This window comes from Desulfosporosinus lacus DSM 15449, assembly GCF_900129935.1.
Taxonomy (GTDB): domain Bacteria; phylum Bacillota; class Desulfitobacteriia; order Desulfitobacteriales; family Desulfitobacteriaceae; genus Desulfosporosinus; species Desulfosporosinus lacus.
In genome coordinates, this window is record NZ_FQXJ01000005.1 from 115,344 (window position 1) to 230,686 (window position 115,343).

At 41.2% G+C, this 115,343-nt stretch carries 117 protein-coding genes, 1 tRNA gene, 1 pseudogene and 1 riboswitch (2 of these 120 cut by a window edge); of the genes and pseudogenes, 24 read left to right on the forward strand and 95 right to left on the reverse strand.

Features of this window, described 5'->3' with window-relative positions:
• Nucleotides 1-2: riboswitch (FMN riboswitch) on the forward strand (it extends 114 nt beyond the left edge of the window).
• Nucleotides 3-145: 143 nt separating this feature from the next.
• The 5 genes from ribD (at nucleotide 146) to BUB11_RS07515 (ending at nucleotide 4,517) form a co-directional block, all read left to right on the forward strand.
• Nucleotides 146-1,270 (forward strand): bifunctional diaminohydroxyphosphoribosylaminopyrimidine deaminase/5-amino-6-(5-phosphoribosylamino)uracil reductase RibD, encoded by a 1,125-nt coding sequence (gene ribD, locus BUB11_RS07495; RefSeq protein WP_073029063.1) that lies wholly within the window; start codon nucleotides 146-148, stop codon nucleotides 1,268-1,270.
• 53 nt (nucleotides 1,271-1,323) lie between these two features.
• Entirely contained in the window at nucleotides 1,324-1,977 is a 654-nt protein-coding gene (locus BUB11_RS07500; protein WP_073029065.1) for a riboflavin synthase, read from the forward strand.
• 43 nt (nucleotides 1,978-2,020) lie between these two features.
• Nucleotides 2,021-3,223, forward strand: a complete 1,203-nt coding sequence (locus BUB11_RS07505; RefSeq protein WP_143187575.1) for a bifunctional 3,4-dihydroxy-2-butanone-4-phosphate synthase/GTP cyclohydrolase II — start codon at nucleotides 2,021-2,023, stop codon at nucleotides 3,221-3,223.
• 71 nt (nucleotides 3,224-3,294) lie between these two features.
• Nucleotides 3,295-3,756, forward strand: coding sequence for a 6,7-dimethyl-8-ribityllumazine synthase (gene ribH, locus BUB11_RS07510; protein WP_073029067.1), 462 nt, complete (start codon nucleotides 3,295-3,297; stop codon nucleotides 3,754-3,756).
• Nucleotides 3,757-3,896: 140 nt separating this feature from the next.
• Nucleotides 3,897-4,517: a sigma-70 family RNA polymerase sigma factor gene (locus BUB11_RS07515; protein ID WP_073029069.1), complete on the forward strand. Its 621-nt coding sequence runs from the start codon at nucleotides 3,897-3,899 to the stop codon at nucleotides 4,515-4,517.
• 72 nt (nucleotides 4,518-4,589) lie between these two features.
• Here BUB11_RS07515 and BUB11_RS07520 read toward each other — a convergent pair whose 3' ends face one another.
• Together BUB11_RS07520 and BUB11_RS07525 are read right to left on the reverse strand one after the other, a co-directional pair.
• Nucleotides 4,590-4,787, reverse strand: a complete 198-nt coding sequence (locus BUB11_RS07520) for a spore coat protein (RefSeq protein ID WP_073029071.1) — start codon at nucleotides 4,785-4,787, stop codon at nucleotides 4,590-4,592.
• 15 nt (nucleotides 4,788-4,802) lie between these two features.
• Nucleotides 4,803-5,012, reverse strand: a complete 210-nt coding sequence (locus BUB11_RS07525; RefSeq protein WP_073029072.1) for a hypothetical protein — start codon at nucleotides 5,010-5,012, stop codon at nucleotides 4,803-4,805.
• A gap of 222 nt (nucleotides 5,013-5,234) precedes the next feature.
• Between BUB11_RS07525 and BUB11_RS07530 the strand changes: the two genes are divergently transcribed.
• Nucleotides 5,235-5,732 carry a DivIVA domain-containing protein gene (locus BUB11_RS07530; protein ID WP_073029074.1) on the forward strand — a complete coding sequence of 166 codons (498 nt, stop codon included), beginning with the start codon at nucleotides 5,235-5,237 and terminating at the stop codon, nucleotides 5,730-5,732.
• An 86-nt stretch (nucleotides 5,733-5,818) separates the two neighbouring features.
• On the opposite strand, the gene clpB is transcribed toward BUB11_RS07530, so the two are convergent.
• The 7 genes from clpB to BUB11_RS07565 all read right to left on the reverse strand — a co-directional run bounded on the left by clpB (nucleotide 5,819) and on the right by BUB11_RS07565 (nucleotide 15,781).
• Nucleotides 5,819-8,416 (reverse strand): ATP-dependent chaperone ClpB, encoded by a 2,598-nt coding sequence (gene clpB, locus BUB11_RS07535; RefSeq protein ID WP_073029075.1) that lies wholly within the window; start codon nucleotides 8,414-8,416, stop codon nucleotides 5,819-5,821.
• A 54-nt stretch (nucleotides 8,417-8,470) separates the two neighbouring features.
• Nucleotides 8,471-9,463: a DnaJ C-terminal domain-containing protein gene (locus BUB11_RS07540; protein ID WP_073029077.1), complete on the reverse strand. Its 993-nt coding sequence runs from the start codon at nucleotides 9,461-9,463 to the stop codon at nucleotides 8,471-8,473.
• Between the two features lie 344 nt (nucleotides 9,464-9,807).
• Nucleotides 9,808-10,737: a diacylglycerol/lipid kinase family protein gene (locus BUB11_RS07545; protein ID WP_073029079.1), complete on the reverse strand. Its 930-nt coding sequence runs from the start codon at nucleotides 10,735-10,737 to the stop codon at nucleotides 9,808-9,810.
• Nucleotides 10,738-10,964: 227 nt separating this feature from the next.
• Entirely contained in the window at nucleotides 10,965-12,707 is a 1,743-nt protein-coding gene (locus BUB11_RS07550; protein WP_073029081.1) for a phospho-sugar mutase, read from the reverse strand.
• A 207-nt stretch (nucleotides 12,708-12,914) separates the two neighbouring features.
• On the reverse strand, nucleotides 12,915-13,799 hold the full coding sequence (locus tag BUB11_RS07555; protein ID WP_073029083.1) for a DegV family protein: 885 nt from the start codon (nucleotides 13,797-13,799) through the stop codon (nucleotides 12,915-12,917).
• Between the two features lie 90 nt (nucleotides 13,800-13,889).
• The gene (locus BUB11_RS07560; protein WP_073029085.1) at nucleotides 13,890-14,471 is read right to left on the reverse strand and encodes a flavodoxin family protein; all 582 of its coding nucleotides are present in this window, start codon (nucleotides 14,469-14,471) and stop codon (nucleotides 13,890-13,892) included.
• 479 nt (nucleotides 14,472-14,950) lie between these two features.
• Entirely contained in the window at nucleotides 14,951-15,781 is an 831-nt protein-coding gene (locus BUB11_RS07565; RefSeq protein ID WP_345788574.1) for a GNAT family N-acetyltransferase, read from the reverse strand.
• A 184-nt stretch (nucleotides 15,782-15,965) separates the two neighbouring features.
• On the opposite strand from BUB11_RS07565, the gene BUB11_RS07570 reads away from it, so the two are divergent.
• Nucleotides 15,966-17,288, forward strand: a complete 1,323-nt coding sequence (locus tag BUB11_RS07570; RefSeq protein ID WP_073029087.1) for a M18 family aminopeptidase — start codon at nucleotides 15,966-15,968, stop codon at nucleotides 17,286-17,288.
• Between the two features lie 2 nt (nucleotides 17,289-17,290).
• Here BUB11_RS07570 and BUB11_RS07575 read toward each other — a convergent pair whose 3' ends face one another.
• From BUB11_RS07575 to BUB11_RS07625, 11 genes are all read right to left on the reverse strand, one after another.
• Complete coding sequence (locus BUB11_RS07575; protein ID WP_073029089.1) at nucleotides 17,291-17,662, reverse strand: DUF192 domain-containing protein; 372 nt, start codon at nucleotides 17,660-17,662, stop codon at nucleotides 17,291-17,293.
• 103 nt (nucleotides 17,663-17,765) lie between these two features.
• Nucleotides 17,766-18,677: a type II secretion system F family protein gene (locus tag BUB11_RS07580; RefSeq protein WP_073029090.1), complete on the reverse strand. Its 912-nt coding sequence runs from the start codon at nucleotides 18,675-18,677 to the stop codon at nucleotides 17,766-17,768.
• A 63-nt stretch (nucleotides 18,678-18,740) separates the two neighbouring features.
• On the reverse strand, nucleotides 18,741-19,700 hold the full coding sequence (locus BUB11_RS07585) for a type II secretion system F family protein (RefSeq protein WP_084110205.1): 960 nt from the start codon (nucleotides 19,698-19,700) through the stop codon (nucleotides 18,741-18,743).
• Between the two features lie 36 nt (nucleotides 19,701-19,736).
• Nucleotides 19,737-21,086: a TadA family conjugal transfer-associated ATPase gene (locus BUB11_RS07590; RefSeq protein ID WP_073029092.1), complete on the reverse strand. Its 1,350-nt coding sequence runs from the start codon at nucleotides 21,084-21,086 to the stop codon at nucleotides 19,737-19,739.
• Nucleotides 21,087-21,099: 13 nt separating this feature from the next.
• Complete coding sequence (locus BUB11_RS07595) at nucleotides 21,100-22,341, reverse strand: CpaE/TadZ family protein (RefSeq protein WP_073029094.1); 1,242 nt, start codon at nucleotides 22,339-22,341, stop codon at nucleotides 21,100-21,102.
• Between the two features lie 12 nt (nucleotides 22,342-22,353).
• Entirely contained in the window at nucleotides 22,354-23,142 is a 789-nt protein-coding gene (gene cpaB / locus BUB11_RS07600) for a Flp pilus assembly protein CpaB (protein WP_084110206.1), read from the reverse strand.
• Between the two features lie 41 nt (nucleotides 23,143-23,183).
• The gene (locus tag BUB11_RS07605) at nucleotides 23,184-24,299 is read right to left on the reverse strand and encodes a TadE/TadG family type IV pilus assembly protein (RefSeq protein WP_073029097.1); all 1,116 of its coding nucleotides are present in this window, start codon (nucleotides 24,297-24,299) and stop codon (nucleotides 23,184-23,186) included.
• Between the two features lie 41 nt (nucleotides 24,300-24,340).
• The gene (locus BUB11_RS07610) at nucleotides 24,341-24,736 is read right to left on the reverse strand and encodes a TadE/TadG family type IV pilus assembly protein (protein ID WP_073029099.1); all 396 of its coding nucleotides are present in this window, start codon (nucleotides 24,734-24,736) and stop codon (nucleotides 24,341-24,343) included.
• Nucleotides 24,733-25,254 carry an A24 family peptidase gene (locus BUB11_RS07615; protein ID WP_073029101.1) on the reverse strand — a complete coding sequence of 174 codons (522 nt, stop codon included), beginning with the start codon at nucleotides 25,252-25,254 and terminating at the stop codon, nucleotides 24,733-24,735. Before BUB11_RS07615 ends, BUB11_RS07610 begins: the two co-directional genes overlap by 4 nt.
• Before the next feature lie 90 nt (nucleotides 25,255-25,344).
• Complete coding sequence (locus BUB11_RS07620) at nucleotides 25,345-25,518, reverse strand: Flp family type IVb pilin (protein ID WP_073029103.1); 174 nt, start codon at nucleotides 25,516-25,518, stop codon at nucleotides 25,345-25,347.
• 362 nt (nucleotides 25,519-25,880) lie between these two features.
• Entirely contained in the window at nucleotides 25,881-26,117 is a 237-nt protein-coding gene (locus tag BUB11_RS07625; RefSeq protein ID WP_073029105.1) for a hypothetical protein, read from the reverse strand.
• Between the two features lie 325 nt (nucleotides 26,118-26,442).
• On the opposite strand from BUB11_RS07625, the gene BUB11_RS07630 reads away from it, so the two are divergent.
• A complete protein-coding gene (locus BUB11_RS07630) occupies nucleotides 26,443-26,751 on the forward strand; it encodes a zinc-ribbon domain containing protein (protein WP_073029107.1) in 309 nt (102 codons plus the stop codon).
• A 108-nt stretch (nucleotides 26,752-26,859) separates the two neighbouring features.
• Here BUB11_RS07630 and BUB11_RS07635 read toward each other — a convergent pair whose 3' ends face one another.
• The 10 genes from BUB11_RS07635 to BUB11_RS07680 form a co-directional block, all read right to left on the reverse strand.
• Complete coding sequence (locus tag BUB11_RS07635) at nucleotides 26,860-27,711, reverse strand: nitrilase-related carbon-nitrogen hydrolase (RefSeq protein WP_073029110.1); 852 nt, start codon at nucleotides 27,709-27,711, stop codon at nucleotides 26,860-26,862.
• A gap of 48 nt (nucleotides 27,712-27,759) precedes the next feature.
• The gene (locus tag BUB11_RS07640; protein WP_200797885.1) at nucleotides 27,760-28,701 is read right to left on the reverse strand and encodes a LysR family transcriptional regulator; all 942 of its coding nucleotides are present in this window, start codon (nucleotides 28,699-28,701) and stop codon (nucleotides 27,760-27,762) included.
• Nucleotides 28,702-29,115: 414 nt separating this feature from the next.
• Nucleotides 29,116-30,579: a cobyrinic acid a,c-diamide synthase CobB gene (locus BUB11_RS07645; RefSeq protein ID WP_073029408.1), complete on the reverse strand. Its 1,464-nt coding sequence runs from the start codon at nucleotides 30,577-30,579 to the stop codon at nucleotides 29,116-29,118.
• A gap of 215 nt (nucleotides 30,580-30,794) precedes the next feature.
• Nucleotides 30,795-31,016: a hypothetical protein gene (locus tag BUB11_RS07650; RefSeq protein ID WP_073029409.1), complete on the reverse strand. Its 222-nt coding sequence runs from the start codon at nucleotides 31,014-31,016 to the stop codon at nucleotides 30,795-30,797.
• A 33-nt stretch (nucleotides 31,017-31,049) separates the two neighbouring features.
• Nucleotides 31,050-32,108, reverse strand: a complete 1,059-nt coding sequence (gene dsrB, locus BUB11_RS07655) for a dissimilatory-type sulfite reductase subunit beta (RefSeq protein WP_073029113.1) — start codon at nucleotides 32,106-32,108, stop codon at nucleotides 31,050-31,052.
• 39 nt (nucleotides 32,109-32,147) lie between these two features.
• Nucleotides 32,148-33,371, reverse strand: a complete 1,224-nt coding sequence (gene dsrA / locus BUB11_RS07660; protein WP_073029115.1) for a dissimilatory-type sulfite reductase subunit alpha — start codon at nucleotides 33,369-33,371, stop codon at nucleotides 32,148-32,150.
• Between the two features lie 34 nt (nucleotides 33,372-33,405).
• Nucleotides 33,406-33,594, reverse strand: a complete 189-nt coding sequence (locus tag BUB11_RS07665; RefSeq protein ID WP_007784269.1) for an ATP-binding protein — start codon at nucleotides 33,592-33,594, stop codon at nucleotides 33,406-33,408.
• A gap of 189 nt (nucleotides 33,595-33,783) precedes the next feature.
• Nucleotides 33,784-35,319, reverse strand: coding sequence for an FAD-dependent oxidoreductase (locus BUB11_RS07670; protein WP_242947488.1), 1,536 nt, complete (start codon nucleotides 35,317-35,319; stop codon nucleotides 33,784-33,786).
• A 374-nt stretch (nucleotides 35,320-35,693) separates the two neighbouring features.
• Complete coding sequence (locus BUB11_RS07675; RefSeq protein ID WP_073029116.1) at nucleotides 35,694-37,295, reverse strand: (Fe-S)-binding protein; 1,602 nt, start codon at nucleotides 37,293-37,295, stop codon at nucleotides 35,694-35,696.
• A gap of 44 nt (nucleotides 37,296-37,339) precedes the next feature.
• Nucleotides 37,340-38,230 (reverse strand): respiratory nitrate reductase subunit gamma, encoded by an 891-nt coding sequence (locus tag BUB11_RS07680; RefSeq protein ID WP_073029118.1) that lies wholly within the window; start codon nucleotides 38,228-38,230, stop codon nucleotides 37,340-37,342.
• A 688-nt stretch (nucleotides 38,231-38,918) separates the two neighbouring features.
• Here BUB11_RS07680 and BUB11_RS07685 point away from each other — a divergent pair.
• The gene (locus BUB11_RS07685) at nucleotides 38,919-39,671 is read left to right on the forward strand and encodes a hypothetical protein (protein WP_073029120.1); all 753 of its coding nucleotides are present in this window, start codon (nucleotides 38,919-38,921) and stop codon (nucleotides 39,669-39,671) included.
• 160 nt (nucleotides 39,672-39,831) lie between these two features.
• Here the strand turns inward: BUB11_RS07685 and BUB11_RS07690 are convergent, their stop codons facing one another.
• The 4 genes and pseudogenes from BUB11_RS07690 to BUB11_RS07705 all read right to left on the reverse strand — a co-directional run bounded on the left by BUB11_RS07690 (nucleotide 39,832) and on the right by BUB11_RS07705 (nucleotide 42,944).
• Nucleotides 39,832-40,980, reverse strand: coding sequence for a THUMP domain-containing class I SAM-dependent RNA methyltransferase (locus BUB11_RS07690; RefSeq protein ID WP_073029121.1), 1,149 nt, complete (start codon nucleotides 40,978-40,980; stop codon nucleotides 39,832-39,834).
• Between the two features lie 111 nt (nucleotides 40,981-41,091).
• Nucleotides 41,092-41,437 (reverse strand): annotated as a pseudogene (locus BUB11_RS29055) (YlbF family regulator).
• Nucleotides 41,438-41,496: 59 nt separating this feature from the next.
• Nucleotides 41,497-41,790: a hypothetical protein gene (locus tag BUB11_RS07700; RefSeq protein WP_073029123.1), complete on the reverse strand. Its 294-nt coding sequence runs from the start codon at nucleotides 41,788-41,790 to the stop codon at nucleotides 41,497-41,499.
• Between the two features lie 395 nt (nucleotides 41,791-42,185).
• Nucleotides 42,186-42,944, reverse strand: a complete 759-nt coding sequence (locus BUB11_RS07705) for an alpha/beta fold hydrolase (RefSeq protein ID WP_073029125.1) — start codon at nucleotides 42,942-42,944, stop codon at nucleotides 42,186-42,188.
• A gap of 293 nt (nucleotides 42,945-43,237) precedes the next feature.
• Here BUB11_RS07705 and BUB11_RS28715 point away from each other — a divergent pair, with 293 nt between their 5' ends.
• The gene (locus BUB11_RS28715) at nucleotides 43,238-43,366 is read left to right on the forward strand and encodes a hypothetical protein (RefSeq protein ID WP_282433986.1); all 129 of its coding nucleotides are present in this window, start codon (nucleotides 43,238-43,240) and stop codon (nucleotides 43,364-43,366) included.
• 90 nt (nucleotides 43,367-43,456) lie between these two features.
• Here the strand turns inward: BUB11_RS28715 and BUB11_RS28720 are convergent, their stop codons facing one another.
• Nucleotides 43,457-43,582 carry a hypothetical protein gene (locus tag BUB11_RS28720; RefSeq protein WP_282433987.1) on the reverse strand — a complete coding sequence of 42 codons (126 nt, stop codon included), beginning with the start codon at nucleotides 43,580-43,582 and terminating at the stop codon, nucleotides 43,457-43,459.
• Between the two features lie 163 nt (nucleotides 43,583-43,745).
• On the opposite strand from BUB11_RS28720, the gene BUB11_RS07710 reads away from it, so the two are divergent.
• A complete protein-coding gene (locus tag BUB11_RS07710; protein ID WP_073029127.1) occupies nucleotides 43,746-45,065 on the forward strand; it encodes an aminotransferase class V-fold PLP-dependent enzyme in 1,320 nt (439 codons plus the stop codon).
• Nucleotides 45,066-45,134: 69 nt separating this feature from the next.
• Nucleotides 45,135-45,611: a DsrE/DsrF/DrsH-like family protein gene (locus BUB11_RS07715; protein WP_073029129.1), complete on the forward strand. Its 477-nt coding sequence runs from the start codon at nucleotides 45,135-45,137 to the stop codon at nucleotides 45,609-45,611.
• Here the strand turns inward: BUB11_RS07715 and BUB11_RS07720 are convergent, their stop codons facing one another.
• The gene (locus BUB11_RS07720) at nucleotides 45,612-46,241 is read right to left on the reverse strand and encodes a ribonuclease H1 domain-containing protein (protein WP_073029130.1); all 630 of its coding nucleotides are present in this window, start codon (nucleotides 46,239-46,241) and stop codon (nucleotides 45,612-45,614) included.
• Nucleotides 46,242-46,643: 402 nt separating this feature from the next.
• On the opposite strand from BUB11_RS07720, the gene BUB11_RS07725 reads away from it, so the two are divergent.
• Nucleotides 46,644-47,306: an AbrB family transcriptional regulator gene (locus BUB11_RS07725; RefSeq protein WP_073029135.1), complete on the forward strand. Its 663-nt coding sequence runs from the start codon at nucleotides 46,644-46,646 to the stop codon at nucleotides 47,304-47,306.
• Between the two features lie 166 nt (nucleotides 47,307-47,472).
• Here the strand turns inward: BUB11_RS07725 and BUB11_RS07730 are convergent, their stop codons facing one another.
• From BUB11_RS07730 to BUB11_RS07765, 8 genes are all read right to left on the reverse strand, one after another.
• Nucleotides 47,473-49,011 (reverse strand): methyl-accepting chemotaxis protein, encoded by a 1,539-nt coding sequence (locus BUB11_RS07730; RefSeq protein ID WP_073029137.1) that lies wholly within the window; start codon nucleotides 49,009-49,011, stop codon nucleotides 47,473-47,475.
• Nucleotides 49,012-49,357: 346 nt separating this feature from the next.
• Complete coding sequence (locus BUB11_RS07735) at nucleotides 49,358-50,080, reverse strand: class I SAM-dependent methyltransferase (RefSeq protein WP_073029139.1); 723 nt, start codon at nucleotides 50,078-50,080, stop codon at nucleotides 49,358-49,360.
• A gap of 69 nt (nucleotides 50,081-50,149) precedes the next feature.
• Nucleotides 50,150-58,699, reverse strand: a complete 8,550-nt coding sequence (locus BUB11_RS07740) for a glycoside hydrolase family 94 protein (protein WP_073029141.1) — start codon at nucleotides 58,697-58,699, stop codon at nucleotides 50,150-50,152.
• A gap of 118 nt (nucleotides 58,700-58,817) precedes the next feature.
• On the reverse strand, nucleotides 58,818-61,388 hold the full coding sequence (locus tag BUB11_RS07745) for a DNA translocase FtsK (protein ID WP_073029143.1): 2,571 nt from the start codon (nucleotides 61,386-61,388) through the stop codon (nucleotides 58,818-58,820).
• A gap of 76 nt (nucleotides 61,389-61,464) precedes the next feature.
• Nucleotides 61,465-62,484 carry a metal-dependent hydrolase gene (locus BUB11_RS07750; RefSeq protein WP_073029145.1) on the reverse strand — a complete coding sequence of 340 codons (1,020 nt, stop codon included), beginning with the start codon at nucleotides 62,482-62,484 and terminating at the stop codon, nucleotides 61,465-61,467.
• Nucleotides 62,485-62,738: 254 nt separating this feature from the next.
• Nucleotides 62,739-63,626 (reverse strand): BON domain-containing protein, encoded by an 888-nt coding sequence (locus tag BUB11_RS07755; RefSeq protein WP_073029146.1) that lies wholly within the window; start codon nucleotides 63,624-63,626, stop codon nucleotides 62,739-62,741.
• 94 nt (nucleotides 63,627-63,720) lie between these two features.
• A complete protein-coding gene (locus BUB11_RS07760) occupies nucleotides 63,721-64,728 on the reverse strand; it encodes a potassium channel family protein (RefSeq protein WP_242947491.1) in 1,008 nt (335 codons plus the stop codon).
• 44 nt (nucleotides 64,729-64,772) lie between these two features.
• Nucleotides 64,773-65,600 (reverse strand): PHP domain-containing protein, encoded by an 828-nt coding sequence (locus tag BUB11_RS07765; RefSeq protein ID WP_073029150.1) that lies wholly within the window; start codon nucleotides 65,598-65,600, stop codon nucleotides 64,773-64,775.
• Between the two features lie 227 nt (nucleotides 65,601-65,827).
• Here BUB11_RS07765 and BUB11_RS07770 point away from each other — a divergent pair.
• Nucleotides 65,828-65,901: transfer RNA gene (locus tag BUB11_RS07770), tRNA-Trp, on the forward strand.
• Nucleotides 65,902-66,096: 195 nt separating this feature from the next.
• On the opposite strand, the gene BUB11_RS07775 is transcribed toward BUB11_RS07770, so the two are convergent.
• From BUB11_RS07775 to BUB11_RS07830, 12 genes are all read right to left on the reverse strand, one after another.
• Nucleotides 66,097-66,837, reverse strand: a complete 741-nt coding sequence (locus BUB11_RS07775; protein WP_073029152.1) for a hypothetical protein — start codon at nucleotides 66,835-66,837, stop codon at nucleotides 66,097-66,099.
• Nucleotides 66,838-66,855: 18 nt separating this feature from the next.
• On the reverse strand, nucleotides 66,856-67,668 hold the full coding sequence (locus BUB11_RS07780; RefSeq protein WP_073029154.1) for a hypothetical protein: 813 nt from the start codon (nucleotides 67,666-67,668) through the stop codon (nucleotides 66,856-66,858).
• A gap of 204 nt (nucleotides 67,669-67,872) precedes the next feature.
• Complete coding sequence (locus BUB11_RS27755) at nucleotides 67,873-68,412, reverse strand: helix-turn-helix domain-containing protein (protein ID WP_200797886.1); 540 nt, start codon at nucleotides 68,410-68,412, stop codon at nucleotides 67,873-67,875.
• Between the two features lie 196 nt (nucleotides 68,413-68,608).
• A complete protein-coding gene (locus BUB11_RS07790) occupies nucleotides 68,609-68,923 on the reverse strand; it encodes a hypothetical protein (protein ID WP_073029156.1) in 315 nt (104 codons plus the stop codon).
• 12 nt (nucleotides 68,924-68,935) lie between these two features.
• Nucleotides 68,936-69,190, reverse strand: a complete 255-nt coding sequence (locus BUB11_RS07795) for a hypothetical protein (RefSeq protein ID WP_073029158.1) — start codon at nucleotides 69,188-69,190, stop codon at nucleotides 68,936-68,938.
• Between the two features lie 21 nt (nucleotides 69,191-69,211).
• Complete coding sequence (locus BUB11_RS07800; RefSeq protein ID WP_084110208.1) at nucleotides 69,212-69,832, reverse strand: hypothetical protein; 621 nt, start codon at nucleotides 69,830-69,832, stop codon at nucleotides 69,212-69,214.
• A gap of 124 nt (nucleotides 69,833-69,956) precedes the next feature.
• Nucleotides 69,957-70,265, reverse strand: coding sequence for a hypothetical protein (locus BUB11_RS07805; RefSeq protein WP_073029162.1), 309 nt, complete (start codon nucleotides 70,263-70,265; stop codon nucleotides 69,957-69,959).
• Nucleotides 70,266-70,267: 2 nt separating this feature from the next.
• Nucleotides 70,268-70,936 (reverse strand): replication-relaxation family protein, encoded by a 669-nt coding sequence (locus tag BUB11_RS07810; RefSeq protein ID WP_073029165.1) that lies wholly within the window; start codon nucleotides 70,934-70,936, stop codon nucleotides 70,268-70,270.
• Nucleotides 70,890-72,032, reverse strand: a complete 1,143-nt coding sequence (locus BUB11_RS07815; RefSeq protein WP_073029167.1) for an FtsK/SpoIIIE domain-containing protein — start codon at nucleotides 72,030-72,032, stop codon at nucleotides 70,890-70,892. The genes BUB11_RS07810 and BUB11_RS07815 overlap by 47 nt, the downstream gene beginning before the upstream one ends.
• An 89-nt stretch (nucleotides 72,033-72,121) precedes the next feature.
• Nucleotides 72,122-72,445: a hypothetical protein gene (locus tag BUB11_RS07820; RefSeq protein ID WP_073029169.1), complete on the reverse strand. Its 324-nt coding sequence runs from the start codon at nucleotides 72,443-72,445 to the stop codon at nucleotides 72,122-72,124.
• 25 nt (nucleotides 72,446-72,470) lie between these two features.
• A complete protein-coding gene (locus tag BUB11_RS07825; RefSeq protein WP_073029171.1) occupies nucleotides 72,471-72,656 on the reverse strand; it encodes a hypothetical protein in 186 nt (61 codons plus the stop codon).
• 57 nt (nucleotides 72,657-72,713) lie between these two features.
• On the reverse strand, nucleotides 72,714-73,055 hold the full coding sequence (locus BUB11_RS07830; RefSeq protein WP_073029173.1) for a hypothetical protein: 342 nt from the start codon (nucleotides 73,053-73,055) through the stop codon (nucleotides 72,714-72,716).
• Nucleotides 73,056-73,208: 153 nt separating this feature from the next.
• Between BUB11_RS07830 and BUB11_RS07835 the strand changes: the two genes are divergently transcribed.
• From BUB11_RS07835 to BUB11_RS07855, 5 genes are all read left to right on the forward strand, one after another.
• On the forward strand, nucleotides 73,209-73,463 hold the full coding sequence (locus BUB11_RS07835; RefSeq protein ID WP_073029176.1) for a helix-turn-helix domain-containing protein: 255 nt from the start codon (nucleotides 73,209-73,211) through the stop codon (nucleotides 73,461-73,463).
• A gap of 345 nt (nucleotides 73,464-73,808) precedes the next feature.
• Complete coding sequence (locus BUB11_RS07840; protein WP_073029178.1) at nucleotides 73,809-74,015, forward strand: helix-turn-helix domain-containing protein; 207 nt, start codon at nucleotides 73,809-73,811, stop codon at nucleotides 74,013-74,015.
• A 298-nt stretch (nucleotides 74,016-74,313) separates the two neighbouring features.
• Complete coding sequence (locus BUB11_RS07845) at nucleotides 74,314-74,529, forward strand: helix-turn-helix domain-containing protein (protein WP_073029180.1); 216 nt, start codon at nucleotides 74,314-74,316, stop codon at nucleotides 74,527-74,529.
• Nucleotides 74,530-74,546: 17 nt separating this feature from the next.
• Nucleotides 74,547-74,840 carry a hypothetical protein gene (locus BUB11_RS07850; RefSeq protein WP_143187576.1) on the forward strand — a complete coding sequence of 98 codons (294 nt, stop codon included), beginning with the start codon at nucleotides 74,547-74,549 and terminating at the stop codon, nucleotides 74,838-74,840.
• Nucleotides 74,837-75,136, forward strand: coding sequence for a hypothetical protein (locus tag BUB11_RS07855; RefSeq protein WP_084110209.1), 300 nt, complete (start codon nucleotides 74,837-74,839; stop codon nucleotides 75,134-75,136). Before BUB11_RS07850 ends, BUB11_RS07855 begins: the two co-directional genes overlap by 4 nt.
• Nucleotides 75,137-76,063: 927 nt before the next feature.
• On the opposite strand, the gene BUB11_RS07860 is transcribed toward BUB11_RS07855, so the two are convergent.
• Nucleotides 76,064-76,234, reverse strand: coding sequence for an aspartyl-phosphate phosphatase Spo0E family protein (locus BUB11_RS07860; protein ID WP_073029184.1), 171 nt, complete (start codon nucleotides 76,232-76,234; stop codon nucleotides 76,064-76,066).
• A 136-nt stretch (nucleotides 76,235-76,370) separates the two neighbouring features.
• On the reverse strand, nucleotides 76,371-76,502 hold the full coding sequence (locus BUB11_RS28725; protein ID WP_282433988.1) for a hypothetical protein: 132 nt from the start codon (nucleotides 76,500-76,502) through the stop codon (nucleotides 76,371-76,373).
• Nucleotides 76,503-76,696: 194 nt separating this feature from the next.
• On the opposite strand from BUB11_RS28725, the gene BUB11_RS07865 reads away from it, so the two are divergent.
• On the forward strand, nucleotides 76,697-77,743 hold the full coding sequence (locus BUB11_RS07865; protein ID WP_242947498.1) for a beta family protein: 1,047 nt from the start codon (nucleotides 76,697-76,699) through the stop codon (nucleotides 77,741-77,743).
• Here BUB11_RS07865 and BUB11_RS07870 read toward each other — a convergent pair.
• The 31 genes from BUB11_RS07870 to BUB11_RS08015 form a co-directional block, all read right to left on the reverse strand.
• The gene (locus BUB11_RS07870; RefSeq protein ID WP_073029189.1) at nucleotides 77,712-78,287 is read right to left on the reverse strand and encodes a sce7726 family protein; all 576 of its coding nucleotides are present in this window, start codon (nucleotides 78,285-78,287) and stop codon (nucleotides 77,712-77,714) included. The genes BUB11_RS07865 and BUB11_RS07870 overlap by 32 nt on opposite strands.
• Nucleotides 78,288-78,826: 539 nt before the next feature.
• Complete coding sequence (locus BUB11_RS26945) at nucleotides 78,827-79,036, reverse strand: TFIIB-type zinc ribbon-containing protein (protein WP_207650031.1); 210 nt, start codon at nucleotides 79,034-79,036, stop codon at nucleotides 78,827-78,829.
• A complete protein-coding gene (locus tag BUB11_RS07875; protein WP_073029191.1) occupies nucleotides 79,017-79,943 on the reverse strand; it encodes a recombinase family protein in 927 nt (308 codons plus the stop codon). Before BUB11_RS07875 ends, BUB11_RS26945 begins: the two co-directional genes overlap by 20 nt.
• A gap of 72 nt (nucleotides 79,944-80,015) precedes the next feature.
• Nucleotides 80,016-80,360 (reverse strand): DUF6711 family protein, encoded by a 345-nt coding sequence (locus tag BUB11_RS07880; protein ID WP_073029193.1) that lies wholly within the window; start codon nucleotides 80,358-80,360, stop codon nucleotides 80,016-80,018.
• A gap of 17 nt (nucleotides 80,361-80,377) precedes the next feature.
• Nucleotides 80,378-82,066, reverse strand: coding sequence for a tape measure protein (locus BUB11_RS07885; protein WP_073029195.1), 1,689 nt, complete (start codon nucleotides 82,064-82,066; stop codon nucleotides 80,378-80,380).
• A 4-nt stretch (nucleotides 82,067-82,070) separates the two neighbouring features.
• Nucleotides 82,071-82,358: a hypothetical protein gene (locus BUB11_RS07890; RefSeq protein WP_159436911.1), complete on the reverse strand. Its 288-nt coding sequence runs from the start codon at nucleotides 82,356-82,358 to the stop codon at nucleotides 82,071-82,073.
• 41 nt (nucleotides 82,359-82,399) lie between these two features.
• Nucleotides 82,400-82,726 (reverse strand): hypothetical protein, encoded by a 327-nt coding sequence (locus tag BUB11_RS07895; RefSeq protein ID WP_073029199.1) that lies wholly within the window; start codon nucleotides 82,724-82,726, stop codon nucleotides 82,400-82,402.
• An 11-nt stretch (nucleotides 82,727-82,737) separates the two neighbouring features.
• On the reverse strand, nucleotides 82,738-83,436 hold the full coding sequence (locus BUB11_RS07900) for a phage tail tube protein (RefSeq protein WP_073029201.1): 699 nt from the start codon (nucleotides 83,434-83,436) through the stop codon (nucleotides 82,738-82,740).
• Between the two features lie 15 nt (nucleotides 83,437-83,451).
• Nucleotides 83,452-83,835 carry a DUF3168 domain-containing protein gene (locus BUB11_RS07905; protein ID WP_073029204.1) on the reverse strand — a complete coding sequence of 128 codons (384 nt, stop codon included), beginning with the start codon at nucleotides 83,833-83,835 and terminating at the stop codon, nucleotides 83,452-83,454.
• The gene (locus BUB11_RS07910; RefSeq protein ID WP_073029206.1) at nucleotides 83,835-84,272 is read right to left on the reverse strand and encodes an HK97 gp10 family phage protein; all 438 of its coding nucleotides are present in this window, start codon (nucleotides 84,270-84,272) and stop codon (nucleotides 83,835-83,837) included. The genes BUB11_RS07905 and BUB11_RS07910 overlap by 1 nt, the downstream gene beginning before the upstream one ends.
• A 1-nt stretch (nucleotide 84,273) precedes the next feature.
• The gene (locus BUB11_RS07915; protein ID WP_073029208.1) at nucleotides 84,274-84,591 is read right to left on the reverse strand and encodes a phage head closure protein; all 318 of its coding nucleotides are present in this window, start codon (nucleotides 84,589-84,591) and stop codon (nucleotides 84,274-84,276) included.
• A complete protein-coding gene (locus BUB11_RS07920; protein WP_073029210.1) occupies nucleotides 84,588-85,154 on the reverse strand; it encodes a head-tail connector protein in 567 nt (188 codons plus the stop codon). Before BUB11_RS07920 ends, BUB11_RS07915 begins: the two co-directional genes overlap by 4 nt.
• 61 nt (nucleotides 85,155-85,215) lie before the next feature.
• On the reverse strand, nucleotides 85,216-85,764 hold the full coding sequence (locus BUB11_RS07925) for a hypothetical protein (protein WP_073029213.1): 549 nt from the start codon (nucleotides 85,762-85,764) through the stop codon (nucleotides 85,216-85,218).
• 56 nt (nucleotides 85,765-85,820) lie between these two features.
• The gene (locus BUB11_RS07930; RefSeq protein ID WP_073029215.1) at nucleotides 85,821-86,249 is read right to left on the reverse strand and encodes a hypothetical protein; all 429 of its coding nucleotides are present in this window, start codon (nucleotides 86,247-86,249) and stop codon (nucleotides 85,821-85,823) included.
• Between the two features lie 52 nt (nucleotides 86,250-86,301).
• Entirely contained in the window at nucleotides 86,302-87,582 is a 1,281-nt protein-coding gene (locus BUB11_RS07935; protein WP_073029217.1) for a phage major capsid protein, read from the reverse strand.
• 33 nt (nucleotides 87,583-87,615) lie between these two features.
• Nucleotides 87,616-88,305, reverse strand: coding sequence for a head maturation protease, ClpP-related (locus BUB11_RS07940; protein WP_200797887.1), 690 nt, complete (start codon nucleotides 88,303-88,305; stop codon nucleotides 87,616-87,618).
• A gap of 4 nt (nucleotides 88,306-88,309) precedes the next feature.
• Entirely contained in the window at nucleotides 88,310-89,590 is a 1,281-nt protein-coding gene (locus BUB11_RS07945; RefSeq protein ID WP_073029222.1) for a phage portal protein, read from the reverse strand.
• A 12-nt stretch (nucleotides 89,591-89,602) separates the two neighbouring features.
• A complete protein-coding gene (locus tag BUB11_RS07950; protein ID WP_073029224.1) occupies nucleotides 89,603-91,150 on the reverse strand; it encodes a terminase large subunit in 1,548 nt (515 codons plus the stop codon).
• A 126-nt stretch (nucleotides 91,151-91,276) separates the two neighbouring features.
• On the reverse strand, nucleotides 91,277-91,831 hold the full coding sequence (locus BUB11_RS07955) for a hypothetical protein (protein ID WP_073029226.1): 555 nt from the start codon (nucleotides 91,829-91,831) through the stop codon (nucleotides 91,277-91,279).
• Between the two features lie 98 nt (nucleotides 91,832-91,929).
• Nucleotides 91,930-92,382: a hypothetical protein gene (locus tag BUB11_RS07960; protein ID WP_207650032.1), complete on the reverse strand. Its 453-nt coding sequence runs from the start codon at nucleotides 92,380-92,382 to the stop codon at nucleotides 91,930-91,932.
• 38 nt (nucleotides 92,383-92,420) lie between these two features.
• A complete protein-coding gene (locus tag BUB11_RS07965) occupies nucleotides 92,421-92,648 on the reverse strand; it encodes a hypothetical protein (RefSeq protein ID WP_143187580.1) in 228 nt (75 codons plus the stop codon).
• Nucleotides 92,649-92,821: 173 nt separating this feature from the next.
• Nucleotides 92,822-93,187, reverse strand: a complete 366-nt coding sequence (locus BUB11_RS07970; RefSeq protein WP_143187581.1) for a hypothetical protein — start codon at nucleotides 93,185-93,187, stop codon at nucleotides 92,822-92,824.
• 97 nt (nucleotides 93,188-93,284) lie between these two features.
• Complete coding sequence (locus BUB11_RS27485) at nucleotides 93,285-93,428, reverse strand: hypothetical protein (protein WP_159436912.1); 144 nt, start codon at nucleotides 93,426-93,428, stop codon at nucleotides 93,285-93,287.
• 2 nt (nucleotides 93,429-93,430) lie between these two features.
• Nucleotides 93,431-93,781: a hypothetical protein gene (locus tag BUB11_RS07975; RefSeq protein WP_073029231.1), complete on the reverse strand. Its 351-nt coding sequence runs from the start codon at nucleotides 93,779-93,781 to the stop codon at nucleotides 93,431-93,433.
• Nucleotides 93,782-93,804: 23 nt separating this feature from the next.
• Nucleotides 93,805-94,269, reverse strand: a complete 465-nt coding sequence (locus BUB11_RS07980) for a hypothetical protein (protein WP_073029232.1) — start codon at nucleotides 94,267-94,269, stop codon at nucleotides 93,805-93,807.
• An 18-nt stretch (nucleotides 94,270-94,287) separates the two neighbouring features.
• Nucleotides 94,288-94,506, reverse strand: coding sequence for a hypothetical protein (locus BUB11_RS07985; protein WP_073029233.1), 219 nt, complete (start codon nucleotides 94,504-94,506; stop codon nucleotides 94,288-94,290).
• A gap of 433 nt (nucleotides 94,507-94,939) precedes the next feature.
• Nucleotides 94,940-95,629, reverse strand: a complete 690-nt coding sequence (locus BUB11_RS07990; RefSeq protein WP_073029234.1) for a hypothetical protein — start codon at nucleotides 95,627-95,629, stop codon at nucleotides 94,940-94,942.
• 406 nt (nucleotides 95,630-96,035) lie between these two features.
• Nucleotides 96,036-98,969, reverse strand: a complete 2,934-nt coding sequence (locus tag BUB11_RS08000; RefSeq protein WP_073029236.1) for a DUF927 domain-containing protein — start codon at nucleotides 98,967-98,969, stop codon at nucleotides 96,036-96,038.
• A 155-nt stretch (nucleotides 98,970-99,124) separates the two neighbouring features.
• Complete coding sequence (locus tag BUB11_RS08005; RefSeq protein ID WP_073029237.1) at nucleotides 99,125-99,382, reverse strand: hypothetical protein; 258 nt, start codon at nucleotides 99,380-99,382, stop codon at nucleotides 99,125-99,127.
• Between the two features lie 24 nt (nucleotides 99,383-99,406).
• Nucleotides 99,407-99,643 carry a MerR family transcriptional regulator gene (locus BUB11_RS08010; RefSeq protein ID WP_073029238.1) on the reverse strand — a complete coding sequence of 79 codons (237 nt, stop codon included), beginning with the start codon at nucleotides 99,641-99,643 and terminating at the stop codon, nucleotides 99,407-99,409.
• Complete coding sequence (locus BUB11_RS08015; protein WP_073029239.1) at nucleotides 99,636-99,854, reverse strand: helix-turn-helix transcriptional regulator; 219 nt, start codon at nucleotides 99,852-99,854, stop codon at nucleotides 99,636-99,638. Before BUB11_RS08015 ends, BUB11_RS08010 begins: the two co-directional genes overlap by 8 nt.
• A 108-nt stretch (nucleotides 99,855-99,962) precedes the next feature.
• On the opposite strand from BUB11_RS08015, the gene BUB11_RS08020 reads away from it, so the two are divergent.
• Both BUB11_RS08020 and BUB11_RS08025 read left to right on the forward strand, forming a co-directional pair.
• Nucleotides 99,963-100,844, forward strand: coding sequence for a hypothetical protein (locus BUB11_RS08020; protein ID WP_073029240.1), 882 nt, complete (start codon nucleotides 99,963-99,965; stop codon nucleotides 100,842-100,844).
• Between the two features lie 2 nt (nucleotides 100,845-100,846).
• A complete protein-coding gene (locus BUB11_RS08025) occupies nucleotides 100,847-102,244 on the forward strand; it encodes a site-specific integrase (protein ID WP_073029241.1) in 1,398 nt (465 codons plus the stop codon).
• 318 nt (nucleotides 102,245-102,562) lie between these two features.
• On the opposite strand, the gene BUB11_RS08030 is transcribed toward BUB11_RS08025, so the two are convergent.
• The 5 genes from BUB11_RS08030 to iadA all read right to left on the reverse strand — a co-directional run bounded on the left by BUB11_RS08030 (nucleotide 102,563) and on the right by iadA (nucleotide 112,195).
• Nucleotides 102,563-102,949 (reverse strand): class I adenylate-forming enzyme family protein, encoded by a 387-nt coding sequence (locus BUB11_RS08030; protein ID WP_084110219.1) that lies wholly within the window; start codon nucleotides 102,947-102,949, stop codon nucleotides 102,563-102,565.
• Between the two features lie 539 nt (nucleotides 102,950-103,488).
• Nucleotides 103,489-107,841 (reverse strand): 2-hydroxyacyl-CoA dehydratase, encoded by a 4,353-nt coding sequence (locus BUB11_RS08035; protein WP_073029242.1) that lies wholly within the window; start codon nucleotides 107,839-107,841, stop codon nucleotides 103,489-103,491.
• A 97-nt stretch (nucleotides 107,842-107,938) separates the two neighbouring features.
• Entirely contained in the window at nucleotides 107,939-108,511 is a 573-nt protein-coding gene (locus BUB11_RS08040; protein WP_073029243.1) for a TetR/AcrR family transcriptional regulator, read from the reverse strand.
• A gap of 352 nt (nucleotides 108,512-108,863) precedes the next feature.
• The gene (gene fusA, locus BUB11_RS08045; RefSeq protein ID WP_073029244.1) at nucleotides 108,864-110,885 is read right to left on the reverse strand and encodes an elongation factor G; all 2,022 of its coding nucleotides are present in this window, start codon (nucleotides 110,883-110,885) and stop codon (nucleotides 108,864-108,866) included.
• 143 nt (nucleotides 110,886-111,028) lie between these two features.
• Entirely contained in the window at nucleotides 111,029-112,195 is a 1,167-nt protein-coding gene (iadA, locus tag BUB11_RS08050) for a beta-aspartyl-peptidase (protein WP_073029245.1), read from the reverse strand.
• Nucleotides 112,196-112,375: 180 nt separating this feature from the next.
• Between iadA and BUB11_RS08055 the strand changes: the two genes are divergently transcribed.
• Together BUB11_RS08055 and BUB11_RS08065 are read left to right on the forward strand one after the other, a co-directional pair.
• A complete protein-coding gene (locus BUB11_RS08055; protein WP_073029246.1) occupies nucleotides 112,376-113,920 on the forward strand; it encodes a putative polysaccharide biosynthesis protein in 1,545 nt (514 codons plus the stop codon).
• A 379-nt stretch (nucleotides 113,921-114,299) separates the two neighbouring features.
• On the forward strand, nucleotides 114,300-114,524 hold the full coding sequence (locus BUB11_RS08065; RefSeq protein WP_073029248.1) for an alpha/beta-type small acid-soluble spore protein: 225 nt from the start codon (nucleotides 114,300-114,302) through the stop codon (nucleotides 114,522-114,524).
• A gap of 42 nt (nucleotides 114,525-114,566) precedes the next feature.
• Here the strand turns inward: BUB11_RS08065 and surE are convergent, their stop codons facing one another.
• A protein-coding gene (surE, locus tag BUB11_RS08070) for a 5'/3'-nucleotidase SurE (protein ID WP_073029249.1) crosses the window boundary here: on the reverse strand, nucleotides 114,567-115,343 show its 3' portion. 3 nt of this gene lie beyond the right edge of the window; the window shows 777 of its 780 coding nt (coding positions 4-780); its start codon lies beyond the right edge, outside the window; its stop codon occupies nucleotides 114,567-114,569.

Genomic DNA, 115,343 nt, shown 5'->3' on the forward strand with positions numbered 1-115,343 from the left:
AGTTACAAATTGCGTACTTACGCTTTTTTTGAGCTGCATCTTATTCAACACCTAGAGAAAAACGGGTGTTTTTTTTGTTTCATTTTTATCTAATTTATCGCTTTTTGGAGACACTAAATCCGAAATAATTAGAAAGGGAATTCTCATGCACAAATCAAGTCCCTCCGATCTTAACGATGAACAATTTATGAAAAGAGCTCTCGAGCTAGCGGCCATGGCATTGGGCAGAACCAGTCCTAATCCTTTAGTTGGGTGTGTCATCGTTAAGGATGATAAGATTTTAGGTGAGGGGTTTCATCATAAGGCAGGAACTCCTCATGCCGAAATTCACGCCCTGGCAGCTGCAGGTGATCAAGCACATGGAGCTACAGCGTATGTTACACTGGAACCCTGTTCCCATTTTGGCCGAACTCCTCCCTGTGCTGATGCATTAATCCGCGCTAAACTCAGACGGGTTGTCGTTGCCATGAAGGATCCTAATCCACTGGTCGCAGGTCGAGGTCTACAACGCTTACGTGAAGCTGGAATTCAAGTTGACGTAGGGTTATTGTTAAAAGAAGCCTTACTCTTAAATGAAACCTTCATTAAATCAATAACTGCTGGCCTACCATTTGTTGTTTACAAATCGGCAATGACCTTAGATGGAAAAATCGCCACAGAAACTGGGGATTCACAGTGGATAAGCAATGAAATCTCACGCCAATATGTTCATCAGCTTCGTGATCTTTATGATGTTATCCTAGTAGGCAGTCAAACTATTCTTCAGGATAACCCTGCCCTCACTTGCCGTCTTCCCAGTGGAAAAGACCCCATTCGACTTATTGTAGATGGAAAATTAGTCATTGATGAACATGCCCAAGTGCTTACCTCTTCAAAATCCAGTCCTTGTATAATAGCCACTTCGCTTTCAGCATCTAGAGAGAAGGTTGAACGTCTGCGAAACCTCCATCAAGTTGAAGTGTGGCAATACAATACAGAGAGACATGTCCCTCTGGAAAAGCTGATGCGTGATCTTGTCCAGCGCGGTTGGATAAGCGTCTTACTAGAAGGAGGAGGCGGACTGGCGGGAGCGCTTCTTCAAGAAAAGTTAGTCGACAAAGCAGAGTTTTTTATTGCACCTAAACTTGTTGGCGGAAATGGTCCTTCTCCCCTTTCAGGTTTACATATCGGACGCATGGCTGATGCTATAAGTCTAGACAATCTCTGCATTGGTATGGAGACTGGCGACCTGCACGTTACAGGGTATATACGCCCGAAAGGTTTAGATTAGACTATTATGCTATCAACGACTTAGACCGCAGATGCATTAGGGAGGAGAAAGATGTGTTTACCGGAATTGTAGAAGAACTAGGCATCGTCCGAGCCCTTCAACTCTTGCCAGAATCTGGTCAACTTACTCTTGAAGGAAAAAAGGTTCTTGATGGAACCCGAATTGGAGACAGCATTGCTGTCAATGGAGTTTGCTTAACTGTTATTCGCCTAGGTGATCGAGAATTCACAGTAGATGTAATGGCTGAAACATTAGCAAAAACGAATTTAGCTGAACTAAAGAGTGGCAGTCGTGTTAACCTGGAACGAGCTTTACAGCTTCAAACCCGTTTAGGCGGACATTTGGTTAGTGGGCATGTTGACGGGGTCGGCAACATTCGCCGAATTGTTCCATGGGGCATCGCTCAAGTCTATGAAGTCAATGCTCCCCCTGCTCTTCTTTCATATATGTTGCCGAAAGGTTCAATTGCTATTGATGGAATTTCTCTTACCCTGATCGACGTAGAAACCGATTATTTTACAGTCTCTCTGATACCCCACACTTCCAAGGAGACTACCCTGGGATTCAAGGGAATTGGAGCGAGCGTCAATCTTGAAACAGACCTCATTGGTAAATACGTTGCACGTTTTATGGGGCTTAATGCGACTTCAAGCGATAACAAAAAAGATTTGTCACTAGGTTTTCTAGCTGAAAATGGATTTATCTAATTCGGATCGTCCGATAGATGGAACAATGAGGAGAGTGCAAACAATGTCATTTAATACAATAGAAGAAGCTTTAGAAGATATACGACAAGGTAAAATGGTTGTAATGGTGGATGACGAGGACCGCGAGAACGAAGGTGACCTGGTTATGGCTGCCGAAATGGCAACTCCAGAAGCAATTAATTTTATGGCAACCTACGGACGAGGTTTAATTTGTGTTCCGATGACCAAGGATCGAATTCATGCTCTACAACTTGAGCAGATGGTAACTAATAATACCGATCCTCATGGTACGGCCTTCACTGTAAGCGTTGATTCCGTCACAAGTTCTACTGGAATTTCAGCTTTTGAACGAGCGGAAACTGTAAAGGTTCTTGTGAACCCTCAGAGCATACCGACCGATTTACAACGTCCCGGGCATATCTTCCCACTTCTGGCCCGAGAAGGTGGAGTTTTGGTTCGTGCAGGTCACACGGAAGGCTCTGTAGATTTAGCACGTCTTGCCGGACTGCAACCAGCGGGCCTGATTTGTGAGATTATGAATGAAGACGGAACGATGGCAAGAGTACCTGATCTGCAATTATTTGTAGAAAAGCACAATCTTAAATTGATTACCTTAAAAGATCTAATCAGTTATAGGCGCCAAGCGGAAAAACTGATAGAAAAGGTTGAAAGCATTCAGCTCCCTACTGGTTTTGGTGAATTTCGTGCTGTAGGTTATCTCAGTATTCTTGATAAAGAAGAACATGTTGCATTAGTTAAAGGTACAGTTGACGATGGTAAACCGGTACTAGTCAGGGTTCACTCAGAATGTTTAACCGGAGATGTTTTTCATTCCCGTCGCTGTGACTGCGGAGACCAACTTTCTGCCGCTATGCAAGAGATTGAGCGTGAAGGACGCGGAGTGTTGCTTTATATGCGTCAAGAAGGCCGCGGAATCGGTTTGTTAAACAAATTAAGAGCGTATAAACTTCAAGAAGAAGGTAAAGACACTGTGGAGGCAAATCTCGCCTTAGGATTTCCCGAGGATTTACGAGACTATGGCGTTGGTGCCCAAATTTTAGCCGACCTCGGAATTTCTCAAGTCCGTTTAATGACCAATAATCCACGCAAGATCGTCGGACTAGAAGGGTATGGCTTAAAAGTAGTTGAACGTGTCCCTTTAGAGATCTCGAGTAAACCAGAAAACACAAAATACCTTTGCACTAAGAAACAAAAGATGGGACATTTTTTAACAGAAGTACAGTAGTGAATCATTAGTATTACTAGATCATTTAAGGATAAGCTTTGTTCCAGATACAGAAAGGATGGTTATAAAAAATGAAAACTTATGAAGGAAATTTAATTGCTCAAGGGCTAAAGATTGGAATTATTGCTGCGCGTTTTAATGAGTTTATTACAAGTAAATTAGTAGGTGGTGCAATTGATGCACTGCAGCGACACGGTGTAACGGAAAACGATATTGAATTAGCCTGGGTCCCCGGAGCCTTTGAAATCCCCTTAGTTGCTCAAAGAATGGCCCTCTCTAAAAACTATGATGCAGTCATTTGTCTTGGTGCTGTTATTCGTGGGGCAACACCTCATTTTGACCTTGTCAGCAATGAAGTCAGTAAGGGAATTGCCCAGGTTGGCTTACAAACCGGGATCCCAGTAATTTTTGGTGTTATTGCAACTGACAGTATTGAACAGGCAATTGAACGAGCGGGAACTAAGGCAGGAAACAAAGGCTTTGACGCTGCTATGACCGCTATAGAAACTGCAAATTTACTCAAATCATTTTAACCATAAACCGTTTATCGCTTAAACAATTAAAATCAATTAGAATAATATGGAGGTTTGTCCACTAAAAACTCCTTGTCAAATGGGATAATTTTTATTAAACTCTTATAGGTGTCTATTTTTGACAAGGAGTTGAGAGTGCCATGACTTCGAACATTTGCAGCTTAGCCAAGGAAATAGCCATGCTTGAAGCAGCGCGCTCCGGCAATAAAGATGCTTTAAATGAGATTATCCAACATTATGAACCTGAAATCCGTATGATTGCCTCTAAGTATTTCTTACCTAGAGCAGACTATGAAGATTTGTTACAAGAAGGGCGAATCGCGATATATCGGGCGATCCTATCGTATGACGAAGAATCTGGTATTCCCTTTCTTCATTTTTTAAGGATGGTCGTTAAACGGAAACTCATCGATGGTCTGCGTAAATATACACGCCAAAAACACGCTAACCTTAATGAAGCCTATTCCCTCAATAACGTAGTTTCTGAGACAGAGGAAACAAGCTTTTTAGAATTATTACCAACCGCTGAGGACCCAGCATCAACAGTTATCGCCAACGATGAAGTCCATTCCATGATTCAAGATTTAAATAAGAATATGTCAAATCTTGAACGTTTGGTATTTGAACACTATTTCATCCAAGGATTTAAACAACGGGAAGTGTCCGAGCACTTAGGGCTTCATCCGAAATCCTTGGATAATGCAATCCAACGCATACGCCACAAAACTGCACTTTATCGTTCTAGGCAAGTTGCAGGTTAACTTTCCAAAGTATTATAAATTAAAATAAAGAACCGGGAATTTTTGATTCCCGGTTCTTTATTTACGCTTGAACTATGCTATTCCACCACTTTGAGAAATCAATTTACTCACTTTACTATGCGCATTAGTCGCTTCGTTGGCTAAGCGTAAGTATATATCTCTTAAATTAGCATGATGAGCACGCGTGGCTAAAGTCATGTACCCAGTAGCAGCAGCTGCAGCATCTTTTTCATAATCATAAAGCATATCCAAATCGCTAAATTGGCTCATTTTTCTACCCCCTTTCTATTGAAGTTCTACCATTCCTTTTTTAAAATAACCTACTACATCTTCTAAACCTTTGGCTTGTTCTTTAAAAAACCCCTTAACAGCGGCGTCTTTTGCCATTTCATTGTAAATTTGGCACTTTTTCATAGCGGTTTCAGTCTCAATTAAGCTTCGGGTTAACATGCCTTGGTCAAGGATTTTCTTCGTTTCCATATCATTTAGTTGCATCAAGATCCCTCCTTCTGAAAAACTAATTTACATAACATTCTCAGGATGTGTAAATTAACCTTAAATTATTCATAATAAATTAACACAAAGTATGTTCAAATAGATACTATGCTAGACAGGCAGGATGTTCATGAGTTAAACTGAAAAGGTGCAAGAATTATTATACATATTGGTATAGAAACATTACATAATCTTGGCTTTTGAGAATGGAGGTATAAACATTTGGAGACGCCAGAATTCAAGCGTGGTTTCCGTGGGTATGATTCCGATGCTGTTGACCAAGCGTGGGCAGAAAGCGAACGACAATTATCTGAAGCAAATGCAGCTAACAAGGAACTGCGCTTGCAGATTAACAGTTTAAGGGAACAAAATTCAGAATGGGGAAATCGCCTCAAGTATTATGAGCAGATTGAAAAAGATCTAAGAGATGCCCTTGTAAGCGCCCAAAGAATCGCTAATCAAGTAAAAGATGAAGCAACAATACAGGCAGAAGAGCTTCTTCAATCCGCACGCAGCGAGAGTGAAGTCATACTAAGTGAAGCAGCACGTCTTTCGGAGTCCAAGGAAATTGAAGCAGACAATATGCTCATTGAAAAGCGGATGGAAATTGTACAACTAGAGGAACAGATTCAAGGACTGATTGAGCAAAAAACGGAACTACAGACTCTCGTTGATCAAGTTAGGCAATATTTAGAAAAGATTAAGGATTTAATTATATAACAATAAACCCATAGACTGTAAAGGCAGACTTCCCTGACTTAATGTAAATTAGTCAAGGAGTTCTGCCTTTAATTATAATTTAATCACTAATCTTTAAGGGGAGAAAATGAATAATTCCCCAATTCGTCAACATCGACAAAAATTTCTTGCCCTTCCTTAAATTCTCCTTTCAGAAGTTTGAGAGCCAAAGAGTTCTGCAAACGTTGTTGAATCACTCGTTTAAGTGGCCTTGCTCCGTAAATTGGGTCATACCCTTCATTCGTAAGTTGTTCTTTTGCCTTTGACGATAGGGTCAGTGTCAGTTTGCTTTCACTTAAGCGTTTACGTAGCTGCCCAAGCTGAATATCGACAATCTGACCAATATGCTGACGTCCAAGTGGATGGAAGATAATAATTTCATCAAGACGATTGAGAAATTCCGGCCGGAAGTAGTGTCGAAGTTCTTCATTAATGCTGGACCGAACTTCTTCCTTGCCAGCGTTGCGTTGGGTTAATTCTTGAATAGTCGGACTGGCAATATTACTGGTTAAGATCACTACTGTGTTTTTAAAATTTACTATTCGGCCCTGTCCATCGGTTAACCTTCCATCATCTAGAAGCTGCAATAATATATTAGAAACATCGCTATGCGCTTTCTCTACTTCGTCAAAGAGAATAACACTGTAAGGTTTACGTCGGACGGCTTCTGTGAGTTGTCCACCCTCTTCATAACCGACATATCCGGGAGGAGCTCCGATCAGTCGTGACACAGAATGTTTTTCCATATACTCGGACATATCAATCCGAACCATTGCTTGTTCATCATCAAAGAGGAATTCTGCCAATGCCCTTGAAAGCTCTGTCTTCCCTACCCCCGTAGGGCCTAGGAAAAGGAATGAACCTAAGGGTCGATTCGGGTCTTGCAACCCTGCACGCGCTCGACGCACGGCATCGGCAACAGCACGAACAGCTTCTTCTTGACCAATAACTCGCTGATGAATTCGCTCTTCCATCTGAATGAGCTTTTGCATCTCACTTTCCATTAATTTGGAAACGGGAACATGGGTCCAGGTTGCCACGATTTCCGCAATGTCTTGTTCAATTACTTCTTGTTTCAGTAAAGTATTTTTCTTATCTTGCAGTTTTTCCTCCGTGCTTTTCAGTTCCTTTTCCAAATTAGGGATTATTCCGTATTGAAGCTCTGCGGCTTTATTATAGTCAAGTTGCTGTTGAGCTTGCTCCATTAAGATACGTGAACGATCTACTTCTTCTTTTAGTTGTTGAATCCTAACAAGAGTTTCACGTTCTCCCTGCAACTGAGCCTCCATGCCAAAACGTTCTTCCTTAAGATTACCTAATTCTTCCTCGATTTTCGCTAAGCGCTCTTTACTGGCCTCATCCTTTTCTTTCCTCAAGGCTTCCCGTTCTATTTCCAGTTGCATCATTCGACGTTTAATTTGATCTAAATCATGAGGGTCACTAGTAATTTCCATACGCATGCGTGCACCGGCTTCATCAATTAAATCAATTGCTTTATCAGGCAGGAAGCGGTCACTAATATAACGATCTGATAGAACAGCTGCCGCAATAATTGCCCCGTCAGTAATTCGTACACCGTGATGTGTTTCGTAGCGTTCTTTAAGACCGCGCAGAATTGAAATAGTATCTTCCACTGTGGGTGCTTCCACCATAATAGGTTGGAATCGCCGTTCGAGAGCGGCATCCTTCTCAATGTGTTTGCGATATTCTGCGAGTGTTGTAGCTCCCAGCATACTGAGTTCTCCTCGAGCAAGCATCGGCTTGAGCATATTACTGGCATCCATTGCTCCTTCAGCAGCTCCTGCCCCTACAACTGTATGCAGTTCATCGATAAATAAGATTACATCATCGCGGTCCTGGATTTCTTTAAGTACGGCTTTCAATCGTTCTTCGAACTCCCCACGATACTTAGCACCAGCAATTAAGGTTCCCATGTCAAGAGAAATCACCTGTTTATCTTTAATTGCCTCGGGGACATCTCCACGCACAATTCTTTGAGCTAAACCTTCTGCGATGGCAGTTTTACCAACCCCAGGCTCACCAATGAGGACAGGGTTATTTTTCGTGCGTCTGGATAGAGTTTGAATAACCCTGCGAATTTCTTCATCCCGGCCAATAACTGGATCTAGACGTCCACGCCTTGCCTGTTGCACTAAGTTAAGCCCATATTGTTCGAGAGCAGCGTAGGTCCCTTCTGGATTAGGACTCGTGACACGTTGGGTTCCCCTAACTTCACGCAATGCTTGAAGCAATTTTTCCCGAGTTAATCCGGCTTGCTTTAGAACTTGTTGGGCAGACCCTCCGGCCTTTTCCCAGATCCCAAGCAGTAAATGTTCTGTACTGACGTACTCATCGCCAAACGGTGCCATCTCATCATGAGCAGCTACCAAAACACTGCGCAAGCGGGGAGAAATGCTCATTTGCACATTGCCGCCGCTAATTCGGGGAAAGCGGTTGATCTCTTGACGCATAGTTTGGATGAGGGATCCAACTGCCATGCCTAGTTTAGTTAATACTTGAGGAACAACGCCATCACCTTGCTCTAAGAGGGTGAGTAATAGATGCTCCGGTTCAACTAGACTGTTCCCGTTGCGTTCCGCCATTGTTTGGGCACCTGTGATTGCTTCCTGTGATTTCTGGGTAAAACGGTTGGTATCAAATGACATAATTGCTCACTCCTTTTCAAGCTAGTTTCAATTTAATAGCGCCATGGTATGACACTACAGAACAACTCCTCGTTTATCTGCCAGGTCACGCAGAGCCGAAATTTCAGAATCACTCATATTTTCGGGTAACCTAATCGAAACTTCTACAAAAAGATCCCCCTGTTGAGCAGGCTTTTCTAAATTCGGCATACCTTTGCCCTTCAGGCGAAATTTCTTTCCGTTTTGGGAAAGAGGCGGAATTTTCAGCAAGACTTCACCGCTAAAAGTTTTGACACTGACTTCTCCGCCTAAAACCGCTCTATAAAAATCAACCGGGATCTCGGCCCTTAAGTCATCTCCATCGCGAAGGAAATAGGAATGCGGGTTAACCGTTATGATTAAATAGAGGTTCCCAGCTGGTCCGCCCGAAATTCCCGGACTGCCTTGACCTGAAAGCCGTACCTTAGAACCGGTCCGTACCCCTTTTGGGATCTTAGCCTCAATTTGCTTTTCACCTGTTCGAATGACTCTCGTTGTACCACTATAAGACTCCTCCAAAGTTACTTGAACTTCAACTTCAAGATCCTGGCCTTGACGGGGACGCCCAGCAGCGGGCCCTCCGCCAAATCCTCGACCTGGTCCTCCAACTCCTCCAAAGAGAGTTGAGAAGAAGTCAGAGTATCCTTCTCCTCCAAAATTAAATCCACCGGTTTTACCCGAGGCACCAAACATTTCCGCAAAATCTTCCGGGGACATGGTATAGGTATGCCCTCCGCTCCCTCCACTGGGATTCGATTGCCAACGATCCCAATTATAATCCCCGCGTCCTCCTCGGGCTTTCCATTGTTGATAGTCTTGACGCAACTCATCGTATTTACGTCGTTTTTCAGGATCACTAATTGCTTGATATGCCTCCGTAGCCTCTTTAAATTTCTCTTCAGCAACTTTATCTCCGGGATTAACATCCGGATGATACTTTTTAGCTAGTTTCTGATAAGTTTTCTTAATGGTTTTTTCATCGGCATCGGCTGAAACACCTAAGCTTTCATAATAGTCTTTAAAATCCATACTTTCACCTCATTACACTACCTTTAGTCAGCATTAGTTTATATAGAGTAACTATTCCCTGGATTTTTACATTCTAAAATAATCTTAATAATTTAGAGTATTTTTCCTTGTTATAAAAATTATAGTCTATTTTCATTTAAAGGTCAATATTGGTCAGACATTTATTTGACCAATATTGACCTTTAAACATTAACTGTTTTACTCATTAAAATACATTTTTTAACCCTATAGAGTTTGCAGTTGAAACAGAGATAGGCTTCATAGAATTTTTATGAAGCCTATCTCTGAAATAAGCGGATGCACTCAATGTAATTTTCAGGCAGGTTTTAGAGCCAGCAAATCATTTAACCCCATAAATGAAGAATACGAGGAATAACTTTAAGCTGGATAGGTCCTCGACCGGGTTGCTCCCCATCAATATCCAGCAGAATTCTTTCAGCAGAAGTGATGGCTACGGAGCGACCGCGCAGCACGCTAACCCCAGGGATCGAAAGATGAGTGCCCCTATAGATCTTTGGTATATGCCGTAAAATAGTCCAGGGTGAAAAGTCTCCTAAAAATACTATATCAAAAAGACCATCATCAAGCTCTGCATGCGGTGCGATCATCATTCCACCACCAATATAACGACCGTTTGTTACCATAATACTGTTGAGGCGACCATTACAGATTAATTTTCCATCGATTTCACAGCTCATAACTTTATTACTGTAACGAAGTATGCTTACTACTGATCCAATAAGAAAAGATAGTTTACCTCCAAGCAACTTACTTTGCTGATTGACGCGAGCAACTGTCTCCCCACCTAAACCAACGTCTGCAACGTTAAGGAAATAACGGTGGATCTGCTGTCCATAATTATCATGAAAGAGGACTTCCCCGACATCGATTTTTCGTTTTCGACCTTGTTTCAGAATACCGATAAAACCCTCAATTCCTTTAGGAATTTGTAAGGTGCGAATAAAGTCGCATCCAGTACCATGTGAAAAAACGGCTAGCTCTGCCTGCGGGTTAATCAGCTGATTATTTGAGAAGAATCCATTAACTACTTCATTCATAGTCCCGTCTCCCCCAACAGAAATGATACGAGCAAACCCTTCTTTCAAGGCTTTTTGGGTGATATGAATTGCATCTCCAGGTCCAGACGTATAAATGAAGTCGATAGTATATCCTTCTTCTCGCAGTCGTTTCAAATAATGAGGCCATCGTTTAAGAGTACTGCCATTGGATGAATGCGGATTTACAACAGCGAACCAGTAGTTACTTATTTGCATTAAGAAAACTCCCTTTTGGCAGACACATATATAATGTACAGTCAGATTATACTTTCTGACTAGTATTAGCGTTAAAAAAATGCTTATATATGCCTTATCTCGAGAGAATTCGACGTTTAGAACAAAAAATCCTCTTCGTTATTTTACCCTTCATCGCAATTCTCGCTAAGAGTGTTCTTTATATGTTATCGGAAGGGCCAATAAGACAGCTATTTAAATTTGTTTGTTTAGACAGCACGTATTTGATTGATACGTTGCATGACATCTTCTTTCACTTTGCGAAGAAAATCTTCTGCCCCAGCTAAGGTATCAGCTTTCACTGAGAAGTAAAATTTAATTTTGGGTTCCGTACCAGAGGGTCGCACCATCACAAATCCTCCACCCTCAAAAGAATACCTTAATACATTTGACCGAGGAAGTTTGAGAGGATATGTTTGTCCTGTTTCAAAGTTTTTGCCTATGCGCAGTTCGTAGTCGTCAAATCTTTCGATGGAAATCCCACACAATTCATGAATCTCTTCTTGACGGAGTGAATCCATAATTAAAGCCATCTCTTCTTTTCCAAGTTTCCCTTCTAGGGCAAGGGACTCTTGGTCATCAAGGTAATATCCAAATTGTTGATAGATGCGTTCGAGAACAGCAAAGAAATTGCGTCCTTCAATCTGCTGATAATAGAGGGCAGCTTCAGCTAAGATGACAGAAGCGATAATTCCATCTTTATCCCGGACAAAATCCCCCGCTAAATATCCGTAACTTTCTTCAAAGCCAAATTCGAAGGTTCCCCAACCGCCCTCCTCCATTTCCATTTCCTTTTCGGCAATGAATTTAAACCCTGTCAAAACATTTTCAACTTGAACATTAAAATATCTGGCAACTTCATCTGCCAAATCAGTTGAGGCAACAGTTTTAATAATCGTTGCATTATCAGGAAGGGTTCCTAAAGCCTTTTTCTGAGATAGGATATAGTATGTTAACAGTATTCCGATTTGATTCCCTGTAAGCTGTATATAGTCCCCTTGAGGAGTACGTAAGGCCACCCCCAACCGATCCGCATCAGGATCTGTAGCTAGAAGAAGATCTGCTTTCACAGCATTTCCATATTTTCGAGCAAGTTCAAACGTTGCCGGAATTTCCGGATTGGGATACGGGACGGTTGTGAATTCCGGATCAGGATGCTCTTGTTCGAGAACAACATTGACCGAACTGAAACCGAGTTCAGACAAAGCCCTTCGGACTAAGATATTTCCCGCTCCGTGCAGCGGCGTATAGACGATACTGAGTTCCTTCCCTTTTTGCTTATCGAGATCTGGGTACAGTGCCAATTTCCCGACACGAGCAAGATAGGGTTTATCAATTTCTTCTCCAATTATTTGAAGCAGTCCACATCGCTTAGCTTCTTCAAGGGATAGAGGTTCGATTCCCAACCAGCTCTCACGGGCTTCTATGCGGGCAAGAATTTGATCTGCTTTTACAGGAGGCACCTGTCCTCCATCATCCCAATATACTTTGTACCCATTGTAGATTTTAGGGTTGTGACTCGCTGTCACAACAATACCCGCCAAAGCACGCAAATGGCGGACCGTAAAGGAGAGTTCCGGCGTGGGACGAAGTGCATCAAAAAGATATACTTTGATTCCGTTCTTGGCAAGCACCAGGGCAGCCTCGAGAGCGAATTCAGGTGAATACCTGCGTGAGTCGTAAGCAATCACGACCCCTCGCCGCATTCCTTCTTGCCCATGATCACAAACACATTCAGCCAACCCCTGGGTTACTTTTCGAACAACATATTTGTTCATGCGATTTGTGCCCGCGCCAATTATACCTCTTAACCCACCTGTGCCGAATTCTAGATCCGTATAAAAACGGTCCTCAATTTCTTGTGGATCGGTGATTTCTCTTAGCTCTTGTCGTGTTTCTTCATCAAAATAGGGGTCTTCCGTCCATAAGCGATAGCGATCTTGAATACTCACCCTGACAAACCTCCCATATAGTTGTATTATCAATATAATTAGGCTTTTAAGACTTCGCAGGGGTTGCCTCATTGGATAATCTTCCCTTTTAAGTGAGTATAGCATACCCTTGTTAAATTTAACAAATTATTATAGCGGGTAAGGCACTTGTTGAAACGAGTGCCCTTTTCCTCTGCAAACGCTAAGTAAAAAAGAAATAAGCCCAGTCTAAGACTGAGCTGTAAGTACTGGAGAAATTATAACACCAACAAGTCCGGGTCCTGTATGGACCCCCATGACCGGACTGATCTGATTGAACAACAATTCTTTAATATTTGGAAGTTCTTTAGCATTTTGCCACAGCTTACGAGCTTCCTGCTCTGCTCCGCCATGTACAATAGCCACATTATATTGTCCATCCTGAGTACTTTCAATGAGTATATCGTATAATTTTTTGAGTGATTGGTCTCTGCCGCGGACTTTCGAATATGTAATATATTTTCCTTCTGAATTTATAGAGATTATTGGTTTTATGTTAAGAAGCTCTCCTATGGTACCTGAAACGTATCCGATACGGCCACCCCGTTTTAGATACTCCAATGTAGATAAGACAAAATATAGCTTAGTCTGCTCAGAAACTTTCTTAGCTACCTTGAGTACGGCCTGAAAATCAATAGATTTGCGAAGCTCGCGAGCCGCTTGGAGAACTGGAAAACCGAGGCCCATGGAAAGCGCTTTAGAATCCAAGACTTCAATTTCCATTTCCTTATAATCTTTGGCTACCTGACATACAGTTTCATAAGTACCGCTTAAACCACTTGATATGTGCATTGTGAGAACATGAGTAAACTTCTCCTCTCTTAGTCGGTCAAACAAATTAGAGATTTCTGCTGGAGAAGGTAATGATGTTGTGGGAACTTCAATATCCATATTGTCATATACCTCATTTGGACTGATACTGACCCCATCGAGATACTCTCGATCTTTATACACAACGTGCAAAGGAAGAATCTCAATCCCAAACTCCTTAGTCATATCTGAGCCTAGATCACTTGTACTGTCTGTAACAATTGCAATTTTTGGGACGCTTAAAGGTATTGAAGTTTCTCGCATGAGGCATAGTTCCTTTCCATCAAAACTATAATATTATAATAATTAGTATATCATAATAGTCAACAATTCGACTAGAAAGTTTTTGTAATATTAGGATATCAAAAGAGCTTGGGTAGCTTTACGCACTTCTTCCAATGAAGCCGGAGATGCTTCAATATCTCCGACTTTATCGACTCCACTATATAAGCAAGCTTGAGAATATTGAATATCTAACATATGAAAAAACGTTTTTATGGATCGCTCGGCACACTCAAATACATTTGGGAGACGTGTTCCCGCCGTAGAAATAAAAAGTCCGATTCGGTCAGGTCCAGCTGGATTTAGTAGCGTTTGATTAAGAAGGTATTTGCGCACCCAAAATGTTTGCATTCGATCAATCATTGTTTTAGTTTGAGCATTGACCCCCATAAAATAGATTGGTGCGGCTAGAATGAATCGGTCGGAGTGAATCAACCTCTCTTGAAGCTTTAGGATATCGTCATTTATTACACAAATTCCTTTGGCAGAGCAAGCACCACATCCTTGGCAAGGATTGATCTTTAGGTCAGAAAGATAAACCAACTCCGTGCTATGACCCTCGTCCTGGGCAGTTCTAATTGCCTCTAACAGCAATTTCGTCGTATTACCGTTGCGTCGTGGACTGCAGGCGATTCCAAGTACAGATAATGACATATATATTTTCTCTCCCATCAATTATGGTTTCTCGCGTATATACAAAATATAACTCATCCAAGTATAAAAGCGAGGTTCTTAATTATTTAAGAATCTCGCTTTTATATTTGGCTCTTTCCGAATGGGTTTAAGCTCATTAGGTTACACTTTAGGATTAGGATCTGGGTCAAAATACCGCTCCCTTTCTGTAACTACTTATCCTTCTTCATGAACTTGCCTTAGGGTCTGAGTAGACTTAATGGGTTCTAGTCCAACAGACTCCAAAATTGCATTAATCATTAACTGCTCTTTTTTCGTCATACGCATTCTTTCCTTTCATTTTCTGAGTAACTAGATAATTATATACCTTCTTCGATGCAATTACAAGTTTTTCGTAAAAATAATAATTGTTTACATCTGCCGTTTAAAATGAACCAAAATGACCCCGCTTTTGCGTCATTTCATCCGGACTATATTAGCCTATGTGCGGAGAATGCGGTTTATGACAGTTCAATACACATTTCTTGTTGTTTGGCACTAGGGTTAATTCCATGAGCCCGGAGAAAGGTGGAAATCCAATCATTTGGTTGATTAGTAAGTGAGAAAGATGCGCCTGACCATTGAAGTATAGTTGGAAGAACTTCTTCTGTTCCCGCTAAATTTGAACTCCAAACATCAAGCAAAAGACCCGATTTTTCCTCTGCAAACAAGGCACCCGCAGTTTTAGTTTGATTAATGTAAGCTAAAAGGTTACCATGTCGTCTGAGATACCCCTCTCTTCGTTGCCAAGCCGGATTAAAAAAAGCATGGTTGCGATTTCGAAAGTATTCGTCTACTGAAATAAGTGTAACCGGATGTATCTGAAGCATTTTATCGTTAAAATCAGCGATGCTTTGAGCACGATAAACATTAAGCTGACGCACATCGACAAAACCGACGGACTGATAGATTTTTCTCGCATAATTCTGTTCCAGTACTTCAAGGTAAATCCGTTTAAGAAAAATACTTTTTGCCATATTCAACTGAGAACGCAACAGGACTGTAAAAAGGCCATTTCGTCGGTAATCAGGATCTATACAGGTGCCAGCAATCCATCCATCTTTATTATCTATTGACAGCAAGGTAAACCCTACAACACGATTATCAACAAAAATGGCAACAGAACGCGACAAAGAAACTTGACTCAGAGCAAGCCAGGCTTTCATATGTTCTTGTTTATATGCCATATTATAATAATACCCGAGCCAACAGCGGTTCCACATCTCAGTAATTTCTTGCAAGTTAAAATCTTCAAGAGTTTTTACGTTGACATTTTTAATATTGATCTTCAATTTAATCCCACAATTCTTTTATAAATAGATGGTCATTTAACTTTCTATATGTTATGTCAAATATCCTTCAACCTTAAGGAATACCAGCTAATATATTTTAGAAGTGTGATTAATATTTGCTTATCTCTTGCTATTTACTTATAGTAAGAATCACCAACAGAAATTTGAAAGGTGGTCCGACGTAATGAAAACTTCATTTATTAATGACGCCGAGCTAACGTTCGCTCATGAACTCTTGGATTTTATTGAGGAAAGCCCATCTTCTTTTCACGCCGTGGAAAGTGTTAAGAAATTGCTCGCTCCTCAGGGATTTCAAGAGCTATCTCTTAACGGGAAATGGTCCTTGACTCCAGGTGGGAAATATTTCATAACTCGTAACAATTCAGCTCTAATTGCCTTTTCGCTTGGCCTGGGTGAGCCAGAAAAACACGGGTTTCGCCTGATTGCAGCGCATACAGACAGCCCTGCTTTCCGAATTAAAACCTTACCTGAAATATCAGTAGAAGGTCATTATCTCAAATTGAATATTGAAACCTACGGAGGTCCCATTCTTAATACCTGGCTAGACCGCCCTCTTTCTTTAGCTGGTCGAATTATCCAAAGAGGAGAATCTCCCTTTTCTCCACAAACCAAACTCTTTCATAGTGATCGATCCTTGCTTGTGATTCCTAATCTTGCAATTCATATGAACCGCAAAGTTAATGAAGGTTTAGAATTAAATAAACAGAAGGATATGCTGCCTTTATTAGCTCAAGTTACTAAAGACTTACATAAAGAAAATCTTTTAATTCATTACCTTGCTGAAAGCCTGCATTGTCTGCCTGAAGATATTATAGACTTTGACCTGTTCCTTTATGAAGCTGAAAAGGGTTGTCTTGTCGGGCTTCAACAAGAGTTTATATCAAGCGCGCGTTTGGATGATCTGGCCATGATTCATGCAGGAATATGGGCCATTGCCAAGGTAAAACAATCATTGTCCACTCAGGTCCTTGCCTGTTTTGATCATGAGGAATGTGGAAGCACTTCGAAGCAGGGGGCGGCTTCTCCTCTTCTGTCCCATGTGCTGGAACGAATCCTGCTTGCTCAAAAGAAAGACCGAGAAGCATATTTCCAAGCCTTAGAGCATTCATTTCTTATTTCCGCTGATATGGCCCATGCGCTTCACCCCAATGCCAGTGAGAAGCATGATCCTAGTAATCGTCCTATCTTGAATGGCGGCCCAGTGATTAAAACTAGTGCTAATCAGAGCTACACTACCGATGCAGAATCTGCCGCAATATTTTCTGCCCTCTGCCAATTAGCAGATGTACCTGTCCAGAAATTTGTCAATCGTTCTGATGAACGAGGGGGCTCTACCATTGGCCCGATATCCAGCACACACCTCGATATTCGTTCTGTAGATATTGGTAACCCTATCTTAGCAATGCATTCTGTACGCGAACTCGGGGGCGTGAAAGACCACTTAGCTGCTGCAAAAGTCTTTAGTGCGTTCTATGAATCAGTTTAAGCTTAAGTTTGTTCTATTGTGTTGTCTTTCCATATCAATTCATCTCCGAGCTGGGTATTTGTCTCTTTTCCCCAGCCGGCAGGGAATTCAATAATGCTTTCAGCATTACGCAGGCAAGGAGATATTCTCCACGGTCTAAGGTCATCAATAATTGCCACCACATGTCCTGTTTTATCCAAAAACCACACAGAAAGTGGGAACTTCATCCCCATCATATGAACTTGCTGACAGGGCTTAAGCCAAAGCCCTTCCCCCGGAAGCAAAGAAGTTCTGCCAAGAAGACCGCGAAAACGGTTCCAAAATGTATCGGCTATCAAAAGTTGTCTGGCAACTGTTTGTCCTGTCCTCAAGTTCTGCAATTTTCCAAGTTTCATCTCCGACTTTTCCTTTCCCCTTGTACTCACCAGAAATTTCAAAAAACTAAGAGTCTATATCGAGATTACTGCATGGCCCCAGTAAGCTATATCTGGGGTTATGTTATTTCAACATCTCAATAATTTGAATTGCTGCCGGTCCAATCACAATGATAAAAATAGTGGGAAAAACAAAAAACACTAGAGGGATCATCATTTTCACTGGAGCCTTTTGGGCTTTCTCTTCAACACGTTGACGCTGTTTTTGTCTGATTTGTATGGCTTGATTGCGCAGAACACCACCAATTGATATTCCTAGTTGATCTGCTTGAACCAAGGAAGCAATCAGATTGTTGAGATCTTCAGCTGGTTTATTACGCTTTACCAAGTCTCGTAAAGCCTCCCTGCGCGGTCGCCCCATTTTGATTTCCTGAAGTACTCCCAGGAATTCTTCCGCAAGGACTCCTTTTTGTTTCTCTGCAACTTTAAGTAAGGCAGCATCAAATCCGAGACCTGCTTCCACACTTACTGTGAGCAGATCCAGAATATCTGGCAACGTTTTTTCAATTTCATTTTGACGTTGTTTAGCTTTAGCCTTCAACCAATAAACAGGAAGCATATACCCAATTATAAATCCGATTAACCCCATTTCTATCCTAGTTAGAAATGGGGTGTTTATTAATGAAAATATCCCAAAAAATATTAGGCAGAGTAAAATGCTAATTGCGTATTGTAACCCTTTCCATTCAGCCTCTTCCCATTGACTAGATAAACCTGCTGCACTAAGCTTAGTTGTCATTTGCTCACGTTGTCGTTGAGGCGTCAAATCCGTCAAACGACGGGCAAATTTATGAAGCAGAGGACGCAGTACACGTTCACTTAACGATCGCCTGTCCTCTTCAACTGCAATCTCCTTCTGTCCCAGAGCCCGCGAAATTCGTTCTTGTGTCTCTTTTCCTTGGTTTCTTGAAAAAACCGCCATAATGGTAAAACAAACTGTGCCAAATACACTTAAAACTATAACAAGTAATGACATAAAGGCACTCCTTTTCTCGCCTGACCAAATATTTAACAAATACCCTTCAATGTGTCTCGTGTATCAGACCTCGATCGTAATAATTTTTCGGATAATTATGAAGCCAATAAATTGCGAGATAAGACCTCCGGCAAGCATGGCCCAGCCGATCCTATTGGTAAAAAGTATGGAGAGATAGCCTGGATTGAGCACACTCAGAACAGCTGCAATGCCAAACGGCAAGGCAGCGATAATATATCCAGACATTCGTCCTTGGGCAGTGAGCGTCTTTATTTCTTGTTTGATACGCAAGCGATTCTGAATTGTGGCATGAATATTTAGAAGCACCTCTGCCAAATTCCCCCCCGCTTGGCGTTGAATGAGCATGGCTGTAACAAGAAGATCTAAGACATCACTGCCGACCCGGTCAGATAAATGGATAAGTGCTGTTTCTGTTGCAGTACCATAGGTCATTTCTCTTAAAGTAAGTTGAAATTCTCCGGAAATAGGGTTTGGCATTTCTTGGCTGACCATCTCCATCGCTTGCAGGAGGCTAAAACCCGCCCGCAGGGAGTTAGCCAAAACCAGCAACGCATCTGCAAGTTGATTATTAAATTGCCGACGTTTCTTTTTCTGTGCTGATTTTAACCATAGTCGGGGAAGTAAGCAACCAAGGACAGAAAACAGAATTCCGCCGTATGCTTTTTGGGTCAGTGCAAGTCCAATAAGGAAAAACAGAATAATTAAAAACCCTTGGAGAACTAGGAATTCCCCGCCTTTAATCGGAATATTACCCCTAATAAGTTCAATGTCCAACCCTTCACTCCATCGACGTGGAGCTAGACGACCCAATCTGGCAAGCAAACGTTTTAAATCTCGTTTTTCGGTGTCTATAGTAACAGGCGCACGCAACGCAGTAAAACGTTGAAGCTTTACTTCAAGTGTTTCTTCGCGTCGTGCTAGGCCAAGAATTCCGAGGTAAACTGCAGAAAATGTAGCGACTACTGAAATGAACATTATAGTTTGGGACATTGCATTAACCATATAAACCCTCCTTTCTCGGAGACTTATGGATACGAATTAATTTGAAAAAATATCATCCGGAAGAATCTGTCCTGCAGCAATCAATTTCTCAATGAAATGGGGTCGTATCCCCGTTGCCCGGAAATGTCCTTGAACCTTTCCTTGCTTATCAATTCCTGTTTGCTCGAAACGAAATAAGTCCTGTAACACAATCACATCTCCCTCCATCCTCAGGACTTCGGTAATATGAGTTATTTTTCGACTGCCGTCCCGCAAGCGACTCTGCTGAACAATGACATCAATAGCACTGGAAATTTGTTCGCGAATCGCCCTGACAGGCAGATCCATACCCGCCATCAATACCATCGTTTCCAGACGGGAAAGCATATCACGCGGAGTATTGGCGTGTCCGGTAGTTAGTGAACCATCGTGTCCGGTATTCATAGCCTGCAGCATATCCAAGGCCTCCCCACTTCGCACTTCACCCACAATAATCCGTTCCGGTCTCATCCTCAAGGCGTTGCGAACAAGGTCTCTTATCATAACTGCTCCTTTACCTTCAATGTTCGCAGGACGAGTTTCCAGTGTGACCACATGTGTTTGGCGAAGCTGCAGTTCTGCTGCATCTTCAATCGTAATTATTCGTTCATCTTCAGGAATAAACGCTGAGATAACTCCCAGCGTCGTTGTTTTCCCCGAACCCGTCCCACCGGATACAATAACATTCAAACGCGCTTTAACACAGGCATCAATGAATTTGGCCATTTCCTCAGTCAAGGTCCCAAAGCCTATGAGATCTTCCATTCCAAAAGGAATTTTAGAGAACTTTCGAATGGTTAAAACCGGTCCATTCAAAGCTAACGGCGGAATAATCGCATTCACCCTGGAACCGTCCGGTAATCTTGCATCGACCATGGGTTGACTTTCATCTATACGGCGACCGAGTGGCGCTACGATCTTTTCAATAATATGCAAAACATGCGCATCATCGTAAAATGAGATTCTTGCCAACTCAAGTTTACCTTTCCGTTCAACGTATACTTGATGAGGCCCGTTAACCATAATCTCATTAATGGCAGGGTCTTGCAGTAATGGTTCAATTGGTCCGAAACCCAGAATTTCATCCATTACCTCTCGCACTAAACGCTGACGTTCTGCTCGAGGAGGGGTTAACCCCAAGGCATCTGATCTAATATCAAGCGTGTGTTCTACCATTGGTTGAAGCGTCTCTGAATTAAGGTCTTGAGAGTTATTCTTGTCCAGCGCTTGTATGACTTCATGATGAACAGCACTTTTAAACTCACGCCAAGGATCAATTTGCGCTACGGGACGAACCGTTCGGAGCTCTTTTCTAGGTTCTTCTTGAATATGTACTTTCTCTTTTTCTAAGCGTTTAAGCAAAGACATTTTTCATGCCTCCTTAAAATCCGAACACCCTTCGCAGTCCCTTTAAAGGATTTTTGTTCTTGCATTCTTGTTCTTTCACAGCATTTTTGGTTTCAACATCTTGCAATGCAATAAGTTTTCTTGCCATGTTTCGAATTCCTTCTGAAGCCTTGCTTTGTGGATGAGACGTCACGAAAGGAACCCCTTGATTTACTGCAGCAACCAGGGCTCTCCCATCACTCGGAATTTCATAGCTAATTTTAATATTTAGGCTTTTTTCAACATCTTGAGGATCCATTCCCATTTCTTTACTGGAACGATTAAGAACAACTTGTACTTTGGAGGTATGATGAAGCCCCTCAATAACTTCAAGGCTAAGTTTTGCATTCTTAAGTGTCGGCACATCCATTGCTAACACCAACCAAATCTGCGTTGAGGCATCGAAGCTTACTAGACTTACATCATCAAAGCGACTGATATTGTCACAGATAATAAAATCAAATTTTCCCTTCACCTCAGACAGAATCTGTTCAACATGCTCTGCAGTGACCAATTCTGCATACTCTGGCCGTGTCGGGGCAGCTAAGACTTGAAGCCCCGAAGAATGAGTCAAGAAATACGACTGAATCTCAGAATACTTGATAGTGCCTGATTGGGTTAAGTCCGCTATCGATCGTTTAGGAATTAAGTTTAAAAAGACCGCAACATCTCCAAACTGAAGGTTTAGATCGATTAGAAGAACTCGCCATTTGCCGGAACTCGCTAATTGTACTGCAAGATTGGTAGCCAAAGTCGTATTGCCTACTCCGCCCTTTGTACTAAAGAAAGAGATTATTTCACAGTTTCTAGTTTTAGGGCTGTTAGTCACCTTTATCTGTTCTCCCAAAACATCTCTTTTCCGTTGATCTAACTCATAGACCTTGGCAATAACACTGGAAAGCTCATCTCCAGTAAAGGGCTTGACAATATATTCTCGTGCTCCAGCCATCATGGCTCGACGTAAATATGCCTGTTCTCCTTGTACTGACATAATAATGACAGAGCATTCCGGAGCACGGTGGGCGAGTAACTCTGTAGTACGTATTCCGTCCATTTCCGGCATGTTAATATCCATCAAAATAATATCCGGCCTGTTTGCTTCGGCAAACAATATTGCTTCAGAGCCAGACCCTACATCACCCACGACCTCAATATCATCTTCAAACTGGAGAAGCCGCCGGATACTGTCCCGGGTATCACTGATATCGTCAACAATCAAGATACTGATGCGTCTCACAGTAACCCCTCCTTACTTATAGTTATTAATAAAATTGGGATCCATAAATATATTTTCCGTAAACGGGGTATCTTGGCGAATTTCTGTATTTACCGGGTTTCGCAATAACAAACGCAGACCGCCTTTTTCACTGCCGAGTGTGACAGCCATAGCTTGAGGAACGCTTAACGCTAGTGTGTACGATTTGGTCTCAACCTTATTTTTCTCTTCTCTAAGTGTTTCTCCAACGCTCAGCACTAAGACATCCTGAGCTGCTAGAGTGGTTACAGTCACTGCTTGTGTATTTGAATTGGAGTCATTAATATCTATTGTCACCAAGACATCAACGTGATCACCGGGTCTAATGGCATAACCCACTCCACTTACTAAACCGATCGGTATTGCTACAGCCCTTTTCCCATTCGGAACAGTCAGAGCTGCAGTACTTCCTGTCAAAAGCCCATCACCATTATTCTGAGGGGATGGACGTTCAACCATTGAACTAACAACTAAATCACCCGCTGATAGATTTAATAGAGCTACTGAACCCACAACATTTTGGATTGTTGAAAATCCACCTTGAGGATACCCTTGGATTGGAATATCCTTCACCTCTAACTGACTGGCCGCAATTACAGTCCGAGCTGGTATATCCATCTTAACGATTACCAAAGGTTTGAGTGTGGAAGTTGTATTAGTTGTCGCTTTGTTCAGATACATATACATTGATCCAGCAGCGATCAGACCGCAGATCAGTGCCAGAAGAAAAAAGCCTTTACGCTGCATTTTAATACCTCGCAATTCCAAATATGTGAATTCCATCTCTTTAACCCAATACGATTTTAGATTGTACTAAGAATTATTTAATTTGCGATGAGTTTAGGTGTGTATAAGCCGTAATCATTACTCGCTGCTCCATTTTCTATTTCCTCTTCAGTCTTTAGCGAGTCCGAAAGGTGGTCCTTATTATGAGCATTTGATGCCAGAGTTCGAATAAACCAACCAGTTACTATGGACTCGTTGCCGTTTCCAGCAACCCCTTCCAGAAAAAAAGCAGCGAATCCGACAATTTGCACTTCATGAATGGAATTACCACTTTCCGAAATTATCCTGACAATTGGAATATACACAATCTGTGGAGCATTCCTATCGTGGTTATCAATCGTATTCCTCGGAACTCGTGTATCTCGATTTATACGAGTGTTTATTCCATCTGCTGTAGGTCCACTCATGTTTCCATGTTTGACGTTTAGAATCTGTCCCACAAATAGAGAGCCCTGGTAACCGTTGGCTAAATCAGATTCATACGTATTTGCCCCAGTACCACTAAGTTCTAAAGCACCATACCATCCGGAAGTTCCATACTCTTCTCCATATCTTTTTACGCTGTTATTCTTGTCGTCATCAAGATACCATTCCGACGTTCCAGACCCTCCTCCGGACTTCAGGATATATTTTTGTCCAAAAACAAAGTCCTGTTCCTGGATGCTAAGAGGAACCGCTCCGTAAAGCCCCATGGGGGGAAGAAGCATAGCTCTGGCAGAAACTGAAATCTGTTCTTCGGTAATCCCCCAAATTCGTGCAAAGTATGTGGGAACTTGTTGCTTAGCTTGAACAACAATTATGGCATTATTAGCTTCAACTGATACATTAACGTCAGCTACCCCATTCTTGGTCGCATAATCAATGGCCATACTTGTTGCATCAGAGGGACCTTTTAGTAGCTCTTGTACACCAGCAAGTGCGGCCGCATCGACCGAATTTTGAAGATGGGCCTTTTGAGCGTACAATAGGCCCATATCCGCTACAACAGCACAGAAGCCAAGCAAGACAGTTAAAGACAGAGTAACAATCACCACAACGCTGCCGCGCTCTTGACACTGATTATCCGCAAGACTTAGCATATGTTGCAATGGCCGCTTAATCTGTTGTATCTTTGATCTCCAATGTTTGGAAAATGCAGACTTTATTTTAACCATGACCACTCCTCCGTCCCACAGAATGGACATATAAGGATTTTCTATTCTTGACGCATCACGATGCTGGAGCTGACAACAACAGGATTAGCTATGATATTATTTATAATTGGTATGAATAGCTGAACTGGATAAGTGACATTAACCTTTACCTCCTGACCTGATTGCCGATTGGATTCGCTCGGGAAGATTGTAATCGTTAAGCTCGCAGAATCTAGGGAAGGTGCTGCATTCTCTATGGAACTCTTAATTTCTAGGTCTGTTCCGCCAATTGTTGCAACTCGGCCACCCTCCCTGGCGGCATTACTTATTGAAATGTAGGCATAACCAACGCGGCCCATCTCAATCACGCCAAATAACAGCAGGAAAAAGAGCGGTAATACAAGGGCCATCTCAACTAACGCTTGGCCTTGCTCACTTTTACGGCGTTCTCGAATCATAACTCCCAACCTCCAATAGAGAAGGCCAAGGCGATCAGAGTTCCTAAAACTATTGCAATACCATAAGGAAATTTTTCGCGTCGAGCGTTATTCATAGACTCGCTAAAATGTTGAGGTCGCTTCAGAATAAGAGAAAATAACAGATAGTGCTTCAAGGTGTTGCTTAAAGCCTTACGTCGAGAAAGAGCTGCGCATGAGAGGAGACCGCCTATGACGGCCCCATAAAGAAAACTCGTAAAAACGAAAGGAGCACCACCGAAAGCCCCGATCACTATAAGTAACTTCACATCACCGGCACCCATCCCACCCATGAGGTACGGGAGAAGAAGTAAAGAAAAGCCAGTAACAGCTCCTAAGAGACTGCTCGACAATCCTGAGCTCCCTCCTTGAACTGTATTAAGCAACAGTGCAGTTAAAAAAGCAGGAAAAAGCAATTTATTATAGATTTTTTGTTCTCGCCAGTCGGTGAAGGCAGCGATACCTAATGTGAATCCTAAAGCAAGGTCATTAACTCCCATAGCGGCCCCCTTGTGTCAAGAACCCTACTGCGGGCAGTAGGGTTCTTTTTCTTTTATGTTAGTTAGGAAAGGGCTCTAGTGGCAAATATTTTAGGTAGCTGGTGTAAGCTTTGCTACTAAGGAATTAAATAATGTGCTGAGTTGACCGCCCATGGCCGTTAAAGCAATAATAACTCCAACCGCTACGAGAGCGATAATGAGCCCATACTCTGTCATCGCCTGTCCAGTTTCATCCTTCAGAAACCCTATTAATCTTGTCTTCATTTTAATACCCTCCCTTTTCTTAGTATTCCTATCTGCTTATTTTATTATAGTTACTAACCGTATAAAACGATATAAGGCAATAGTCGCAAAGTTAATATTAGTTAGTCCTAGTCTTTGGTCCTAGCTTAATTATTAAAATTCTATTGCTTTAAGCGCAGGTGATTTTGATTCGATATAAAAGGATATTATTATAAATTAACCTTTCGCTAAGCACTCCGTGTATAGGGAGAAATAGAAGTTATTTATACTAACATACAAAAAAAGATAGAGCTATTAGATAGCCCCATCTTCTTAACCATAATCTATTTGATTAAACTTAGGATTTATTTTCGTTTTTTGTCAGCTGTACTTATTCAAGTAACCTATTGAATGCTTGAGATACATTTCTGCACAAATTCCGGCGCGCAGATACTACTTACTGCTATGACATTATCAGTTGATGGGCTAAGCGGCAAAAAGATCGCTACGACTTCATTAAAGTCATAGATCCTTTCTCCACTAGACTGACATATCAAATAACCCTTCTGATTAAATAAGGTTTCAAGTCTCTGCATGCCAACGATCCGATTGGGAAGTGTCTCAATATCATTGTGCCTCAACGTGGCCACCCCTGTCTAACAGATTGTTGCCCATCATTTCTGACTGGTATCGGTCTCTATACTTTCCAACTTATTAAAATTAAAAGACTTTAGGCTTATTATTATGCAGGAAGGACATTATTTATTACAAATTACCTTACACTTGCTTAACAATGGTAAATTATAGGACAATTCCCAGGGGAGCATTGACTAATATTTGGTATTTAGTTTATAATTAAATTGCTCGAAGTACTTGAGGATTTAGACAAACTTCTCGATTGCCTAAGGCTGTGGGAAGATTCTGAACTTCCCATGTCGCGGGTAATAAAATTTCGGAGGTTTTTTAATGTTTAATGACAAAATTTTAGTTTGCAAAGATTGTGGTCGTGATTTTGAATTTACAGCTTCAGAACAAGAGTTCTATGCGGAAAAAGGGTTCACCAATGAGCCTGGGCGTTGCCCGGAATGTCGCGCTGCCAGAAAAGAACAGAATAGAAATAACAGTGGTGGCGGTTATTCTCGTCAACCTCGTGAAATGTTCCCAGCTATTTGTGCTACTTGTGGAAAAGAAACTACTGTACCTTTCCAGCCTTCCGGCGATAGGCCCGTATATTGCAGAGACTGCTACCAACCAAGATCACGAAACAATTGGTAAATATAGCACTTATCCTTTCATAAAAGTATAATGACAGATTATCATTTTTTATAACTAGTAAAAAATAGAATCCCTTCTCAGGCTCATGCCTAGGACGGGATTCTATTTTTATTTATCCAAAATGTCCAATTCTATAAGTTCATGATAAAGCTCTTTGCGTCGATCGGCCAAAAAGAAACTATCTCGCATAGAAGTACGCTCGGGGCGGCGAATATGGTTAATTCGCTCGGCCGAAAGGATGGCAGTATATATGCCTTCATTCCCAATTTGCGTCTGTTCAACTAGGTCCCCCTTTGGACCTATAACTAAAGTTCCGCCACTGAATTTCTTTGATTTCCCGTTACTTCCTACTAAATTACAGGCACCTATATAAACAGAATTATCATAAGCTCTTGCTCCAAGGTAACGTAACCAAAGCTCTTTTCGATCTCCAGCTACTAAAGGTGAAGCATGAGGCGCAAATAAGACCTCGGCTCCTTTGAGCGAATAAATTGCAGCCGTTTCGGGAAAGTGCCAATCCCAACAAATACCTACTGCGAATGAGGTACCGTGGGCTGAGAAAATCGGAAAATGATCTCCTGGAGAAAAGTACTCTAATTCACTCCGACCTAAATGTACTTTACGATAAACCTTAAGTTCCTCTCCAGGAGATAAGATAACCTGTGATATGTAAGGTCTATGTTCTCCTGATCTTTGCTCCACCATACCAACCAAGAGAGTTATACCTAAGTCCATTGAGCATTCTCTTAATTGCTTAACCCATTTACAATCCAAAGGGTTAGCAATTGCTGTTGCATCATGTGGCGAATACCCATCTAAAGCGCATTCCGGAAAACACAACAGCGAAATTTCCTGCTTTTGAGCAATTTCGGCTAAATGAGTTATGTTTTGTAAATTCCGTTCAGTCTCCCCTACCATAGACTCCATCTGAACGAGTCCAATCCGACAGTCCTGTTTCATATACTCTTGTACTCGCCCTTCCTTTTACTCACTCAATCAATCAAAATCTTATTCCAGATCCACTAATTCATTGTAATCCCTGCTTAGAACATCAGACAGCAACCTATGATCGTGAAGTAGGTTAATTAAGATACGTTCATCTTTAGTCTGTGTAGTTCGGGCATTAGTAAGGATACTAAGAGGGCGATAAATAGGTGCATCTTGAATTTTTAAAGTCTTAAATAACTTCTGGTCTCCTTCTCGACTTACAGTCAATGAAGAAATTATAGTTATCCCAAGCCCCGCAGAAACGAGCTGCTTAATCGCCTGAGTACTTCCGAGTTCCATTGCTACATTCAACTGCTCAGGATCGAGCCCTCTCTCTTGTAGAGCCATCTCCATTACCTTACGAGTTCCCGATCCATCCTCGCGTGTCACCAGGCGCTCATTTGGAAGTTCTGCAAGTGTAATGCTTTTCCTTGAGGCCCAAGGGTGAAAATTAGCAATTACGACTACCAACTCATCCTCCCAGAAATTCTCGACATTTAAATCTTTATGCTGAGGGACTGGTCCCTCAATTAATCCAATATGCAACTTCTTTTCAAGGACATCCTGGGAAATTGACTCTGTATTAGCAATCTTTACTTTAAAATCTACGTCAGGATGAGTTTTGAACAAAAATGCTAGAATATTGGGAAGTATATATTCTCCGATAGTTAAAGTGGCTCCGAGATATATCAACCCTCTCTGATCTTTTGCTAAAGCACTTATCTGTTCTTTTGCATTTGATAGAATGTCTAAAACACTGCGAACATGAGCATAGAAAATTTTTCCCTCTTTAGTTAAAGTTACACCTTTATTGGTTCGATCAAAAAAGCGGGCACCATATTGGTTTTCTAAATTTTGAATTTGCAAACTTATACTGGGTTGACTCATGTGCAACTTTTTAGCAGCTAACGTAATGTTTCTAGTTTCTGCAACCTCTTTGAAGACAAGAAGGTGTTGTTCCATGATTGTTGTATCCCCTTCCTAGATCTCTATATTAGCTCTCCATTTTAGTGCCTGTTATAAATATTTCCATTCCATAATATTCATAATCATAGTATATAAATAATCTATAATACCCAATACTGGTAAGTTTGGGTTTGTCTATTAATCATAAGGAAATATAATGATTAGACATTCTTACTCATCCAGAGACATGAATGATTCAATTTCAATTCTAAAATGAATGCTTATCTCTATTATAATATCATCCAAAGGACTTATTAGCCAGATATAGACTCATCTTTTCAAAAAAAAGGTTTAGAAATCTATTAATAATACTAAATTTATAATAAAAAAGCCTTCCATTTGGAAAGCTTATATATTGATTAGTATAGTCATTTTTAATACATAAAAACTAATGATTGTTTAAGGAGCGCATTAGCTTAATAACTTATCTGCCTGTGTCCACTTAGACATGTGATAATTTACAGCTATATTTATCATTCCTTCAGCCCATTCGGGACAGCCTAAAGCATGAATATGATTATATGCAGCAAATACATTTTTATAACAAATTCCATCATGCTGCCCATCAATTCCATGACCACGCTTAACAATTAACCCGAATTTTACATGAGGTGCTAAGTTAATCACTTTAGAGTTATGAAATTCATGCCCCTTAATTTCTGCCTTTTCCTCAAACCAGGACTGATCAGGATTGGTTTCCATAATCGTATAGCCATGCCCCTGCGGCTTACCTTCCATTTGTGTATCGAATGGCAGTAAACCAACCATCTCAAAGTTCTGAGAAGACGTCCGAATAGAGCGTCCAAGGTACATAAGACCACCACACTCTGCATAAATTGGCAGGCCATTTTCTCCTGCTATTCTAATGTCTCCACGCAAAGTTTCATTTTCCTCTAGTTTTGCTGCAAAAACCTCTGGAAAACCTCCGCCAATATAGAGCCCGTCAAGATCACCGGGAAGTTGATTATCTGAAAGAGCACTAATAGGAACCACTTCTGCTCCCAGTCCTTTTAATGCTTCAATATTTTCTGGATAATAAAAACTAAAGGCTGCATCCTGAATAATCCCGATTTTTGGTTTTAAACCTCTATTTTTTAAGGAGTATTCAACTGTTAAGTTAGGAACGATAGACTCCGAGCAACTCGGAAGTTCAGGTGCGCTTCGAGCTAATGTTAAAATTTTATCTAAATCGACATGTTCACTGATTACATCAGCAAAATAATCTAGCAATTTGTCTGTTTCATCAAACTCACCTTTCGTAACAAGTCCCAGGTGACGATCAGGGATACATAAGTTTACATCCTTCGGAATTGCACCTACTACAGGAATGTTGCAAAATTCTTCGATAGCTTCTCTAGCCATCTTCTCATGACGAACTCGGGCAACTTTGTTAAGAACAACCCCAACAATTTGAACGTCCGGATCAAAGTGCTGATATCCCATCACCATTGCAGCTATACTCCTAGTCATTCGAGTAGCGTCCACAACAAACAATACAGGTGTACGTGTTACCTTGGCTATTTCGGCAGTTGAGCTGCTTCCTTGTAAATCCAGTCCATCATAAAGTCCCATAGCGCCTTCTATAATAGTAATATTTTTTTCAACAGATTGATCAAATATGGATTTGCATATTTGATTTCTTTTCATGAAGAAAGAATCTAAGTTGCGGCAAGTATAACCGGCTGCCGCAGTATGCCAACTGGCATCAATATAGTCTGGGCCCTTTTTAAAGGGCTGTACTGCCATCCCTTGCCGTGCAAAAGCTCTGAGCAATCCCAAGGTGAACGTTGTTTTCCCACTTCGCCCCTGAGGTGCTCCAATTACTAAGCGAGGGACATTTTTGATATTCTGTTCATTTAGTGATAATGATAACATAATACCCACACCTTTCTTGGAGATTTTATTCAGGAGAGAATACGCAAGGCCTATCTCAGAATGGGGTTGGATAGAATAAAGATAAAATTGACCACCCTGAAACCCGTCCCCATAATGCAGATATGAATCAGCAGAAACAGGGACATCGGGCATTTAGGATGGTCTATAACGCATATGATAACAATCTTTATCTCTGGCCCATCAGAAGATTAGGTTTAATCTGGTGTTTGGACCTTTCCTTTTAGGCAAATAAAAGTTGTAGTAATATAGAGATATTCAACGAGGTCTTCAGCAGTAAGTTCCTTTACTGCGTTATCAACATCGCTTTTTGTCGCACCAATAGCTACTGCGACATCTCTACTCTTAGCTTTTTGGACTTTCGCAAGGTATTCTAGAACCTTTGCTTTGACTTCGGGATCTGCTGGTCCTCTTGCCATTTTAAATACCAACTTTCTAAATTTTTCCTCAGATTAGTACTTAAATGATGCTGAAGTACGGAATGTCTCTCTGGAGAAGATATAATCATCAATCAACATATCTGAGAACGGTAGCTCAGCCAAGCTGAAGAACTTCTCCCAACCAATCCGCTCAACCCACTCACCCACACGCTCACCTTTACGAGCGTTAGCAATCCAGAGTTCAATAATTTTACGAATTGCTTCAGTTGTCTCAGGCCAACGAGGAGCAGTGTTCGGCAGGAATGGAATGACCATACGTGAGAAACTCGGTGCTGAACGAGCATTGGAGGTTTTACCACCAATTAGAATCGCAATTCCATCGTTCTTAGGATCATATATTTCCATTCCTGGAGACATTGTATAGCAGTTACCGCAATACATGCATTTATCTTCATTGACAATAACGCTCTTGTTCTTAGGATCTGGACGAATAGCTCCTGTCGGACAGCTAGCTACGAGACTTGGAATCTCTGTGCCTTTGCGAATTACATCATGGTTGATACGAGGTGGAGTTCTATGAACACCAACGATCGCAATATCACTGCAGTGTGCAGCTCCACACATATTTAAGCAACAAGCTAAGCCCATTTTTAATTTAGCAGGGAGCTTCATGGTATTGAAATACTCATATAAATCATCCATAACGGCTTTAACAACACCTGAGGCATCTGTAGCCGGAGTATGACAGTGTACCCACCCTTGTGTGTGTACGATATTGCTTATGGAACGCCCAGTTCCACCAACACTTAGGCCTTCAGCTTCTAATTTCTCGAGCAATGGGTTAAGTTTAGCCTCGTCTGAAACTAAAAATTCAATGTTATTACGGGTTGTCCAGCGAAGGAATCCATCGCAATATTCATCAGCGATTACGCAAACGTCGCGGATAAAATCAATACTGACAAGACGAGGAGTACCCACACGTACACTGTATAGAGTTGCGCCACTTTCAGCAACATGCTTTAGTACACCTGGACTAGGAATCTCGTGATATTTCCACTGTCCATAGTTTTCTTGTACAATCGGAGGAAGCATTTTTTTATAATGCGGAGGTCCTTGATCTAAAACTGCCATTATTATCCACCTCTCGTTAGCTACTTATTTTTTTAATAATTAGAGTTTCGATCCATCGAGTGCCGTTCCACTTCTGTCAAGATCATCTTGATTCCAGAACACATATGGGTTTGCACGTGGGCGGAAGACCATTTGCGGTACAGGCTCGACTTCAATTCCCTGAAGGAATTTAGTCATTCCTAGACGATAAATAGTTTCACCGATCCGCTCGCGGGATTTACCGTGCTCATCCCACCACTCCCAAATACGACGCATGAGATCTTTAAATGGCTCGAAATCATCTTCTGTTTCCATCTTCATGAAAGGCACAATAACCCAAGACATGAAAGCAGACTGAACGATCGTCGATTTACCACCGATTAAAATGGTAGCACCCTTTTCTTTTCCTGCACGAATAGCTTTAGGCATCATATTAATGCAATGCATGCAACGTGTGCAATCTTCACCGACTACGCTGAGTTCTTGAGTCTCTGCATTGAACGAGAGACACTTGGTTGGACATTTGTCACAAACCATTTCTTGAATATCAAATTTATTAGCTACGTACTCTTTCACAGCGTCTTGGTCAATTCTTAAAGTATCGCGCCAAGTACCGATTACAGAGCAGTCAGAGCGAGCAATAGAAGAAGTACAGTCATTTGCACAACCGGAGAACTTAATCTTGCTCTTATATGGCCACATAGGACGATGAAGCTCATCCATGAATTCGTTCGTAACATTATAACATGCCTCTAAGGTATCATAGCAAGCATGTTCGCAACGGCCTGGTCCAACGCAACAGTTAGGAGTTCTTAGGCAAGATCCTGAACCACCAAGGTCAAATCCAGCTTCACTAAACTCGTCGAAAATTGGTTGAATTTGATCAGTTTTGCACCCTAAAAGAATTATATCTCCTGTAGAGCCATGCATATTGGTTAAACCGCTACCATGTTTCTCCCAAATATCACAAACTGTACGAAGTGTTTTCGTGTTATAGAACCATCCAGATGGTTGAAGTAAACGAATCGTATGGAACTCAGCAACATGTGGGTAAGTTTGAGGCTCATCGACATAACGGCCAATTACACCACCGCCGTAACCTCTAACTCCAACAATTCCACCATGTTTCCAGTGTCCTCTACGCTCTGCATAGGATCTTTCCAAGACTTGGAGCAACTCGCCTGCAGCTTCACTCTTCACCGCAGCGCGCTTAATTTCCGTCACAAAACTGGGCCATTTACCTGTTTCTAGCTCGTCCAGTAGTGGCGTTTTCTTTTCTGTCATGGCACACCCTCCGTCTTCTAGTTTATGGGATTACTTACATTTCAGTAATACTGATAGCACCAGTTGGACAAACTGATGTACAGCTTTCACAACCCATGCACTCTGATTCATCACCAGTTACATGAGCCTTGTCCTCACTAAAGCCAAGCAGGTGAGCTGGGCATCCTTCTGTACATGAGTCACATCCTGAGCACAGATCTTCATCGATTGATACAATAAACACAAATTACACCTCCTTAAACTATTAAAGAGAACAAACAAACATTGGACACTGGGAAACTTTTCACTTGTGTAAATTAACACTAGTCCATGTACTTAATTTAACACCTTGAGTTCCATTCGTACAATATATAATACAGATTGTACTATATCGAAAACTAATTATCAACAAGTTATAAAAAAGTAAGGATTTTTACTTAAAGTACGCTTTCGTGACCGAGATGCCTCCTTGGAGAAAAGCGACCTCTTTTAGTCCTTTTCCTTTGAGCATGCAGGCTGCTTCATACCCTCTAATCCCTAATCCACAAACTGTAACAATTAAGGAATCAGTTTGGATCTCTTCCCAACGATCCCGCAATTCACCTAGACTGATGACTACAGTCCCCTCGATTGGCAGAGGACTGGCTTCAACCTCTTCTAACTCACGGTCATCAAGAATATACAGTCTTTCGCCTGCTTGAAGGCGCTTTTGAACCGTTTCCGCAGTAATTCCTTTAGCTAACCCCAAACGCATATTTTCCTGGGTGGTAGCGGCATGAATCAGAACGTCAATAGCTGTGGCAAATGGCGGTGCATAGGCCAGATCCAGATCGATCAAATCTTCAACTTTGGCGCCAAACTTAAGGGCTGTTGCTAAAACATCAAGCCTCTTTACGCTCTCTCCCATGCCACAAACTTGGGCACCAAGCAAACGTCCACTCTCTTGCTCGGCAATTAATTTCGTCGTAATATTGGCGTGCATAGGGTAATAATGAGTAGAATCAAGCCCGCTGCTCACACTGGTTACAACATTGTATCCCTTTTCTTTGGCTTCTTTTTCTCCCAAACCAGTGCGCCCAATATTCAAGTCAAAGGCCTGAGGAACAGACGTTCCCTCGACTGGCGCAAAGCGTGTATCTATTCCCCCAATATGATCTGCTATAACCCGCCCTTGTTTGTTAGCTGTAGACGCCAAGGGAATATATACTGGTTCCCCAGTAATAAGATGGTGTTGTTCTGCACAATCTCCACCTGCATAAATAGCAGGATCACTTGTCATCATGTGCTCATCAACTTGAATTGCCCCAGTACTTCCAATCGTAATTCCCGCATTACTGGCTAAATCCACCACTGGACGCACTCCAGTTGCGATTACAACTGCTTCAGTATCAATGGTCCCTTGTTCTGTCACAACACGGCAAACATTGCCTTCCGCATCTCCTTCCAAAGCATTTACTCTGCAGGAAAGGCTAATATCAACCCCGCTCTCAATTATTTTGCTCTCAATAAGTTTAGCCATATCGACATCAAGCAGTTTCGGCAGAACTTGTGATTCGGCTTCGCATAACACAACCTTTAGTCGAGGGCTGGCTAAGGCATCCGCAGGCTCCATACCGATTAGGCCAGATCCCATAACTGTGACATGCTTAATTTTATTGGCTTTAATAAACTCCTTAAGTGTTTGGGCATCATGTGGATGATGAAGAGTAAAGACATGGTTTAAGTCTGCTCCTGAAATTGGCGGGATACTGGGTTTTGCACCTGTTGCGAGCACCAAATAATCGTAAGTGATCGAATCCTCCAGTCCTGATATCAGGTTTCGCGCTATAACCTTTTTCTCTTCTCGATTGATTTTTATTGCTTCAGTATGAGTAAGAACTGTGACATTTTTCTGTTTGCGGAAAAATTCTGTATCCCTCATCACACCATATGAAGTCATCATTAAATCATCTAATTTAGGTACCAACATACAGAGGTAAGCCACACCCTCAATAAGAGATAAGTCCACCTTTTTCCAGAATTGTAATCTCTGCTTCTTGGTTATTACGCCTTAATCGTGCAGCGACTTTAGGACCAATTGCCACTCCTCCAACTATGACTACTTTCAACTTTAAACTTTAAACTCTCCCTCCAATACTCGAGGTTCGAGGCTCGATGCACGAGGGTCGACCTCGAATTATTTTCTTTAAAAATATTCATATTAGAGTTCCTAATAATCTGAGCTTAGGAACTCTAATATGAATATAAATAAACCAAATTTCGAATCAATTCTAGAAGAATGGACCATTTCAGAAATTCTGAAATGGTCCATTCTAAAAACATCGATTACTATCGACAGATTGCCTATTCTAGAAACTCAAGGAAAGGTTTTTTCAAGCTCACAAGAGCATTTACCATAAGTTCAACTAAACCGCCATACTGAAGGTTGTACTTCTCGGTTGCATCGTAATGTTCAAGAAGACCTCTCATAGCCCCTTTGCAGTTAGAACAAGGAGCACAGATGTATTTAGGGGTTGAGGTATCCTCCATAGTTCCTTTAAATGCTCCAAGAATCTGGTTGAATTTCACCCGTGAAGCAACTTGCGTTCTAAACTCAGGGAAGTTAGCAGAATTCATGATAGCGAATCCGCTTCCTCCGCCACAACAATAGTTGTCTACACCATGGGGAGTCATTTCTCTAAACTGAGGACAAATAGCTTTAAGGACATTGCGTTGTGGTTCCACAATTCCCATTTGTCGCACGACATTACATGGATCGTGAAGAGTCACTGGAAAGTTATTCTTACTGGGATCAAGGATTAGACGTTTACTCTTAACCATATCCCAAAGAAGAGGTAAACAGCTTTCCACAGGAAGTCTATCAGTACCCATACGATCAGCTGTAATCATTGAAGCCTTATGGGCGTGACCGCACTCTGCCACTACTAGTCTCTTAACGCCAAAATCTTTGGCAACTTTCATCTGCATCGTAGCAATTTTCTTAGCCTGAACATCATCATACCAAAGACCGTAGTTTACGCTGTCATACCCCATGATTTCACTGCTAAGGGTCCAATTTAAGCCAGCTGCATCAAAGAGAATGGCGAAAGCAACGGGGTTTTCCGGCCAGGCCATAAACTCTCCGGCATTATGCAGCACTAAGATATCGGCACCTTTTTTGTCTACCGGGAATTTAAGTTTAATACCAAATTTTTCTTCAGTATCTTCCTCTAAAAACTCCAGAGTATCTAAAAAAGCTGGTTTACTTAACCCTGTTGATGAACCAGTTTTAATCTGCAACATCGTCCCTTTAGTATGAAGAGGAGTCGGGGCAATCCCCATTTCTTGGCTGAAAATCTTGCGAATTTCTTTCGTGAGGATGGCGTTATCCAATCCCAATGGACATGTTTGAGCACAACGACGGCAAAGATTACAGCGATAAGCTAATTCTCCCAGCCGAGCAATTGTTTCCCAATTCACATCGATATCTGCCCCTACAAAACCTCCAAGAAGCTTTCCGCTCGTCGTAAAATACTTCTTTACGATTTTTCGCAAAACCTCGGAGCGGTAGATCGGGCGATACAGTTCATTGTTTCCTGCTGCTGTATAGATATGACAGGCATCTGAACATGTATTGCATTTCGCACAGTATTCGAAGGACAATAACAACGGTTGCAGAACACCATTATTAGCATCGGAAAAGATTTTTTCTAAACCGCTGAGGAACTTTCGAACGAATTCGTCTTCTTCCTCTTTAGTTTTTGGGCGAGTCAGGGTATCAATTCCAATATAACCATCTAACGACGTACAATATTTCTCTTTCCAGGCAGGTTTAGGATCAGTCAAAGGGGACTCCATCCCTGGTTTATCATATGGCGCTAATAAAGGTATGAGATTGTCCAACTTGATTAGTTGCTCATCTGAACGCCCCATATCCTTTGGTCGTAAATCTTTTTGATCTAACATACTTTGATCCCTCTTTCCATAAAGTTAAGACACACGAATCAGAGTTATTTCTCGGGTGCGACGGGTGGCTTAATATGAGGAGCAGACCATGAGGTGGTCGGACGGAATGACGCTGCATTTTTCACTTGTTGCTCAACACCACTCCCTTTGAGATTCGGGTTATTATCCCATAGAACCTTATGGAACGTAAAATACTTGCCAACATAGTGGCTCATTTTGCTGATTGGAATATAAGTTAACATAATACCTACAAGGACAACATGTAAAGTGAGTAAGCCATCGGCAACAAAAGGCGTAAAAGTAACAAGGTTTCCAGTTACTTCCCTTGCATAGCCAAAGGATAAATCATTTCCCCATGTGAAAATTCCTGTAATGAGTGCAACAAAAATCAATAAAAGATTAAAATATTCTTGAGGAGTTGTGTATTTTTTCAACGTATTATCGAACGCTCTGCGAAGAAACAGCATCCCTGAACCCAAAGCACCCAAAGCAAGCCCGATATACCCAGTAACAATGGAAAGGTAGAAAACCAACAGCCCCAAAATACTTGAACTGTCAGCTGCGACAAGAATCCCATTGAGTTCAAACATCGCCCCTATGACCAATAAGATTGTCCAAGCCATTATCAAGTAAATTCCTAAATGCAACGCGTAAGAAATCCACCAGAAAGGACGCTGATTTTCAAATAATTTTTTAATAAAAATAATTTCTTTAAGCATTTCAATTATTTCTCTCATGTGAGAAACTTCATGTGGTTTACTCCACCAAGCCGTTTCCTCGTAGTAGGAGCCTCCGTGTTCATACCCCTTTTCTTTAGGGACAGGATAGAGATCCATTCTACCATGAAAGGGCATTCCTGCAAACTGATACGCTTTGTAAACAGATATTCCTAGGAAAAGAACAATGGATAGATACGCAATAATACTAAGAATCACAATCCCAACCTCCTTCTCTTGTTATCCATGCACACTTTATCTTAAGTGAGTTTGTATGGCTTGTAAAATTATCATTTCTCATTATACTATCGCAGAAATTGATGACTGTGTAAATTAGTACTTTCTAAGGAAAATAACAGTTTTATTACAATTTTCATTTAATTTTAAAATAATAAAGAGCATCTCCGAAGAAATACCTTGCAGAGATGCTCCTCATATTTTGATTAGTTTTTAAAAGATTACTCCTAGAGCGATGAGAATAAGGATAGCGATTGAGATTATGCCTACACCAATATAACTCCCTACACCACAGCCGACTCCGTATCCGTACATGAAAGCTCCTCCTTTCAAATCGACGAACAATTATGCTTGATTTTTACTAGAATACAATTCCCATTGCTATGAGCAGAAGGATAATAACCACTACAACAGCAATTCCGGATAACCAGTTAGGTCCATGTGCTCCTTCGACAACTCCACCAAATGCCATTTTATATTCCTCCACTTCCTGTAATTTATGGTTAATTTTCTTAATTTAATGTATGCATAGTGAGAAAAACTGTTACTAAATTATGGAAGTTTAAACTTGGCTTAAATCATAAATCTTTTGGAAACTTTATTATCCTATAGTTTTGGTATAACATATAATTGGTTTTTAAGTAAGCCGAAAAAAATTAGGAGGAAATCAATGAAAGCACTGATTACGTTAACTTCCAGTGAATCGAAACGACTAATCGCAAAAGGGATAAAAGGAATGTCCAGTATACAAAATGCAATGGAAAAGCATACTGTCATCGTGGCCGGCGGTACGACGAATGCTTTTGTAGCTGAAGAGTTACTTGGTATACAGCTTGAGGACAAAACCAGTTATACAATGGGTATCGTCACCGGAGGAGAGTTAGGAGTCAGTAAGTCTTCCAAAAAAATACCTCCCTATGTTATTGCTAACGGGCAGTCTCAAGAAATTTCTTGGAAAGATTGCTTACCTAAATTGCAAAGAGGAGACGTTTTTATCAAAGGTGGTAATGCCGTAGACCACACCGGCTTAGCAGCAGTAATGGTTTCGGATTCAATGGGAGGAACGATCGGAGCAGCTCAAGGGACCCTTTGTGCCCGAGGTATCGAATTGGTTGTACCTATTGGGCTAGAAAAAATGATTCCAGATGTGAGAGCAGCTGTTGAATTTATGACTAAATCTTCAGTCGACGAAGCGATTGGAAATAAGGTTGGCCTTATTCCAATGGTTGGAGCAACCGTTGTCACAGAATTGTCCGCTCTGGAAATTCTCTATGACCTTGAGGCACGATGTATTGCTTCGGGTGGAGTTGATGGTTCAGAAGGTTCTGTGACGATTGCTATTGAAGGGCTTGATGAAGAAGTTCAGCGGGCAATTCAGGACATAAAATCTTTAAAAGGTGAACCTCAAGTGAAAGTTCACTAGATTGATTAAACAAAAAGCTGTCTCAACAACTTCTTTTAGTTCTGAGATGGATAAGGATCAATAAATTAGTTTCCGACTAATACTATAGATGGTTGTTGTTTCATGAATGTTTTTACATCATAAACAACAACCATCTTTTTAACTTTTTTAATTATTTTAATTATTTCTCATATGGCTCTCTTGGCGGACGAGGACCAAAAAATTGAAAATAATGACATTCCAATCGGCCATTATAGAGCTTACGACTTTTATCCCAGCGTCGCCCAATTAACCTTTCCGGGAATTGGTAAGTAGTAAGCATATGAAGTGACCAGTCATATAATCGATTAAACGTTTCACCAAGTTCAAGATAAAGTCCTTCCACATCTTTGATATCCCCAAGCCGTTCACCATAAGGCGGATTAGCTATCATGTGTCCATATTTAAATCTGGACCTGACTTCTGCCACAGGTAATCGTTGAAAATGTATAACATCATCAACACCCGCCTCAACAGCATGTGTGCGAGCCAATGCCAGAGCATTAGGGTCAATATCAGAACCGTAGATATGTAATGGAGTATTGCGTTGCCAAAGATCTAAACCTTCCTGCCATGCCTCCTGCCAAAGCACTTTAGGAATACGCGGCCATTTCTCAGCTGCGAAGCTTCTTTTAAGGCCTGGCGCACGGTTTTGAGCTATAAAGGCTGCCTCAATGGGAATAGTTCCAGTTCCGCAAAAAGGGTCAATTAAGGTGCGATCCTTGTTCCAGAAGCTAAGCTGAATCATAGCCGCCGCTAAAGTTTCTTTAAGAGGTGCTTGACCGGCAAGTTCTCGATAACCGCGTTTATGAAGACCTGCACCTGAAGTGTCAATGGTTAATGTAACCTTATTGTTTAGCAAAGCAACTTCAATCTGATATTGAGGCCCAGTTTCTTCAAACCAACTTCGGCCGTACGTTTCTTTAAGGCGTTCAACAATCGCTTTTTTTACTATGGCTTGACAGTCTGATACACTAAACAGCTTCGATTTTATAGATTTTCCTTGGACAGGAAAATTTGCATCTTCTGGCAACCATTCTTCCCAAGCAAGAGCTTTTGTTTGTTGAAAAAGCTCTTCGAATGTCTGGGCTTCAAATGATCCCATTTTTAATAACACGCGATCAGAACTTCGCAACCAAAGGTTTGTTCTGCATATTCCCAACTCATCAGTTGTAAATGTGACTTTTCCATTTTCCACGACTAATTCTTCATACCCAATTTTTTTAAGTTCACGAGCAACAATGGATTCTAAACCAAATGCGGCTGTTGCAATCAGCTCAATTTTTGCCATCTGGATCAACCTCTCTCAATTCAAACGGTAAACCGCCATGTTTGACCGTAAAAATTCGCTTAAACTTTTCTTTTACTATCATAAGTTGTGTTTGTCCAAATGGCAAGTTAGTTAAGTGTCTATACTCTTAATTCTATTTTTAATGTTTGCCGTTATCTGCTCCATAAACTCTTGAAATTTTGAATTAGCTTCGTTTGATAGTAATACTTGACGGTTTCTTATACATGTAGTTTCCATTTCTTTAAGTTTTTCTTGTTTTTCTTTACTCAATTCCAATCCCGCCATTTGTTTCCCATGATATTCTTGTTTCACCTTTTGCAACAAACTTGCGAGCTTCCGTATTATGTAGGAGATCATGTTCTGCCTTTTTGAAATCTCGATACACAGTTGTTTGAGCAATAGCCTCTCCAAGTTCTGTACTCTTCTTTATAATCTCCTCAAGTTGATCCATATACATTATCCTTCTTAATGAGTTCGATAATCAGTTATGACTATTCTTAGCCAAGAGCATTACTTTTAACCATACTCACTAATTGCATCTACTTTTATCCCTACTGTCATAACTTCTAAGTTCTCATTTTCCTGAATATCTTCCGAAAATATGCCTGCCAAGGGCTGGGATACCCATACCCCTTCTTCATTTTTTAACAGTCTGCGTTTATTTTCTTCCACTTTCCACGTATCTTCAAGAATAGTTTCTGTAGATTGTTCTCTTAGCGACTCTTTCATAAGTTCTACAAGATGATTTAACATTGAATCATCATAATCTTCAAGGGCTACATTTACATATGCGCTCAGTGTTCTTATCATTAATAACCCTCTCTCTTTTAATCAATTCCGAGACACCCACTTCTTCAAGTGGGTGTTCCTTATTCTACTTCGGTGACGATAGTCTCCGGTGGAGAGTATCGCCGAAGCCGCCGTCCCAATAGGAATGCCTACCGGCGTAGGATAGAGTATCGCCAAGTGCCTTTCCCAATAGGAACACTTGGCGCGAAGGAGGTAGACTCCCCCACCGAAGTCTCGATGTTCAGCTTTAGCTGAACGAGTTCACTTGCCTGCCCGCAAATCGATTACTTCTATTACATATACACGTATTGTGAGAATCATCTATATCACTATAAATTCAATTCCCAATACATAAGAGACATGTTAGAGCATTTCAAGTAACATGTCTCTTTGTGTTTTCATTTTAGGTAACTAAATCAATTCAAGTCCAAAAAGTTAATAATAGCTTTATTAACCTGATCCGGCTGCTCTAGCATAGCCATATGTCCAGCCTCAGTTATAAGAGTTATGTTTGAATGTGGTAGTTCTTTGCAAAGGTATTTAGAGTATTTAGGGGGAGTCATTTGATCATCTTGCCCACAAATGACTAAAGTTGGGTTGTTGATATCCTGGACACGATCCATGATATTAAATTCATTACAAGCTTGTAAATCAGCCTGATAAACTTCGATTGGAACACTTTTCATTTCTTGAGTTGCTTTTTCTAGAATATCAGGGGAAATATTGCTTGAATAGCTGTATTTAACAATTTGGAGAGGGTGTTTACCCATAGATAGTAAATCTAAAAACGAAGAGCTTACTGGCAGTCTTGCCCCACTGCCGATAATAATTAATCCTTTAAGCGCTTCTGAATGTTCTAAACCCAGATCTAAGGCTATTACCCCGCCCATAGAATGCCCAACAATATAAAACATTCTTAACTCTAACGCTTGCGCAAAACCCCAAACAAATTCCCGATACCCGGTAATACTTTCAATTGCCGAACCTTCTGAACGACCATGTCCCGGAAGATCTGGGGCAATCAAATTGTAGCCCTCGATTCCGGCTAACTGACAGACCCAATTTCCGCTGGTTCCTCCCGCACCGTGGACAAATACTACAGTAGGGAGACCTGCCTGAAATTCACAACTTTGTCGATAATATGTACTCTTTCCTAAAATATTTATATATGGCACTATTTAATCCCCCTTACGTTCCTATATAATTTATTTGAAATTCTCCCAATATTCTAATTACTATATTTAGTAAGCATTATAATAACAGTTTAGTCAATAGTTTTTTTTCTTAACAATTATTATAGCTCAAATTCTTAAGTGATGGGGAATTGGCATTAGATTACGAAATTCGGGAAACATAAGTTAGTTTAACTCGTTCAACGAGAGTTGAACATCTAGCTCCCACTTGAGGGAGAGTCTTATGCTTGGATAAATTCAAATACATTTTCTTTTAAGAAAGGAGACGAAAACAGGTGGGCAATAAGAAAACGGATAAATCGAGAACTCATGCCGCCAACCTCGATGACAAACGTCCAAACTCAGATAATGATAAGAAAAAGGTTCCAACCAATACAACAAATAATCCCAAGAACCCCTTATAAGACTTTATAGCATTAAAAAGTGGCTGTAACAAACTCTGTTACAGCCACTTTTTTAGTTATCACTATTTCAGAAACCTTGACGTTGCGTTTTCAAGACTGATTCTCTGCTGCCTCTTTGGCTTTTTTCTGTTCCTGCTTAAATTCCGCACTTCTAGAATCATACTTAGCACTGGTATACCCTTTAGTATGTTTTTGTATTTCACCTGACTTTTTCATACTTACCTCCTCGAATCTTTATTCACTTCAGTACCTATGTTTAGTATGTTTCAGTAGTGTGAATATCATGTGCGCTTCAAAACTTCTGTCACCTTTTTGTCAATCAAAAAATATCATGCTAGCAGAGTATAAAAACTGAATATTTCCAGATAGAGGTGATCATATGAATTTAAGCTTTAAATTATCCCGATCTAATTATAGAAATCTAGTTATAGGAACAGATACAAAAATCCTACTAAAAAATGGTCAATACACAACAGCCATCAATTTTGATAACGCCGCTTCTACCCCGCCTTTTGTTTCAGTTATGGAGGAAATAAATCACTTTGCTCCCATGTATTCATCCATTCATAGGGGCACAGGTTATAAATCACAGCTTTCTTCTAAAGTCTTTGAAGAAGCACGATCAATTGTTCTAAAGTTCGTTAATGCCGATCCCTCTCGAGATACTGTTATTTTTGTCAAAAATACCACTGAGGCAATTAATAAATTATCCTATCGTTTATGGGATGGAAACAAAAGAAGTGTTATCTTGTCAACCTGGATGGAACACCATTCTAACGATCTTCCGTGGAGAAACAAGTTTCAAGTTGACTATGTTCAGACAGATTCCTCTGGAAAATTGAGTCTCGATGATCTAGAGAGCAGATTAATCAAGCACAAAGGCAATGTTAAACTTGTAACAGTCACTGGAGCATCCAATGTCACAGGGTATGTAAATCCAATACATAAAATAGCTGAGTTAGCTCATCGCTACCAAGCAAAAATACATGTTGACGGAGCGCAATTGGTTCCTCATAACTCTGTCAACATGAACCCCAAAAATGCGCTTCAAAGCATTGACTATCTGACCTTTTCAGGGCATAAGATGTACGCACCTTTTGGAACCGGAGTACTTATCGGTCCACAAGAAACCTTCAAAAAAGGAATCTCTGAGTATGTAGGAGGAGGTACAGCCGAAACTGTCACTCACGATTGGGTAGTATGGGAACTTCCTCCGCATAATGAAGAAGCAGGCACCCCCAATCTAATGGGTGTGGTCGCTCTGGCAGCAGCGATTAAGACACTGACCACATTAGGTATGAAAAACATCGACCAATATGAAAACCAGCTTACAAACTATGCCAACTCAAAACTAAGATCCATTCCGGGTATAACAGTCTATTCCCATACGGACACAGGTGAACCTCGAATCGGCGTAATCCCTTTTAACGTTAACGGTATTGCCCATGAACAAGTAGCTACAATTTTATCCAATCAGGCAGGAATTGCGGTTAGAACCGGTTGTTTTTGCACCCAGCCCTATATTCAAAGACTGTTATCTATCTCCCCAAGGCAAATGGATTTATTCAGAAAACGCAGAGACATTCCCCGACCAGGCGTAGTTCGTCTAAGTTTTGGATTGTACAACGATTTCAGTGAAATAGATGTTCTGATGCAATTATTAGAAAGAATCAGCAAGCACCCAACATCTTACATTTAATCAACTAATATAAATACCTATTTCTACTAATAATAGGATTTATATGACGATCATAAAGGGGTGCACAAATTGAACAAGAGAATGAACCTATTAATGTTTAGCGGCGATTATGATAAGGCTCTAGCAGCACTTATACTAGCCAATTCCGCACGAGAGCTTGAGGTAGATGTGACTATGTTCTTCGCGTTTTGGGGGCTTTGTCTCGTTCGCGATCCGAAAAAGGGAAGCTCAGATGATAAAACTCTCTACGAAAAAATGTTTGGAATGGTCACTCCTAAAGGGCCTGAAGAGTTGCCCCTATCGCGCATGAACATGGCAGGTCTGGGAAAACAAATGCTTCTAGAAATGATGGAAGATGATAAAGCTCCTTCTCTGACAGACTTTCTCAACGGAGCTCGAAAAAAAGGAGTCAAATTTTACGGATGTAAGCTATCTGTTGATGTTATGGGCTTTAAAGAAGATGAATTACTTCCGGAAGTTGAAATCATTACAGCCAAAGAGTATTTGTGCGATGCTCTTGAATCAGACATGCAACTCTTTATTTAGTTATTTTGTTTTTATCCCCAAAGCTTTTTTGGCCAGCCGGTCTACGTAATCGTTAAACTGATCTCCGCTATGACCGGCAACCTTTTTAAACTCATACAATCCATGGTGCGTTCGCATAAATTCAACATAAGCTTGAGTAAACTTATTTTTTGCTTGCCAGTCTCCAGTCACCCAAAGAGAAATACCAGAATAGTCATGATAGATACGGATACGTGCGTTCAGCGACTTGGCTTTTTCGACAGCATGAAGTACTGCGGCAATTTCGCCCGCAACATTTCTCATACTAGCTGCTTCAAGGTCTTCCCCTATCCCGAAACTTTCGAGAACGACTTCACCATCCTTGACAAAGGCATAGCCATAAGAATACTTGCCATTTAAATAACTTCCATCGGTATATACTTCAAAGTCAACGTTACCAATAGATGATGTTAGCATGCCTGCATTGTTGCTGTCTCTAGGATCCTTAGAGACTCCTCCATCATTTTGCCACTCAAGTGCTTCTGCTTTCGTTTCAAAGCCTTTAAAAAGAGCTCCCTTATATCCCTTTACTGAGGCTTGACATTCGGGCCAGTTATTAAAAATCCCAAGTTTATGCCCGCTTTTAACAACGTAATAATTTTTTTTCGCCAAAGCTGTTCCCTCCAAAAGTGAATAAGTTCTCTTGTCTTTTACTCTCCAGCACTAAGCTGTAGGCGGTGGCCAGACCATGACTCGAACAGGATGTTCGAGGTTAGTAACACCGAGTCATGAATGACAAGGTGGCAATTGTTCTTTCTGACTGAAGCGTTATATAATCTTAAATAAGCTTAACCTATTAAGATACAATTATAATCGTTTTCTATCCAAATGTTAAATATGGTAAGCAAAAAATACAAAGCTATATTACTAAATCTTAGAACTCAAAATAATATCTTAAGCATATTGTGTAATTAGAAGGAATATTCGAATTATTGTTGAAATTATATCTAGGAGTCAATCACTTCCGGCCTTAACCCTTTATAAACAAAAAATAATCTAGAAGGAGGAGTATCTATGGAAACTTATCGGGTAAAGGTTGGCGCAAAAGGAGAAATCGTATTACCTGTAGAACTGCAAGAACTCTTTGGACTGGTAGCAGATGATACTTTAGATTTGTGTGTCGATTCAGAAGGTAAAGTTTTTGTCCGAACTGCCGAGCGCTCAGTCCGACCGCTTTCAGATTTCTTTGAAGACTTAATTGTAAGTGATTTGCTTGCAAAGGGATGCAGTGGAGACTGTCTTAAAAACAAACTCTTGGAACGCAAATTAAAACTAAGCACCGTACTCGACCGTTTATCAGAAGAAGCGCACAGGGCACATAAAAATGGTCAATCGATTAAGTGGTGGGAAGCTCAAGCTTTAACATCGCTGGGTATTCAAAAAGGCCACAAAGGACTGTATCACGTGATGATCACTACCCGCGGTGTCCATGACCTGGTTGTTCTCCGTAAAGAAGAGCTTAGAGAAATTCCAGCAGTGTTCGAAAGCTTAGAACAAGACCCGTTTGCTTTTAAGCGACTCAGAGGACCGTATTATGAGACTTATCGTGTCTCTTTCCGCAGTGGAGCAAAGGAACACAGAGTCATTTATACCGTCTTTGCTGAAGAAAATCTGATTGTAATCTTGACTGTCGGAGCTCGCGAGGTCATCTATGATCGGCTTAATGGTATAGCTTGATCGGTGCTCGATGTATTATATCGTGATTCAAACTTTAACTTCTTTTCCGAAAACAAATGACAATGAATTTTGGACATGAAAAGACAGCCCGAAGATGCCTTCGGGCTGTCTTTTCATATTGAAGTAACAACTGAGGAAAATCCCACAATCCTGAGAAGGTTAAACTCTAACAGCCTGCACATTCTTTGTCACAGGAATGATCACTCAGGTTACTTCCAAATAACCTAATGCCTTTAGTTGTCATATCTTCAACTAAAGCGGCCACCTTATCTAACTGTCCAAAAATACTTCTTGAAAGTACTTCTGCTCTACTGTAAGATTCCTGAGCTCTTACTTGTTGATTAGCTTTAACTGCTTCTATACCTATTTGCCCGATTCTATGAAACTCATTATGAAAAGCCTCGATTTTTTCCCAGTCTTCTGCAATTATGGAATTCGTTATTTGAACAGCATGATAAAAATGACCAAAAGCACATTTACTTCCATCCGTTTGTAGCGGATAAATCGCCATATCATCAACCATTCGTCTGAAATTATCTAACCAATTGGCATGGGCTTTTTTAGCATCTGAAATAGTATCTAAAAATTCTTGATTGTTTAAGGCATTACTGCTACCCTTCAGAGAATTCATTTGTTCTCTAACAATAGTAGAGATTTCATCATCGATCTTAGCAATTTCCTTTGCAGATTCTGCACTTGCTAAGGCATCTCTATGAATTATTTGAGTCATCATAGTTAACTCTTCAGCATCACGGCTAGAAACATCCATCGCTTGATTAATCTCGCTCGTGGCAGTTTTTATACCTTCCATTGATTGATTAATGAATTGTACATCGTTAATCGTCGTTTTTAGCATTTCTACATTTTTTCCCATAGTGTCTGTAATATTATCAATCTTAAGACTCATTTTTTTCGTTAATGCCATCGTATTATTCATACTTTGTTTGCCTTCTTTAGCAGCTGTTTGAATATTACCCACAAAAGACTTCATACCTTCCAGACTTCTTTTCGTATCGTCAGCCAATTTCCTAATTTCTTCAGCAACTACAGAAAAACCACGACCATTTTCGCCTGCCCGCGCTGCTTCGATAGAAGCATTGAGAGCAAGTAGATTGGTCTGCTCAGCTATATCTCCAACACCTTGAACTATCTCATTGACTCTATTCGCCATTTCTACCAATTGAGCAATTTTTTCGCTCATAATATTGGCATCAAGCATAACCTTATCTTTCAATTCATTTACTTCTGTGAGTTGATTAAGACTTAGATAGTTATTCTGAACAAGATCTTTAGAGGCGTCCGATAATTGAGATAGTGTAGTGGAAGTTCTCTCTACTGTTGAATTCACCTCGCTCATTCCTGCGTTAGTCTGCTCTACGACAGCAAGATTAGATTCGCTCAACAACGACATTTTTTTAGCAAAGTCAATCAACTGATGTGCTATATGTGACATGTTGACGTCAAAGTTACTTAAGGTTGCTGCAATAGTTAACAACTTTTTTGATGATAATGCCATTTGTCGTTCATTATCGAAAAGCTTAATAAAGTAACTAATCATCTTTCTATGGATCGGATATTCAACCTTTGGTTCAACCGCATTTATACCCTGTAACTTCTCCTCTACATAGTTAAATATAAAAGTAGATTCCTCACATGGTGGTTTCTTAGAAAATAAATTTAATACATTCCCTACCCTGCTTCTCATTTTACTTCCTATCTCCTTTTTTTAACCTCATTGTTCGTAATTGCGGTTTGAGTCCCTTCGAAACTTATGGGATAATCAACCACAATTATAATACTATCTATTAATTCTCCATCCTTCTTAAAACTCCTCCTTTATAGTAATAATTATTTCTTATAATTTATTTAAAAATCGGAAGTTCTTTTTTATATTTATTAATATTAAATGAAAACTGTGTTGAAAAAAGGTGGGCAATTTGCATTGAGAGATATTCTTTAAAATGATAACTAAAAAGCTAGTAACCTTTATCTACCAAGCAAAGGTTACTAGCTTTTATATTAAGTAAAAAAACCTAGGATGTGTCCACTTCTTACCTTAATATACGTTTCGCCGCTGCAATCGTAGCCGGAGACTCCTCCGTCCAAGGGGCTTTTTCATAGTTACCCCACAGCCCCGTTATTTCCCAACCGGTCTCCTTCAAGGCCTTTTTTAAAATAGAACTAGTTATGGGAAACAAAACGTTAACTCCAGATATAACTTGCTTCGTGTCCGGAAACTTGATCTTCATGGAAAAATCGAGTTTCCCATCCGGTCTATGGGTGTAGTAGCGATAAAAGGCAATCTGAGAGGTCTTAATAATTGGCAACTCTATGATTTGATTGGCCAAAATTCGGTCATAGTTAACTGTTTGCAATAAAAGGTGGGTTCCCTTTTCCCAGAACTGACCTAAAACTTGATTCAACTCAGTTTCCCCAGATACGTGTGCCAGTGTATTTCCTAAACATAAGATTCCCTCAAATTTTTCCTGAATTAACTGCAGGTCTCGCATATCTGCTATGGCGAATGAAGAGCTGCTTTTCCTCTCTTGGGCCTTCCTTTTAGCAATCTCAATCATCTCATCGCTTAAATCTACACCGAGCACTCGCACGCCGGTTTGACTTATTTCTAAGGCAGACGTCCCTGTACCGCATCCGATGTCCAATACCGAGCTTATATTATCTTGTTTCAAATAATCATGCAGGAACATTTTCTGCGGTTCCTTCAGCGGGAATATTTCATCATAGTGTTCGGATAAGGCACGGTAAAAATCCATCTCAGTTATCCTCCTCTCTATATTCGCCAAGGTGAATTTACACAGAATCCGAACCGCAGTCCTTTTTACTTAGATAATTAATCGAACTGTATGGGTTTGACCGTCATCTTTCAAGACAATGACAGGTTCGAGTAACTCCGCTTCATCTAAAATGATCTTCGTGTACCCAGACATCCTGGCGTTAGGATTCTCAACAAAAATCTCATATTTTGTTGTATGATACTGATAAGTTAAGCTAAAGCCCGACCAACGGCTGGGAATACAGGGCTTTAAGACTATTGTATCTCCTTGCCGTTTAAATCCTAAAATCCCCTCTAATCCTGCTTGATACATCCACCCCGCAGCGCCAGTATACCATGTCCAGCCACCGCGTCCTACATGTGAATGAGTGCCATAGACATCAGCCGCCATAACATAGGGTTCTACTTTATAGCGATTCACTTCATGTTCAGTACGAGCATGATGTATTGGACTTAGCATCTGAAAAAGCTCGGTCGCCTTGTCCCCTTCTCCTAAAGTCGTATAGGCTAAAATAGCCCAAGCCGCTCCGTGGGTATACTGTCCTCCGTTTTCTCGGACGCCAGGAACATATCCTTTAATATATCCGGGATCAGGCAGCAACTTGTCAAAGGGCGGGGTCAACAGGAGGAGAATTCCATCATCCTTGCGCCACAAATAGTGTTCTAAAGCCAACATAGCATCCTGAACTCGAGTTGGTCTGGCGGCCCCAGACAGAACTGACCAGGATTGGGCAAGTGCGTCAATTTGACATTCCTTATTTTGAGAAGATCCCAGCGGTGTTCCATCATCGAAATAAGCACGGCGGTACCAACCTCCATCCCAACCATGCAGTTCAATATTTTTCAGAAGTTCTTCTGCAATATCTCGATAATGGACTCCCCGTTCAGAATCTTCATGAGCATCACATAAGCCAGCAAAACGGACCAAGGTCATATATAAGAACCAGCCCAGCCATACACTTTCGCCTTTACCTTTATGTCCAATTCTGCTGAAGCCGTCATTCCAATCCCCAGAGCCGATAAGCGGCAAACCGTGTTCTCCAAAACTTAAGCCCCGTTCGATTGCGCGCAGACAATGCTCATAAACCGTTCCCTGTTGATCAGAAATTCTTGGAATTGAGTATCGTTCATCTTCACCCTCTCTTAGTGGTTCATCCTCCAAGTACTCAGCCATTTCATCCAAAACACCGATGTCCCCTGTGCGCTCAATATAATGGAAGGTAACGAAGGGCAACCATAATAAATCGTCTGAGAATTTGGTTCGAATCCCTTTTCCTTTTTCAGCGTGCCACCAATGCTGTACATCCCCTTCGATAAACTGATGCCTACAATGGATAAGGATTTGATTACGAGTGACTGTTGGCTCCGTATAAACAAGGGCCATTACATCCTGAAGTTGATCTCTAAAACCGTAAGCCCCTCCTGACTGATAAAACGCAGAACGCGCCCATAATCGGCACACTACTGTTTGATAAAGCAACCAACGGTTTAAAAGCAAATTCATGGACAAATCTGGGGTCTGGATCTGAATGTTCCCTAATAACTCATCCCAATGCTGCTTGACTTCTTCAAACGAATTCTCAATCTTTTTAGGTTGTTCATAATCAGAAATGATCTGTTCTGCCTCTTGGCGATTAGCTGTTTCTCCGAATAAAAAGGTAATCGTTTTGCTTTCACCTGGCATCATTGGAAATTCCAGTCGCATTGCAGAACATGGATCAAGTCCCGCTCCAATAGATTCCGAAAAGGAATCCAGCTGTAATCCGATAGGATCTTCCAAACTTCTGTTACGTCCAATGAATTCAGAACGATCTCCAGTGAAACTTGTAACGGTAGCTCCAAAGGAAGTTAAAAACCCAATCCTTCCCATATACTCTTCTTGATAGGTGTTTTGAACATAGAAAGTGTTGCTTTCTCTGTCATACTGAGTCACCAGAAAAGGCGCTGTATGCTCTCGTACAACCCCCATGACCCATTCAACATAATAAGTTGCACTTAAACTTAAAGCACGCTCTGTAAGGTTCAACAGCGTCAGTTCCACAATCTTAACAGGCTTATCAATGGGAACAAAAAGACGCAGAGTTTGCTTCAATCCTCGACTGTAATGCTCAAAAATTGAGTATCCTTGTCCATGCCGAATTTTATAGACACCATTTTCACGTCTTGGATTTGCAGTAACAGACCAAGACTCGCCCGTTTCTTCATCTCTCAAGAATAATGCTTCACCCACTGGATCAAGAATTGGATCATTGGACCAAGGAGTTAACTTATATTCCCTGCTGTTTTGAGACCATGTATAACCAGCGCCCACTTCAGATATTTGGAAACCGAATTTGGAATTAGCAATGACGTTGATCCATGGCAAGGGGGTATTCATACCTTCCTGTAATTCAATTATATACTCTTTTCCATCTTCGCTAAATCCGCCATATCCGTTAGCAAAATGCAACGGACCATCTGATCCTTCTGTTACATCCTGCAGCATGTTAATTATGTTTTGATCATTTTGAAGAGATTGTTCTTGAGACTTCTCCGCAAGAAGCTCAGATTCCCTCGTACTTAGCTTTGCCTTTTTGCGAACTTGAACAGAGCAAGATCCCCCCTCTCCAATAAAGGTAATACGGGCTACTGTGCAGAGAAGATTAAGTACATCTGGCTGAACAAGCCCTTTTTGGAGAAGAAAGACACCACTAGGTTGATTCAAAAGATCTCGGGCATGGCCCATTGAGATAAAATCACGCAGGCTATCCTGGAAAGCCTGTACATAACCGCTCTCATCTTCGTTGAGTATTACAAGGTCAGCAAGCAGTCCTTTGAGTCTCCAATATTCATGAATTGTCAATAGTCTGCGCACCAGATCTAAGTGCTCAGCATTAGCAACTCGAACAAGGACAATCGGAAGATCTCCCGAAATCGCATAAGGCCAAAGAGCAGACTGCCCTTTGCAATTCTGTTTAATGCATTCCTCCGCATCTCTGCGACAAGGACTGAGATAAAGTAAATGTCCGCCAAGACTTAAAGCCTCATTAGCCTGTGCTGATGTCAGGTTTAAATGACGAAGTTCCATTTTACTATGTGTCCATGCTAACTCAAACGCTCTATTAACTGAGAGAGGATCACGATATTTCTCTGCAATACGGACTGCATCCTCACGGCTCTCCGCGTATCCGACAGAAAATGAGACCCGCACAGTTTGCCCTGGAGTTATTCTAACCCGCTGGCGCAGGCTCATGATAGGATCTAGCACCGCACCAACTGTATTCGACAAAGGATGGTTAGCGTCTAAGGCTTGAGGCTTGGCAAGACTTCTGCCTCGGCCAATAAAACGCGCACGATCTGTTTCGTATTGAAGGGACCCAACTTTTTCCCCTTCAGTTGCAACTGTATGCATGAGCCATAGTCTGGCTTGATTCTCACTACGTGGTCTACGAGATGCTAAAAGTGCCTCATAATCAAATTCAGTTTGAATAAAGAGGTTACCAAACGCTGGATGCGCAAGATCCTCACTTTGCCTAGCCAAAACCACTTCAAAGTAGCTTGTGACTTCGACGATTCGATCATGCTTACTATGATTTGTCAAAGAAATGCGGCGCATCTCCGCTTGGTCCTCAGGGGATACAACAACTTCGGTATGGGTAGTTATATTGCCATCCTTCCGACAGTACTCAACTTGATCCGGTGCATAGGTCACCTTGTAATCCTCGCCAGAATTCTTACAGGGTTGGTAAGTAGCTGACCATACGTCACCAGAGTTCAGGTTTTGAATATAGAAATACATGCCCCACGCATCTTGCGTGACATCCTCTCTCCAGCGCGAGACGCAAATATTTTTATAACGACTAAAGCCTGAGCCCGAATTAGTCATCATGACAGAGTATTGTCCGTTGGAAATACAATGGGCAATTGGAATAGGGCTATTTACAGTGTTTAAAAGAATGAACTGGTTTTTCTCGAGATCAAGAGTTTTGGTTTTTTGCCTGATGACTTGATGTTCATCTTCGGGCTGAGGAATAATTGACGTTACATCCGGCAACCGCTCTTGAAGCAGAAGTTCAGCAGACTGAATCAATGCTTCATTGTGTAAACGCTGTTGCATGACGTTTTTAAATAAGACATTATCGATCGCTAATAAACTCATTCCTTGATGATGGGCCATAAAACTCTGGACAAGTTTATAGGAACGTCCTACCGGGACACGTTCACTAGTAAAGTCAACTGCTTCATATAACCCAAAACGACCTCCAAAACCCTTTTGTTCCATCGCGGAGATATTCAACAATGCTTCATGAGGAGAAACCATCAGCGCCAAAAAGCTTGCATACGGTGCGATCACAAGGTCTTGAATCAGCCCGCGCTTCAGACCCAATCCAGGTACACCGAACGCCTTATACTGGTAATTCAGTTGAGGATCAAAAGCATGGAATCCTGACTCTGAAATACCCCAAGGTGCATTGTGATCCAACCCGTATTTTCGTTGGACATCAACAACCGAGTGATAAGTTTCATTGAGAAGAGTTCCCTCATAATTCCTCATCACTAAGAGTGGCATCAGAAATTCAAACATTGTTCCACTCCAAGAGACTAAGCTCCGTTTGCCTTTCGTCATTGTTAGTGAACGTCCAAGTTTAAACCAATGGCTTGGAGGAACATCCCCTTTGGCAATTGCAAAAAAGCTTGCTTGACGGGCTTCAGAAGCTAACAAGTCATAATAAGAGTTATCGAGTTTGCTATCTGAAACACGATAACCGATCGAGAAGAGCTGACGTGATTCGTCAAACAAGGGATAAAAATCTGTGGCTAAAGCCATCCCCTCAAGGTGCTGCTGCAATTCCTCCGATTTATGAATATAACCTAGAATCTTCTTGTGTGCCCATTCGATGCTCTCATTAAGTTCCGGAGGAAAATTGCCATTTCCAAGTCCGTTCGCATAGTAATCAGCAAGTCCCTTCAGGCTGAGATTATTTATAACTTGCTCATTTCCAATCCAAGGACACAATTCGCCAAGTTCTAAACAAAATGATTGAATCATGGTATCTAAACGTTGTGCCCAGTATAATCCCTCTTTGCCTAATTCACGTTCTAAAATCTGTGCTGGCCATAGTGATAATAGATTCATCCAGTTCTTAAGATTCAAAGGCTCATCTGAACCAAGAAGTTGATCCAGTGTTACTTTAAAAGAATTCAATTCTTGACGGGTATCTTCGTCAACCTCTTCAAGCAAAAGGTTATAAGTATCCTTAAGACCTCTTACAAATTGCAAATCGAGCAAAGGTTTTTCTTCAATAATCTCGGCTAACCCTGATTTTAACGTCAAAAGATACATCACAAAGTTTCCACTGTCAACTGTCGAGATATAGCGAGGTTCTAAAGGCATAAGGGTCTGAGTATCGTACCAATTATAGAGATGCCCTCTCCAATGTTCCAGCTTTCCAATAGTATTAACCATATGCTGAATATTTTCCAATACCTTTGTTGAGGGTATATATCCGAAATCCCTTGCCACCAAATTTGTTAAAAGCGCTAACCCAATATTGGTGGGTGAAGTTCGATGTGCTACGCCATTTGGTGGATCAATTTGCACATTATCCGGAGGCAACCAATGATCCTCCTCGCCAAGATATTCTTCAAAAAAAGCCCATATCTTTCTGCTAAAGCGACGCAAAACGATCTCTTCTGAAGCTGAAAGTGAGATTTTTTTATGCTGAATAGGTTCACTTACATAATGCGCAACCCAAATTGAAATGACCCAGGCAATTGTCAACGGGACAAATCGTCCTAACTTTGTTGGGAAAGCGTAGGCAATGCCCAAAACTGCCAATAAAACAAAGAGAATTACTGGCCACATCGAGCGCGACATGGTTTGCAAGCTGGCACCTATGCGTTTCTCTGCATCTGAAGCAGCTTCCCATTCTAACAGAAGTCGATGAGAAACAAACTGGCGATACAGACTTCTGACGATTGCATCCAGCATAACTAAAGCTTGATAAGGAAGAAACACGAACTGAAGAACAAACTGCTTAGCTAAGGTCATTAAGTCATGGCTTAAGTTTCCCTTCTCAGCACGGTCATTGAAAAGTTGATTAAGCAGATATAATACAATGGGCGAGAATAAACTTAGAGAGACGATTCCAACCCAAACTATTGGATCTCCAGAAAGAACCATAAATCCAAGCATAAGAAGTAACAACAGGGCAGGTGCTTCTAAACTCCTTCTCAAGTTATCGAATATTTTCCAACGTGCTAAAAATGGGATGGGCGCAAACAACCAGGGTAAGAGTTGCCAATCCCCCCTGACCCAGCGGTGTTGCCGACAGGTATAAGCGAGGTAGTTAGCAGGATAACCATCAACAAGTTCCACATCAGAAACTAACCCAGCCCGTGCATACAATCCCTCAATCAAATCATGACTGAGGATCGTGTTTTCTGGAAATGATTGATCCGTTACTTTATGGAAAACATCTACATCATAAATTCCTTTTCCAGTAAAAATACCTTCGCCAAACAAGTCCTGATAAACATCCGATACTGCTGTAGTATAGGGATCAACTCCAACTCTTCCCGAGAAAATTCTTGCAAAATTAGAAGCGCCAGCTTTAAGAATTGATACGCCCACTCGCGGTTGAAGGATCCCGTAGCCTTGAACCACCCTTTTTCCATCTGAGCTAAGTTGAGGTGAATGCAAAGGATGAGCGATTGTTCCAATGAGTCTCTTAGCAATTCCCCGCGGCAGCTGGGTATCTGCATCAAGTGTGATTACATAACGAATGGTTGACAGTATGGAAAGTTCTCCAATTTGAATATCATAACTTGTCGTTCCTTCTTGACGCAGAAGTCGATTGAACTCGACTAGTTTCCCACGTTTGCGCTCCCACCCCATCCATACGCCTTCAGATTTATTGAAGAGTCTTCTTCTATGAAAGAAATAGAATCGATTGTCGCCATATTTGCTGTTTAATTTCTCGATGGAACTCACTGCCGCCGAAACAATTTCTTTATCCTCTGGAACACTTTCTGTCGCTGCGTCTGCAAAATCACCCAGAAGAGCGAAATATAAGTTCTCATCTCGATTGGCAAGATAATATACTTCAATTTCGCTGACAAGTTCAATAACCCTGTCAACATTTGTTAAAAGTGTAGGAATTGCAACCATAGTCCGTAATTTTTGAGGTATTCCTTCCCTTAATTCAAATTTTGGCAGGAATGATGGACGAAATAGTTCAGAAGCCATCCAGTTCACTAAGGGGATGACAATACTGCTCGCCCAAATAAACAACGCTATAACTAAGGGAATATAACCAAGGGAAATGGGTGTCTTTACGAGCGCGTATACTAAGGCCAAGGTGAATAGAGTGCCTGCTCCAATCAACAAACTTCCGAAATAATATAAGTTAGGTTGCTTGCGTATTTTGCGCCGGACCTTACTCCAGAAGTCCCTTGACTTTCCAAAATCTTTTTCTAATTCTTGTTCGAGTTCTTCTCGCCCTGCTCCAATCAGATAAAACCCGACATGCGACGAGACAGCATCCCCTTGTTCATATGCCCCTTCTGCCTTCACTAAAACTTTTCGAGCTACAACTAACTCAGACACTTTAAATTTTCTTGAAATCTTTTCTACACAATGGCGATAGAAATCACGCGACTGAAAGTCCATTTGGCCATAAACTCTACTTGGGTCCTTTCCAAATATACCTTCCACTAAACTGACTTCTTCAAAAAAATGGGGCCAGTCTTCAGCATTAACGAAATGAATGCTCAAAATTGCGTGACCCATTGACACTTGATACATGGTCTGACGTTGGCGTTCCAGTTTTGCCAGTTCTTCAATTGTGGTATCTTGTTTGGCTACAGCACGATCTACCCATTGTAACAGTGGGCCTACATCCGCACCAACCTCCCGAATTCGCTTTAGGATCTGTTCTGCATAAGAAGAGGAATATTCTTCTTGAGGACTTAACGTTTTTAATAGTTTTTCCCATTCTTCCGACCCGTGTTCTGATTCCAGTAGGGGCATAACCCAATGATCGGCTGTTTCTCTTTCTGCTTGAGTATAAAGTATTTGTTCCGTTAACCTGCGAATATTTTCCAAGAGGATAATACGCAACATAATGGGAATTGCCCATAGTTCTCCGCTAGATAAGGGCACTTGAACCTGATAAGCGTTAATAAAGGCTTTCAGCGTTTCACTTTGCAATTGACTGTCCGTGTGTTCAATAAGTTCAATCAACAGTCCATAAATTCGCGGGTATCCTTCGAAATCGCCCGTAGAATTTTGCGGTAATTGACGTTCGAACTTTTGAGGAAGGCTGTTTTGAATTTCTACTCTCAAGTCTTTTAAACTATAAAAGTTATCCAATAACCATTCAGTGGCAGGTACACTGTCTTGTGTTCTCGATGAATAATCAGCAATTTCATGGTAAGCCTGTTCTAAGAATTTCATATTCTGTTTTACTCTGGGCATCAATGATCGTTTTAGCTGACTAGTCCCCTGATTAACATTTGATCGAGCAATCTCTTCAGCATGACTGAGTAAATCTTCGCCGTTAAGAACAATATCTTTATAAGGCTTATTCTTTCTTAAAGATTGTGTGAAAAACTTCATTCTCCGTCTCCGTCTTAATTTTTAATACATCATTTATGCATTATTCCCATTTCCCCTTACTTCATTCATACATAAAGAAACACCCTTGTCATGTGACAAGGGTGTTTCTTTATATTTATCATCCAAATCGTTCATCAAATTCTTCCAGAGTTAAGAGTACTTGCCTCGGTTTACTTCCTTCATAAGCTCCTACAACCCCTTGTTCTTCCAGCATATCCATTAATCTGGCTGCCCTGGTATAGCCTAATTTCAACCTGCGTTGAAGAAAGGATACACTAGCCATGCCTGTCCTAATGAATAGATGCCCGGCGTCGAGGAACAAAGCATCATCAGGTCCATTCCCCTCTTCGCTCTTAACAGTAGTTTCTGCAAAAAGTCTTTCTGGGTCAAGATACTCCGGCGTGCCCATTTCCTTCCAATGCATAATTACTCGCTGTACTTCTTCATCCGTTACCAAACACCCCTGTACTCGAAGCGCCTTATTTACTCCCAAGGGAGAATAAAGCATGTCTCCTCTGCCAAGCAGTTTCTCTGCCCCAGTGGCATCAAGAATAGTACGGGAGTCAATTTGAGATGAAACTGCAAAGGATATTCGACTAGGTATATTGGCTTTGATGACTCCGGTTATTACATCAACCGATGGACGTTGCGTCGCAATCACTAAATGAATCCCTGCCGCCCGAGCCATTTGAGCCAGACGACAAATTGCTTCTTCTACTTCCCCCGCCGCAACCATCATCAAATCAGCGAGCTCATCAATAATCACTACCACAAACGGTAAGGCCGGTGTATTTCTTGAAGTCTCTGCTGCTTTTAAGCGATTATACCGTTCAATATCTCGAACCCCTGAAGCCGCGAAGAGTTCGTATCTATTTTCCATTTCTTTAACAATCCATTTTAAAGCACTTGCAGCCTTTTTGGGATCGATCACAACGGGAGCCAATAAGTGAGGAATACCATTGTATTGACTCAGCTCGACCATCTTGGGGTCTACAAGCAGGAGCTTTACTTCATCCGGTGTTGCATTGAAAAGCAGAGAATTAATAATCGTCGTAATGCAAACACTTTTCCCCGAACCAGTAGCACCCGCTACCAGCAGATGAGGCATTTTTATTAAATCAGCAATAATCGGTTGATCCGCAATATCCTTTCCTAGAGCAACTTTGAGCTTCGAAGAGTATTGTCCAAAGCTAGCAGTTTCTAACACTTCTCTAAAGGGTACCGAAAGCGCCTGTTTATTCGGGACTTCAATACCTATTGCCGCTTTTCCAGGGATCGGAGCTTCAATACGGACATCCCGCGCCGCAAGCGCAAGCGCAATATCATCCGATAAATTGACAATTTTACTAATTTTTACTCCTGGTGCAGGCGCTAACTCATAACGGGTAATAACAGGTCCCCTTGTCACACGAATTAATTTGGCTTTTACTCCAAAATCGAGAAGTACTTTTTCAAGTTGTCTCGATGTTTCCGTATCTTGAATGATTGTTCTGTGTTGCAACGGTTCCAATAAATTGAAATTGGGAAACTCCCAGTGCTTGACAACTTCAGCTTTATGATCGAGGACTTGCGGCGCTTGCTCTACTTGTGATATTTGTGCTATTTGTGCCGCTTGTGCTATTTGCTCCACTTGCTCCACAAATTCAAATATTAAAGCAGGCTCTTCGGCCACAGGAGCAACTGCAAGCTCTGACATTGGCACCCTCTCAACGGTACAGGCCGTCTCCAGAAGGGCCTCTGTAAGTGCTGATGTATTCCATGCAACTCCTTTGACAGTTTGCTCAGTTAGTTCTCCATAGCCAGTTTCCGGCCTTTCTGAATCTGAATCTGAATCTGTTGTTGTCTCTAATACTGTCTCATTTTTAGGTATTGGAATATCAATGGCTTGGGATGTCCCCCCCCCCCCTGCTTCACTGCTAATTCTGCTGTCTTCACTCCGATTTTCAACAAAATCAAGTTTCTCGTTTAGAGGATTTTCATCCTCCTTGAATTGGGATAAGAATTCTTCTTGTTCTGTTTTCGACTTAAACACAGTTGAATAGCTTGCTGGTTTATCTGTAGGTATTTTCGATAACTTTGCTGGCTCAAAATATTTATGATCAGAGCTTCTAACCTCTAATCTTACTTCTTGATCTACTTCTGTGAAATAGTCATTAAGCCCTTTTAAAATGGTCATGTTGCGGCGTTTCGTTGGAAAACCGGATTCTCCTGTTCCGAAATAAGATGGGAAATCTCTTCCTATCTCCTGCATTTCTTCACTCATTTGGGCATCTTTATCCTTCATTTCTACCCATTCTGGTGAATTGAAATATTGATTAAACCCTTTTAAGCTTACAATTTTCCCTGCAGGAAGAGGAATGACATTAGAGTCTTGCGATTTATCTTTACTTCTTCTCTCCTGGCGTTTCTGATTATTTGGTATCTTAGAGTCATCCTTAGGTGACCTTTCCGAACTTATAGACGATTCAGTCGTAATAGTAGATGCATAAATCCAGAGTATAATCCCTATTATAAAACATAAGAAGGGCCCAGCCCAGGCTAGACCTCCCATAGTCAAAGTAAAGAAAGCATCAACATGTTTTCCGATGGATAAACCGAAAGCGCCCAGCAAGCCTAAGATCGATATAATTAATAATAAAAGTGCACTAAATTTAAGCCAAAAAGAACTGTTTTTTCTCCTTTTCGACATATCTTCCACCTCCTCCATTGTATTCATTATGGTAGATGCGCTAGGCGAATGTCAAAAGGTTTTTTTGATTTTCGAACTAATAACTTAACAGCACCCCTTTATGCTTAGGTAATGGGTGGAAGATTTCATGAGATATTTCCCCATTTAAATCTAAATATACATTACCAGTATAGAGAAAATCTCCTTTTACCCAATATCTTAAATCCAAAAATTCAACCCTGCACTCTTCATTATCTAAATAATGAGCAATTACATGATAATGAGGAGTAAATTGGCTAAATATTTCAGCTACATTTCCTTCTAAGGCATTGGTAACTGAGGGATTATCCTCGGTCAATTTAGGCAACGCACGACAGATCGATGGTATTTGATTTCGGATAACCCCAAAACTCACATGTTCCTCTTGGAAAAGTATAAAATTCCAGGTAAAAGGATGGTACATCGCAGGAATAACCTTAACTTGATCTTTTTCCTTCAAATGATAAATAATCCTTAAACGATCTCTTATCTCAATTCTCCCTAAGTGGCGAAATCCTAAATATATCGCACTAAGCGCTAAAGCAATAAACGAGGAGTTTCTTGCTAACTCAGGTGTAATCAGGGAAATAATTAAAGACAATAGCATAGAACCTAGTACCACAGGGTCTGAAAGCATAATCATATCCACAGTAATTTTTTTCCGTGAAAAAGGCCATAAGAGCTCTGCACCAAAAGAATTTAATAAGTCCATTATTCCGTGAGACATTGTTCCTATCAAAGTCCAAAAGAACACCGTTGACCATGAGGTGGTTGGGAAAAACAAATAAAGGCCAGTGCCGAGTCCTAGTGCCGAAGTGGTCAAGGCAATCAACGAATGACTTGCTCCCCTATGTTTTAATAGATAATTCAAGCGACCTTTTGCGTGAGCTATAATATCTAAATCAGGGAGCATTGCACCTAATGTGCAACCTAAAAAAACAGGATCAGTCAATTGCATTGGGTGACCCGACAAGGTACTGAGTGCAATTCCAATTAAGCCATGTGTTATCGGATCCAACAGCTCACCTTCTCTATCTTTTTTAGACTGGCTTGGCGCTAGCCAAGTTTTCTGAAGCATCAATATTATCCTTAAATAATACAGTCCTCATTATAGCATGACTTTCAATCGAAAAATATAATGTCTTTTTATTTCTCTAATTTCCATTTTATGTTCACATTTATAATGTGTAGCATTATAGACTAATCTTTTAAAATTTATCGAGCGTCATGTGGATTATTAGCCACAAAAAATGAGCCTTCATCATACTTTGCCAGTACAAATGAAGGCTTCTAAGATCAATAATACCTATGTTAAAAGGTTAGAGCTAAAGCTTATTTTGCTGAGTGTGCCGCGACTTTTATAGAGTTATTGACCTCGTGAATTTCAGGAATATATTGAATCATCTTTCCTGCCCATTCCCGATCCTCTTCTGAGTACACTTCTCCGGTTAGAAAAGCAATTCCATCTTTAACAAAAGCGCGAATTTGTCCAGAATTCAAGCGGTGTTGGCCAAGCTTAGAGACTAACTGTTCGGTTAACCACAAATCCTCCCCTTGAGATTGATGACGAGCAAGTATTTCGCTAACCACGGCTTTTACTCCAGGCACTTTATAGGCCGTATCAACAGCCCATTCTATTTCCTCAGGAGAGTCAACAAGTCCAGTGAGGGTAATCAGACCATTTCGAGCTGCAGTCTTAATCTCATGAGCATCTACCCAAGGAGAAGCAACCATTGCAGTTTCAACACGATTAACTAAAGTCGCATCGTCAACTGCCTTTTGTAAAAACTGAATTTCACTCCGTATTTCTTTAACTCCCCGTATTTGGGAGGCCAGGCGTTTAGCAAATCTCTCCTCACTTTGAGTCTCCATATGCCCCAGTAAGGTGACTATACCCCGGCTTACTCGACAACCCAAGTGAGCGATATCCTCATAACGAGATCCTTGAAAACGTTCAATTATATCCCCCTCGATGTCTTTATCCAAGATGTTTCCGTCAGTAGCTACAGTCAGAGAATTATCCAGTTCTCGAACCCCGGCAATTCGTCCGATACGGCTTGCAAAAAAGTCTTTTTCTACGAGGCTGTCCACTGTTCCCCACAGTGTAACCTTATCCCCTCTGACCTCAACGTGAATTCCTTGAGCACTTTCTCCGAAATGAGTTTGAATTAGTTTCTTAATATCCTTCAGGACATCTTTTTCAGAACGTGAATTATGCATATATCTTCCCTCCACCATGAAAAGTGTTACTACTCTCACATAGAGGGTATTTTATCCCAAGACTTCTCCTTTTAACCGAAAACTATGATGATTTTCAGGTTTTACAATTTGAAAGGTTTGCTGCGAGTTTTTCTAACCGATGCAATTGATCTCTTAACCCTAAGACGATCAAAAGATCCCCCTGGGATAATTGATCTCCAGCGCTAGGATTGCTGATTACCTGATCGCCTCGCAAAATGGCAAGTACCATTGCCCCTGTCTGCTGTTTAATTCCACTAGTGAGTAATGTCTCTCCAATTAAGCAGGATCCTTCATCAATTTTCAGTTCAACCATTTCGATTTCAATATTGTGATCATGGATCACAGTTTCGAGATATTCCACACTAATAGGTTTCAACATCGACATCGCCATTCTCCAACCACTTAGTGTTGCCGGAGAAATTACTTTATCAGCACCTGCTCGCAGTAACTTTTTCTCAGACTCCGGGTGATCCATTCGGGCTACTACCTGAATATTGGGATTCAGTCCTTTCGCTGTTAATGTGACAAAAACATTTAGAGCATCTTCTGGGAGAGCTGAGATAAGTCCCTTAGCCTTCTCAATGGAAGCCATAATTAAGGTTTCATCATGAGTTGCATCACTGTTAATAACCAAAAAACCTTCTTCAATTAATTCGTTAGCCAGATCTTCTTTTTGTTCTATTACAACACATTGAGCCCCCTCTTTACGAAGGCGGTAAACGACTTGCCTGCCCACACGTCCTGCACCGCAGACAATAACATGATCTTGCACTTGTTGAATTTTTTTATTCATTTTCCTTCTCCAATATACACCAGCTAACTGACCTTCAATCAGAAAGGCCATTAATAGTCCAGCAAAATATAACATGACCCCGACTCCGCTCAGCATCATGAAAATCAGAAAGATATGCCCGGCGTCGGTTTGTGGTTCGATATCTCCAAATCCAACCGTCGTAACTGTCTGAACCGTAAGATATATTGCTCTAGCTAAACTAAGATGTTCTGTTACCATGAGGCCGGCTGTCCCCACTATTAGTGTGACAACTAAGGCGATAAATGCGATCCAAACCCTCCTAACCAACAATTTGCTCCTTTCTGTCGAGCCTAACATTAATTACGTACAGATTAAATTGTTAAGTAAGACCTTAGCTTAATAACGCTGTCATAGGGAATATCCATTTGACCCAGTTTTACATACCCTGAAGGTCCATGATAATCACTGCCGCCTGTTGCAATGATCGCAAAGTTTTCAGCAACCTCAGTATAGTATTTTATTAACGCTGATTGTCTTTCCCAATACCCATAGTATACTTCAAGTCCTATAGGCCGGTAGGCTAACAGAGCGAACACTATCTGGGGATCCCAAAGCAGTCCTGGATGAGCCACCACTGGCAGTCCGCCGCAAGAAAATATTAGATCCACTGCATCCTCAAAGGCGTGGTTTAAATAGGGTAAATAGGCAACTCCCCCCGGCCGGAAATGAGCGGCTATTTCTCGCCAATTTTTCTTAGTGTTGCCATCTTCCTGATGATAAATGGCCCTCATAATATGCCCTTTAGTAACAGCTCCATTTGCTCCGACTTCCTTCTCAACATCTTGCCACTTTAGAGAAATTCCACTGTTTTTCAAGCATTCAACCATGTCATGGGCTAAATCAGTACGCTGTGCTCGAAGTTCCTTTAAACGTTCTTGCAGGACCGGATGATTCACGTCATTGAAATACCCAAGCAGATGCACTTCATGCCCGTGATAGCTCGTTAGCAATTCTACCCCAGGGATAATTATAATATCTAGTTCTTTAGCAAGACTTTCAGCCTTGTTAATAGCTTGTGTACTTTCATGGTCCGTAATGGCCAAGGTTTGGATTTTATTAGCATGCGCAAGGTTAATGACCTCTTCTACGGAAAGCAATCCATCAGATTCATGAGTATGAATGTGTAAATCGGACCTCAAAAACACCCCTCCCTCATTAGCTTTTTGCTTTATGGATTATTATAACCCTTGCCATAAATCCACAAAGTGATCATAGACATACTTTATTATAGTATGCCTATTCTTGTTTTTCTTCAAAAATCCTGCCTGCTTATTTCTAAATTAAATTCAATTTCCAAAGAATCTTCGGAAAGCATATTGACACATTCACCTTTTTCCGATATAATTCACTTCGTTGCAAAAAATATAGGGGATTAGTTTAATGGTAGAACAGCGGTCTCCAAAACCGTCAGTGGGAGTTCGACTCTCTCATCCCCTGCCAAACAAAAAATGAGACACCGCAAGCGTTTGCGGTGTTTTTTATTTTGCTCTTTAAGTTGTTGAATGCTCGTTTGGGGACTATTTGGGGACTAAAGTTACAATAGGATACCAAATAGTATAATACATGAGCAATCAAAAAGACCCCCATCGTCCAATGAGAGTCTTAGTTCAATATGACCATGTGGTGGATGATAGACTAATCTTCAGTTATAAATTGCTTGGCAAAATCAAATATTGGTAAGATTAGTCTCAAAAACTCCCCCTCTGGGAGGGTTTTATAACTAAATACTGACCCATCTTTAGTCAGAAGAAGTCTAGAAGGTTCTAGGTCACGATCGTCATTAGGATAATCAACTCGCATTGCGGATATAAGTCCGTTTGTTTCATAACGACCCCAATCTTCACTGGTAGATACGTCAATTCCACCTATATAGGCGACATCTACATTTAATAGTTGTATACGACTAAACCACCCACCTTTTATCTGCGGTCCCTCTGCTTGCAAGTCATATGAAGCCTTCATTCTAAGAAGGTCTATGCCTACAGGTCTTGCTCTAAGCTGACTCTCGTTGGCATCCACCGGCATCCATGCTCGTAAACGTTTGAATGCAGCATTAAAAACTTGTTTAGAAGAATAGGCGCTAATTAGCCATTGTCGCTCATCATCTACAAAAGCTGGAAATAGATTTTCATTTGCAATGTGTATTAGATCATCAATCCTACCTTGTTCTTCTGAGTACCCTATTCCTGCAAACTCACGCCCTGTATCGTGAGCGATTTGTAATTTTGTTAAGTCTCCATACTCACTCTGACCCAGTAATTCCACTTTTGTCCTTAAAGTAATATCTGTCTGAGGATTGAATGTAACTGGAATAGTCTCAATTGGTAGACTAGTAGGATATCGCTCAATGCGAAATAGTTTAGCTGATATCGGCATAACTCTTTCTCCTTCTCCTTAAATTGACAATTTAAAGAGAAGATTCTTCACGCTAATAACCAAGTCCTGCCTGTTTGGGGAAAAAACGTATATTCTTTTTTCACTAGCATGTAAATTGCATCGACCCGGTCTTTTTTGTAAATTGAATTGATCTACTTCTTGGCTTTCTATGCCTCTTATAAAGAGTTTTTTAAAATAATCGTGATCTTGTTCTCCAGATTTAATCTCAAGTGAGAATTTTCTTTGTTGAATATTTGTAAGTGATTCTTCTAAGCCAGCGAAAACACTACTTATAAACTCATCTAAAACTTCTTTAGTTTTTCGATATCTTACAAGTGTTTTTCCGTTTACAGTAAAATGAGTTATATCGTTATTTTCAAGATCCTCAATACTATCTCCCTGGGATTTTGTAAACACGAGATTTACCCCTAAATTATCAAAAGTAATGATACTTTCCATATTCTTTTTTCGTGAGAAATATTGTATATCTTGCGTATTTATCTTTAGATTCTTATTTTGGCTAATTGCCTTGCCAACCAAATTTCTTAAAAATTGTTCATCGATAATTGTAAGAGAAGCGGATGGCACCATAAAATCAGCAGTATAATTCCAAGAAAATTGGATGTTTGTAAACCAAAAATGCATGAATAGTAGTAATTTTTTTATTGGCTCAGAATTTTGTATTAGTGTTTGGATAAATGCAAAAAACACCGTAATAGTTGCCAGATCAAGACCATTAATCTTAACCACTGTTACTAGTCTATACACAAAAATAACAAGGTATAAAAGTAGCAACAAAACCCACCAGTATTTTTTTATTTGCTTAAACACCAGTACTGCTCACCTCTCCTTGATTCAAAAGTGTTTTTCTTTGTATATTCCCCGTAAGCTAAAAAATTACCTGCTATTAATTGTCGAAAGTAAACTTTATTTTATTATCGCATCTCTTTAAGACATTTCTTTGCAAATTTAAAAAGCCCCCTCCAATTAAGGAGAAAGGCTAATAAATCATATTTACTAAGTATAAGCATCTGACTAAGCTGACATTTCCTTCTCGTCCAAATTAAACAGATTAATTTCTGGGCCGATATAAAGCATATCTAATGGAACCCTATATAAATTTGCTAACTGGAGGGTTAAATTTAAGTAGATATTTGAGGAATCTATTTCATATCTTCCGATCGTTTTGGCACTTTTTCCTGTTAGGGCCGCAACATTTTTAAGGGTTAACCCTCTGTTTACACGGGCCGCACGAAGAGTAATTCGAAACTTTTCTGTAGCAGCTGTTGTTAGGGTATATTTTTCTATTTCTTGTTTTGGCACTGGGGGATGTTCCATATTCCATTCCACAATTTGCTCGTTAATTTCCATCTTCATTTTTTGTAAGTTTTCTTCAGTAGGTTCAATTCCTTGACCTATTAGGTATCGGCTATTAACTACCTTTCCGTAATCGATGTTACCCTCTAATGTGTTTATACTTAAATTGTTTTGCCTCTTAAGTTGATTTGCGTATATTACTCTCAATTTAGTTATCGTAGCCCATTTTTTGAAAGACCTAATAACACTTTTCTTCATATATACTTCCACCTCCATTTAATACTTAGTATAAGATGCCCACTTTATCGGAATTAATGTTATCCATAATCTACGGATATCTTACCGTCAACTCCTTGGAGGTTGTAACAAAGGCAGTAGTGGTACTGAAAATCTTACCCTCTTTGCTTTCTATGTCTTCTACAGCTCATATAAGTGTCTTTCATGGAGTCTAAAGTTAAAGCTCCCTTGCACTACTGATCCTTCGGTAAAGCTTTATGACATCCTCATTGTCCCTGTTAAAGACCTCGTTGTTCAGCATTGGGATTGAATAGGCCTGTTCCAATTCCGTCATTAGTCTTGGCAGCTCCTCCTGACTGGCCGTCTCGAATCTTCCTTCAATCTCCTCTAGCTTGATGTAATAGCCATTTGGATTACTCTCAACGCACCATTTGTGAAAACTTCTGCCGCTCTCTCTGAACTTAAAACCGTCACCATTCTTAATGGGTTCAAAGCACCCGGTGCATATGCCCTCGTAACCATCAATAATCATGCCTTAGCCCCCTCAATCCTTTTCAGAGTAATCATACGTTATTTGATCCCCAACGATCTCATATACGTCCCTGGTGCCGGATCGTCTTTCACTGACGACAAGTTCCCATCCTAAATTATTCTGCTCCATGTGAAATGTCTTTGCTTCATTTCTAGGTGTTGGGTAATACTCAAAGGACACATTGCCAAGGTTAGAAATCTCACACTGCTTTATAAGACCTATGATTCGGTTTCTGGTGGTAAGGTCAAGGTCGTAATAAGGTTTCATGTTCTTTCTCCTCCACACCCACTACCTAACAAGTTTTAAATGCTTGGATCTCCGCTTATTAACCTTAGTTGTTTTCCCCGTTTCTTTATCGAATAAGAACTGCGTGCCTTTGAGGTCCGTGTGCATGGTATAGGTCTTACCCTCCATGATCCCTATCCATTCTTCCATCAGAGAGGATTGACCGGCTAACCGCCTTAGATTGCTCATACACCCCATAATGTGAACAGTAAACATATTAATTTCCCAATTTGTGTATTCCCACAAGAACATGGTCATTTCGTCGCCAATTGGGTTAACTGGATTAAGACCCTTGATATAATCTCTTGTATAAAAGTAATCTTTACACTCATATTTGTGGCCCCGGTAATCTTTCCTTATGGGGAATAGGTTTACAAATTCAGCCGGCGTTAATGATCCCATGAAAAGTTTTATTGTTTCCACATACTGAAAATCTCGTTCTGCATCTTCTTGAGTTATGGTCTCACGATCCTTTTTTGTATTTACTGCCTTTACTCCGTACACGATCATCTTCTTGATGAAAGGTTTTACATCCTGCTGCTCGTTGGCCATGTATGCGTGCAAAGTATTAGTGAATGCTTTGGTGTACAAGTCATGCATAATTAAGTCGTTTGCTGTTCTCAATTTCGCGCCCCCTTTGATTCGCTTCATTTACTTTTAAACCTAGTTCACGGAAAGGGTGTGATTTGAAATCGCACCCTTGTATGGCCCCTACCTCACTAGTAGTAACCCCGGGGGATTGGTGACTTTATTTAAACCCTAAGTCACTCTTAATTGAGGACCATATCTTACTTCGTACTTTCTCCGGGGTCGTTCCTTTGGGCAATAGATCTTTACCTGGCTTATATCCTCCAATGATCGGCAGTTTCTTTTTAGGTTTATAGTTGGGGTTCTCGTCCTGCTTTTTCTTCTCGTGGATTTCTTTAATAATTTTTTGAGTGATCTTGTTAGCGATCCCTGCCTGTGCTGGCTCTGCTTGGGGAACCGGTGATAAGACTATAGACCCGGCCAGAACTACAGTCATAACCTTAATCAATGGTGGAACTGCTGGGATCATACTTACCCCTCCTTAATTGCGCTAAGTAAGTGGACTTCGAACTTTAGCCTAGTGTTAGCGTCGGCCACAAGCTCCCTGATCCGTTGGCCTCGCTTCACGCTGTCGGTCACAATGAGCACTTTAGGGAATCTTAGAGGGTTACCAAGCCGCTTGAGCATTGGGGATCCAGCAACGCCTTCACGGTTGTATAGGGCAATGTACTTTTCGATCTTATCAAACTTAGATCGATTCACACTGCCGCGATCCAATTCAATACAGTACCATCTTATTTCTCCTGTCATAGTGATCTTAACTGAGCAAAGCGCATCCGTTTGCAAGATGTCACCAAACTCCTTTAGTTCCTCTCGTTCCCAAGTAAGAAGCTTCTCCCCTGTCTTCCGCATGAACCATACATAAATCCATGACAAAGCCCTGGCATGCTCTAACCTGTGAGGAAATTTGCCCTGATAATAAACAGAAGGTGTGTCCAAGGATAATCTAGTTTTCTTTACCAGTTTCCGATCTACCAGGCATTTCATTCTTGCCTGACATTTCCTCATTCCTGTGGGGAATCTAAAGAATAGCTCTGCTAGTTGTTCGGTGTCCATTACTCCACAAAGGCCAATAGTTTCTATAATGGACTTATCACGTGTCGATCCTTTCTGTACATTCGTCATTGCTTGCGTTTGCAAATGAATACACCCCCTTTGACACCCGCTCCATAAGCACAGAATAGGCTTCCTTAGCTGTTAGGTACATTGATTGGACTATTTGGTCTTGATCGTTATTCCACACCGCACGGCCTTTGATCTTTGGAAGCTCTGCACCCCTTGTGTTGCCAGACCCTAGTACAATCTGACTATCTGTCTGATCCCTGACCCTAAAACACATGGCCCCGGATAGTTGGGATCTAACGTCAGTGAATCCGTCCCAGATCTTCGCTCCCGGTTTTTGGGTAGCCAAGATCATACTGATCCCGCTTACCCTGGACAATACAGACATATCCCCAATGGCTTCAAAGCAAGCCTTATTCCTGATCTGTGTTAGTTCGTCTATAAACAGTACCAAGTACGGCAAATCATTATAATGTTCTGCGTACTCTGCAAAATTCTGGCACTCTGCCTCTCTCAGAATCCTTTGCCTACGGTGCATTTCCTGAATGTGCTGCTGTAACAAAACTTCAGTATCCGCATCTGTAAGCGCTAAGTTAACCCAGGGAGCAAAGCGGGGAAAATCCACCCCTTTGCGGTCCACGACTGATACCTTAACCCCACTGAGAAGACAGGCAACCATGACTACAAGGAGGAAGGAAGTCTTGCCGTATCCTGTTTGCCCGCCTACCATCATGTGAGGGAGATTATAAAGATCCTCTACGAGTGTCTTCCCATCAGGAGTTTTGCCTACTGGGAAAGGCGCGAACATTTCAGGGTATAACGAAGGATTAAAGTCAAAGGGTATCTTCTTTTTGAAGTTTGCCTTATAAGTTTTAAGAATTAACTTCCTGCCTTGGGCCTCAAACTCCACAATGGAATTGAGATAGCTTTCAAAGTAATGTCTCTCACGCTCGAAGTCGGACCGATCCACGCCAGCCGGTAGAGCAAAGACATAATCTATTCCGTTATCTGTCGGATGCTTTTTCCTGAGTATTGGCCTTTGCCCTTCCTTGTTCTGCAAGTGGACCGCCTCAATAACGTCCTGAATACCCTTTCCTTTGAATTGTTTGATACCCCATGTTATAAGGGATGCCGTCAGTCCTAAGATGTCCGGCTTAACGGTTTTCTCTGGCATGGATCAACCCCCTTTATCAGTCGAAGTCAAATTGACTTCATCTGAAAACTTAGGTACTCACAAATTGGGGGTACCTATTCTCTATCGGCTTAGTTGAATATGGTTGGAAGTCCATTCTTGGCTCGTTCAATCTCACCCATTAGGATTAAAGCGTCATTAAATCCTCGTTTATAACATGAACCTTGAAGACCGGCAAGTTCTTCACCCTTTACTGCATCAATGCCATATACGTACCAGAATAACTCTCTCCATCGTTTTTTGCCTAAACGCTTTTTAAGTTTTTTGTCTAACGCTCTGGACTTGTTTGAGTGTTTTTCGTACTCTCCACTTTCGTAGTAATCACAGGCTCTTGACCTTTCCCAAAATAGTTCCTGGATAAGATCGTTGATATTTTCCGCTGGTTCCCTAGTCATTTTGTTATACCTCCGGTGAATGAGTTTAGTTTGATTTACCAACGTATTCATAAAACCTAGAAGGAGAAATATAGTAAGTCCACTTTGTGCTTAACTTAACTGCAGATCCAAATGGCAGAATTCCTCTCTGTAATCCGATTCTGACAAATTGATCCGACTTCCCCATGATCTTTGCAGCCTCATGAATGGTAAGGCTCTTTGTTTCCGACATTCCATTACCCTCCAAGCAAGTGATTAATTTGATATTCGCAAGTGCTTGCCGATTTGATTAAGCCCCTTTTCGTAGGTCATAATATTCAACCCTGGTAAGTCCTAATTTATTAAGTGTCATACTTGCCATAAGATCGCTCATTCCGTCCCGGTATCCTGCGCTAAAACAAATACTCTCCATTGTGAAAAATGCGTCTGTTACGTCCATGAAGATTTTACGTTCAGCCGGTAATAGTAGCATGATTTCCCTTAAAGCAGCCTCCGCCTTATCTTTTGCATTTTGGTACTCTGTTGTAAGCATGAACTTTTCCTGCCGGTTGTTAATCACCTCTTCAAGTTCGCTGCATCCATTGATTAATGCATTTCCCTCAATGGAGTAATCCTTAAGGTATGTTTTCAATTCTCTTCCTCCTTTAAAACTTTTTGTCTATCGGTCAGCGTTCAATGTATTTTGTATTGACTTCATTGTACTTTATATATTGTTCATTGTCAAATGTTTATTGTACTTTTTCCACACTTCGTATTATAATGATGTTAGAAGGGGAGATTAAGTATGGCAATCAGGTTCAAACTGGATCGGGTTATGTTTGAAAAACGAAATATGAAGATACCAGAACTTCAAAAATTAAGTGGTGTTAATAAAAACACTCTCTACAGTTTATATAAAGGTGAAATTACTCGCTTTGATGTATCAGTAATTGACAGAGTTTGTGCTGCCTTGGACTGTCAGCCTGGTGATCTCTTGGAATATGTAAAGGAATCACCTAAGTTCGTAGATTCTGCCGATGATGAACCAATCGACTTTTAAGAAATAGGCTGTATTTCATATAAAAAGTTGTGTAGTTTCTTAAAATATCGGTTCAATGGAGCTTAAAAAGCCCTATAATTGGGCCTATTACATGGGTTTTTATAAAAGAAAATATAAGGGACTCCTGAATTTTGAGGAGTCCCTTATTATGGGTGCTCATTAAGTGAGTGCCCTTTCTGTCTCATATACGTCAAAAAGTGCCAACACTGGCTCAGGGCTTTTTGGGTTCCTGAATTCTTACGTGAACGACTTACGGCCTGTCTAGTGAACGAACGTTTTTTGGACAGGTAGCTATTTTAATCCCCTCCTGTGGGCACTCTAAACCAAAAGGAGGGGATTAACCTTATGAATAAAGACGAATTCCCTGAAATTATAACAGCCAAGCACATAGCATCCTATCTAGGAATATCTCTCCGGCGTGTATACGAATTGTTTCAGACCTATCCATCGGCCGGAGGAATACCAAATTTTCAAATTGGCGCATCAATTCGTGTGGATAGCAAAGACTTTTTCGAGTGGATCGATGCACGGAAACAGAAGAAGGCTAAGTAGGAGATCCCGTCAGTTGCCCCCTAGTTCCTACTTTTTTTCCTTTCCCCTACTTCTTTATGTCGCTGTTATCGTATTCCTGGCTTCTAACTCTCCCATAGCATTCAGGGTTTTAGTTAGTACGTTAGAAAAACGAAAAATCAATTACTTACCGTCCGTCTTACTGCCTGTCCAGCGTTCGAACGTTTTCTGGACAAGCACCGTTAAGGGCAGCTTAATATTAAGCCACCCAATATTGTTTATCTCATGTGGACATCCTAGTTCAATATAGATCTTCAGAACTGAGAGAGGATGTCTACACATGAATAAAGATGAGCTCCCTGAAATACTCACGGCTCAGCATATTGCTGATTACCTCGGGATCTCCCGCAGGCGTGTATATGAGTTGTTTCAAATTAAGTTCACTGCTGGAGGTATTCCTAACTTTGAGATAGGTCTTTCCAAGCGGGTTGAGAAGAAGGATTTCTTTGAGTGGATCGATGCGCAAAAACAAGAGAAGGCAAAAAGCAAATATTAAACATCTAACAGAAGGGAATGACTTTAATGGTTAAAGATGAAGATAAACCAAAATTTAGGACAGTTAAATATCGTCAACATGGTCTTCTGACAAGGAACATCCACTCTAAAACTCACAAGGAATATTGGACATTTGAAACATCTGACCTATCCAGTGAACATGAAGGTGAAGATCTCGACCTTATTACTGTTCTTGATACTTTATCCGAGGATGGCTTTGAGTTAGTTACCGGCCATGATGGAGAGTACGTCCTCAGAACCAAAAATGAAATTGAATATGAACAGGAATATTATAACGAATTAGACGGATGAGGGACACGACAGGACATAAGATAGAACTCAGATTTAAATCCGAGTCCTTATCAATTTCAGAAAGTTGGTTAAATGCAATGTTTAAAAACCTCAAAGCTGAAATGGCAAGAATTCCATTGAGCGGTAAGGATGTAGCTGATACCATTGGGATTACTCCTCAAGCCTTCTATGACAAAATGTCTGGTAGGTCGGAATTTAAAAGATCGGAAATGTTTAAGATACAAGAACTATTTTTTATGGGTTTACTTCTTGATTATCTCTTCAGATGGGATCTCGACAACAAGGATTATAATTAATTAATAAATTAAGCTTATCCGCAAATAGCTGAGACCTATAAAATGCTCCACCTCTCACTCCTATTCTTGATCCTCTGATTTCTCTCTCTTATCCTCTTCTGGCTAATCATAAAAATCGCCGTCCGGAACGGGAGTACAACAGGCAAGCGCCAGGCTGCTAGAGTCGGTCCGGGAGATCGAGAAGTCAGTAAGCGAGATTAAAAATACAACGAAATAGAGCATGCCCCCAGCTATTGAGCAGATGGGGGCATTAACATTCTTACCGTTGCAATCATAGTTTAATGGTAGAGAGCATGAACGCTTACTTGGGAGGGTTAGCTATTCTTCTCTTAGTAAAAATAGGAGGTGATCAAGCATGTCAGTATTTCAATCACTCATTCTTATGACATCTTTTGCAACGTTAGTCCTAGGGATAATTTCTGTCATGTTATAATTAGTTAGATAACTGATGTCCATTTTTATTTGGTCGGGACTGTTCAAGAGTCTCGGCCGAATATTTTATTTATATCAGTATATGATGCCCATTAAGAAGTGCTACATCTTCCACAGAAACCACTTTTCACGTTTTTAGCTAAAATTTGATTACCTGCGAGTTTCTCCGGGGTCATCGAGAGAACTTACTCGTTCCGGATCTCCTTGCCATCGGGCTTCGATCTGTGTGGGTGAGGAATACCATTTTCGAACCAGGCTAGGACTTCGATCGAGGCCATTAGGATTTTCATCTTTTCCCATATCCCTTAATCTACTTTCCTGTAACCATAATGCCTTCTTTAAATTTAGTATTAATATGTACAGGCAGAGTTATTCGCTTTATTGCCAGTAGAAGAATGGTTTATGAGCTTCTTGTGGAAATAAAGCCACTAACCTCAATGAGATCAATCCTAGAGGCACGAAAAAGGAGAGCCGGGGCAACTCTCCTTTCTACGTTTACAATTGTTTTCTCTTCTTCTTTTTATGGTTGAAGTAAAACTTGTTAATCCATGCATCAAGATCTTCACTAACCCTTACCACTATGGGATCCGAAAGATCTTTGTCCAAAGCAATTTCTTGCATCTGTAATCTTAATTCTTCAATCCGATCGAGTACATTGAGTTTCACTACTAGAATACCCTCCTCAGCAAAAATGCTCACTTGGATATTCTAGTACTATGTATTACCGATTTCAATAGGCCCAAAAGGTAATGTTTTGTCGAAAGAGAGTAAGGAAGTAAAGTGGTTGGTTAGGCTCGAGACTTCACATCTTCCACAGATACCACTTACAGGTATTCAGTTCGAACTTGATTTCGAAGGGCTTCAGCTCACTATCGATCTCGCCCTGACAGCGGAAGATCATCATTCGATTGCCGGCGAGCTTTTCTTCGGTCATCGAGAGTACCTGCTCGATCCTTATAACGCAAAAAGGCCCTTACCATAATTGTAAGAGCCACTTTGTTGCGTGCAAAAATAGTCGCGTAACCATTAATAGTGTCACAGGGTAGGGATTTAAACAAAAATCTTGAAAGGTAAGTAATAATTAAGAAAGGGGGAGTTTTTATCTTTAACCACTTACATTATGTTCCTATTCTCAAATGGAGACGAGGAGAGCAAAAAGCACTTGAACTCGTAGCCCCAAACCATAAAGAATTTTTAACTCCTATGATTGAGATTGTGCCGTTGCCCTATGATTTTGTGAATGAAGTGCCAGCAAAATCAATTGATGGACATTTAGAGAAAATCGGTGAACAGATCGAATGCGCTTGGGGAAAGGCCCCGGTTTTCCTTGACTTAGATCAAATAGATGATACCGAGGCTATGAAAAACGGAACTCATCCATTAGGATTTGCTCTAAGTGAATGCCGCGTTAGAAGACTCCACGTTATACCTGTTACTGGTTGGGATAGAGATGACAGTTACAACGATGAAGTCGTTAATGCTAATAGGGTAGACAACTTCGGAGTATGCTTCAGAATGGTTGACGAAGATTTCGTAGATTTGGACAACAGATTAAAAAGCCTTCTTAGTTCACTTGGAATCTCCCCCGAAGGAGTGGATTTAGTTCTAGACTTCAAGCACGTTGGTGATGAAAAAACGACGGTTATCGCCTTAATTAGTATTATCAATTCTATCCCATTTCTAGATCAGTGGCGTACTCTTACATTTGTAGGATCGTCTTTTCCTGAAAACTTGTCTGCAGTTAGTGCTAACACAATCGGTATTGTTCCACGAATTGAATGGTCTATTTGGGAATTGATAAACAGCAAGTCCGGCACAATAAAAAGAATCCCCTCGTTTGGCGATTACGCTATTGCTCATCCGTCCTATGTAGAAATTGATCCGCGACTAATGCAAATGAGTGCAAGCATTCGCTATAGTGCGAGGGACGTTTACCTACTTGTTAAGGGAGTAAGTGTTAGGAAACTTTCATGGTCACAAACGAAAGATCAATGCAAAAAGATTGTTGCTTTACCAGAGTATTCCGGAGCATCATTTAGTTGGGGGGATGAATACATTATGAATTGCTCCAAAGGGACGGCAAGTACAGGGAATGCCGAAACTTGGAGACGAGTTGGAACTAATCATCATTTATCACTAGCGGCTAGCCAGATCTCCAGTTTTGTCGCGCCTTGAGAGTTCGTCTAACGTGATACTTCAATTCATCTAGAGGAATATTCTCTGCTAGCTGCTTCCAAATTTGCTTTCTTCCTTTACTCAGGTACCCTCTCGCTAAGTCACACTCCTGTAGCAGAAATAATGCTTCGTCACGCCACAATAATTGTACGAGTGAATACGGGTCTACGCATGGATTGAGCTTGGGATGGCGAATTGTAACAAAACCAATTACGTCATCCTCAACTTGTTGAACCTCTTGAATACCCCACCATTGAGGAGTAACATCAAGAACTCCATCTATATGGCTAACAGTAGTAATTACTGTGACAGTATCAAGTACTTTGTTATAAATATCCACCTGATTTGGTAGCCTTTCTAGTGTATCTCGTTCGCTCTTGATTTCATAGCCGTGGATTGAACCATTTATTACAGCAACGTCTATTCTTGCTTCACCTTGGCATAAACCTAATTCATCGAGAATTAAGGTATTTATGTCATGTGCAAAATCCTGATCAAGTTCTCTATGTAATACGTTGCGGATATCAATGTCCCTAGTTTTCATTTAGCTTCATCCCTCCGCTTTCTAGTAAAGTATCTCTATCCTATTATTATATCTTAGCTTGTCGCTGTCAATGTTTACTATTTGCTTAGATACTTAATTAATAGACATTATCCGAGTGTTAATACTAAACTTGCCCTTTAAAGCGTCTTCGTCACGTCGACTTTTTCTAAAAAGATATGTGAAAGCTTATGACGCTAAAAAAAAGCCTCCCTCCAATTAAGGAGAGAGGCTTTCGTAATAGCGCAGGACCGCGTATAAACGGCTACTTCGTTATACCCGGGGATCTCTCGATCAGCGTTGTCTTTGTAGTATGCACTGTTCCATCAGAAGCGATAATTATAATCCTTCGGGCTTTCATTGCGGTCTAAATGTATTATTATCTCAGAAAAACGGGTAAAAGACTTGTATACTTCACTATCTTTACATCAACTATTTGTGAATACATATTTCCTTTTGCGATGTTCAATGCCATTAATAAATTAGAAGAATATAATATTTTATTAACCGGGAAAAAGGCATCAGCCTTATTACTGGGGGCCTTAACTATACCAGAGACGATATCCTGCTCTTAGTTCAAAGCGGTTAATTGAAACGCTATTACGTGCAGCCTTATAGTATTTTTGCCGGCTCCATTCTCCCTCATCCACAGTCGGCTTTTCCTTTACAGTGAAAAACTCACCGCTGCACTCTGGGCATTGATGACTTTCGTCGGTTGATTTCATCAGGCATCTACAGACTGGGCACGTCATGAGATCGCCTCCAAGCTCTATTCTTCTCCAACCTTGCGGTTTCATCCGCTACCCATGGGTGTATAACACAATCACTTTTTAGGCTGATCTTCTTTCTGCGCTTAACCTCAATCCCCATCCTCTGACATAGTAAAGAGATGCCGCTCTTAGTCCATTTATTGCCATGTTCATTCATTAATCCTTCTGAATTCAATCGTATTGCGATATCCTTCAGATACACTCCTTTTTCTACTAATGTTCTCGTAACGGCCTCTATCTTGGCCCTATCCCCACCTCGACTAACGATCCCACGCCTTCGAAATTGTTGACTAAGATTTTGCTTCGTCCATTCTTCACCCCTGGGCGTTTTTATTCCTTGATCGTTTAACACTTTGCATATTTCTTCCGATGAATAACCTTCGCTTCGCATCCTAGTAGCGATCCCGAGCATTTCTTTGCCACCATCTCCATATCTAATACGCCAGGGTCTAGTCCAATCATCCGTATCAGCGGGCGCCTCCTTTGGCCACCATTCTGATCCGCAGCTATTACACTGCCAAAAAAACATATCCTGCTTCTTCATTACCCCATTGCATGCTGGGCAAGTAAGATCGTCGTTACCTTTTAGAGTTGCGTCAATTCCGTCCTCTAGGAGCCATGCGCGTACTGTCATTGGTGCTAATCCTAATTCTCGTGCAATAACCGTTTGGGAGTATCCCTCTCTTCCCATGGCTAAAACGTTTTTTCTATCTTCAATTCCTTTAATTCTTTTGCGTTCGTGGAATTCATTATACTCAGGAAATTTTTTTAAGTGCTGAAACATTGACTGCTTAGTTACTCCAAACTTCTTGGCGACTTCGGATACAGTCTTCCCTTGCGAGATTACAAGGTCCAACGCTATCAATTTTTGTTCTTTTGTAACACGCATGCCTTCGCCTCCAAACCCCCTCGACTAAAACTAAAAACCCCCACTTTTCAGCGAGGGTTTTTAAAGGCTACCTCAACGTTCACTGATACTGAATCCTGAATCCTTCCATCGCATTACCCCATCTTGATAATCAAGGGCTCCCGCTTTCCTATCCCCCGAGTAAAATGTCCCGGTTTTCAATGAACCGTCCTGAGGGTCTACATATTCAACGTTAAAAAAAACACCAGAAATAGCTTGTAATACTATTGCTAAATCGCTTTGAGATAAGTAATTCCAGCTCATATCAATCTTGCGCTTTGTCGCAATCCGCTCGATGATGGTATTTCCATTTGCATTCCGTTCAACCCTATTAATGTCCTGTAAGTTGACTTGATAACTTGAGGGCGAAGGGATTGTTACTCCGTTAATTTTAATCAATCATTGCACCCCCTTTTTTAAGTTATGGCAATTGAACCGATTCTACTTTTCTCTTTATCAATTAAAGGAATTATTGCCCGAGCGAACTGTGTTCCGTCAAGATTAAACACAGCGGTTAGTCCTTGTTGAGTTTGCTGTGGTTGCGAAAACTGCATTGCCCCTAAGAACGCCGAACCTAAGGCACTAGCCATATCGTTAACGAAAGAAGAGTTGTTAAGTGGAGTTCCTGACCCCCTTGCCATTGCCATCGATTCAGCATTAGAAAATATTTGCGTACCCCTCGGAGCATTAATTAACTCGGGTCCTTCTTCACCAACCCAAGTTAATCCGCCGCGCCAGTAATCAGTTCCATCTGCATTATTACCAAGTCTATCGTCTAATGTTTTAGCGCTAGATTTATTTTCAGTTATCAGTTGGACTCTCGCAATAAGAGGAACGTTAACCCCAGGTATCATGTTTATTTTTTCAATGAGGCTATTAATCATTCCAATAGCTCCATTTACACCTTTAACGAATGCCGTTTCTATTGCTATCCATAGTTCACTTGCCTTAACCTTAACAGTTTCCCAGTTCATGTAAAGAGCAACACCGGCAGCCACTAGTGCTGTTATCGCAAGCACGACTAACGATATAGGGTTTGCTGCCATTACCGCGTTAAGCGCAACCATGGCAAATTTTACAGCATTTATAACAGCTATCGTGGTCTGAAAAGCTAAGAATCCAGCTAATATACCAGCCAAAATAGGTCCGATTAAAGCCCAATTGTCAGATATAAATTTAGCAGCCCCAACAAGTTTATCAAAAACTAGGCTACCAATGTCCCAAAACGTATTTAAGGCCTTCCCCGCTTTGTCTGACCATTCCTGGATCGTTCCGTCTTTTTGCCATTCAGCCAGTTTTTCTACAACTGTTTTAATACCGTTCTTTAATTTATCAAAAAAGCCACCAACGACGATTTCTCCAGTCGCGCTAATCCCCGCCATGGTTGCAAGTGTCGTTTGAAATGAACCGGTAACCGTTGACCATAGACCCTTAATTGAGTTGGCCTGAAGGTCCATGCCACCTTTAAACTTTTCATCCATAAGGGAAAATAGGGCTTTGTTGAAATTCTCTTGGTCTACAATTTGACCTTTACTATTAACAAGCTCTTTATCTTTCATGATCTTGGCGCCTTGATCAATGATCATTTGCTTAGTTATACCAAATTCTTTGAGTCGTTCTAATTCACCAGTCTGAGCATCCGCAACGGCTTCTACGGCTTGGTTAAGGTCCTTGTTCATAACTCCGGCCATGTCGCCAATGGCAGGTAAAACCTCTTTGGCCACAAGTCCATATGACGTTAATTTGACAGTTGCATCAACAACTGAAGCAGTTTCAAAAGGGGTCTTGTTTGCAAATTCAACAGCCCAAGCCATTGTTTCTCCGGCTTTTTTCTGATCCTTCATAACTATATTGAGAGTATTCCTGTAGCCCTCTAAACTAGAAGCACCCTTGACACTAGCCACTACAGCCGCTCCAAAGCCAGCAGCTGCCGCCGTACCAACTACTTTTAGTCCCGTACTGATAGCATTCATGGCAGGACCGAGACCTCTCTCGGCTTGACTCTGCATTCTCCCAAGGTCCCTTATTGCCGTATTTAGTCCAGTCCGGAGCGAAGAAGCATCTAATCCAATTCTTACTAAAAGTTCACCTAATGAGGATGCCACCTCATCACCCCTTTCTGCGATCAGTGCCGCCATAAGCAGCATTAAATATTTCAACGATGCGTTTTTGATCTTGCCATGTTTGCTTTGGTTTCTGTTGTTTTATCGGTTGCCCTGGTATCTTTATTGGGTTGAAATCAGCTAGTGTAAATGGTTCCTTGCGTTCTTTAGGGTCTCGGCAGATATTAGCAATAAGGGAGCTGATAGATGCTGTGTGTTGCCACGCATCGTATCGCTCCCAACGTTCCACTTTGTCTAATTCGATCAAGAGCTTATTAAGCTCCGTTACGGTCAACTCCTGCCAATAATCAGGTTGTCCAAACGCCTTACCAAACCTTACCCTAGCTTGTCCTGCCCCAACTTCGCCAAAGACATGAGCGGCCCGAGTAGGCGTTTTACTCCAGTAAAATTTACGTCAATCCACGCCTCCACGAATCCCTCTAATTCTGATGGGTAGCATTCTTCGACGTCTATGCCTTGGAGCTCAGGGAAGATTTCGACGATCTGTTCTCCGAGGCGATCAACTAATCCTGTAATATCGCCCTTAGAGACCTCATTCCAAGCTGTGCCAAGCTTAGGGATCAGGTTTTCTTTAATATCTTTAATTTTGCGTTCACGAAGAACTATGTCCCTGCCGGCTATGGTTACGTTTTTACTTCTCATCTCAATTCCTCCTACGCCCTGGTCAGATGGATGGTGTATTTGGTATCAGCTTTACCAGCATCTGTCGTTACGACTTCGACAGTTGTAACTGAACCGGCGGCGCCTAAAGCAATTGCGCTTGATGGTACCCCTGTCGCAACTACATTGTCATCCACCGTGATACTGTCTGCTGTGGCGCATGTTGGGGTAATGGTTACTGACGCTACTCCAGTTAAGATATAGGCAACATATTCATAGGTCCCAGCTGCAAAAGCAGGGATCAATGTTCCGGTTGTAACGACTAATGCAGTCAGATTAGGCGCGGCCGTGATGCCTAGAACAGGCTTGCCTGTTACCTTCAATGTAGCCTTAAAGCCCATTTTTCCTTCAACTTCGGCATCGTCGAGTTCAAATCCCTTGACGAATGCGCTGAACGTCCATGTGGTACCATCTGGAAAAGTAATTACAAAAGATTGAACGGTACCAGCGTTGAAATCAGTAACTAAACCAACTTGTCCATTGGTGTCAGAATTTATAAAGTTTCCTTCTACCGATACATCACCGCCATCACGCATGCCTTGAATATATTCTTTGTACCCATTTGCGGAATCCATTGAGGTTACATCGATTTCACCCGCAGTTAGTTTTGGTGAACTTATATTGGTTATCTCCGCAATGGCGCTGCCTGCCCTGGTTAAGGTTGTTCCAAAAGTTGATTTTGCACCTGTCATTTTTACCAATCCTCCTTAAAACGAATGAGAAATAGAAAACTCCACCGCGCAATGGTAGAGCTCTACTTGATCTGCATATAAATCTTTGGTCCCTTGCTGGAGTGCCGACTGAACGTTGTTATTAGCTGTGGTCCATGCTTCTATTGCCAAGGTGACCTGTTTGGCTATCTGTATCGACTGTAAATATGTCTCACTAAAGCAACTTATTTGCAGATCGATATGCTCAAGCCCGCTATAGCCACTATGTGAGTATTCACGGTCGCTATAAATTTTGAGAAAAGTGCAGTACGGTTTCGTAACTTGTTGGGGAGCATTACCAGGGTAAATTCTATCCCCAACAAGGGCAATTGTGCCGTTATGACTTGAGAGGTAACTATATAACTCTTCTTCAAATGTCATTATCTAGCCCCCTCGACCAAAGCTCTAACTCTTGATGAAATGTGATTTTTCACTGCTGTTTTTTTCTTTTTGAGCGATACACGTAAGAACGGTCTTTCGCCTCTCTTTGGATCGCCATGACCATATTCGACTGATGCAGGGTAGTAATATCGCTTACCTGTCGCACTAAATTTTACGAATATGTCATTCTTGGCTTTGTCCATACCTGCACCAGCGAAGGCTTTACTTTTGTTTTTATCCCAAGTCACAGCGCTGATGATTCCAGCCTTAAGTTCGCCAGTTTCACCGGCTGGGGCTCGCGCTCTAGCTTCATCGCGCACAATGTCAGCTGCTTCTTTAGCGATAGAGCCCATTTCATTAAAAAGATTCTGGCGAAATGATCCAATCCTTCGAGTAATCTCTTGCAACCCTTCAATTTGGAGCCCTGTCCGCGCCATGTTACTCGACCACCTTGCAGAGTATATAGATTTCTCTTCGCTTACCATCCGGATCATTAGCGCCTAAGATATCGTAAGTTTTACCATCGCAGATACCTCGCATTTTGGCGTTTATTCCTGTTCGGTACCTTATTGTGTAAAGGTCAGTAATTTCAGAATTGATTTTTTGGGCCGCATAAAACTCACGAGATGAGCTATGCTTTTTTGCCGCTCTGACGGTAGCAAAAGTGGCCCATGATAGTATTTGCCCTCCTGCGGTGTCGCGTGTAGCTGTTGACGTTTCTATTGTAAGCTGTAGCCTTAATTCTTCTGACTTCATGTAGGCATCACCCTTTGCATGCCTAGTAAGGCATTTCTTGCTTTTTCAATCTTTGAACGCTCATCGGGTCTGTAATCGTCATAGAGTAATTTCATGTGAAGAGCCATTGCCCATTTAACTGATTCTGGAACGGTTGATGCGACTCCATAACCAGCCACAAACCGAATTCGTATAGAATTAACTGGTTGCAGGTTAACCGATGGCCATTGCTTGTTATAGCCTAGGACAATTTTATTAACAAAACTGTCGTTGTCTAGAATGTATTCCGTGGCCGCAAGTGTGGCTTCAATGCCGTCCTTGTCGGTATACTTGATACTTGTAACTGATTGAACTGGAGAACACGCCTTGAATTCAATATCTCCGCTCGGAAAAGCGTCGAGAACTAACTCAAGAGTTTGTGTGATAAATTTCTTACCTTGATAATCTTCGCACCATTCGCGGGCTTGTTTTGTAAGGCTGGTGATCAGTGTATCATCTGCGGTTCCGTCTACTCTTAGGTGGTTTTTCGCTTCCGTCAGCGTCAGGGGCTCTGTCGCCGGTGGGGTAATTACTTTAAGGCTCATTAGATTCACCTACCTTTGCCTAAAGGGATTTGGGGAGAGGGAATTCTCCCCAAATCATTTGTTAACTAATCATTGCACCTGGCACAAGAGGCTCGTATTCGACAAACAGGGTTAATGCTCCAGTGGCAGGAGCCCCTGCACTGTAGATCGTTTGGATTACTCCGGGACCGAGAATTAGGGGCATATTTGCGTTTGCCGCTAAGACGCCAATACCCACGTCTGTACACTTGGTCAGTGCGGTGGCTTTGACTCCGTCTACCAAAAATAATTGTTGTGCTCCAGCGCTAGCGGTGTCTGTAGCAGCACATAAATCTTTGGCAGTGCTGCCGGTCGGTGTGAATGAGAATTTTAATGTGTTAGCGCCCGCCGGTATGGCAGTCGTTACAAGAGCGCCGAGGCGCGTTACCTTAACGATTCCGGTCACGGTAAACTTTGTGGCTGTGCCAGTAAGCGAAGCCGCAGCTTGACCAAGGCTTACGCAGCGCCCCATCTTTTCTTTTACGTCTTCTAATCGTTCAATGATAGACCCATCAGGATCGGCGGTTACCAGAGTAGATTCAAACTGATTATTGTCACTGTTGTATCCCAAGATATTCTGCTTATTGTCCATCCTTGTTTATTGCCTCCTTTGAAAAGTTTGAGGCCCTAATTAAAGGGCCTCTGTTATTACGCTACTGTCGGTTTATAAGCTACATCCTCAACGATAGTGGCGCACATTAGGTTCGCTGCATTCGAGTTCCCATAGCTCATCCCGATATATTTTCCCGTGGGAATGATTGCTGGATCAACTACAAAATCGACGATAAAGTTTCCGGTTGCATCAGCAACAGTATAGGCTTTAGCATCTGTTTGGCGAACTCCGTTTACATAGATAGGCAAGTCTGCCGCTACTGCTGCAGCATTGGTTCCGGCTGCATCATCAGCGGTTTTTGGTGTCAATACTAGGTCTGTAGCATCACCCATAGTAACGATGCAACGCAGAATCTGTGATTTAGCTCCACCGGTGGGTAAAACATAATCATCAGCTGCATTTGCCGTGGTCTGAAGGGCCATAACTACCCTTGTGCGGTATCCTTCGATTGCTTTAGTTAACATTTGATGGTACCTCCCTTAAATTAAATTCATAACGGTGCGATGTAAACCTAGATTAACCTCTGGTTGCGAGAGTGATAAAGCTTGAACGTTTATTAGCAGAGTTTTTAATTGTCAGCGCAGAGTTTTTCTTAGGCATGCCGTTAGCGCGGAAGATGAACCTGAAACAGTTCTGTGCGGTCAAAAATTGGACGTGCATAGAGGTGGCTGCGTCAATCCCGCCCTTGTAGGCCAACATATACTGTTTAAGGTCAACAAGATTGACATCTCCGACAGTACCCAAGGCCGCGCAATGATCACTTTCAAGGATCGGCTTACCGCGTAGGGTGTCGATTGTTCCGGCTGCGCTAGCTGGAAGATAAACAGGTACCCCACCAACCCCTACAGGGAAGGCCAAGAAGTCTAATTGCTCAGCGCAATCTGGATGCATTAGCCACGCCATAGATGATTTATCCAAGGAACGATGATACATTTTGGAAAGGTTTTCCCATAGGATAGTGGCCGCTGCTTGCCCTGCTTCTTTTGCAACACTTACAACTCCACCACCAGTTTGGAAACCGATAGGTTTACCTTTTCCATCTCCTGCAATGATTGCATTTTCTAGTTCTCGTCTAATTCCAGTCGTGAATGCGCGAGTGTAGAGAGTATTAACAAAGCTGGAATCTGCTTCGAGTTCATAGGTTGCATAAGCAAGGCCCATTAACTTCTCAAGCTTCAGTTCCTTCTCCGTCAGCTTTGGATTACTCGCTGCTACTGCCGCAGCTTCAGATGCCCAATATACTTGAACCCCGCCAAAAACAGTTGTAGCTACACTTGTTTCATCAACGTCGACCCACTTGACGCTGTTTGATCCATCTGTAACCTCATAACTATCTACCAGGTTTAAGATGCCGCTTTCTTTTACAGCACTTTCCATCATTAAACCAGCGTAATCTGTTTGCACCGCAAAACCACCGTCTGCCCCAGTTCCTTCGTTGCCGCCAAGTGCCGCGTTGCTAAATTTGTTTAACTGCACAAGCCTTTCGTCAACTCTTCCCTCGGTTGCGACTGCTTTAACGGCCACGAGTTGGTCTACGAGGTTTTTGAAGAGCTTAGGGGCCGCATTCGATTTTGCTTGAGCGTATACAGGCGTGTTTACCGGAGTATTTGCTTGAGCTTCTGCCGCAATGCGATCAGCTTCGAGTTGATCAACAACTTTTTGGGCTTCAATCTTGGCTTTGACATTCTTGATATCTTCCATTTTTGCAGTGATATCTTCGGCTTTTGCATCCGCGTTGGCCAATAAACCTTTTGCCTCAACTTCTAGTTGAGCCAATTTTGCTAACAGTACTTTCATTTTTAAACCCTCTTCCTTTTTAATAAAATAGCCTTAGAGTATTAACTCCAAGGCAAGCTTTGCTTTTAGAACTGATAATTCTTTCCCGGATTCAGCTGTGCGAACTACTTGAGTCTGCCCATTAGCTTTAAGGAAACTCCTCATTTTATTGATAACTTCGGTTGGTATCATTGCCTGCCCCATGCTTGCAACAAGCCTATTCCCTTCATCGAACATGATCTCGTCGACAAATTTATACTTCAATGCTTCTTGAGCGTTGAAGTATGTCTCTTTTTCCATAAGATCAAGTAGTTCATCTCGGGACATTCCTGTTTTCAGCATATACGCATTTGCAATTCCAGCGTCATGACCTTTTAGCACAATTGCTTCGCGCTCAAGGGCTGTATGATTTCCACGTATTTGCGTTAAGACATTATGAATCATTATTTGGCCAGTTGGGGTTATAACTGTTTTCCCGGCCATAGCTATTATTGACGCTGCACTTGCCGCAACTGCCACGACTTTGTTCAAAACATTGCCTTTGTATTCCATGAGGGCGGTATAAATCTCAGACCCAGCATATACGTCCCCACCCGGGCTATTTATTCCGACTTCAATGTCTTCACCATTGGCTTTTTCTAGTTGGTTTATGATGTCACTTGGACATACCGCTCCAACCTCAAACCAGTCATAAATCCATTTATCATCGTTTGCCACAATGAAACCCTTGATATCAATTTTCAAATCCTCACCCCCTTTCATTGATCATTTTGTAGATTTCATCGATCATATCTTTTGTTGGGCCCGGGGACTTTGCAGGATCAATAGGTTTACCAGCTTCATGCATGTTTAAGGGTTCTAAGTAGATGTCACCCGCTGAGCCTATACCGTTCATATTTTCAAGACGGCGTATATCATTCACGCTCAACCAGCCCCACTGGCGCCCCACTGCGTAAGCAGCAGCACGGCTCTTCGCATCCCCACGCAGCAAAGCGTCGATCTTAAACTCAATGTAATACCCAGCTAAGCGCTCCTGCACGGTCAGAAGTTGCATATTAATAGCTTCTTCCCACCGCTTGAACCACGGAAGCATGGTATACATGATGAACTCTAAACTTTGATGCTCGATGTTGTTGTTTGTTGCACGGTCTAAGTTTTGGACCAGGTGCAATGGTACCCGGTATATTCGGCAGATATCTTCAATTTGGAATTTCTTAGATTCAATTAATTGAGCATCAGCCGGCTTCATGGTTAACTGTTTAAAATCCCCGCCTTCTTCAAGCAACATTGGCTTACCTGCATTGACTAGCCCGGTGTAACTTTTACCCAAATCTTCTTTCAGTCGCAGAAATGCTGCCTCGCTCAAAGTGTTTGGAAATGAAAAAACGCCGCTTGCATTTGCGCCGTTCTGGTAAAACTTATTGCCAAACTGTTCGTAGGCCAACCCTAACCTAATTGCCGAAGCACTATGCTCTATGGGACTTAATCCGATTACACCGTTAAAACTTAGCCCAGGGATATGAAAGACTTGTTCCCTTTGCAAAGTTTTTCCTGTGACATCTCCGCGTATTTTGTACGTGAGCTTTCCGGTACCTTTATCGCGACTTATTGTTGTCATCGACCAATCGTAAGGGTAGAGTCCGACTAATTCACCATTTCTGTTAACCAACTTTTCGCATACCGCATTACCGCCAGTGTTCAGAGAGACCATGCACATTTCCTTAAAGCTAAACGGTGACATTTCTTCGTTCGGTCGGTTGTGGAGGATGTCATATATGGCCAGGTCATTAATTGATTCCCTGTCTCCATCTTTCTTCTTCCGGTAGAGCATGGCCGGCATACTTGCCAGGGTTTCGGACAATACCCTTATGCAGCCAAAAACAGCTGAGTATTTCATGGCGGTTGTCGTACTGATAGGTATTTGTCCATTTATTACGGGTGCGTCATCCCCTTGGATAAATGATCGGACCACATCATCCCAAGCGCTACCCAGAATCAACTTTGCCGCGAATTTTTGAACCTTATTCAATTTCTCACCTCCTTAAAGCAATCTCATTCCACGGGTTTCATATGCATTTTGTTTTTCTTGCCTAATTGCCACAGCCATTGCATTTATCCAAGCTACAATCACGTCAATGCGATCCTTTGACTTATTTTTCATGGGTTTTATGTTCTCGTTACCATCAACAGCTGTGATGACATTACCAAAGCACCATCTGGCAAGAGGATTGTCCTCATGACTAAATTGATTCGACCTTAAAAGTCGTTCAATTTCTTTCATTGCAGGCGACATTCCGGCCATATTTTGAACTACTTCAATGAATTGGACGTCCTCTTTTCCAAGTCTTTGAGTTAGAGTTCTGCTATTCCATGGGTCCGTACCCCCTGTTTGGAAGCTATATTGTTTACTCAATGTCATGATTCGGGCCTCTACAAAGTCATAGTCAACAGCATTACCTGGTGTTGCATGTAGAAATCCGTTCTTTACCCACCTGTCATACGGAACACCATCACGCTGAACCCTCTCCTTCATCTTGTCTTCTGGTATCCAACCCTCGATCAGTACACGCCAGTCAGGAATACCTTCCTGCGGAGGGAAAACTAAAGCAAGACCGGTTAAGTCGATTGTGCTGGCTAAATCAAGTCCTGGATAACACTTCTTCCCCACTAGATCAGCCTTTGACCATTTACCAACCGTCGAATCCCAAAGTGTTAATGGCAGCCATCCGATACGCTTAAGGGAAATCCACTGATTTAAGCGAAGCCATCTAAAAAGCCGCTCAGAACTTTCACTGTTCTGTGCGGCTATGGCTTCGCGTCGTACACTATCGATATCAATTGTGATCCCTAGTGATGGATTAATCTTGTGCCAAAGCTCCTCATCGTAAATGTCTGCATTCTCTGGTGCGGAATAAATTTTTGCATACCACGAAGGATCGACTAATTCCCCATCAATAATTTTCTGGGCCTGATCGTGAATCTCCCAGCCAATTGATTTACGGTCTGGATCGTCACCGGCTGTTGTAATTACCCACCAAAGAGGTTCTTTACGAGCAGCACCAGCACCAAATGTCATTGTGTCCCATAGATCGCGTTTTGGTTGAGCGTGGAGCTCATCAAAAATAACGACTGTAGGATTAAGGCCGTGCTTGGAATAGGCTTCAGCCGATAAAACTTTTAGTATGGTACCAGTCTCGACATTCTCAATTTCTTTCCTGCTGTCGGTAATTTTGAACATTTCTTTTAGGTCTTCATTTTGCTCAATCATACTGACAGCTGCTTTATAAACAAGTGTTGCCTGGCTTCTATCTGCAGCACAACAATATATCTGTCCGCCTGGTCCATCGCAGGCTAAATGATAAATCGACAAGGCAGCAATCAGAGTCGTTTTGCCGTTCTTTTTTGGGATTTCAAGATAAGCATATCTATATTGCCGGTATCCATTGTCACCTACAGTACCGTAAACATCCCAAATAATGTTGTATTGCCACTTTGGAAGGACGAACGGTTGGCCATAAAAGTCATCGGTCAGGTTAAGCATTTGGATAAATTCAATAGGTTCTAGCGCTCGATCCTTATTGTGAGGCATTTCCCTCACCTTGCTTTTCGATTAAATGTCCTCCACACTTTTCGCAGCTATTTCCATGAAAGTAAATATACTTTTGTTTACTCACGTAGTGGATATGATTACAATTCAGGCATTCAAAAATGTGTTTCACTGATCATTCACCTTCTTTCGATCAAGGAAGGCGGCCATCTTCGATTTACCCTTCTTCTCATCCGGCTTTTTCTGTATGGAGCGCAGCGCCGATTGAATTGTCATGATGTTTTCCTTCTCGATCTCTAACATCATCTTTCGTTTTTCCATGATCTTTTTATCGATCGCCAAGAACCTATTATAGATTTTTTCTTTCTGTTCGAGATAGGTTAGTATGTCCAATTTTTCGCTTTGATGGGATTCGTGTATTTCTTTAAGTTCATCGTTGCAAACCTTTTTAAAGCCCTCAAACCTTTTGCATTCGCTATGCAGTAGGCAGTAACGATTGATGACGCCTTCATGTAGGCCGTCATCCTTGTCGATACTTTTTAGTACTTTTTTGATTCTGATAAACTCCTTATGAGCAATCTCGTCGGATTTGACATCCGGCCACTCCTTCAAAGACACGCCTGTAATTAAACCATTTTCAGCTTTTTTCCTGACTGCTTTCTCTGCTTTTGTGCGATGGCCCTTTACCAAGGCCAAAGGTTTTGTCGGTCTTCCACCAGGCATAGGTGCCACCTCCTTAAATCATATAGTTTTGGGAAAAAAATTCGCGTTCCCTTAGCAGGTTGGTCTTGAAGATAGAGGTCCTAGACAATTGATACCCCCTATCCCCTACTAAACGGTGCGGACTCACCTTTAATCTTCCTATGTCCTTTAACACTGTTGCAATGAATGCAAGCGCCTTGATGATTAACACTATCCCAGAACCTTGGATCATTCGGTCCATCAGGAGGATCAATGTGGTCCACGCATTCAGATATGTTATCGCATCCATTCAGCTGTAGCTTACAGAATACATTCTTTGGCTGATTAAGAAACCACTTACTGTACTGACTCCATCGGTACGTGTAGCCTCGCTCATGCGCTGATCCACGATGCTTATCGTATCTCTGTCGCTCTTGCTTGGTGTGCTCTGGACAGAATCGATCTTGTGTTAGGTTTGGACAGTTTGGACTGTTACACATATGCATCGGCTTATTAGGCACCAGTACTACCTCTTCCCTAATAGGTAAGGTATCCCTTCGGCCGCTGTAAGCAGCACAAAGAACGACATCCATGGGTGCAAAAACATCCAATCGATTATAGTTTGATTCATCTAGTTACCTCTCCTTACCTGTCTTATTCCACCCTGGCCACGTCGGTAACTGTCATGAGTCATGGCGGCCTCGATCTCCCACCTTGATATCTTAACTGCCTTACCCATTGGATATTGTAAGGTATCCAAAGATTTAGATTCCTTCGTTTCTGGTACCGGATAAATGGCCATCAACTGCTCGTAAACTTTCGGTTGTTTCTTCTTAATGATCGTCCTAATAGTAGGCACAGATGGCCACCATCCTTTCTCGGTAATAGATAAAGCCATGAGATGACTCACGGCTTAAGGACATAAAAAAGACACCCGCCGCCAAGGTGTCTATAGTTAGGAGGTATAATGAATTTTCAAGAACTCAGGCACCTATAGAATATCACCCTATATACGCCAAATGGTCTAGACTTTTAGCCTATTCGTAGGTTTTCCATTGGGTCAATCAATCCTTTTTGGGTAGCCAATAAGCAGATACAAAGTATGGTATTTTCTTTCCATGCGTAGTATAAGGCTCGGCTAATGTGTAGTGATTCTGCTGCCATATCATTGGTCTTATTTTCAAAGTACTTGAACTTAATAAGTAGTTTGTATTCCATCGGGATCGCCGCGAGAGCTTCAGCTATCAACTCTAACCAATCACCGTTATTTATCTCAGCCAGTTTCATTCCTTTATTCCCAGTCGTATCACCCATCACCCCGCCACTAACAGATACCTCTGGACGAGATGATCCATGGATTATATCGTTACGTCGATCGTTCGTTTCTTTTGATTTCATTGGGTAAGCTCGTAGCTCATCCTCGATTCTCCGAACAACACGTTTACTTATTAGAGGCATCCTTAACCAACTCCATTTTATTTGGTTTATGTTTTACCTACTTTAAAGCTTTAAACTGAATCATTAAGAACATGAACTTCCCTATTGAAGTTTCAAATTTATCATTATCTCCGCTCTCGAGGGCAGCAACTACTTCACCGGCACCATCTCTTAGCTTCTTAAACATTTCTAATACGTCCACATTTAACCAACTCCATTTTTATTTGTAATTACATTGAAGCGTCCACTTGGATTACTAGGATTCATAGGCCTGTATCCGGCTTTCACCATGGCCCCAGCGAATGCTCCCGAGTAAAGGTAAATACCAGTCGCTCTTTGGAAATCTGTCTTCAGTCCATAAACAGATCGTCTTGTGGAGGTCCTTTTGCCAGGCAAGATATTGGCAAATATCCATGCATCCAGCACGTCCTTAACTTCATGCGGTAATTCATTGTAAATTGAGGGATTGTCGCATCTGTCAAAGCGACTTTCTATCCATTCCTTCATTCCGTTACGTATCGATACCTCGCTGAACATACCTGGCCTATACTGCATTTTTCTCCCCTCCATAAAGCATATCAGCCGTTCGCTGCCTGCTCATTTCCGTAATACTCCGAAATGGGTGGAATTCGAAACTCTGATTGGTCTTCCTTAAGCGCTTTCCCGTCATAGGCCCAAGGTAAACCAGCTTTGCACTCACAATGGTAAAGGTATTCATACGGCATCATGTTCACTGTGCGGAGCTTTATAAGAAATCCTCTTCCCCCACAGACTGCGCAATTATTCTCTAGCGCAACCGGTAGCCTCATGCTTTGCTTCTTTTTAATCACTTGATAAGTCTCATAGAATTCTGCGATACTTGGAAGGAATTTATTGACTAATATCAATTTATCGATAGCCTTTTTCATCGCTTCATAATCAAGGTCTTGGAATTTTTCAACGTACAATGATCGTTTAAGGCTTCCGCTTTCTCCTGTAAAACCCGTATTCGCAAAAATTGCACTGATCTTCTTAACGAGGCTTTGTGCTTCGATCTGCGTCAATTTCCTCACTCCTTTTAATCAAGAGCCAATTTTCCACTTGAATTGCTTAAAGCATTCTGCTTTCCTTGATTCCTCAATAAATCCATCGTCATCCATATCCATTACTAAGATTTCGCCCTGGTCTGTTAGCGCAAGGCATAAAACATTTAAATGCTCTTCTTTGGTCATGTTGTAAGTTGCATATAAATTGCTTGGAGCTGGCATGATTTGAATTACCTTGCCCTTCATACCCATCATTTCCTCACACCTTTTTTAATAATTTGATATAAAAAAGCCTGGCGACAGATTATTAATCTATCAGCCAGGCTCAAAGGCTCTGCGGCTCATATTAGACACTTGTTAAAATCTTTGTTTTTCCATCTTCAAATATCAGGATTGTTTGTTTACACATTCGACATTTCTGCTCAATCCCTTTACCCATAATAAACGTATTCGCGTTGAGCTTAAAAAGCTTAATATTTCCTTTGCACGTTGGACAACAAATCCATTCTCCCACGTTTCTCAGCACCTTTTTTTATTTATTACTTTGACTATATAGAGCATTTTGCCCTTTATTTTGTTAGTGGCCCCGGAGCCAAGCAAAAACCCCGGGGCTATTTTGAGGAGGAAGCAAAATGCTTAAAACCGAAAGGTGGAGCCAACACCCCTCGGGGTTAAGTGTAGTTAATTTTTAATCTTTCTGCCATCCGGCAAGCTCTTCAGGAGTTACAGTCTCTTCCCAGTCAAAATTACTTCTTGCCGCCTTGCGTTCGGCTTTCATCTTCTCGATATGTTCCTTTTGTTTTCTTGCAGCTTCAGGATATTTTTTCTCGATTTCTTCAATTTGTTTTTTTTCTAAGGCCTGACGTTCAAGTTCTTGTTTATACTCTTCAGATTCACGCCAGGTGTCACCGGCACGGTATTTGATCAATAAAGCCTTTTCCCTTGAATGAAGTGTGCCGTACTTCTCCTCATTTAAGGCCTGCTCAACTAATTTTCTCTCATACTTTATGACGTATTGATCCTTAAGGCTGTTGAATAACTCTTCTCCGGTTACCGATCGGCGCTCAATACCATCTCCAATTAGCATGAATTCGTCTAGTAGCTTAGTACTATTCCCATATACCTCATAGTGGGCTGCTTCATCAGCCATCCTTTTGATAATCATGTTCTGCAATACCAACCATTCTGGAATATGCAAACCCTCTGAGTAGCCCTGAATTCTCTTAAGAAAAACCTCATCAAAATTCATCATCATACTTACACCCTTCATGATGAGCTCTGATTTATTCATTCCTAATTTCTTGGCCTTAGCCTCTATGTCCGATAAACCATATCCGGTCCCATCGGGTATCCTTACGTTAATTTTGTTGTCTTCCATCTTTATCACGCCCTTATGTTATTTATCTATATCCATTATATATCCAATATGTATCCATTGTCAATATTTTATAAATTTATTATGTGAAACCGATATCTTCCTGCGAGACACCCCGCCTGTCTCCACCCTTACCCCTTGGAGTCTCCACTCTGACGCAAGGGCTTGTCCTTACTCCTGCAAGGGATTGAGCCCCTTTTCTCCCCTGTCTCCACTCTAAAAAAATAGGGTGACTATATAAAAGGGGTATGTGTTGAGTTGATGTGTTAGAGACAACAACCCTTTGCTAAAGGGAAATGTAGTGGATACAGTGGAGATAGTGGAGACATCTCTATATATTCTTACTCCCATGCCCTTGCTGGCCTTTTTTCCTGTCTCCACTCCTGTCTCCACTCCGTCTCCACTCGCATTAAAGCAGTCCATCGAACTCTCCTGGGAAAGAGATACATCTTACCTTCGCCCCACCAAATCTTTTCTCAACATCAAATCGAAGTTTTCCTGTCGCATCTACCTTTGAATGAATCTTTCCCTGATCCGCCCAAGCTCTAATGATCTTCTGTGCCGAAGAATACTTTTCCAAAAAATCATTTACAACGCGTCGGATAATATAAATATTTCCTGCGTCCCTTGTGCCAATTTTGGTATTCGAGTATGTGGTACTGAACTTCTCGTGATTTTCTCCCAAGTAATCCATAAACTCCAACCAGGCGCGCTCCGACTCACTCGCCTCAACGAGCTTTATTAACCGGCTGGCGATAGCTGTCCCCATAGATTTGGTCTCAGCTTGCGCTGTCTCGGTATCTAGTCCAAAAACCCAAACGCTGGAGTAGTAATCAGCGGTCATAACGCAGGCTAATGCGTCCAATTGGCTGTCTATTTTATCGTTATACTGCTGCTTTATCCAAACTTTGGCCCGACGGTAGTAATCGATAATGTCACCATGTTGTGCCTTCATAAGCTCGTTCATGAATGCAATTCCCGCGTGGCCATGGCAATTAGGAAGGAGTCCGTATAGCTGTTGGGATAGTTCCTTGTTTTCGGCAAGTGGCCCACCATCCAGTTCAATCGTCCTGGTCATAAGACCGTCCATCGAACTGGCATTGGTCAGAGGTCCTTCGCCAGTGGTTAACACGATTGTTCTCCACGTGTTTAGTTCCTGGAGTCCAACCTTACCACCTCTGCCCCGCCCTTTACCTTCAGCCAGCATGTACAAAGTACCTGATAAGTCCTGCTTCTTCAACTGAGACAATACTTCACGCTCGTTAACCCCTAGCGGTAGATCGGAGAATAGACTAGCCCGACGTTCTAATGCTGTCGATGTATTATCGAAACTGCTAATGATCACGTTCGGATCACCCCATATCGACATAGCCAACCAGAGCACAGCAGTCTTACCGCCCTGAGAATCACCATGGTTGTGGGTGATAAAGTTACGTTGCGAGAGAACCTTCAATAGCGGAGCCGCAAACCCAGCTGCTAAGATAAACCTGGCATTAGAGGAGTAATTTCGAACCTCATTGGCGATGTTGCACCATTCACCTAAGTCTCCTGCAGTTGAAAACCCTTTCAGTGCGTGTTTACTACCCATATCATCAACATCGATCTCCACGCCCGGAGATAACCCAGGGAAGATAAACTCCTTACCTCTCCATCCAAATCTAGAAACCGCCTTTTGAACTGGAATCCACGGATTACAAAATAGGTATTCATCAAAATACTTCGCAAGACATTTTGCACCCTCCGAACTTACGCTAATCCCCTTATCAGCCAGGGCAATGACCTTTCTAGAGTCTACTGCCATCGATCGCGGGATAACGATGTCCCGCCATCGGCTCATGTGTTTGTAAGAAATCTTGATACTCTCGGTTTCTGTATCATCATTGAATAACCGCGCTGTAATGACCACAGGGCATCCGCACGCCCGAATGACTTGGGGACCGAATTCAGTCATCTTAGTAAAATTAATTCCACTGCTCGTGACCTTGTATCCAAATGGAATTTTATCTCCCTGCGTCGGGGAGTCACTTAAATCTTCCTCGGGAAGGTCGGGGAATTCTTTAAATAGTTCCTGAAGTTCTTTTTGTGCCTGCTGCTTAATCGCACGCTCAAGGTCCACGAGGTTTATCGTCCCCTTAAGCTTGTCCTTTGTCTTGGCGTAAAGAGCCGCATCTTGTTTCTTAACGATCGACAAGGCATTCAACATGTCTTCACTGAACACCTTATCCGTACTTGGTATCCCAAGCATATTAACTTTTGCACGAGCTTGATCATTCTTACCCAAAGAGAAGCTGCAAGGAGACTTAACCCCACACCCATTCGCTGGGCACGAAAAGCCGTGGTTCGTCTTGATGTAGTCGCAAGTATGCGGATTCATCTTGAGTGCTTCAGAGAGCCTAAAATCAGTTCCCTTCGGAGTATAGCGTCCTTTGTCTGGTGATGATAACTCGTGACACTTGTCGATCCCATCCGTGCCTCGAACCACGTTGGTCAGCATCGACAGCCATTCACCATATGTTATGGACGATGCGTGGTGTAGGCAATGCTGCAGGAATTGGCAATTGGCGATCATTAAGTCTGAGCTTCCATCAGTCTCTCGACGCTCAAATGATCCGTGATTGTTACCCGTTAACATAGACTTAAAATCTATATCCGGAATAGCATCCTCCAGTTCAGATGGGTCATAACGTAGGCTTTGATCAAACTGTGTAATGTAAACCGGCTGTTTATTACCGAGTTTATGATTAAGCGTACCTGGTACCCGGAGAACGCGGGATAGGTCTGGGGTTGAATCAAATTTCCATCCACGTTCTGATGCGAGCTTATTGATATAAGCCTGTAACCGAATCATAAGGTTAGAGGCTCTAAGATTTTCTTCTTGAGTTTCAAATATCCAAGGTTCTTTAAAAAGCCAGTATAGGTGTAATCCATTACCTGACCATACGACGATGGACGGTTGGAGGAAATCCGGCAGTATACTTATAGCCTCTTTGACTGTTGCTGGTAAATTAGTTTGTTTATGGGCTGGACCAAGTATATCCATGTCGGCCCATGCGGACGTAATAAAAGATACGTCATTAGCATGGAGCCTTTTATCAGCTTCTATCTCATGCGTTGACCCGCCAAGCCCAAAGTACACGTCTCGCTCATCCTGAATTGCATGCGCAGCGTTCGCCATCATGTTTAAATCGTCAACGGGAAACGACCATGTCTTCCTGTCTGGTAATGTCCAAACATAAACATGGTTACCCGATTCTAGATTATCAAATAGTGCTTTTATGAATTTATGCGTATCTGAAGACTGCCCAGAGCCTGAGTATTGCCCTGTATCTTGATCTTGTGCCATTGAACACCGTCTCCTTAGGGTCCTTAATTACTCTCTTGGGATTCAAGTAAAAGTTGAGCTTTCTTAAGCCAACGGTTTTGATTATATTTTCGGACCTTATCCGGATTCTTCTTTCTCCATGCCCTATCATATTCAAGCTTTCTCTTTTATCTTGGCTATGTGGTTGAGCTTATAACGCCACAATCAACAACGATATCCACCATCTCTTTAACCGTTGCTACTATGTCATAGATGTCAGAATACTCCTTTGGCAATTCCTCGATTGCTACCTTGGATAAATCCTTAGCGGTCATCCAGTCTTCGAGCAGTGATAGAAAACTCTCGTACAGTTGACACTCATCGCCGTTATAAGTGGTTAATGAACGAGTCCATATGTCCTTGGGGCACATACAGCATTCACAGTGGTACTCCATTTATTCTCCCCTCCCATTAACTATCTAAGTTGTTATTCTCCGAACTGTGCCGTATGGTTGCTTTACTTCTTCGGTGATCGGCGGGTTTTCTAAAAACTGTGACAAAGAATCGAGATCAATTAAATATCTATTCCCCGCTCTATGACATTTGAGTTTGCCAGACTTTACGAGTTGCCTAAGCCACCACTCTGAAAAGCATGATCCTGGATCCTGCTCTTTTATAGTTTGGATAGCTTGCTTGATTGTTCTCATTTTAGCCATGATGCAACCCCCCTTCTAGTTCAGGCCAGATTTCTATTTCAGTTACCCCAAGAGCTTCTGATATTTTTTTCCTCCAACCAGGATAGGCAAATATTTTCCCGTTTTCCAATCTAGAAATGTCCGCCGGGTTTACATCTGCCCTCTTTGATAATTGAAACTGAGATAACCCCTTAAACTCTCGCATCTCCTTGAGATTATTAGTCATTGTCATTTTACCCAACCCCCTTGCAACTTGCCTTGGTCTTGAGTACATGGTACAATAAATAAGTTATGTAATTCAATTTTTTATACTAACAAATTAACCTAACGAGGTGTAGTTATGAATGATTTTGACAGTTTTTTAGAAAATGTTGAGCAAGACCTAGGATCATTAACTGAAATTAATAAACCAACCTATTATTTTGAAGAATACCAACAAGTTCTATTTAGCGACTCAAGTATTGTCAATAGGAAATTATTGTATCTTGTCGGATCAAAAGCAGTTACTCAGCCAAAAAGCATTGCGTTTAATAAATCAGAACTGCTAATTGACTTGATCAATCTAGGTATGGAATTTGAAAAAAAATACGGCCAGAATGATGAATTTGCCTACGCAAACGAAATAATAAATTTTTGTAAAAAATATGGACATCCCTTTGAGAGTGAATACTTTAGAAAAAACGCCTACAAGGATAAAAACGGAGAATTTCAAAATATTCATAATTATATTGATCTAAGCGGGAGGAAGCCTCCTACCGGCTATAGTGCTTTTGAAGTAAGAGAATTCAGACGACATGTTTTTATGTTGTATGATACTTTTCAGCTATGGTATGGACTTTTCTTTGATGATCTTCGAAGGGTAATAAAATATTCTCATGATCATTCTTTTACTATTGATGCCAGTAACATCGATGAAAAAATTCGCACCTTAAAAGAATTGTTGCCTTTCAAATTGCTTAAATTAAGTGTTTTTCTGAAATACAACGAAAAAAATGATTCTTATTATATTGAACCGCATGCCGGAAACATCTTCGAAGTGGCAAAGTTTCAGTTTGCTATGTTAGTACTCGGGAAAAGTGAAAAAGGCGTAAAGTTTTGCACAACTTGCGGCAATCCTTTTGAATTCACGCATGGTAATACAAAAAACTGTCCGAAATGCGTGAATGAGTATCAAAAGAATCTAATGAGAAAAAGAAGGGCTGAAAAGAAAGGCGGTCGTTAATAATGGCATCCATCGAAAAACGAAGTGGAAACACTTACCGGATCACCGTTTCTCAAGGTTATGACTCAGATGGAAATAAAATTCGGAAGCAAAAAACCATCACTTTAGATCCTGGTTTAACCAAAAAGAAAATTGAAGATGAACTTAATAAACAAGCGGTCCTATTTGAGCGTGAAGTCGAAAATGGAACTTACCTAGACGGATCCAAGTTAACCTTTGCCGAATTTACAGTACGATGGCGTAAAGACTACGCTGAAAAACAATTGGAACCCAAAACGTTTCACCGATATGAAGATATGCTTAATTCAAGGATCCTTCCTGCAATAGGTCACCTCAAACTAGGAAAGCTGCAACCCACCCACCTGCTACAGTTCTATGACAACTTAGGAGAGAGTGGTATCAGGCGTGATGTAAAATATTCTCTCAAGCCTGAATTCAATGATCTAATGAAGCAGAAGAAATTAAGGATAGTAGATCTGAGCAGACTATCCGGTATATCTGACAAGACTATCATGAGAGCACGATCCGGAAACACATTCTCTTCAAAAACCGCAAGCGCATTAAGTTCTGCTCTCGAGGTGAAACTAGAAATACTTTTCCATGTACATGATACTGGGCCGCTATCCGGTCAGAGTGTTAAGCACCATCACCGGCTCATCAGTTCAATCTTGACATGTGCGGTCCAATGGCAGTGTATTTTAAGTAATCCTGCCGAACGCGTAAAGCCTCCGAAAGTTGACAAGAATGAAGCGGCACATTTTGAGGAAGACATGACGGAGTACATGCTTTCTTTACTCGATGATGAGCCACTCAAGTACAAAACAATGGTATATGTGGCTGTTTACTCAGGTAGCCGCCTTGGTGAGGTGTCCGGCCTTGAATGGTCAGATATTGACTTTGAGAAAAACCTTTTGCAAGTTTGTCGAGCTTCACAATATATACCCGGCAAGGGGATTTTTACTAAGGGTCCTAAGAATGAAAGTAGTAAGCGAATTATTACAATGCCAGCGTTGGTTATGGATCTCTTAAAGCAATATAAAGCATGGCAGAATGAAGAACGCCTTAAGTGTGGAGATCTTTGGGAGGATCAGAACCGTTTATTCACTAAATGGAATGGTAAACCTATCTTTCCAACAACTCCTTCAACCTGGTACCGTAAATTTAGACGAAAGCATAATCTACCTGACGTAAAATTCCACGGTCTGAGGCATACGAACGCCTCCCTGCTTATCGGCCAAGGAGTGGACGTTCAGACAGTCGCCAAGAGGCTTGGTCACACCAAGGCGACAACCACCACAAGTATATATAGCCATTTTCTAAAAAGGCCTGATCAGGAAGCGGCCGACAAGCTTCAAAACCTTTTCAAGAAGAATCCAATTGCTAAGCCGAAAGAAGCATAAATAATAGCGCCTGAGTTAAATCTCAGACGCTTTTTATGTCTAAATAATTGGGGACTATTTGGGGACTATTAACACGAAAAACGACGAAAGAACACGCTATGTTAGGTTATGGTAAAATGGACAGGCCCTGTAATACCAGCTGTTTCAGCATTTTACAACAAGTTAGAAAATGATAAATCGCTCACTCCAAAACCGTCAGTGGGAGTTCGACTCTCTCATCCCCTGCCAAACTCACCAAGGCTTTGAGCCTTTTTCTTTTTGCCCATTTCAGGTTTTGGACAGATTTATTTTATAGGCTCTTCGATAGGGCTTATTTGGTTATTTCATTTTAAGTTGCTTCTTATCAAGTTTACCCAATGATGTATAAGGCAAATAATTAACGAAGGCTATTTCTTTTGGCATCTGGAATCTCGCAATTCTATAGGTAAGCCATTCTAAAAGTTCCTTTTCTGTGAGATCAGCATTTTTATTTGGAAGTACATAGGCCTTCAACCGTTGCCCAAAGCCTTCATCATTAATCCCAATAACTGCTGCATCCTCTACTTGAGGGTGATTTATTAATGCCTGCTCAATTTCAACCGGATAAACGTTTTCACCAGCTGAAACAACCATATCGTCCACCCGTCCACATAAAAAGTAATACCCTTTACAGTCTCGATAACCCAAATCCCCTGTTTCAATCCAAGAACTTTTACTGTTTTTCATTGACCATTTATTTTCAATGCATAATTGACCTACGTTGCCAAAGTTCACTTCATTCTTATTTTCATCCAGTCATCTATTTCTATTTAACCCCATCTTTTAATAAACTTTTTAGTGATATTACACACTTCTACTCAAACAATAATGCGCCCATATTTTTCCAAGATAGCCTAATCACCTCACAAGTTTCTCGCTGAGTAAGGGAAAATCTGTAACTATCTACACTAATTAATATCCAGAATTATAAATATCGAACATTTACGGACATGCTGAATAGAATATATTAATAAAACCTCTCATTCTTCTGCAGATCTAAATGAGGGGGTGAGAGAATGCTTTTAGGCTTTTTAGGTATTTTGGTGGCGTTATTAATCATCATAGCTCTATTGTTAATCATTATCAAAAAAATTTAGAGGCTCTTAGCCAGTAAAAGTTGGCCTGGGTATTTAAACCCAACCTTTCTTTAAACTTGCCTCTGCTCGCGCAATATTAAGGGCTCAACCGTTTTAGCAAAAAAACAGGTTGAGCCCTTTACATCTACATTAATCCATTTTACACTCAATTAAATTCTGCTCTCCGCTTAAAACCATCGTCAACTTACGTTCCACTAACTCATTCTCTAAGTCTAACAGTGGGGTTTTAGCTCCCTCAGACTTGTTTTCAAGATTTTCTACGGCTACTGAAAGCATAAGTTTAATTCGATTGAGTTGATTAACTTCGCTTGCTCCCGGGTCATAATCAATAGCTGCTATATTCGCTTTAGGGTAAGATCTTCTAATTTCCCTAACCATCCCTTTTCCCGTAATATGATTAGGTAAGCAGGCAAAGGGTTGTAAACAAACAATGTTATTAACGCCGCTGCGAATTAACTCAACCATCTCTCCAGTAAGAAACCAGCCTTCACCACACTGATTGGCAAGAGAGAGATGGTTTTCAGCGTACTTGGCAATTTCTTCGATAGGTTTTGGAGCTTCAAACCGTTTACTGGCTTTAAGTGCCTTCTTCATCTCCTTACGATAAGATTCAATTCTATTAATCGAAAAGTATCCAGACACCATCTCCCAAAAACTTCCGGATAGTTTCTCGTATTTAATGCGATTATCAAAAGCACCATACAAGAGAAAGTCAGTAAGGTCAGGAACTACAGCCTCTGCTCCTTCAGCTTCTAACAGTTCAACGACATTGTTATTTGCTGTCGGATGAAACTTAACCAAAATTTCACCAACAACTCCAACCTTCGGTTTGACTAAGTCCTCGTAAAGTTCCAGGCTATCAAAATCTGCTACGATTTGACGAATATTCTCTTCGTGTTCTCTTTTATTTCCACTCTTTAATGATTCTTGACATCTCTCAACCCAATAGTCATATAAGAGATTAGCTGAACCCGGAAACTTCTCATAAGGTCGCACTCTATACAGGACTCTCATCAAAAGATCACCATAGACCAGCCCCCGCATTATCTTATTAAACATAGGAACAGTAAATTTGAAACCGGGATTGGTCTCTAAACTGGATGAATTTCCCGTATTTAAGGCAATGACAGGAACTTGTTCCATATTCGCATCTTTTAACGCTTTTCTGATAAACGAAATATAATTTGTTGCTCGACAACCACCACCCGTTTGAGTCATTATGATTGAGGTGTTATTAATATCATAAACTCCGGATTTCAACGCCTTCATCAGTTGACCAACGACAATAATAGCTGGATAGCAAGCGTCATTATGAACATACCTTAAGCCTTCGTCGACAGCAGACTTATCCACTGAGGGCAGAAATTCTATACTGTAACCAGAATCTTCAAACGCCGTCTTAAAGAACTGAAAATGAATCGGGGACATTTGGGGAGCTAAAATTGTGTGAGTTTTCTTCATTTCCTTAGTAAATATGGCTCTTGCTGGATAATTATATATTCTTTTAGGAGTGAAGTTTCTCTTATCTCGTTCTTTTATTGCGGCGATCAAAGAGCGCAGACGTATCCTTGCAGCTCCCAAATTATTTATTTCATCAATTTTTAAGACCGTATAAATCTTCCCGAATGTTTCGAGTAACTCTTTAATTTGATCAGTAGTCACTGCATCAAGTCCGCACCCAAAGGAATTCAATTGAATTAGTTCTAAATCCCCCTGTTCTGCTACATAACTTGCCGCATTATATTCTCTTGTATGGTACACCCATTGATCAACAACACGCATTGGCCTTTGGACTTTGCCCAGATGTTGAATCGCGTCTTCAGATAGAACAGCAAAACCATAGGAATTTATCATCTCTGGTATACCGTGGTTAATTTCAGGATCAATATGATAAGGCCTTCCCACGAGGACAATTCCCTTGATCTTATTTTTTCGAATATAATTTAGAGTTTCCTCTCCTTTTGTTCTTACATCGACCTTATAACGATCAAGTTCAGCATATGCTTTATCTAGCGCCTGAGCTAGCTCATGCTTTGGTATTCCCTCAGGTTTTAACTCTTCCATTAGTCGTTTTAGCATTCTGCGAGGCATATCCAATGGCAGGAAAGGGTGATAAAACGTGACTTGTGATTCTCGCAAACTGTCCATATTTGCATTAATTGTCTCCGGGTAGGAGGTAACAATAGGACAGTTGTAATGGTTGTCAGCCTCTTTATCTTCTTGTCTTGCATAAGGAATGCAGGGATAAAAAAGTTTATTAATCCCTTTATTAATTAAGTCAACCAGATGCCCATGCGCAAGCTTGGCAGGATAACAAGCAGAATCAGAAGGGATTGTGTCCATTCCTTGCTCATAAATCTTATTTGAGGAACGACCCGAGATTATCACTTGATAACCTAGCTCTGTAAAAAGGGTGAACCAGAAAGGATAGTCCTCATAAATGTTTAAAACTCTCGGAATGCCAATGGTTCCTCTCGTTGCTTTGTCTTTGGCTAAGGGTTTATAGTTAAAAGCCCTTTGGTATTTGTATTCGTAAAGATTTGGGATATCACTTTTGACGAGGTCTTTTCCCAGTCCTCGTTCGCATCGGTTTCCCGAAATATATTCATTTCCACCTGAGAATTGTTTAATGCTTACTAAGCAATTATTTCCACATAAACCGCAACGCTTCATCGTAGTCTCAGTTGTAAAATTGAACAAATCAGCTCCTTGAACAAGACTTGTTTGATACCCAAATTCATATAGATCCTTAGCAATTAATGCTGCACCAAAAGCACCCATTATGCCTGCAATATCTGGTCGGACTACTTCTCTTTTGGTTATTTTCTCAAAGGCCCGAAGGACGGCATTATTATAAAAGGTTCCTCCTTGGACAACAATTTTTTCCCCTAGTTCTTCGACATTTCTCAATCGAATGACTTTATAAAGTGCGTTCTTGATAACTGAAATGGAGATTCCTGCAGAAATATCGCTTATCTCAGCGCCTTCTTTCTGCGCCTGTTTTACTTTAGAGTTCATGAATACCGTACATCGTGTCCCAAGGTCCACAGGATGCCTGGACCCTTCGCTCAATCGGGCAAATTCTTTGACATCCATGTTTAATGAGTTTGCAAAAGTTTCCACAAAAGATCCACAGCCTGAAGAACAGGCTTCATTTAATGTAATGGATTCTATAACCCCATCACGGATCACTAAGCTTTTCATGTCCTGTCCGCCAATATCAAGAACAAAATCGACTCCTGGTTGAAAAAAGTTAGCTGCTGTGTAATGAGCGACGGTTTCAATTTCTCCAATGTCCACTCTGAGGGCCGCTTTAATAAGATGTTCCCCATATCCAGTAACGGCAGAATTTACGATCCTTATACCCTTATTTAGTTTTTCATATAAACTTTTCAAGGCCGCGATGGTAGACTCTAAGGGTTTACCCATGTTGCTGCCATAATAGGAATACAATAAGCTTCCAGCTTTATCGACAAGGGCAATCTTTGTGGTAGTCGAACCGGCATCAATTCCGAGAAAGGCATCTCCTTCGTAATTATCAAGTTCCACTCGATTGACTTTATGCACAGCATGTCGCTTCTCAAATTCGTTATATTCCTCTTCACTTGCAAATAAAACTTCCAACTCTTCATTCTCAGAATTATCGACCTTTAGGATCTCAGGTACTTTATCGTACAACTTCTGAAGGGTGATAGGCGCCATTTCACCAAAAGACAGTGCCGCTCCGATTGCCACAAAAAATTGGGAGTTCTCAGGAAATATGACATTCTTGTTCTCTAGCTTTAGAGTTTCAATAAAGCGATGTCTCAGCTCCGACATAAAATGAAGAGGCCCGCCTAAAAATGCTACATTTCCTTTAATAGGCCGTCCCTGAGCCAGGCCGCTTATCGTCTGATTTACAACGGCCTGAAAAACAGACACCGCAATGTCTTCCTTGGCAGCCCCTTCATTTAATAAGGGCTGAATATCAGTCTTTGCGAACACTCCACATCTAGAAGCTATTGGATAAATGTGATGATAGTTTTTAGCTAATTCATTTAAGCCCAAGGCATCTGTTTGCAATAGGGAAGCCATCTGATCGATAAATGCTCCGGTGCCCCCGGCACACGTTCCATTCATTCGTTGCTCAATGGATTCTCCAAGAAAAGTAATCTTGGCATCTTCACCGCCAAGTTCAATGGCAGTGTCCGTATTGGGAATAACAAGCTTTATGGCATTCGTACACGCAATCACTTCTTGAATAAAAGGTATCTCCAGAGTTTGAGAAATATTATACCCACCAGATCCAGTAACCATCAGGGTCAATAAATGTCCCTGTATAATAGCTCTGGCATCATCAAGTACTTTAATAACCGTATTTCGAATGTTAGAGAAGTGCCTTAAATACTTCTTGTAAATAATATTTTTGTCCTTATCTAAAACAACTATTTTTACAGTTGTAGAACCAATGTCCAAACCAATATTTAAAACTCTGCTACTCATTTTTTTCCTCCACTATGCACAACGTTTTTGAAAATTCGGCTCGCTCTATCATTCAGGTCTGGCTATGGATGGTTAGATTGGTAATGGCGAGAATTATCTATAACAAGCTTATGCCTTTTGTAAATATTTTAATATAATTAGAAATACATGTCTGAATATCAGTATCAAACGTAAGTTTGTTCATGACTAAAGATGTGAAAAATAGGCCGAAACTGGTTGTTAAAAAATTCACAGCTAATGTTTCTGGATTTTCAATGATGGCCCCTCGATTCCTCATTTCTTCGAAATAACGGTTTAAAAGTTTCTTAAACTCATTCGGGAACTTATATAATACAGCTTCAAAATGAGGATTTAATTCTTCGTTTTTTAAATGCATTAGAATAATTTTTCGGTTTTTATATAAAACATCTTGGTAGGAAGAACAAATTTTATTCAAATCTCTTTCTAAATCCCATTCTAAGCTTTCAAATAATGCTTTAAATTGAGGAGAAAAAACAAATTTATCCAAGGACCTTTCAAATAAATTATGTTTACTTTCAAAGTGCCTAAAAAGAGTCATTTGGCTTACGCCAGCTTCTTTAGCTATTTCTTTAGTAGTAACAGCAGTGTACCCTTTTTGCGAGAAGAGGACAATTGAAGCATTTATTATTTTTTCTTCCGTAGTGCACATAGTCCTTCTCCAATCACTCTACTTTCATCATGTTAGTTCTTACTAACATCATCTATTTTATCATTCTCCCTACATAACTTCAATCCAACATCATGGCACTATTTCCTATATTTGTATTCATCCTCTTACAGAAAAGATTCTAGATACGGAAAACAATTATACAACTTGTAATAATTTGTCTCTATAGCGAAAAATGGCCCTGTCCCTTAGAAAAGACAACTACTTTATTCAAAATGTATTCTCAATAGAAATAGGGGCTGTAATCTTTTACAGCCCCTATTTCTATGACCAGCGCATTCAGTGCACCTAATACGGCCGCAGACGATTAAAGCCTGGCAACCACCAAAGTTTTCTAACGATTATTCGCTATTTTCAATTGACTGACTAATGTCTCGCTTATTTTGCTTGGAACTTCTTCATAGCGCAGGAAATCCATAGTGAATGAACCTTTCCCTTGAGTTAAACTTCTTAAATCTATAGCATAACGCATCATTTCGGCCTGTGGTACGTGTGCCCGTATGGATGGGTTTTTTCCGCTGGCATCCATCCCTAAAACTTTTCCCCGTTTTCCATTAAGGTCCGCAATTACATCTCCCATGAAGACTTCAGGAACTCTCACTTCTATTTCAACAACTGGTTCAAGCAAGGTGGGTTTTGCTAACTCTACCCCTTTGCGAAAAGCCATGATCGCTGCAAGTTTAAAGGCCATTTCTGAAGAATCAACAGCATGATACGAGCCGTCACAAAGAGTAACTTTAATGTCTGTTACCGGATATCCTACCATAGTTCCTTCTGACATAGCCTCACGAATTCCCTTTTCGACTGCTGGAATGTATTGCTTCGGTACAGACCCTCCAAAGATCGACTCAGCAAACTCAAAGTCACTGCCTTCAGATGGTTCTATGTTAATCCATACATGCCCGTATTGACCATGTCCGCCCGTTTGCTTCTTGTGTTTACCTTCTACCTTAACTGCTTTACGAATAGTCTCACGATAAGGCACGCGAGGAACTTTTAAGGTCACATCAACTCCAAATTTCCGGGTTAGCTTTTCCTGGAGAATCTCAAGTTGCATTTCTCCCAGCCCTGTTAAAATTAGTTCTTTAGTCTCAGTGTTTTTACTGATCCTAATTGTAGGATCTTCCTCAAGCAAACGCGTTAACGCACTGCTAAGCTTATCTTCATCCCCTTTAGTCTTCGCTTGAATAGCTACTGATAGCGCAGGGATCGGAAAGTCTATCCCCTCAAGCTCGATAGGATGATCTTTTGCACATAGTGTGTCCCCTGATTTTACCTCTTGCAGTTTTGCAATAACTGCAATATCTCCCGCTAACACAGATCCAACAGGCTCCTGGATTTTACCTCTCAAATAAAAAGGTTGCCCAATCTTTTCCTCTGATTCGCGACTTGAATTATAGACCAATGATTCAGCAGTAAATTTTCCTCCGTAAACGCGAAGGAAAGACATTTTCCCAACATAAGGATCTGTTAGCGTTTTAAAGACAAGAGCCGCTTTATCTTGAATTGTTTCCGGGGGGGGAGCGAATTTTACCAAGAAATCCATAATCTTTGAAATCCCGATATTTTTATTTGCAGAACCGCAGAGCACTGGAATAATAAGATTTTGCCTTAATGCTTCCTTCAAGGCAGTTTGCAGATCTGCCTCATTTAATCCTTCCCCTTCAAGATACTTCATTAATATTTCATCATCTGCTTCCGCAACTGCTTCAGCTAATTGTTCTCTTAAAAAATCGGTTTCCTCCCTGTACTCGACTGGAACCTCCTTGACAGAATACTTCCCACTTCCATCTGGGTCATAGTCGTAGGCTTTATTTTCGAGAATATCGATTAACCCTTTAAAACTTGATTCCTGCCCCATAGGAAGTTGTAGAGGAACCAGCCTTGCTTCAGGATAGGCATCTTTTAGCTGATCCACCACCTTATGGAAATTGGCATTCTTTCGATCTAATTTATTAATAACAATAATCTTAGGGAGTTTTTGTTCCTCCATAATATTCCACGTAATTTCCGATTGGACTTCAAGCCCTGCTATCCCGCAAAGTACGAGAACTCCGCTCTCAACGACACGTAAACCACTCTTAACTTCTCCTAAAAAGTCTAAGTATCCCGGGCTATCGAGAATATTGACTTTAACTCCTTGCCACTCAAACGGAGTAAGACTCGTACTAATCGACACTTTGTGTTTAACTTCTTCGGGCAGATAATCTGAGACTGTGTTTCCTTCAGAAACTTTGCCAATACGATTGATCGCACCTGAATTAAATAGAAAGGTTTCCGCCATGGAAGTCTTTCCTGCACCACCATGCCCAACTAGACAGACGTTGCGAAGTTGATTTGTGTCATAGGTTTTCAAGACGATTCCTCCTTGATTTGTTATTTAAGAAAAAGGACCGAGCCTTTTTACTTGCAACAGATTACCGGAGTTTCTATGTCTAGATCCTAGATTAGTACTAATTTATTGATTAGAGTGGGTCAAGTATTCTCAAGTTTGGAATATTAATTTATTTTTTCGTACGTGCCCCATACCTGTGGCTGTTTATTGAGGATCATACATTTGCCTTTGGCCCAGACAGAATCGACCTGCAGGTCTTCATCAAGCACTACCAGGTCAGCGTCATAGCCTGCGCGAATCATCCCTTTGTTTGTAAGGCGCAGTACGTTTGCTGCATTGGCTGTAATTGTACGCAAGGCTGCCTCCAAAGGAATTTCGTGTTGCATGACTGAACTTCTAATATCACGCCATAAAACTTCTACTGAACCGACTCCCATGCCAATAAGTATGCCTGCTTCGTTGTATCTAGGCATACCTCCATTCCCGTCTGAGGTTACGGTGATCCTATCATTAAGAAGTTGCCGTTGGTACAACATTTTTAAGACTGACGGCACCTGCAATTCAACTGGAAAATCGTCACACCCTGCCGTGAGATCGATATGCCCTCCTGCTAAAAGAAACTGAATCCCTTGTTCTAGTAAAGTATGAGTTCGATTAATATGAGTGGGTATAAATTGAGTAATAGGGATATCTGTTTTATCTAATATTTCCCATATAGGTTGTAAACCTTGTTTCCCCTCTCCTAGATGAACGTGAACGACTCCTGCTTTTCCTCCGAGCATTCCGCCAACTCTAGCTTCTGCCGCTAAATGCTCAAGTTCACTGATTTGAGGTTGTGCCGAACGATGATCAGAAATAGCTATTTCCCCGGCACCAATGACCTTTGAAATCAAGACTAGGTCTTGTTCTAAGGTTGGCAAAAGTGTTCTCATGGGAACTCGGTAGCCCCCACTATAGATATAGGTGCTTATTCCCTCTTCCTGGAGTGCATTAGCTTTAACCAAAAGCTCTGACATAGAGCGTGATACGGAATCTGTCCCCAGACAACCAACGACGGTTGTTGTTCCAGCACGAGTTATTTGAGAAAGTTGAAGTTCCGGAGTACGCGAAGCAGGTCCCGCTTCGCCCCCTCCTCCACATATATGTACATGAGCATCTATAAAACCTGGGACCAGTGTCTTACCTTGAAGGTCGATTACTTCCCCTTCTGCAAAATCAGGCAGTCTCAGATTTTTACCGACTGCAGCAATGCTAATTCCAACAATCAACAAGTTCGAATCATCAGTATACTCAGGACAGTAAATTTTGGCGTTCTTAAGAAGTACCCACACTTTTACCTCTCCCCTCACGAGGTATAATGCCCCAATCCTGGTTCAATATTCCATGCATTTAACATTTCTTCATCGTGGGCCAAAATCCTTTATGCCTAGTAATCACTCCGAAAATTTCCTAAGCATTTCTTTTTTTCCGCAAGCATATGGTTATATATAACTCAGATTAGGGAGGGTTACATGGCGAGAAGGACCTTTGTCTACGGTGCAGTTATACTTTTAGGAGCAAATTTGTTAAACCGCCTGTTGGGCTTCGCCTACCAATATTTAATAATGATAAATATTGGAGGTGAAGCCTATGGTTTGTTTAATATGGTATTTCCTATGTACATGATGGCTCTTGTTGTTACAACAGCGGGTATTCCACTCGCAATTGCCAAAATGGTTTCCGAAGAAGTATCTCTTGGACGTATTTCTGATGCCCAATCCATCTTCCGTTTAGCCCTTTGGCTCCTCAGCATTTCAGGAGCCTTCGTATCAATTTCTCTCTATTTCCTTTCCCCTTATATAGCTCACAAGATCTTTTCTGACCCAAGAGTGATTAACGTCTTTCTCATATGCACTCCTGCAATTTTTATCGTTTCTGTATCATCAGTCTTCCGGGGATATTTTCAAGGTTTACAGAATATGGTTCCCACGGCTGTAAGCCAAATTTGCGAACAGATAATTCGAGTGGCAGTCGGATATGCGGCAGCTCTTAGACTTTTGAATTATGGTGTAGAATGGGCTGCAGCAGGATTAGCACTAGGCATGTTAGCTGGCGAATTCGTCGGATTGATCGCTATTATTATCCAATATTGGAGGGCAAAACTTAAAGTCACACGAGACAATCAGGCAAGAACTTTTTCCTCACGCCAAATATTAATCAAATTATGGAAATTAGCTTCGCCTGTTACCGTTGGAAGACTGCTGTCTACGGGTTTGTCTTCATTAGATGCAATAATCATCCCTCTTCGTCTTCAAGTAGCGGGATATTCTGCACGAGAAGCAGTAACCTTATTTGGACAGCTTGGTGGTTCTGCTTTTACACTGCTTACCTTTCCCAGTGTCTTTACATTTGCCTTAGCAACCTCACTGGTACCTGCCATATCTGAAGCAACCGTAAGACGACAATTAAACGTCGTCCGAGCACGCAGCGCTGAAGCCATTCGTTTAACGATCTTAATTGGAATTCCTTGCCTTATTATTCTCTTTTATTTTGCTCGTCCATTGACCGCGTTTTTCAAGAGTTCAGAAATTGCACCAATCTTGCGTGTGTTAGCTTTTGGAGGGATATTTTCTTACGTACAACAAACCACAACGGGAATTTTGCAAGGAATCGGAAAAGTTCATCTTCCAGTTGTCCATTCCATCATTGGGGCTGTCATTCGCATCCCCTTGCTCATCTACCTTACAGGTCTCCCCCATTGGGGTCTGCGTGGAACTGCATGGGCATATGCATTTGGTTATTTTATAATGGCTGTCTTAAATATCGCGGCAATTTCAAGGTACACGGGAATGCCTTTAGATCTTCAACGATTTGTTCTCCAACCAGTTTTTGGCGGAGTAGGTATGCTTCTCATATTTCAATTTTTGGATCCGTTCTTTAGCAGCCATCCTTTAGGGTATCCCATTGAATTTTTAGTTGGAATAGTCGTTTATGGTACAATTCTATTATTTAATGGCGGCGTCACCTTTGCCGATCTAAGACGACTGCCATGGATCGGAAAGTTTCTTCCGCCCTAAAATTTATTCCACAATCGACGAATTTGGTTTCCCCATTGCCAATAAGATAAAACAAATGTCACAAGAACAACTAATAATGCCAAAATCTTGTAAACAAAATATACTTTTATGACAGTTAAAAAAACCATTCCGAGTCCTAATATAGCAGGAATTGTTAATAATTTAAATATTGAACGTTTATCCTTCTTATTTCGGAATCCTGGATAGGAGAAAACGATCGCAAATAATATAAAATAAAATATAAACGTGCCAATTATCATTTAAGCTTCCTCCATTAGTAAAAACACAATAACTATCCATTATTTATGCACTATAAACATTGAAGCATATGTGAATACTACAATTGTGTCAGTAGATAGAGTTGAGAGGAGATGTGTTTATGAGTCGCAGAAATAGAAATAGTGGAATTTTACCGGAATCGGTGTTGGAGCAATTCAAATGGGAAGTTGCAGATGAACTAGGTATAAGCTCAAAAATTAAGAGTCAAGGTTGGGAAAACATGACCTCTCGAGAATGCGGTCATGTCGGAGGACGAATTGGTGGAAGCATGGTTAAAACCATGATCCGCAGAGCAAAAGAATCCTTAAATGAGACTTCCTTATAATCAATAGGTAAAGGAGTACAGAAATAATCTGTACTCCTTTAATTATACCCCGTTATCGAGCAAACTGTTGGATGTGTTAAAATATTTTTTCCAAGGTTCAATCCCTTTAAAATCCGTCAAATCACTATGCATTGGAGTAATCGAAATAAAATCTTCTTGGATCGCTCTTAAATCCGTATCATCTTCAAGATCTTCTGCCCTATTGCCACATTGCCAATAATAAGCACGCCCATGAGGATCAACTCTTCGCTCAAACACATTGTCATAAATAGCCTTACCAAGTCTTGTCACTTTAACTCCAGCCCACTTAGACTGAGGTTTGCCCGGAAAGTTTATATTCAATAAGCCTTTCTTATGACACTTAATGATATAATCTAAATGCTTTGCTAAATAGACTGCAGACGGTTCGAAATCCGTAAATTGATAGTTTGCTAAAGAAACAGCTAATGAAGGAACGCCCAGTATTACTCCTTCCATGGCCGCTGAAACTGTTCCAGAGTAAAAAACATCTGTTCCTAAGTTAGAGCCTTGGTTAATTCCCGAAATAAGCAGATCCGGCTTATTAATAAGCCCTCCTTGGATAGCAAGTTTAACACAATCAGAAGGCGTACCGCTAACGGCAAATCCCTTTTGATGGCTGTCAAGATCATGTTCTGTTACAAACAAAGGATGAAACAAGGTTATAGAGTGGCCCGTGGCAGAACGCTCACTTTCTGGAGCAACAATACTAATATCATGCTCTGTCAGGGATCGAAGTGAACGATATAATGTTTGAATACCAGAGGCATGATATCCATCATCATTTGTCAGTAAAATATG

What these genes read in the sequence shown, in the direction of transcription:
- BUB11_RS07930 (WP_073029215.1), bottom strand. Translation starts at nt 86,249, where the DNA reads ATGTTAACTAAAGCAATCGAAGGATACCGCACAAGGGTAGTTATGGCC.
- BUB11_RS07950 (WP_073029224.1), bottom strand. Translation starts at nt 91,150, where the DNA reads ATGCCTCACAATAAGGATCGAGCGCTAGAACCTATTGAATTTATCCAA.
- BUB11_RS07825 (WP_073029171.1), bottom strand. Translation starts at nt 72,656, where the DNA reads ATGTCGGAAACAAAGAGCCTTACCATTCATGAGGCTGCAAAGATCATG.
- BUB11_RS07855 (WP_084110209.1), top strand. Translation starts at nt 74,837, where the DNA reads ATGAGGGACACGACAGGACATAAGATAGAACTCAGATTTAAATCCGAG.
- BUB11_RS26945 (WP_207650031.1), bottom strand. Translation starts at nt 79,036, where the DNA reads ATGACGTGCCCAGTCTGTAGATGCCTGATGAAATCAACCGACGAAAGT.
- BUB11_RS07670 (WP_242947488.1), bottom strand. Translation starts at nt 35,319, where the DNA reads ATGTTGGTACCTAAATTAGATGATTTAATGATGACTTCATATGGTGTG.
- BUB11_RS07790 (WP_073029156.1), bottom strand. Translation starts at nt 68,923, where the DNA reads ATGATTATTGATGGTTACGAGGGCATATGCACCGGGTGCTTTGAACCC.
- BUB11_RS07515 (WP_073029069.1), top strand. Translation starts at nt 3,897, where the DNA reads ATGACTTCGAACATTTGCAGCTTAGCCAAGGAAATAGCCATGCTTGAA.
- BUB11_RS07710 (WP_073029127.1), top strand. Translation starts at nt 43,746, where the DNA reads ATGAATTTAAGCTTTAAATTATCCCGATCTAATTATAGAAATCTAGTT.
- BUB11_RS07970 (WP_143187581.1), bottom strand. Translation starts at nt 93,187, where the DNA reads ATGAAATCAAAAGAAACGAACGATCGACGTAACGATATAATCCATGGA.
- BUB11_RS07730 (WP_073029137.1), bottom strand. Translation starts at nt 49,011, where the DNA reads ATGAGAAGCAGGGTAGGGAATGTATTAAATTTATTTTCTAAGAAACCA.
- BUB11_RS08065 (WP_073029248.1), top strand. Translation starts at nt 114,300, where the DNA reads ATGAGTCGCAGAAATAGAAATAGTGGAATTTTACCGGAATCGGTGTTG.
- BUB11_RS07585 (WP_084110205.1), bottom strand. Translation starts at nt 19,700, where the DNA reads ATGGTTAATGCAATGTCCCAAACTATAATGTTCATTTCAGTAGTCGCT.
- clpB (WP_073029075.1), bottom strand. Translation starts at nt 8,416, where the DNA reads ATGTCATTTGATACCAACCGTTTTACCCAGAAATCACAGGAAGCAATC.
- BUB11_RS07560 (WP_073029085.1), bottom strand. Translation starts at nt 14,471, where the DNA reads ATGTCATTATCTGTACTTGGAATCGCCTGCAGTCCACGACGCAACGGT.
- BUB11_RS08055 (WP_073029246.1), top strand. Translation starts at nt 112,376, where the DNA reads ATGGCGAGAAGGACCTTTGTCTACGGTGCAGTTATACTTTTAGGAGCA.
- BUB11_RS07870 (WP_073029189.1), bottom strand. Translation starts at nt 78,287, where the DNA reads ATGAAAACTAGGGACATTGATATCCGCAACGTATTACATAGAGAACTT.
- BUB11_RS07700 (WP_073029123.1), bottom strand. Translation starts at nt 41,790, where the DNA reads ATGATAAGAACACTGAGCGCATATGTAAATGTAGCCCTTGAAGATTAT.
- BUB11_RS28725 (WP_282433988.1), bottom strand. Translation starts at nt 76,502, where the DNA reads ATGACCGAAGAAAAGCTCGCCGGCAATCGAATGATGATCTTCCGCTGT.
- BUB11_RS07740 (WP_073029141.1), bottom strand. Translation starts at nt 58,699, where the DNA reads ATGAAGTTTTTCACACAATCTTTAAGAAAGAATAAGCCTTATAAAGAT.
- BUB11_RS07615 (WP_073029101.1), bottom strand. Translation starts at nt 25,254, where the DNA reads ATGGGAGTTAATGACCTTGCTTTAGGATTCACATTAGGTATCGCTGCC.
- ribD (WP_073029063.1), top strand. Translation starts at nt 146, where the DNA reads ATGCACAAATCAAGTCCCTCCGATCTTAACGATGAACAATTTATGAAA.
- BUB11_RS07610 (WP_073029099.1), bottom strand. Translation starts at nt 24,736, where the DNA reads ATGATTCGAGAACGCCGTAAAAGTGAGCAAGGCCAAGCGTTAGTTGAG.
- BUB11_RS07605 (WP_073029097.1), bottom strand. Translation starts at nt 24,299, where the DNA reads ATGGTTAAAATAAAGTCTGCATTTTCCAAACATTGGAGATCAAAGATA.
- BUB11_RS07545 (WP_073029079.1), bottom strand. Translation starts at nt 10,737, where the DNA reads ATGCAAATAAGTAACTACTGGTTCGCTGTTGTAAATCCGCATTCATCC.
- BUB11_RS07900 (WP_073029201.1), bottom strand. Translation starts at nt 83,436, where the DNA reads ATGACAGGTGCAAAATCAACTTTTGGAACAACCTTAACCAGGGCAGGC.
- dsrA (WP_073029115.1), bottom strand. Translation starts at nt 33,371, where the DNA reads ATGACAGAAAAGAAAACGCCACTACTGGACGAGCTAGAAACAGGTAAA.
- BUB11_RS08005 (WP_073029237.1), bottom strand. Translation starts at nt 99,382, where the DNA reads ATGGAGTACCACTGTGAATGCTGTATGTGCCCCAAGGACATATGGACT.
- BUB11_RS07620 (WP_073029103.1), bottom strand. Translation starts at nt 25,518, where the DNA reads ATGAAGACAAGATTAATAGGGTTTCTGAAGGATGAAACTGGACAGGCG.
- BUB11_RS07840 (WP_073029178.1), top strand. Translation starts at nt 73,809, where the DNA reads ATGAATAAAGACGAATTCCCTGAAATTATAACAGCCAAGCACATAGCA.
- BUB11_RS07805 (WP_073029162.1), bottom strand. Translation starts at nt 70,265, where the DNA reads ATGATCCCAGCAGTTCCACCATTGATTAAGGTTATGACTGTAGTTCTG.
- BUB11_RS07845 (WP_073029180.1), top strand. Translation starts at nt 74,314, where the DNA reads ATGAATAAAGATGAGCTCCCTGAAATACTCACGGCTCAGCATATTGCT.
- BUB11_RS08025 (WP_073029241.1), top strand. Translation starts at nt 100,847, where the DNA reads ATGGCATCCATCGAAAAACGAAGTGGAAACACTTACCGGATCACCGTT.
- BUB11_RS08030 (WP_084110219.1), bottom strand. Translation starts at nt 102,949, where the DNA reads ATGAAAAACAGTAAAAGTTCTTGGATTGAAACAGGGGATTTGGGTTAT.
- BUB11_RS07525 (WP_073029072.1), bottom strand. Translation starts at nt 5,012, where the DNA reads ATGCAACTAAATGATATGGAAACGAAGAAAATCCTTGACCAAGGCATG.
- BUB11_RS07875 (WP_073029191.1), bottom strand. Translation starts at nt 79,943, where the DNA reads ATGCGTGTTACAAAAGAACAAAAATTGATAGCGTTGGACCTTGTAATC.
- BUB11_RS07955 (WP_073029226.1), bottom strand. Translation starts at nt 91,831, where the DNA reads ATGCCTGGTGGAAGACCGACAAAACCTTTGGCCTTGGTAAAGGGCCAT.
- BUB11_RS07630 (WP_073029107.1), top strand. Translation starts at nt 26,443, where the DNA reads ATGTTTAATGACAAAATTTTAGTTTGCAAAGATTGTGGTCGTGATTTT.
- BUB11_RS07580 (WP_073029090.1), bottom strand. Translation starts at nt 18,677, where the DNA reads ATGTCATTACTTGTTATAGTTTTAAGTGTATTTGGCACAGTTTGTTTT.
- BUB11_RS07895 (WP_073029199.1), bottom strand. Translation starts at nt 82,726, where the DNA reads ATGAGAAGTAAAAACGTAACCATAGCCGGCAGGGACATAGTTCTTCGT.
- BUB11_RS07540 (WP_073029077.1), bottom strand. Translation starts at nt 9,463, where the DNA reads ATGGATTTTAAAGACTATTATGAAAGCTTAGGTGTTTCAGCCGATGCC.
- BUB11_RS07555 (WP_073029083.1), bottom strand. Translation starts at nt 13,799, where the DNA reads ATGCGAGAAACTTCAATACCTTTAAGCGTCCCAAAAATTGCAATTGTT.
- BUB11_RS08035 (WP_073029242.1), bottom strand. Translation starts at nt 107,841, where the DNA reads ATGAGTAGCAGAGTTTTAAATATTGGTTTGGACATTGGTTCTACAACT.
- BUB11_RS08010 (WP_073029238.1), bottom strand. Translation starts at nt 99,643, where the DNA reads ATGGCTAAAATGAGAACAATCAAGCAAGCTATCCAAACTATAAAAGAG.
- BUB11_RS07570 (WP_073029087.1), top strand. Translation starts at nt 15,966, where the DNA reads ATGAAAACTTCATTTATTAATGACGCCGAGCTAACGTTCGCTCATGAA.
- BUB11_RS07635 (WP_073029110.1), bottom strand. Translation starts at nt 27,711, where the DNA reads ATGAAACAGGACTGTCGGATTGGACTCGTTCAGATGGAGTCTATGGTA.
- BUB11_RS08040 (WP_073029243.1), bottom strand. Translation starts at nt 108,511, where the DNA reads ATGTGCACTACGGAAGAAAAAATAATAAATGCTTCAATTGTCCTCTTC.
- BUB11_RS07755 (WP_073029146.1), bottom strand. Translation starts at nt 63,626, where the DNA reads ATGCATAATTCACGTTCTGAAAAAGATGTCCTGAAGGATATTAAGAAA.
- BUB11_RS07935 (WP_073029217.1), bottom strand. Translation starts at nt 87,582, where the DNA reads ATGAAAGTACTGTTAGCAAAATTGGCTCAACTAGAAGTTGAGGCAAAA.
- dsrB (WP_073029113.1), bottom strand. Translation starts at nt 32,108, where the DNA reads ATGGCAGTTTTAGATCAAGGACCTCCGCATTATAAAAAAATGCTTCCT.
- BUB11_RS07925 (WP_073029213.1), bottom strand. Translation starts at nt 85,764, where the DNA reads ATGGACAATAAGCAGAATATCTTGGGATACAACAGTGACAATAATCAG.
- BUB11_RS28720 (WP_282433987.1), bottom strand. Translation starts at nt 43,582, where the DNA reads ATGAAAAAGTCAGGTGAAATACAAAAACATACTAAAGGGTATACCAGT.
- BUB11_RS07520 (WP_073029071.1), bottom strand. Translation starts at nt 4,787, where the DNA reads ATGAGCCAATTTAGCGATTTGGATATGCTTTATGATTATGAAAAAGAT.
- BUB11_RS07975 (WP_073029231.1), bottom strand. Translation starts at nt 93,781, where the DNA reads ATGCAGTATAGGCCAGGTATGTTCAGCGAGGTATCGATACGTAACGGA.
- BUB11_RS07990 (WP_073029234.1), bottom strand. Translation starts at nt 95,629, where the DNA reads ATGGAAGACAACAAAATTAACGTAAGGATACCCGATGGGACCGGATAT.
- BUB11_RS07920 (WP_073029210.1), bottom strand. Translation starts at nt 85,154, where the DNA reads ATGAGCCTTAAAGTAATTACCCCACCGGCGACAGAGCCCCTGACGCTG.
- BUB11_RS07735 (WP_073029139.1), bottom strand. Translation starts at nt 50,080, where the DNA reads ATGGATTTTTACCGTGCCTTATCCGAACACTATGATGAAATATTCCCG.
- BUB11_RS07685 (WP_073029120.1), top strand. Translation starts at nt 38,919, where the DNA reads ATGAAAGCACTGATTACGTTAACTTCCAGTGAATCGAAACGACTAATC.
- BUB11_RS07820 (WP_073029169.1), bottom strand. Translation starts at nt 72,445, where the DNA reads ATGACTAGGGAACCAGCGGAAAATATCAACGATCTTATCCAGGAACTA.
- BUB11_RS07815 (WP_073029167.1), bottom strand. Translation starts at nt 72,032, where the DNA reads ATGCCAGAGAAAACCGTTAAGCCGGACATCTTAGGACTGACGGCATCC.
- BUB11_RS07915 (WP_073029208.1), bottom strand. Translation starts at nt 84,591, where the DNA reads ATGAAGTCAGAAGAATTAAGGCTACAGCTTACAATAGAAACGTCAACA.
- BUB11_RS07745 (WP_073029143.1), bottom strand. Translation starts at nt 61,388, where the DNA reads ATGTCGAAAAGGAGAAAAAACAGTTCTTTTTGGCTTAAATTTAGTGCA.
- BUB11_RS07910 (WP_073029206.1), bottom strand. Translation starts at nt 84,272, where the DNA reads ATGGCGCGGACAGGGCTCCAAATTGAAGGGTTGCAAGAGATTACTCGA.
- BUB11_RS27755 (WP_200797886.1), bottom strand. Translation starts at nt 68,412, where the DNA reads ATGAAGAAAAGTGTTATTAGGTCTTTCAAAAAATGGGCTACGATAACT.
- BUB11_RS07575 (WP_073029089.1), bottom strand. Translation starts at nt 17,662, where the DNA reads ATGAAACTTGGAAAATTGCAGAACTTGAGGACAGGACAAACAGTTGCC.
- BUB11_RS08000 (WP_073029236.1), bottom strand. Translation starts at nt 98,969, where the DNA reads ATGGCACAAGATCAAGATACAGGGCAATACTCAGGCTCTGGGCAGTCT.
- cpaB (WP_084110206.1), bottom strand. Translation starts at nt 23,142, where the DNA reads ATGGAATTCACATATTTGGAATTGCGAGGTATTAAAATGCAGCGTAAA.
- BUB11_RS07750 (WP_073029145.1), bottom strand. Translation starts at nt 62,484, where the DNA reads ATGCTTCAGAAAACTTGGCTAGCGCCAAGCCAGTCTAAAAAAGATAGA.
- ribH (WP_073029067.1), top strand. Translation starts at nt 3,295, where the DNA reads ATGAAAACTTATGAAGGAAATTTAATTGCTCAAGGGCTAAAGATTGGA.
- BUB11_RS07645 (WP_073029408.1), bottom strand. Translation starts at nt 30,579, where the DNA reads ATGTTATCATTATCACTAAATGAACAGAATATCAAAAATGTCCCTCGC.
- BUB11_RS08020 (WP_073029240.1), top strand. Translation starts at nt 99,963, where the DNA reads ATGAATGATTTTGACAGTTTTTTAGAAAATGTTGAGCAAGACCTAGGA.
- BUB11_RS07650 (WP_073029409.1), bottom strand. Translation starts at nt 31,016, where the DNA reads ATGGCAAGAGGACCAGCAGATCCCGAAGTCAAAGCAAAGGTTCTAGAA.
- BUB11_RS07690 (WP_073029121.1), bottom strand. Translation starts at nt 40,980, where the DNA reads ATGGCAAAAATTGAGCTGATTGCAACAGCCGCATTTGGTTTAGAATCC.
- BUB11_RS07675 (WP_073029116.1), bottom strand. Translation starts at nt 37,295, where the DNA reads ATGTTAGATCAAAAAGATTTACGACCAAAGGATATGGGGCGTTCAGAT.
- BUB11_RS07960 (WP_207650032.1), bottom strand. Translation starts at nt 92,382, where the DNA reads ATGGATGTCGTTCTTTGTGCTGCTTACAGCGGCCGAAGGGATACCTTA.
- BUB11_RS07725 (WP_073029135.1), top strand. Translation starts at nt 46,644, where the DNA reads ATGGAAACTTATCGGGTAAAGGTTGGCGCAAAAGGAGAAATCGTATTA.
- BUB11_RS08015 (WP_073029239.1), bottom strand. Translation starts at nt 99,854, where the DNA reads ATGACAATGACTAATAATCTCAAGGAGATGCGAGAGTTTAAGGGGTTA.
- BUB11_RS07590 (WP_073029092.1), bottom strand. Translation starts at nt 21,086, where the DNA reads ATGTCTTTGCTTAAACGCTTAGAAAAAGAGAAAGTACATATTCAAGAA.
- BUB11_RS07835 (WP_073029176.1), top strand. Translation starts at nt 73,209, where the DNA reads ATGGCAATCAGGTTCAAACTGGATCGGGTTATGTTTGAAAAACGAAAT.
- BUB11_RS07775 (WP_073029152.1), bottom strand. Translation starts at nt 66,837, where the DNA reads ATGCCGATATCAGCTAAACTATTTCGCATTGAGCGATATCCTACTAGT.
- BUB11_RS07795 (WP_073029158.1), bottom strand. Translation starts at nt 69,190, where the DNA reads ATGAAACCTTATTACGACCTTGACCTTACCACCAGAAACCGAATCATA.
- BUB11_RS07985 (WP_073029233.1), bottom strand. Translation starts at nt 94,506, where the DNA reads ATGATGGGTATGAAGGGCAAGGTAATTCAAATCATGCCAGCTCCAAGC.
- BUB11_RS07905 (WP_073029204.1), bottom strand. Translation starts at nt 83,835, where the DNA reads ATGACATTTGAAGAAGAGTTATATAGTTACCTCTCAAGTCATAACGGC.
- BUB11_RS07505 (WP_143187575.1), top strand. Translation starts at nt 2,021, where the DNA reads ATGTCATTTAATACAATAGAAGAAGCTTTAGAAGATATACGACAAGGT.
- BUB11_RS07640 (WP_200797885.1), bottom strand. Translation starts at nt 28,701, where the DNA reads ATGGAACAACACCTTCTTGTCTTCAAAGAGGTTGCAGAAACTAGAAAC.
- BUB11_RS07850 (WP_143187576.1), top strand. Translation starts at nt 74,547, where the DNA reads ATGACTTTAATGGTTAAAGATGAAGATAAACCAAAATTTAGGACAGTT.